Raw genomic sequence first — 115,343 nt, forward strand, 5'->3', positions numbered from 1 at the left:
AGATCCATATGGGTCCGTAACATCACCATCTTGACCACCCCACTCGGAAATCGTTTTGATTTTACTTTCCTCAAATGGGAATTGGCGAAGTAGTACAGATTTGTGATCTTTCGTCATACCAATGATAAGATCTGCTGCATTCACGAGTTCCATCGTCAATGGTCTCGATTCATGATCAGAAATATCTGCAATGGAACGGACGGCTTCCACGGCTTGTTCAGTTGGTTTTGCGCCATAAGCGGCAAATAACCCAGCCGATACAGTGGTAACATCCTTATGTTGCTCCGCTGCAAGTGCCCGTGTAATACCTTCAGCCATAGGGCTACGGCAAGTGTTACCGGTACACACAAATAAAATATTCATAATAACATCCTTACTTAATCACATTTTGTGATTACTTTATACATTATAGCAAATTCATCCAATATGTAAAGACATATTTCTATTATCAGTGGACATTTTTATGCTAGTAAATTTACTTATAAATGATATGATGGCTCGATGCCTTCTCCATACGATTCATAATAGCAACACCAAAACCGTCATCATCAACACCTTCTGCCAAGATTAGGGTAACATGATTTTCATTAAAATGTAATAGACTTTTGTAAAAGTCATGACCTAATGATAAAGCATCACTATGATGGCCAAAACAATGACATATAAAGCGTGTATCCCCTTTAATCAAATTATACGTTTCATGACTTACCAAACAACCTATGGGACCTTCTACCTCTGCAGAAAGCTCTTTGAAAGTACTTGCTACATCTTCTGGACTGCCTACAACAACTGTCATAGGTGCATCAGGAGCATAATGGGTATACTTCATACCGGGAGCCTTTGGCTTAGTTGTTGCATTAACAAGAGCAGTATCATACTCAACAGTAGACACAACATCTTCTAGCTGTGCTTTTGTAATTCCACCAGGTCTCAATATAATGACCTTATCATCATGAACTTCCACCACAGTAGACTCTACACCAATCGTACATGAACCAGCATCTAAAATATAGGAAATACGGTCCTTCATATCATAATAAACATCTTGTGCCGTTGTGGGACTTGGCCGTCCAGATATATTAGCACTAGGAGCCGCTATAGGTACACCAGCACGCTCTAATAAAGCTCGACAGAGCTCATGATCAGGGCAACGTAAAGCAACACGAGGTAACCCGCCTGTAGCACGATCTGGCACTAAATCTGATTTAGGCAATGTGATTGTCAACGGACCAGGCCAAAACGTATCCATTAATAATTGTGCCGTATTTGAAACCTCTGTTACTAAAGGTTTTATACTTTCACTATTAGGAACATGTAAAATAAGTGGATTATCGGAAGGGCGACCTTTAGCGATGTAGATTTTATCCATCGCCTCCGGATCTAACCCATTAGCACCTAATCCATATACAGTTTCTGTAGGAATGGACACTAATTCACCATTACGCAAAGCGCAAGCAAGCATATCTAGTTCTTGATCTGATGGATTTGTAATAATTTGAGTATCCATATTATCCCTCATACACAGCTGTTATAACGCGATTATTTCCACCAAGGTCAGTAATACATCGAATATTAGAATACTGCCCTGTTTCCTCTAATAAAGACTTTACAGCCTCAGCTTGATCAAAACCTATTTCAAAAGCTATACGGCCTTGCGATTTTAAATATATACCGCATGATTTAGTCAAAATACGATAAAAATCAAGTCCATCTTCACCACCAAATAAGGCAATATGAGGCTCATTTAACACGTCCTGAGACAATAATTTAGCATCCCCTGTACAGATATATGGTGGATTCGATACGATGAGGTCAAACCTCTCAGTTTTAGCTACCAAACCAGAAAACATATCGGATTCTATAAATTGAACACGATCATTTAAATTAAACCTTTCACAGTTTTCCTCAGCCACTGACAAAGCATCGGTAGATATTTCAAGTCCTACTCCACACGCATTCGGCAAGTAGTGTAATAGACTTAACAATATCGTACCAGGACCCGTACATACATCGAGTACACGCATATCGCTATCTTTTGGATATGTGCCTAGTACATACTCAATCAAAGTTTCTGTATCAGGTCGAGGAATCAATACTTTATCATTAACCTTAAAGGTCAATCCCATAAAGTCCTTTTCCCCAATAATCGCCGCTACACAGTGACCCTTAGCTCGTTCTTGAACGAGAGGTCTAAAAGCATCGAGTTCCTCTTGAATAAGCGGTTGGTCATAATGGGTATATAGATAAATACGATCCTTGCCTAAAATGTGAGAAAGCAGTACTTCCCCATCAAGTCGAGGTGTATCCATCTCCTTGCTTTGAAAGTACTGCTCTGTCCACTGGAGAATACGACCGATTGTCCAAATCTCCTTATGCATTTGTATTGGCCTCCTGCATTTTTGCCGCTTGGTCTGCAGCATTTAAGGCTTGAATAATTTCATCAAGATCGCCATTTAAAATAGCATCTAATTTATATAATGTTAAGTTAATACGATGATCTGTAACGCGTCCTTGTGGATAGTTATAGGTACGAATACGTTCACTACGATCACCTGTACCGACTTGACTCTTACGATCTGCAGCCATACTAGAAATGGCCTCTTGTTCAGCTTGATCCTGTAACTTAGCACGTAATACACGCATAGCTTTTTCACGGTTTTGTAATTGAGATCGTTGATCTTGACACGCTACAACGATACCAGATGGTAAGTGTGTAATACGAACAGCAGACTCAGTTTTATTGATATGCTGACCACCGGCACCACTCGCACGATATGTATCAATTTTTAAATCTTTTTCATTAACTTCAATATCAACATCTTCCATCTCTGGCAATACGGCTACTGTAACGGTAGATGTATGTACACGGCCTTGTGTTTCTGTAGCCGGTACACGTTGTACACGATGTACACCAGATTCAAATTTCATCTTAGAGTATACATTTTCACCATCCACAGAGAAAATAACCTCTTTAAAGCCACCAAGCTCTGGTTCATTAGCATCGATAATCTCACAACGCCAGCCTTGGCTTTCCGCATATTTTGTGTACATGCGGAACAAGTCGCCTGCAAATAATGCAGCTTCATCACCGCCAGCGCCCCCGCGAATTTCGATGATAATATTTTTATCATCATTAGGATCCTTAGGTAATAATAGAACTTGCAACTTTTCTTCCAATTCCTCTTTTTGAGGTTTTAAGTCTTTCAATTCCTCTTGAGCCATTTCTCGGAATTCTTCGTCCATGGATTTATCTTCAATAACTTCCATAGCTTCATCAATACCAGATAAAACTTTTTTGTAGGTACGGAACGTTTCAACGGTTTCAGATAATTGAGCATGTTGACGGGTCAATTTACGCCATTCATCTTGGCGAGCAATGACCTCTGGGTCACTAATACGCTGCTCAAGATCCATAAATTTATCTTCAATAACTTGTAATTTATCAACTAACATGTTTATTCCTCTTCATATGCGTCACTCTCAGGCGGACGGACCTCTTCTAAAGCTCGTATAGCAACTTCAATTTGATCATCTTCTGGTTCACGCGTTGTCATATATTGTAACGCAAGACCTGGTTTAATAAGAGCTTTCACAAAAGAATGATCGCTACGTCCAGCAAGACGAATTACCTCGTACGCAATACCAGCTACTACAGGCATAAGGAGTACGCGGCTCACGATACGTTCCAACAAATTGGGCCAACCCAAGAAAGCAAATACAAAGATACTAACTACCATAACAATAAGTAAGAAATTTGTACCACATCGCGCATGCAAGCGACTTTGTTGGCGAACGTTTTCTACAGTTAAAGGCAAATCTAATTCATAAGTATGAATCGTTTTATGCTCTGCCCCATGATATTGGAAAACTCGTTGAATATCCTTCGTAAGACCAATCCCCCAAATATAAAGTAAGAAAAGTACTAAACGAATGACACCTTCAATGAGATTTAATACTATATGATTATCCTGTACACCAGGAATGAATTTTACGATAAATGTAGGCAATGCCAAAAACACAGCTATCGCAAACAGTGTAGAAATGACCATGGTAATGGCGATTTCACTATTAGACATTTCTTCCTCTTCATCGCCAGCAGCCTTAGCAGAGAAGGATAAAGCCTTCATGCCTATCACTAGAGATTCATAGAGAGCTACACAGCCACGAAGAAATGGTTTTTTCAATATTGGATATGTGTCAGCAATGGACTTTGTAGCCTCTTTTTGAACTACAATAGTTCCCGCAGGCTCACGTACGGCAGTTGCCGTATAGCCAGGGCCTCTCATCATGACACCTTCGATCACAGCCTGTCCTCCGACAAACTTTTTTATACGTTCTCTGTTCACAAGATCTCCTCTCATAAACAAATATAGGCAGAGCCAACAGCCCTGCCAATACATGTTACATTACAATACAAATTATTTGCCGTAACGTTTGTTAAATTGTTCAATACGACCACGAGCTTGAGCCGCACGTTGTTGACCAGTGAAGAACGGATGGCATTTGGAGCAAACGTCTACACGAAGGTCTTCTTTTACAGAGCCAGTTTTGAATGTGTTGCCACAACCGCAAGTTACTGTAGCTTCTTTATAGTCTGGATGAATACCTTGTTTCATTCTATACACCTCTTTCCAGCAATCAATATTATTCTTATAGATTATAGCATGACACCTGCACAAATGCAAGTAACCAATACTATTCCTTGGATGCTTGCTTTTCTTCAATAGCCTCAGCTAAAATAGCTTCCAAGTCGCTTTCGTTGAGGATGTCACGCAATGCAATAAGCTCCTCTAAAGAAAGGGTAATACCTTTTTTCATGCTTGTATATTCACTATCCCAAGCACGAAGATCAAACTTAGGATTGTATTTTCCCCAACTAGTACATGTTAATTGTTTTTTCCAACCATCTTTATCTTCAGATAAAGTACCAATAACCTTGAAGATTTCAAAATTAATAACTGCCATAGATCCTCCTTTCTTACATAATTCATATGCTATGTTTCGTATCTACTATATTTAGTAGTTTATATTTTTTAGGATACAATATATTTTAAACCAAAATTATATGATTTACAATTCTTTTTTATAGTCACTATAATCTTCAATATCAATAGAAGCTGTAGGTGGCATAACTTGTGCACCTAATGAATCTACGGTCTCTTTCCAACTCGTTGTAGCCTCCGTAACAGCCTTAATATATGCCTCGTCAGCAGCCTGTACAGATTCAATTAGTTGGGTCTCATCCTTTACATCTAATACGCGACGACGTACGCTACTAAGCATATAGCCAAAGGATTCATCTGTTTGAACGAGCATGGAGATTTCTTGAATCAATGTTTGACCCGTAGTGCTGCAGAAATAGGCATACCACATATATGCTAATTCAGCATCTGGGAACATCCAGTACATATCATCTACAGGCGCTTCTGTCGTAATATCTACATCAATATGATCAGTATGACGTTTAAAAGTAAGAAAATAAGCTCCACTTTCAATAAGAGCAGTGCGACCTAATTCAGATACACGGCTATCAATGCAATAAATACCATCTTGACCTAAGGCTACGTCCGTTTGACTGCCTGGCAACAAAATAGAACGCAAGGACAAGCCATAATTTAATACCGTAAATACTGGCAATTGCGCAAATACGCCATGAGGTAATGGAATATAATTAATTGTTTTCCACTCATCCCCTACACGTTCACGAAGACCAACACGCATTTTTTTTACATCGTATTTACCATATACGATTTCATAAGCCCCTAATGGAGTCCATTCCCGTATAACTTCTACTCGTTTTTGGTTCAAGAAAAATTGCAACGCCATATTATTTAAGCCCAATTGATTTTGTGCCATTGTAGCAGGTAAGAATAATTGAGCAGTCCCTTCTGGAACCAAGTTATGTAATCCGTTAGCGACCTCTTCTACAATATCTTCAGAGGATTGGAACATACCAACTGTGCCTGTAAAGATATGGTCAAAATAGCTACGATGAGGCCATTGATTAATGATTTGAGCCATCGGATATAAACGTGTCAAAATGCTATAACACACGGGAGATGCCGTATACAGAACGACTTTTTTATCTTCATAAGATTGAAGAATCTCTTCAACCATGCCTGCATATTCTTCTACATAAGCATACAGAACCAATTCTCCCGTTTTACTATGAGCTTCGATACTTTCACGAACAGGAATTTCCCAAATAGTGCCTACATCTAGACCTTCTAAAATACCTGTGTCACTAATAAAATCAAACAATTCCACTCTAAAGGATGGTCCATAAAGAGCTTGGAATGTATTCAAATCATATGGTACAGGACCAAAGGATTCTACTGTGGATTTTTCTGCTAACGCATATAAATCATCTGCCGTTACACCCCACTCACGGGAGCTAGCATTACTAGAAATCAATTGATCTAGCACTTTAAAACGCATTAACTCATTTACAATATCAATTCCCTCAATACCATGATTAGCACAAAGGGCAATAAATTCTTCGTTATTTACTTTCATATTAAACCTTTCCGGCTGAAGGACATAGATGATTTAAAAAACATTCATTACACAAAGGCTTACGAGCCTTACACAATCTACGGCCATGATAGATTAACCAGTGGTGTGCGGCAGCCCAGTCCTTTTTTGGAATTGCCTTTTGTAACTTTTGTTCCATCTCTTCTGGCGTCTTAGCAATACCTAATTTTAATCGGTTAGACACGCGAAATACATGTGTATCTACCGCAATGGCTGGTGTACCAAATAAAACGGATACCACAACATTTGCTGTTTTACGCCCCACACCAGGCAATTCAACGAGTTGATCAAACTCACGAGGCACCTCTCCATGATATCGGTCAACTAAAATTTGACAAGTAGCAATTAAGTTTTTTGCCTTGGACTTATAAAGGCCACAATCTTTAATAAGAGTCTCTAACTTAGCAACTCCAATTTCAAGCATCTTTGCAGGATGATTAAGTTCAGGAAATAATCGTTTAGTAACAATATTAACTCGTTCATCCGTACATTGTGCTGACAAAACTACAGCAACTAATAATTCAAATTCATTTGTATACTCAAGGGCAGGTTTTGCATCAAAATAATGCTCTTGTAACAATTTCAACTGCTCTGCCTTTATCGCTTTTGTTACACGCATACAGTTCTCCTTTCTCACCTGTGAAAGTACAGACGCGTACAACTTATATCTTACCATACGTATTCATTAAGTTCTATGTTATAATAAAACATGCTATTCTAATATAGAATACAGGAGGCGCATATGAGTCATATTAACGATACATTAAAACGAATAAATGAACTAGCTGCAAAGAAAAAATCTGGGCAAGAATTAACACCAGAGGAATTAGCAGAAAAAAAAGAATTATACGAAATCTACTTAAGCTTCATTCGTGGTCAAATTACAAGCACCTTGGATCGCGTTGAATTTGTAGACCCAGAAACAGGTGAAAGAACCGCTCCTAAACGAGCTCTAGAAGATTTAGCTAAAGAAGCTGACCAAGATATTAAAGAACATAAAGATATTCACTAAGACTACAAAAGCGTACGCATGAAGGATATTTCCTAATGCGTACGCTTTTGATTTTTATTTTTACTATTTTCGCTTCTAAATAAATAAAATATATTACTAGACTAGTATCAATATTTCTATTGAGGTCCTTCTCCAGCAATGATACGTTGTGCCTCAGCATCAGATAAATCATAGTGTAAGAATGTTTTATAGAATGATTTTGTTTCTTTTGCTAAATCAATATCATTAAACAATTGAGGTTGTATGATTTGACCTGCCCATAAGATTTGTAATGCAGACTCAGCACTGTAACGATCCCAGTTGAAAGTACCTACAGGATTGCTGTAAATACGACCATTTTGTACTGCTTTAAGGCTTGCCCATTGTGGATCATTCTTAATCGCTTCAATACCTTTGCGTGATTGTGTACCACCAATAATGATAATATCAGGGTTAGCTTTAACGATTTCTTCCATTGTTACAGTAATTTGAGAACCTTTAGTAGTGATGGCATTTTTACCACCAGCGTAACGAATCCATTCGTTGATAATTGTTTTGTCCCCATCAACCTTTAATAAGTTGTCTCCACCTACAATATGTAATACAGATGGTCGGTTAGCATCATCAATACTTTTTGTTCTATCTTCAGCAAATTTAATTTTACCATCTAAGTAAGCTAGGTATTGTTTTGCCATTTCAGGGGCTTTATCACCTAATACTTCAGCTGTAATATTAATAACTTTACGCAATCCATCATAGTCTTGGAAGTTTACACGAACTGCTGGAATCCCTGCATTACGCGCCATTTCAATTTGGTTTTTATTACTTGCTAATACAACTTGAGGTTTTAATTTTTGGATTTCTTCCATTTGTACATCAGTACCTTTTACAGGTGCTGGAATTTCTTTAATGCGTGGGTACACTTGAGCGAACCAAGGCAAGCCTTGAACAGAAGTTGTGGTAGACACTAATTTATCCGCACCACCAAGCATCAATACAACTTGATTATTGGCATGCCATAAATCGGCAACCTTTGTTATATCTTTAGGAATTGTTACATCTGTTCCATCGATATCCTTTACTACACGCGTAGCAGATTGATTACCTTGTGATGCATTCTCTGTGCCACATCCAGCTAACATGAATAGAGCCGTCATAAGGGCTAATAAAAATACAATAATACGCTTCATACTTACATTCCTTTCTGACCTAATTGAGGGATAACACATACAGTACGATTAACTGTATCGCTATAGAATAAGCTTAGCTTAGTCTTATAAATCTCCTCGAGCGCTTCTAAGGTCACATCACTAACAGAATCATAAAAATCTATAGATCCACCACGACATAAACCAACACGGCTATTTAACAACAACGCCTGTTCCGGTAAATGTGTAGTGAAAATAATAGCATATCCTTGGGCGCGTAATTGATCAATTGTTTCTAAAACAATAACCTGATTACGTATATCTAAAGCAGATGTAGGCTCATCCATAAGTAATAAGCGTGTATCTTGTAACAAGGCACGACCTATAGCAACTAATTGCCGTTGACCACCACTTAAATCACGGCATGGTTTGTCCTTTAACGCCGTAATACCAAGCATGTCCATAATAGAATCAGTTTTTTCAAATTCTTCTTTACCTGGAGATGAGAACATACCGGTTCGCAAGGTAGCACCAAAGGAAATATAATCTCGTACCGTATAAGCTATATCAGCCCCTATAATCTGTGGTACAAAAGCAATTAACTTAGCCCGTTCCTTGATTGATGCAGTCATTAAGTCTACACCACTACAATAAATATGTCCTTGTTGAACATGATTAAAGCACATTAAACAGCTTAATAAGGTAGATTTGCCTACCCCATTCCTACCTAGTAACGCCAATGCATCACCAGCTTTTACAGAAAAGGATAAATTACTAAAAATATTGGGTTGGTTCTTATCATAGGCAAATGATATAGAATCAACGACGAGTTCAAATGAATCCATTAGAAGTACCTCCGTTGTTTATATAATACCCATGCAAAGAACGGTGTCCCAATAAAACCACATAAAATCCCAAGTGGAATCTCTGCAGTTGTTAAGGAACGAGCAAATAAATCAGCAATCATCAAAAAAGAAGCACTCACTAAAATCGTAGCGGGAATTAATTTTTTATGATCATTACCTACTAACATTCTAGATAAATGTGGTATAACAAGACCAACCCAGCCGATAGTACCGCTAAGACATACTGCTGCAGCTGTTAGAAGCGTAGAAATACCGATGATAACAAGTCGTTCTCGATTTACATTTACCCCTAAGCTTTGAGCCTCTTGATCAGAAAGAGACAAAATATTAAGTCTCCATCTTAAGGCTAACACTGCGATTGTGCCAATGATAATAATAGGCAATACATATAGCAAATTATCCCACGTAACCTTTGCTAGGCTTCCCAACTGCCAATAAACAATATCTTGTAACTCTGTATCAGGATCTGCAATATATTTAAGCAAACCAATTATAGCAGCCATAAATCCGGAAACGATAATACCACATAATACTAAAACGATACGCGATTGATTCTGAATCAATTTAGGCAATAACAAGGTTAAACAAACCGCCAAAATACCACCCATAAAGGCTAGTATGGCAACACCATATAACGATAAATGCAATAATATACCTATACATGCACCTACACTAGCGCCATGTGACACACCTAATAAATCTGGAGATACTAAATCGTTACGGAATACCCCTTGGTAGGCGACACCAGAAACGGCTAATGCAATACCTACAGCAATAGCCCCTAATACGCGAGGTAGTCTAATTTCCATTACTACATTATACATAGATGCATCCCATGTTATAGGTAGTACTAGAAATTTGGAAGATAAGATATTCATCACTTCATTTATGGGAATAAAGAAACGGCCTATCACGAGAGAGGCCAAAAAAATACCAATGCATATAACTAAAGTTATAAACATTGTTCTTACATATTGTTGCATAAAATACCTCAACAAACAAAAACTTCATATATGCTACCTTTAACTATACAAGATTTTACATATTAAGAATAATTAGTTTTAATAATATATTACATAAAAAAAGCCACTTGATATATGGATCAAGCAGCTTTTAGTATAAGTCTTACTTATCTATTATAATTTGCCAAGACGTTTCATAGCAGTATAAATTTTTCCTGCGAGTCCTGTCATTTGTTTTTTAGGAATACCACAGGCAGCTATACGAATACCATTTGCTAATGCAATTATATAAATATGTTCTTTCTTCAACTCTTCACAGATAGCATTTGCAGAGTCTGTAGGGATTGTAATAAAAAAACCACCACGGTAAGGTAACATGGGAAGTCCTACTTGTGCTGCTTCTTGTTTAAAAATATCAGCACGATCGCGAATTAATTGATAATAGCAATTGCGTTCAGCTTCATATTCCTTAAACTTAGCTGGATCAGCCACAATATTAGCCATTGTACGCATTGCGGGACGACAAATATTGGACCATGTGGCACGACTTGTAGATTTGTTAACTTCGAAAAACTCATCAGCTATTTCTTCATCGTCAGAGATTCCAATCATCGCACCAACGCGCTGACCATACATAGTAAATCCTTTAGATAAGCTATAACACACACAGGTGAGAATTTCTTTTGGTAAATGACTAAATTTATTGAAGAACGCACGTACCTCATCTTTTTCACCAGAGTAATCAAGATATGCTACATCAATACCAATAATCACATTATTTCGACCAATAGCAACTAAATCCTTCAGGAAATTAAGGATAGAATCCCAATCTTTATCCTCAATAGAGTAGCCGGTTGGGTTATTACCAGGTGTATTAAAGATAACAACCACATTTGTTTGTTTAGCCGCCAATTCGTTTACACGATTTTGGAATGCTTCATGATTAAAGTTATTATGTTCATCAAATAAGGAATACGTAACTAGTGTACGTCCAGTATCACTACAAATAACACGGTATGCACCCCAGTACCAATCCGCTGTTAATACTTCATCACCAGGCTCTGTATAGTTATGAATCAAATGATGAATCCCACCAGTGCCACCTGCGGTAGCAATGCTACGAATATGACCTTCTGGACGGAAATTTCCAAAACATTCTTTTTCAGCAGCACACAAAAAATCTGGAATACCCGCAATTGGTGCATAACCAACATGTTCAGAATCCGAAAGACTCAAATATTCTTCTTTAACGGTCTTAAGAAAAACTAAGTTTCCCTCTTCATCATGAATAGCACCCAACGTACCATTTACAACATTCTCACGGCCATTTTCTTTAGCATCAGCTTGAGCTTGACCAGCAGTTACGAAGATCACGTCTTTTAATTTTTTTCCTTTTGCATGCTTTGCAGCAACACTTGTCATAACTAGCACCATCCTATCTGAAATGAATATTACATATTTATCATACCTAAACTAATTTAAATATACAACGTATATTCAGTAAATATATTGTATACATAGAAAATTTAACTAACTATTAGTAACTCAACACTTATTAAATATATATAGAATATATTAAGTACCTTATTTAGAAAAAATAATTAACAAATATACAATAAAACAGTAAATATATAAAAAAAGACCACTCAAAAGAGTGGTCATCATCATTCTTAGAAGGAATAGCCTACACCAGCGTGTAAACCTTTTGCAGTTTTATCATTGCTATCTACACTATATTTATCATAGCCATAGTATACATTCAAATCTACATCAGGGCGTACTTCATATTGAGCACCTACTTGATAAGTTTGCTTAATATCATTACCCCAACCAGCCTTAGCAAAGCCGTTTACTTTATTAGTCAAAGGTACATGACCGATAACACCAGCTTGGAAACCAAGTTCAGTATCATTTGTACGAATCGCAGTACCTGCACCATATAAATTTACATTTGGATGTACTTTATAAACCAATGCTAATTGATGATCTTTAATATCACCATTTTTTGCATTTAATTTATCGTAAGAGTATTGTAATGCGGCTTTATTGGAAAGGTCGTGTTGTAAAGAAACACCGAAACCATCATTACTATTGCCGCCACCGTTAGATACGTGTTGTTTAAAAGCATAATCAGCTTGTACCTTAGTGGATCCATCACTAATTTTTGTTACAGGAGCTGCAGCAAATGCACTACCGGCTACAACTGTAGCTGCTAAAGTTAATAATACTAATTTCTTCATTTTTACCTCCTATACACATACCAACGGTATGTCTTAATAAGTTACTAATCGATAGGTATAGTAATTATACAATCTATAAATTAGCGTTTCATGAATACAGGGATATCAGGGATACCACTGTTAGTATTTGTAGTGGATGCCGGACGGGATGTAGTTGTTGTTTTACCGAATTCAGGTACATTCTTAGTATTTGAATTAAAACCAGTTGCCACAACAGTAATTTGAACTGTATCGCCTAAGCTTTCATCGATAACGGAACCGAAGATAATATTTGCATCAGGATCCGCTGCTTCAGAAATAATTTCGGCAGCTTCATTAATTTCAAACAAGCTTAAGTTTGCACTACCAGAAATATTGAGTAAGATGCCTTTTGCACCATCGATAGAGGTTTCCAACAATGGGCTATTAATAGCCATTTTAGCTGCGTCAGCAGCGCGGTTTTCACCTTCGCCAACGCCAATCCCCATCAATGCTTCGCCTTGTTCAGTCATGATAGTTTTAACATCTGCAAAATCAAGATTGATCAAGCCAGGAACTTGAATCAAGTCTGAAATGCCCTTGATACCTTGGCGAAGTACATCATCAGCTGTACGGAATGCATCGCTTAAGGAACATTTTTTATCTACAACTTGCAACAATTTATCATTAGGAATAACGATAATAGTATCTACTTTTTGAGTCAAGAATTCAATGCCTTTTTCCGCTTGTGCACGACGGCGTTTACCTTCAAAAGCGAACGGTTTAGTAACGACACCGACTGTCAATGCACCGATTTCTTTAGCACATTCTGCAACGATAGGAGCAGCACCTGTACCAGTACCACCACCCATACCAGCAGTTACGAATACCATATCAGCACCTTCAAGAGCTTTTATAATTTCTTCGCGACTTTCTTGAGCAGCCTCTTCACCGATTTGTGGATTTGCGCCTGCACCAAGACCTTTTGTAACCTTCTCACCAATTTGAATCGTTACATCCGCTTTAGATAATTCAAGCACTTGGCTTTCAGTATTAGCGGATAAAAATTGAACACCTTTAAGATCGCTATCTACCATGCGATTAACAGCGTTATTACCGCCGCCACCAACACCGATAACTTTAATATTTGCAAAATCAGACATTGAACTTCCTCCTCTTATCGTTATCTATCGTATCAATATACGTCCCAATGTATCGATTTATATACTGACAATCTTATAACAATTACATTTATTTTACACTAAAATTTAAAAACTTTCCACTATATAGAATGTGATTTATTAGAATCGCTTAGTCATAATAATCTTACGTATAGCTCCTACATTAATAAATACATGCAATCCAAATCCAATAAGAGCTACGTAATATAGGTTAATTCCTATGAGGTCACCTACATATACAAGAATAACAGCTAACACAACATTTGAAAAGAAACCAAGCACAAAATTACTAAGATCAAAGGTTCGTTCCAATGCAGCTCGGCTACCACCAAATACAGCATCTAGTGCAGCCAGAACAGCGACTGATGTGTAATTTGCATAACTTATAGGTATATGAAATGGTGAAAGCCACCCTAATGTAGTACCTACAATTAGACCAATAATGGCAAAGATATAAATATTCATTCTTTACCTCCTGTTTCATTAGGCTTTATATGCTCTTCTCTGAAGGTTCCTGTAAAAGCTGGAATAGCTAATTCATTTTCTTCCTTTATGGTTACCTTTATGCCCCAGTGTTTCAAGGAGTCTACCACACCGCCTCGCATGGTGAGCGCAGAATTTAATGTTTTTGGATCCCCAATCGCTTTAACTGTAAAAGGAGCCCCAAAAACCTTACCATTCACAGTAATAGTTGGACCAGAGCATCGTATTTCAGAAGTCCCTATGAGACGTTGATCATTGATAGCTATCGCCTCAGCCCCACCAGCTCGCAATTCATTAACAATACGTAAAATATCTTCATCATGAATTACATATAAATTAGGATTTTCACCACTTTGAATTGGCTTTAAGCTATCCTCGATTAATACACTAACACCCGTACCTTTAACATTAGTTAAAGCAGCTTTCATCATCAACTGTTCGTCTGCTTTAACATTGCTAGTAGCACCAGACTGTTTAAGCTCTTCTATTTGTTTTAACAATGCATCACGTTCACTTTGGGCCTCTCGCAATTGTACAGCTAAATCACCAGCTCGTTGTAAACGGATATTTTCTTCTATATTATCTTGAGTCATCTTATATTGGGTGACAACCATGAAACCCAATATACAACTGACTAAGGCTATTGCCCACCGTTCGTGTCTCACGACAATCATCTACCTTTTATCTTCAACATGACCTTGCTTATCTTGTTTTTTATCATCCCTCTTAGTAGATGAATCTTCTGTATTCTTTGTTCCAGGCTGATGCTTTTTAACTTCCGGTATTACATCAGTTTTTATATATGGCGATGAAACATTAACATCTATATATTGCACATTGCTATGTGTTGTCTTAATATCTTGTAACATGGACTGAGTTAACTCGGCTTTTTTAGGTAAATCTTTACTATCCCCTAATCTAATTTGCACCCCCGATACGGTATAAGCCATTATTGCATCAGGATCTCCTATATTGACTTCTGCAATATTCTTGAAGGTGCTCTCATCAAGAGAGTTCAAGTATTCAAGAGCCGCCAAAATGGGCTTATCCACAACGGTATCACCTAACAAAATATTTCCCGCCTTAACGCCTGATATCATCGGTACCGACGTATCTTGTATTGCAGGCTCTGATGCAATCACTTGACCTTTGCTGTCAAGTGTTAAATAACCAAACTGAGCTGGTACAACTGCAACAGCCTTGCGTTCTATGACACGTACAACCATTGTAAATGGCAATTGATAACTAATTTGGGCCTCTTCAACCCGTAAGTCTTTCGCCAATCTAGTTTTTAATTTCTCTGTACTAATTTGCAATATATTTACAGGTTCATGAATATCCCCTGCTACCATTACATCTTGTACAGTTACCTTATCCGATCCTACAATTTTTAAGGATCCAAAAGGAATAGGTAGTGTAAACAATCCCACCAACACGAGAGTAACTGCACCACCGATTTTTAACACTCGTTTTCTAAATACAGCCCGTTCATCATGAACAGGTGTAGAAGACTGCATCTCCCCAGAGTTGGATGGATGGTATTGCTTATCATCCATAGATAACTCCTTATGTTCTATTCAGCCCTTAAAATTTCCCTATACTAGCTGTTAATAGAATCTTTTCACATAATGTTGGAAAGTCAATTCCCATTTCTTTAGCTGCCTTTGGTACTAAAGACGTTGCCGTCATACCTGGCACAGTATTGTATTCTAGAACATACATATTATCTGCATGATCTGTCATAATATCAACACGAATAACCCCACTGCCTTGTACTTCGCGATACACAAGTTCCCCTATGCGTTGCATTTCAGCAGTCATTTCTTCACTAATAGGCGCAGGTACTAAATATTCTGTAGCACCTACAGTATATTTACTGGTATAGTCATACTCCCCAGAATGTGGACGGATTTCAATTACTGACAATGCCTTTCCGTCAAGAACGGATACTGTAAATTCGCGACCATCAAGAAATTGCTCTACTACAAGAATCGGATCATATTTTAGCGCTTCTGTAACAGCAGCCTCCAATTGTGCCTCATCACGAACGATGGTAACGCCAATACTAGAGCCTTGAGTAGCAGATTTCACCACTACAGGAATCGTAAATTGTTTACGAATATGTCCTATAATAGCTTCTGCAGATTCTAAATTACCATTAAAGGATTCAGAAGTAGCTGTTGGAATATTAGCCCCTTTGAAAACATCTTTGCTTACTTTTTTATTCATTCCTACCGCATGAGCCATGATGCCCGATCCAGTATATGGAATTTCTGCCATTTCAAGTAAGCCTTGTAATGCACCATCTTCACCATAACGACCGTGAATTGCATTAAATACAATCTCTCCATCTAAGGATTCAATGTCTTTTAAAACAGTACGAGGATTAAGTTCTAATGTTTGGGCATTATACCCTTTACTTTCAAGTGCTTCCGCAATAGCAGCGCCAGTACGGCGAGATACTTCAGCCTCTTTGGAAGGGCCACCCATCAATACGATTATTTTTCTATCTTTCATTGTAAGCCTTCCTCCAATATAGCTAATAATTTAGGTCCATATTGATTAATAGAACCGGCACCCATTGTGATAACCAGATCGTTAGGTCGCACAATTTTTGCCAATACAGCCGGTATATCATCAACAGATGGTACATAATGTACAACCTTATTTGTAGCAGCTTCAACAGCGTCAGGAATAGTACGTCCATCGATACCTGCAATCGGATCTTCACCAGAACTGTAAATATCTGTCATATATATTTCATCAGCACTTGTAAAAGCAGTGGCAAATTCATCTTTCAACAAGCTTGTACGTGTATACCGATGCGGTTGAAACACACAAATAACGCGATGTTTTTCAAGTTCTTTTGCTGCTCTTAAGGTCGCTTTAATTTCTGTTGGATGATGTGCATAATCATCGACAACCCAGACGCCAGCAACATGACCTTTTGTTTCAAAACGTCGTTTTGCACCGATAAATTTACCTAACGCTTTTGTAATAAACCGATTCTCTACACCGCAACATTCATGAGCCACAATAAAGGCTGCCAATGAGTTTAATACATTATGTTCTCCAGGCACGCGCAAGCTGATACGGCTTATATTAATGCCTTTATGATATACATCATATACCAAGGAAGAGTCCACATAATGAATATTTTTTGCTACATAATCATTATTATCCTCTAAGCCATATGTAATAAAAGTACGTTTTACGCGGCTCATAACATAACGAATATTTTCATTATCACCACATACGATAGCCTTGCCCGCTTCTGGTAACGTTTCGACGAACTCACAGAAAGCGTTTAACAAGTTATCCATAGTCTTATAATGATCCATATGATCATCTTCAATATTAGTTATAACGATAGTATGTGGATGCAATTTTAAAAATGAACCATCGCTCTCATCCGCTTCCACAACTGAAAAATGGCCTTTCCCAAGGCAACTGCTACCCTTGAGATAATCTACTTCGCCACCGATAATTACCGTAGGGTCCGCATTAGCCTCCACTAAAATTTGTCCAATCATTGAAGTTGTAGATGTTTTACCATGCGCACCAGCTACTGCGATACCATCTGTTACATCTAATACAGCCTTTACAATATCAGAACGATGTAAAATGGTAATCCCTTGCTCTTTAGCGGCAACAATTTCAGGATTGTCTTCACGAATCGCTGTAGAACGAACTATGGCATCAACACCATTTACATATTCTTTATTATGACCGATATGCACCGTGGCACCCATATCTCTAAACTTAGAAATCACTGCAGATTCAGCAATATCTGAACCAGATACATCATAACCTTTTTGAATCAAAATATTCGCTATCGCACGCATACCAGATCCACCAATACCGATAAGGTGAATTTTGTGAATACCGTCTAACATAAAACCTCTCCTTGTTACTTTGCAATAGATAAAGCTAATTTTGCAATATCATGAGCCGCATTCGGTTTCCCCAATTGCAATGCTCGGTCTCCCATTTGTGCCAACAAATCACGGTTGGCCATAAACATCTCGATTTCCCCTATTAAATCGTGAGCACTCAACATTTTATCTACAATCATATGAGCCGCCCCTTCTTGTACAAAGATACGTGCATTATAGGTTTGATGATCTTCCGCTGCGTATGGATACGGTATCAATACGGATGGAATACCGCGAACTGCTAATTCTGCTAGACCTATAGCACCAGATCTAAATACTGCTAAATCGGCTGCTGCTAGTGCTTTTGGCATATCATGTAAATACGGCAAAATCAAAGATGAACTACCTAAACCATCCCCATCGGTAATACCCAATTGGGATAAAACAGATTCATATTCTCCGTTTCCCGTAATATGGATTAATTTAATACCTTTCACACCTTGGAAGTGTTTATGTACATCTATCATAGCATTGTTAATAGTTCTCGCCCCTCGAGAACCTCCAGCTATGAGTACTGTAAAAGTATCATCACTTAAGTTGAAATAGTTACGTCCCTCTGTTCTCGAATCAACTAGCACATCTGGACGAACAGGATTCCCTGTATAGACTACGCGCTTTGCTTTAGAAAACGATGCTTCTGCATCCTTATAGCCTAGGGCTACCACATCAACAAAACGGCTCAGAATTTTATTAGTAATACCTGCTATGACATTCTGTTCTTGAATTATAGTAGGAATATTATGTAATGCTGCAGCCAAGAGAACAGGCCCACATACATAACCACCAGTACCAATAACCACATCAGGTTTAAACTTACAAACTATGGCATTAGCTTTTACAATGCCTAAAGCAGTTTTACCTAATGTAACTAATGTACCTAACGATAATTGACGCTGCAAGCCTTGCACAGGAATCGTAGTAAACTCTATCCCCTCTTTAGGAACTAATGTAGCCTCGAGACCTTGCTTGGTACCAACATATAACACCTTTGCATCAGGATTTTGTTTCATAATTTCCTTATATATAGTTATTGCTGGATATATATGTCCACCAGTGCCACCACCTGAAATAATAACACGTTTCATTAATGGTGTCCTCCCTCTTGCAACATATGAACACAACGTTTAAAGTCATCTCCACGCTCTTCAAAACAGCTGTACCAATCAAAGCTTGAACAAGCCGGAGATAATAGCACAATATCGCCAGTCTCTGCCAATTTATAGCCTTGTTCTACGGCTTCTTTCATGGATAAAGCACGATAAATCGGCTTCACACCAGCCTCTTTTGCAGCCGTCTCAAAACGATCTGCTGCTTCCCCCATGAAAATAACAGCTTTAGTCTTCTCCTTAACTAACTCCATGAAGTCTTCTAAAGGCGTCATTTTATCATGACCACCAGCTAATAGAATAACTTGTTGATCAAAGGATTCTAATGCTTTAACCACAGAATCTACATTAGTCGCTTTAGAATCATTATAAAATGTAATACCATCAATCGTCTTAACGCGTTCTAAACGATGTTCAACGCCATGGAACTCACTAATAATACGATGAATTGTTTCTACAGGTACGCCCAATGCATGAGATAAAGCAATAACGGTCAATATGTTTTCAATATTATGACTGCCTGGAATATGAATATCTTCATTTCCAATAACAAATTTTGCTACCCCATCTTTAGCAATATAACATTGCCCATCAGCATAATAAGCGCCATTCTCTACGGCTTTTTTTTGACTAATTTTTAGAATATGACTAGGCGAACGATGTTCCATATCAGCTACAACGGGATCATCTATATTCAACACTAAATAATCTGTACTTAATTGATTTTCAAAGATGCGTTCCTTCGCAGCAATATAGTTTTCCATCGTCTTATGACGAGCTAAGTGATCTGGAGTAATATTGAGCATAATAGCCCCAATAGGCCTAAAATACTTGATTGTCTCTAATTGATAACTAGATAATTCAGCTACCAAAAAACCGCCTGCAGGCATAGAATACGCCACTTCACTAAGGGAATCCCCAATATTTCCACCGACGTGAACTGGTTTTCCAGAGCCTTCTAGTACTTTAGTTAATAAGGTTGTTGTCGTAGTCTTACCATTTGTACCAGTAACAGCTACGATAGGTGATTTAGATACTTCATAAGCTAATTCTACTTCACTGACCACGTCAATACCACGGGCATGTGCTGCTTTTACAATCGGAATGTCTAAAGAAATACCTGGAGAAATAACGATACGATCCACGCCATCTAGCAAGGATTCATCTTGACGTCCTGTAATAATATTTACCCCTGCCGCAACGAGTCGTTTCTCCTCAGCCGTAGGCAGTGTCATAGGCTTATAATCATTTAACACAACATGCGCACCCACTTGGGCTAATACCCAAGATGCACCTATACCGCTGGCTCCAGCTCCAAGAACAAGTATATGTTTATCTCCATATTCCATCTATATCACCTAAACTATTTATAAAATTAATGTATCCTATCTAATAAGCATACCATTATTTACAACTTCCGTTAAGTATTATCTTATAAAGTTATAGTCGCTAAAAGTACACCAATAATGGCTAAAACAGCTCCACCAAACCAGAAGCGATTAACAACTGTTTGTTCTGCCCATCCGGAAAGTTCAAAATGGTGATGAATAGGACTCATCTTAAAAACACGCACACCACGTGTTTTGAAAGAAATAACTTGAATAATAACAGATAATGCTTCCATAACAAAAATGCCACCAATCACCACAAGTAGCAATTCTGTTTTAGTTAAAATAGCCATTGCTGCAAAGGCACCACCTAATGCCAAAGAGCCTGTATCCCCCATGAATACTTTTGCAGGGTTCACATTATATACCAAAAAGCCAAGACATACAGCTGCTATTATAGCGCCGAAGTACGCAACACTTTCAGCACCAATAGAATTTGTCATCGATGCAGCCATCAGACCAATAACAGAGAATGCTATCGCCGCCACTGCTGATGTACCACCAGCAAGACCATCAAGACCATCGGTTAAATTTACTGCATTTGTAGCTCCTACAATAATCAAAAATGCCAATACATAATAACCCCATCCCAATTGTAATTGTGTATCTACAACAGGAATCCATAATGTGGTAGGAACAACCATAATCTCAGTAATGCAATAACAGAATACGGCAGCCAATATAAATTGTCCAAGTAATTTTTGCTTCGCTGTTAAACCAAGATTGCGTTTTTTTACAGCTTTTACAAAATCATCAAAAAAACCTAATAAACAATGACCCAGTGTTAAGAATAATAACATTCCTGTGCCCACATTCCATGGTGCAAACAATGCCACGCCAATAATAAGGGCCACCATCATGAAAGCACCACCCATTGTTGGCGTACCGGCTTTTGCTTGATGACTTTCAGGGCCTTCTTCACGAATACTTTGTTGTGCGTGCAAAGAACGCAACATAGGAATAGCAATTTTACCTAGCACTACCGTAATGATGAAAGTCGCTACGAAGGCTAATAGAATGTGATTTATCATATGAATCCTCTACTTATTAATAAATAGGACGGCTAGATATAACTAGCCGTTACCTATTATTCTCGATCCTTTAATTCTTCAACAACGCGCTCCATTCGTAAACCACGAGAACCTTTCACAAGGATAACATCCCCTTTTTCACGAATATCACTATATGCGTTGGCCATTTCTAAATGGCTGTTACAACGGAATGTAGTTAAACCCGCTTTTTTTGCTTCCTTTGCAATGAAGGCAGCAGCATCACCAAAGGTGAATACAACACTATACCCCTCTTCAGCAAGCAAATGGCCGATTTCACGATGTGCTTCTTCAGAGAAGTCGCCGAGCTCGAGCATATCGCCTAGCATCGCAATTTTACGCTTACCTTCTAATTGACCAAGTGCTTTAATAGCTTCTGCCATGGATGAAGGGTTTGCATTATAAGCATCATTTAAGATAACAATATCTTCAAATGGGACGATTTCTTGACGCATTGGAGTTCCACTAAATTCACTCAAACCTTTGCGAATTGTGTTAGATTTAATGCCTAGCACTCGACCTGCAACAATAGCCGCCAATGCATCATATACATTGTGTTCACCAATCATAGGCAAGAAGATATCAAAAACTTCATCATAACACTTACAAGTGAACTTAATACCGTCTTTTTTATAGCGCAGATGGCTACCAATACAAGTAGCATTCCGTTCAATACCATAGGTAATTGTTTTACCCTTAGCTAAACGATCCATAGCTTTTACATATGGATCATCTTCATTAAGGATAGCCACGCTGTTTTCAGGCAAGCAACGAATCAATTCACCTTTCGCTTCGGCAATGGCTTCTCGAGAACCTAAAAGCTCGATATGACTAGTACCAACATTAGTAATAATCCCCATCGTTGGTTCTGCAATCAAGGCCAGTTCTTCAATTTGTCCGAGCCCACGCATACCCATTTCAACAACACAGGCTTCATGCTCAGCGGTCAAACGTAACAAGGTTTTTGGCAAGCCAATTTCATTATTAAAATTTTTCTCAGTTTTTAATACATTAAATTCTGTGCCAAGTACGGCTGCCACCATTTCCTTTGTCGTAGTCTTACCAGAGGAACCAGTAATAGCAACTACAGGAATATCAAAGCGGCGACGATGATATCGTGCTAAGTTTTGATATGCTACCAAAGTATTGTCTACCTCGATGCAAGCAATACCTTCTACAGAACGTCCTTTTTCAACGATAGCCCCTGTAGCACCTTTTTCGATAGCCGCATTGATAAAATCATGGCCATCAAAGGTATCACCTTTTAAGGCTACAAATAAAAAGCCTGATTCAATAGTTCTTGTATCAGTAGACACATCTAAAAACTTAATATTATCGGTATGTGCACTCGTCCCCTTTGTGGCCTGCAGTACTTGAGACAATGTAAATTCTGCCATATTAGATCTCCTTGAGGGCTGCTCGCGCCTCTTCACGATCATCAAAATGGATCGTTTTATCCTTTAAGATTTGGTAATCCTCATGCCCCTTACCTGCAATGAGTACAATATCCCCAGGTTTTGCATGTTGTATTGCATGTTGAATCGCTTCCCTACGATCAACGATAACTTCATAGTGAGTTCCTTCTCGAAGGCCGTCTTTAACGCCGACTTCCACATCTTTAACAATTTGTACAGGATCCTCTGTACGTGGATTATCAGATGTAACATACACAACATCACCGTATTGTGCCGCAATGCGTCCCATAATAGGACGTTTGGTTGCATCTCGGTCACCGCCACAGCCAAAGACTACAATAATACGATTTTCTTGAATAGCCTTTGCTGTTTGTAAAATATTTTCTAACCCATCTGGTGTATGTGCATAGTCTACAACAACAGCAAATGGTTGACCTTCTTCAATCAATTCAAAACGACCAGGTACAGCACTAAATGTTTTCAACGCTTTATCGATGTCTTCCATGGAAATACCTTCTAATAGGCAGGCACCAATAGCTGCTAATGTATTATACACATTAAACAAGCCAGTCGTATTCATTGCAACTGTATAATCATGACCATCATAAAATACCGTGTAACAGCTAGACTTTGGCGTCATATTAACGTCATGAGCATTCAATGTGCCGCTACCCTCAATACTATAGGTAATGATAGGGGCTGTAGTTTTTTCAACAACCCGATGTCCATAGGCATCATCAATATTGATGACAGCACCCTTACCAGATTTTATCTGGTTTGGTTTGCTAACCTGTTCAAATAGTTTACATTTAGCTGCCAAGTAATTTTCAAATGTTTTGTGAAAGTCTAAATGATCTTGTGTAAGATTTGTGAATATAGCCGTATCATACTCAACACCAGATACGCGTCCCAAAGCCAATGCATGGGAAGATACTTCCATTACACAATGTGTAACGCCCTCTTCCACCATTTGATGCAAAATATGTTGTAAATCTACTACGTCAGGGGTCGTGTTATGAATCGGATATGATGTATCGCCAATCATGATATGAACGGTACCAATCACACCGACCTTATGACCTTGAGCTTTCAAAATATGACGAATCATATGAGTTGTAGTCGTTTTACCATTAGTACCAGTAACACCAATCATGCGCATGGAATTGGCTGGATAATCAAAAAAGTATGGCACACAAGACATCATAGCCGCACGTGTATCTTCAACAGTGATAACACAAACATCACTACTTATCTCAACAGGTTTAGATACTAATACAGCTACTGCCCCAGCCTCAACAGCTTTATTAACATAATCATGTCCATCGACAGTAGCACCATCTAAAGCAATAAATAAACTACCTGCTTTTACAGCACGAGAATCAGCGGTAACATCTAAAATTTCAATAGCTGTATTACCTTCTACATGCGGTGCATGTAAGGTTTTTACTATATCTTGTAAGTGTTTCATATACAATCTCCTTTACACGCAAAGGAAAGCAGCCCAATACGAGCTGCTTCGCCTGCTAGTCTATAATTTGCTGTTTCTCTTGTACATTACGTTCAGTAACAGCGCTTTTTGTGCTATAAACAAAAGAATCAGGCAAAACCATTCCTAGTTGTTCTTCTGCGATTTGTTGGATACGTACAGGAGACTTCAAGGAAGCCACTTCAACGTCCAATGCATCGTTATCTTTTGTTAATTGTACTACAGCTTGCTGTGTTTTAACTACCTCATAGCCCAACTTTGTACTGTATGCATTCATAACCATCATAATAAGCAAACATGCAACTAATGCAGCAATACCATATACAACTTGCCACATCATAGGACTTAAATCTAAAGCTACGTTTGCACTACGTCTTCTCCCTTGTGCAATAACCAACATATCACCTTTTACTTGGCCCACAACAGCCTTTCTCGCTAACATAACACTTAACCCCTTCCAAATCTACAACTTTACTGCTACGCGCAATTTAGCGCTTCTAGCTCTCGGATTAACTTCAATCTCCCCTATACTTGGCTCTATAGCCTTATTCTTTGCCTTTACAACTGCCTTGTGATTACAAACACACACAGGCAATTGTGGAGGACATATACATGCAGTACTTAACTCTTTAAAAGTTTGCTTTGTAATTCGATCTTCCAAGGAGTGGAATGTAATAACTCCAATCATTCCCTTTGGTTTTAACATCGATACAGCATCTACAAAACTATCATGCAAAATTGCTAATTCTCTATTTACTTCAATACGTATGGCCTGAAACGTCCGTTTTGCCGGATGAGGTCCATCTTGTCGCGCCTTTGCAGGTATTGCATTCTTAATAATTCTAACTAACTCACCAGTAGTAGTAATTCTTTTTTCTTGACGTGCTTCAACAATAAACTCGACAATTCGTTTAGCCCATCGTTCCTCCCCATAATCACGGATAATTTGCAGTAATTGTTCACTGTCATATTCATTGACAATTTCCTCTGCCATGAGAGGTGCATCTTTATCCATTCGCATATCAAGAGGTCCATCATTCATATATGAAAAACCTCGTTCAGGAGTATCTAGTTGATAGCTGGATACACCAAGATCAAATATAAAGCCATCGACTTCATAAATGCCTGCATTTTGGAGGGCTTCTTTTAAGTTAGAAAAGTTTGTAGGTATCGTTAACACCTGACATTTCAAATCAGATAAACGCTGTCGAGCTACACTCAAAGCATCTTCATCTTGATCTAAACCTATAATCATGCCTTCTGGATCTAGCATCTCACCCACTGCGTGAGCATGTCCTGCCCCACCGAGGGTACAGTCCACATAAATGCCTTTTGGATTAGTTACGACAGAGTCCACCGTTTCACGTAAAAGTACGCTAGTATGATTAAATTCCATCATAGCCTCCTATAACATAATCCCTTCAAGCCCTTCAACTAATTCTTCCATGCTTTCAGCCACTTGCTCATCATAGAAATCGTATTTTTCACGGCTCCAAATTTCAACGTGGTCTCCAGCACCTACAATAACAGCCTGTTTATCGAGGCTTGCATATTCACGTAGTGGTACAGGAATGAGGACACGACCTTGTTTATCATATTCAAGCTCAGCAGCACTACCAAAAACAAAACGTTTTAAGGCACGCACGCTAGCTTTAGTGGAAGATTGTGATTGTAAAGCAGTGGAAATTTTCTTCCATGCCTCTTCGGTGTAAATAGCCAAGCAGTTATCTAGGCCTTTTGTAACGATGCACAAATCGCCTAGTTGTTCACGTATTTTCGCAGGTATAATCATCCGCCCTTTTGTATCAATGGTGTGATTATATTCACCCATGAACATACGTATCACCGCCTTTCTCTATTTCTTATCCACCACTATATGGTAAATTCTACCACAATTCCCCACCTTCTACAACAAAAAATCCATTTTTATCCCACTTTTTTATATTTTTCTTGTTTAATCTCTATTTTTCTCCACTTTTCTACAATACATATGTTCGATTAAATATTTAAAACTAATCAATTTAAACCACTCTCTACCACAATGATGAAATACCACGCCTTAAATGGACATAAACCCCACTTTTAGATGTATTATGTTTAGCAACTCAATGTATTATGTTTAGTAATTCATAAACGTTAAATATATTTAGGTCTATATTAAAAAAGCACAAAAAAACCTCATCAATGTACAACAATACATTGATGAGGTTTTGCCTCTATTTATATAGTTTTGATCTATAATATTAGAATTTAGATTCGATAGCCGCTTGAAGATCGCCTTTAGGCAAGAAACCAATTTTACGGTCTACTACTTCACCATCTTTTAAGATAACGAATGTAGGCAATACTTCAACTTGTAAGTTACGTGCTAATTCTGGTTCTTCATCAGCGTTTACTTTTACAAAGTTAGCTTTACCTTCAAGCTCACCTGCAATTTCTTCAATGATTGGCATCATACGTACGCAATAACCGCACCATGGAGCCCAGAAGTCAACAACAGTAACACCACCTTGGTTTACTAAATCTTGATATTCAGCAGTTTTTAAATCTTTTAATTCGCTCATTGTACCCTCCTACGGTAATTGAACTAATACACAATCTTGAATGACATGCAGATCTAAAGCATGTGCTTTTTCAACAACAGATGGTTTATCCGCCCCCGGTTGCAACCACACAACAGAAATGCCAAGTTCTTTGCATTCATCAAGTGCAGCTAACCCTACTGCTTCTGGTACAACAAAATCTACCACAGCAGGCACAACGGGAAGTGCAGAAAGACTAGAGTAACAAGTGTCTCCATCTATTTCTGCAATATTAGGATTGACTGGATATACTTCATATCCGTGATCTTTAAGACATTTATAAATCTTATAACCGAACTTTTCGGTTTTATGGGTAGCTCCAATAACGGCCCATACTTTTTGATCTAAAGCTTGTTGAATTGTCATTTCGACCACCTCTTATATACTATTATAAATGAATATCGAACATTGTCAATATATTATATCGAATTATATAGTTAAAGAATTATTCTCTTTTAGCAAACATTCTATAACATAAAGCAATACTATTTTCTTACGTTATTCTTTGATTTGTATCTCAATCGTTTTCTGACTAAGACTAGGTAAATTTAAATCAATCTCAATTAATTCAGATAAACTGATTTCTCTACGACTTAATGTATGAGCTTCAACTAAGCCCCCTACAATAGCCAGCTCACCTAAAATTCTATTAGGAGACCACTGATTTTCACGCAATTCTCGAATAGTAATACTCTTTTGTCGCTTAGACAATCTATGTCCTTCAGAATCAATTAATAATGGAGCATGCCCATAAGAAGGTATTTGTATATTTTTAGAATTGAAACTGGTTTGTAATGTTTTATATAAATATATTTGCTGCCCCGTAGTCTCTAGTAAATCATCTCCACGAATGACCTCCGTTATCCCCATAACAATATCATCCAGTACGACAGCTAAATTATAGGCATACATACCATCACCACGACGCAATACATAATCATCTAATTCACCTTCTAAATGAATATGTTGAAAGCCTTGCCAACGATCCACGAAATCTAAATCACAAGAATTAACGGCTAAACGCAAAGATGGCTCCTTAGACATCATAAATTCTTTTATCAATTTATCCTCTAGATGACGGCAATGGCCATCGTAACGATGAATTACATCGCCGACATGGGGTGCCGAAGCAATAGACTGGAGCCTTGTACGATTACAAAAGCAAGGATAAATTAGTTTTTCTGATGCAAGATGTTCTAATATTTCTCCATAATATGTTTGCCGTTCACTTTGCCAATATGTTGATTCTGGACCACCAACACGAGGTCCTTCATCCCATTCAAAGCCTAGCCACTCTAAATCATCTAATAGAGCTTCCCCTAAATCCCGTTTAGAACGTTGGATGTCTATATCCTCCATTCGCACAACATACTGCCCTTTTTGTTGCCTCGTAGAAACATAGGATAAGAGGGCTATCCACACATTGCCAAGATGGATATATCCTGTGGGGCTTGGAGCAAATCGGCCTTTCATAATGGACCCTCCTACAGTACAAAACAAGTGGCATATCCCGTAGAATTACACAGAATATGCCACCATACATGATATAAGACAATTATCCTAGAGAAATGATGTTATCGAATACCTTACCAGCGTCTTTAATTTTTTGTTCGTTCCCCATTGTACAAATATGATTATCCTTCAATACGGGTTCAACCACATCTGCTAAAGCAACGATATCCTCTGGCTTACAAGCGATAACTTGTTTACGAAACTCTACCTTATCCTCTAGTTTAGCACCGCTAAAATACATCCCCATCGCACGTGGGCCACGCAACGCAGGAGTCATAGGCAAGTCCAAGGAGCTCATAGTACCGATAATATATTTACGCATCTCACGATTAGTCAACGTAAACTCACGAAGATATTGAGGTAATTCTTTATATACATTTAATGTTTCTACCAAGTTTGGATCTCGATAGCTACAGAAAATCATATTCCCATCATCATAGAAGTTTGCAAAGGCACCGTAAGCACCACCTTGTACACGAATGCGAATCCAAAGATATTCATAGCGTAAAATCGTCTCTAATACACTCATTGGGCCTACGTGTTTATACCCATGGTCTACAAAGTTACCACCTTGAGCTACGTATTGAACCTTACCAGCTGTAACGATACCATCATTACCAGACAAACGTGTAATCTTTAATTTATCATTACTTAACTCAGTAGTATCCCAGGTTTCAATCAATGGTTTCATAAGATGTTCAAAGGCTTCTAATTCGCCTTCTTCACCAACGAACATGATATCCACATTGTTAGCACGGAAAATCTTACGAGCTACATCAGCTAATTTTTCTGGCAATAATGGTAATGCCGCAGGATTAGAAGCCAACTCGCTAATCTTTTGATAGTAACCAAAGTTACCATTATCTCTAAATTTACCAACTGCAGACACTTGAGCCATAACACGTTGACTTACGATGGAATTACCACGACGGAATGCTTCATTATCCCAAATAGCTTTGCTTTCTTGAACAAGTTCAGTCAAGCGTCTATCGTCACTATAATCTGCTTTTTGTACTACTTCGTTAATCAAACGGCATAAGTCAGGTAATTTAGAATGCAAAGCTTTAGCTCGAACAATCATGAGAGGCGTAAATTCATCACGCTTACCATCTTTGCTAATAGCCGTAATATCTGAGCTTAAACCACCAAGATTCATATTGATATCTTTCGCCAATGCTTCATAGCCACGTTCAGATGTGTCAATACGACCAATAATATCACTTAAAATATCGGCGTAGAACAATTCATCTTCTGTAAGACAGCTTAAATTAAAGTAAAGCCCTACATAGTTGATGCCTTTTGTGAAAGTAGGCACAAAATGTACTGTAGTGTTGCCAATTTTACTTTCACGACGTTCTACCTCTTCAATATTAGGATTTAAATCTGATAATTCAAGCAATGGTATCGATGCTAACGCTTCGTCGCTATCTGGAGCCTCTTGACGAAGTTTAAGTCGTTTTGTTTGCTCTACAATTGCTTCGATTTCTTCTGGAGACATCTTAGCTTTTACAGAAGCTAAATGTTCTTTAACCTCTGCATCCTTGCGCTCTTGAAGACCCCGTTCAGGATAAATAGAAACAAGCACTTTATGATTGTTATTTAAGATAGATTGACGAATTAAATCTTCAAAGTACGTACCGGATAAGCCCTTACGAATATTCACTAATGCTTCTTCGTAGTGTAATAACTCGAGTGGATCATTGTCATATAGCCAGTTATCCATCATACGGATAACATACGCTAAACCAATTGGCCGACCTCCAAAGTCACTTTCACGAAGAGCAAACTCAATGCTATTCAAGGAAGCTTCTAATAATTCTTTATCTAAACCATTATCACAAAGTTCTTGCAATGTAGACTCCACAATGCGTTGCAACTCAGCTTGTTTATCGAGATTGGAACCAGTTGCTTGCACGGTCCACAAAGGTTGACGAATACTATCAAGATAATAGCCACTCACATCAGAGCCAATACCTGCTTTCACCAAAGCCTGTTTAAGAGGAGCCGCAGGAGATGTCAACAATGCATGTGTTAATACCTCAAAAGCCAAGCTATGCTCAGGCGTTACATCAGGTAAAACATAGGCAAAGGAATGTAAAGTTCGGTTGTCTGTTGGCTCTTCAGAACCTACGCTATATGGATAGCTTACCACCTTACCTTTTGTAAATGGAGTTTGTATACCAACCTCTGTATTAACCTCAATAGCATCAAAATGACTTAAGTACTCATCATTCAAGAATGCCAATTGCTCTTCAATATTCATATCACCATAAAGGAAGATATAACTATTGGACGGATGATAATGAACTCGATAGAACTCTTGGAACTCTTCATAAGTTAAGTCTGTAATATGGTCAGGATCTCCACCAGAATCAACACCATAAGTGGTATCTGGGAAAAGTTCACGCATCATTTGGCGTTCTAGAACGGAATCCGGAGAGGAATAAACCCCCTTCATCTCATTAAATACAACACCTTTATAGGTAAGTTCATCGTCCGCACTATCTAATTCATAATGCCAACCTTCTTGCATTACGATTTCCGCATCTTCACGAACGCGTGGATACAATACAGCATCAAGATATACGTCCATCAAGTTGTGGAAGTCTTTATCATTCTTACTGGCTACAGGATACATTGTTTTATCAGGGTAAGTCATAGCGTTTAAGAACGTGTTTAAAGATCCTTTAACAAGCTCAACAAATGGCTCTTTTAAAGGAAACTTACGAGAACCACATAAAACGGAATGTTCCATAATATGTGCCACACCAGTACTATTATGTGGTGTTGTTCTAAAAGCGATATTGAATACTTTATTAGAATCTGGTGAATCAATATAAATTAAACGAGCACCAGACTTTTCATGTTTCATTTCATAAGCGGTACCATTGATCTCATCAATGCGCTCAATGCGGTCAAGGCGAAAGCCAGAATAAACTTTATTTATTTCCATGCTGTCCCTTCTTTCTATACTAATATAATGATTTCTCTCTGAATAATTTATTATATCATATCGATGACTCTATATATAGATGTTAAGAATAATTATCGAATTACAAAACCCCATAGGCAAGTATACCCATGGGGTTCATATTATTTATTATGTTGCATCTGCCACTTTTGATTACGACGCAAGGTTAATAAGCCTTCTAACACGGCTTCGAATTGTATAAAACTCAATGTATATGGTTGATACATATCTGGTACAACCTTGTAAGTAATAGTAACCTCAGACTTATCGTAATCATAGAAGATACCATGTAAATTACTCATTGTTGTATAACCAGTTTGAGCTTGTTCCAATGTTGGAATAGGCTGATTTTTTAGATTTCCTAGTAGATCGCTAATGAAACCTTCCTTACGACCTTGGTCATTGAGCATTTCATCCATAAAACTACGTAGACTATCCATGCAGTGATTAACCTCGTTGATCTAACAATAAGCCATTATGAATTACACGAACAGCATCTTTTACGCGATCTTCAGCAACAAGACAAGAAATACTAATTTCAGAAGTAGAAATGATTTCAATATTGATACCTTCTTGGCTCAAGATATCAAACATTTGCGCAGCTACACCAGGTTGTCCTAACATGCCTGCACCAATAATGGAAACTTTCGCCATTTTTTCGTCAATATTAACAGCTTCAATATCTACTGCTTTTTGTAATTCTTCTAATACTTCTCGAGCTAATACCACATCATCCATAGCTACTGTAAAGATAAGATCAGTTTTTGGTTCTCCTACGGAACGGATAGATTGAACAATCATATCTACGTCAACGTTTCTAGCAGCTAATGCTTTGAATACAGTCGCTGCAACACCTGGTTTATTTTCAACGCCTACAAGAGCTACTTTTGCTGTATTTGTATCATCAGCTACGCCAGTAATTACGTGTTTATTTGCTTCCACAGTATAATCCTCCCGAATAATAGTACCTGGTTTATCACTAAATGTAGAACGTACATGAATAGGTACACCATAACGGAAACCCATTTCTACGGCACGCGGCTGCATTACACCTGCACCAAGGCGTGCCATCTCAAGCATTTCGCCATACGTTACTTCTTCTAATTTGAAAGCTTCCTTCGCCACGCGAGGATCTGTAGAATATACGCCGTCTACGTCCGTAAAAATCTCACATACATCCGCTTTCATAGCACCTGCCAATGCAACAGCTGTTGTATCAGAGCCACCACGGCCTAATGTCACCATATCACCATATTCAGTTATACCTTGGAAACCAGCAACTACCACAATTTTACCTTCATCCAAAGCTTCAAACACACGATTAGGATCAACGCCCAAAATGCGACCTTTATTAAACGTATCACTACTTGTGATACCTGCTTGATCACCTGTTAAGGATACAGATTCCTGACCACGTTCGTTAAAAGCCATTGCCATCAATGCAATTGTTACTTGTTCACCGGTAGACAACAAGCGGTCCATTTCACGACCATACGGCTTGGATGTAACTTGTTTAGCTAAGGCCACCAAGTCATCAGTTGTATCACCCATAGCGGATACAACAAGAACGATTTTATCGTCAGCTTGCTTCTCACGAAGAACGCGATCAACAATATTAAATATTTTTTCTGGTGTAGCTACGGAACTACCACCAAATTTTTTAACGATTAAGGCCACAATAATCCCTCATTTAACTATGTTTACTAAATATCAATATGCATATACTTTACCACAAACAAATAGCACTGTAAAGGGATGTACAGCAATTAATCCACTGGAGTGATACAAAACTCCTTTTTATATGGACATTAAAAATCAAATAATATGTCTATAATATGATGAATATGCATTAAATAATCCTAACACGTATTAGCCATAATGCCATTAAATATCTACTATTGAAAGTTTAACTTTACCTCATTATTAAGCTATGTAAACACATAGATATACAAAAAGACCAGCCCTCGGGCTGGTCTTTATTAGTTGTTTTAGTTAATTAAGCAACTACGATATCTTTTTCGGATTCCCACAAGCCATGGATATTGCAGTAGGAAACAGCGATCAATTTACCGGATTTTTTCAAAGCTACTGCTAAAGTACCTTCAGAAACTGCTGCTACAGGACCTTCGTTTGCAGTTGCACCGTCACCATGAACGTTGAACTCGATAGCGCCAACTTCGAATGGCAATTGAGTGCCTTCAGCTACGAAGTACAATTTAATCCAATCAATGTGATGTTCTACAGTGTTTGGATGTGCAATGTCTTTACCTACGGATAAAGTAACGTGGAATGTTTCACCTGCTTTTACAGTGTCAACTGTTTCGATAACAGGAACGTGTTTTTCAGTAGCGAAATCGCCAGATTTAATGTAATCATGTACAGCCATAGTTAACCTCCTGGTTAGTCTTATATACATACTTAATGTCAAGAATATTGAGCACCTCTGTGCTTATGACTATATTATACATTTTCGATATAGTTTTAGCAAGTTCTTTTTCGATTTTTTTCGATTTTTTTGAATTAAATCAAAATTCTATTCCTTTAGCAGCTTTTATGCCCTTTTCATAAGCATGCTTTACTACCTTCATTTCTGTTACAGTATCCGCCATATCAATGATTTCAGGTTTAGCATAACGGCCTGTCAAAACAACATGAAGTCTTTTTGGCTTATTGTTAAGCATTTCCACTACAGAATGCACATCGATAAGCTCATAATTAATGGCATTATTTATTTCATCCATAACAATTAGATCCCATTTGTCGGAGTTTACTTCCTCTACTAATGTACGCCAAGCGGCTTGTGCTGCTTCTTTGTGGCGAGCAAGCTCAGCTTCTCCTACTTCATCACGTTTATAGTAAATAAAACCTTTTCCCATAGAGCGAATTTCAACTTGATCTCCTAGTTTAGCGAGACCTGCTAATTCACCATAGCCATTACCGCTCTTAATAAATTGTAATATAAGAACCTTAAAACCTTGTCCAACAGCACGCAAAACAACGCCTAATGCTGCTGTTGTTTTACCTTTACCATTCCCTGTATTAACTAGAATTAAACCTCGTTCATTCATAATAGCTCCTTTAATACGAACCTGCCCCTTAGAACTAACTATTCCCAATCAATAACATCTCACTAGTACTTAGCTATGTAATCGCAACAATACTTATGAATGTATTTACGATAATACTTATAAATGTAATTGCGATAATACTTAATGATATAAACCGATTAAATACATCAATTACTTTTGAGCTTTATAAGTAGCACATGTATCAACAAAGTGTTGTGCCCCTTCATCAGAGCCAGCAAAGTTCAAATGTAAGTAAGAAGCTAATACATTTTTTGTTGCATAGCCGCCGTCATACGATTGAGGTTTACGGCCTCCTTCTAAATGAAAAGCCCATGGGAAGTCATCTATAGTTGGCTCCATTGTAGAGAAATGAAACTCATGACCACGAATAGCTGTATTCATAGCGCCTAATAAAGTATCTCTCTTTGCAGTTGCTGTAACATAGCCCACCTTTTGAAGCTTTTGTTGCATCACACAATTGGCAGGTACAATACCTACAGTTTTATATACAGAGCCTTCAAAGTCATGAATACTTTCACAAAGATACATAAGGCCACCACATTCGGCATAAATAGGCATACCTTGTGCATTAGCTTGGCGGATAGATTCCTTCATAGACTCATTACTAGATAACTGGAATAAAAACATTTCTGGGAAGCCACCACCGAATACAAGTCCGTCTACATCAGGAATTACCGAGTCATTAAGCGGACTAAAGTAAACAAGCTCAGCCCCTTTTTCCTCTAACGCAGCAAGACTAGCTGGATAATAAAAAGAGAATGCCTCATCATAAGCTACACCGATTTTCACACGTTTTTCAATGGATTTAACATCTATAGCATCTGGTAGTTCGATAGTTGGTGCACCAGTAGCAATTTCCAATAATGCATCGAGATTTACCATCTTCTCAACAGCTTCTCGAATCGTATTAATTGCCTCTGTTGGATCGATTTCAGTAACTGGTGTAAGTCCTAAATGACGCTCTGGCGAATGCATACGATCATCACGATAAATGGCACCAATAACAGGTACGCCGATTTTATCCATCCCTTCACGAACCATACGCTCATGATTAGCAGAGCCTAAGCGGTTTAAGATGACACCGCCAAAGTTTACCTCTGGGTCATAGTCACGGAAACCTTTAGCGATAGCAGCCGCACTTTCACCCATAGCCTTACAATCAATAACAAGCACCACCGGTGCATTTAACTGTTTAGCAATTTGAGCCGTAGAACTAACGCCTTCTCGACCACCATCGTAAAGGCCCATAACACCTTCAATAATGGCAAGGTCTACATCGTGCGCCATAGTAGCAAAGAAAGGAGTTAACTTGTGAGGTGGCACAAGCCACGTATCTAAATTATAGCTGTCACGGCCGGATGCAATTTTATGAAAGCCCGGATCAATATAATCCGGGCCCACTTTAAAAGATTGCACCGTACATCCACCATTTGCATAAGCGGCCAATAAGCCCGCTACGATAGTTGTTTTACCAACACCAGAGTTGGTACCAGCAATGACAACACGTGGAATCTGTACTGTGTTCATAGATATTACCTCGTAATACGACGTGTTTGTTAACGATCCTTGCGTTTTGCAAGAATTGTTGATAAGTAGTTGAGTTTAGTATCTTTTGGTATATTATCTAAACCTACGAATACTTGCTCATCAGGCAAACCTACACGGCTAATCATAACCGCATCATCTGCCATATTATGTTTAATCAAGGTTTCTTGTACTTCATCAAAGTTTTTATATACCTTCATGATAACTGCATCATCTGCAACAGCCAATACAGCATCGATTTTTTCTTTAGGCGCTGTAGCTGGAACGATGGCCAATACTTCTTCCTTCTCTACGATTGGGTAGCCAAGGTGAGATCCGATTGCACAGAATGCAGTAACGCCAGGAATTGTTTCAATTTCATGACCTGTATTTTCAATCAAACGGTATACATACATATATGTGCTGTAGAACATAGGATCACCTAGTGTTAAAAATACAACACTTTTACCTTCATCTAAGTAAGACAAGATAACGCGTTTAGCCTCTTGCCAGCCTTCCTCTTGCGTAGAATCATCCAACACCATTGGGAATACTACGGGAACGATTTCTGTATGTTCTTGGATATATGGGGATGCGATATCAAGGGCTACGGAACCATCTTTTTTTTCTGTTTTAGGTGTGATGATAATATCTGCTTCACCTACGATGCGAGCAGCTTTCACAGTCATTAATTCAGAATCGCCAGGGCCTACGCCAATACCATATAATTTACCTTTCATGGGTATCTCCTATTCTTATAGTCACACTTCTATTTATAATTGCAATATCTTTTATTATAACCAATTTATACAATATATACAAAGATACTATTTAATATTTGGAATTGCAGGACGATGTGGGCTACGTTTGCCATACAAATCATCAATACAATCTTGCACATGTTGACGGAAAATATCATGAATCGCTTCATATTCACCTAGAGCACTATGAATTGGTTTAACCGCATATCCTGCTCCAGAAAGTTCATTAACAACACTATCCTCTTCGTCACCAAATAAATCATTTTGTGCATGATCCCCGAGTACCAATAATAAAGGATGTACATAAATTGTTTTTGGACGTTTACCATCAAGCCATTCCCAAGGCATTGCTACATCTGACACATATGGTGCGTTTTCAAGTACAGCAATACGCACATTCGTAAGTCCATTACGGATTAGCTTAAACTGTAAATTACCATATGAAGAATTGCCAGAACCAAGACCTCCATGACCGACCAATAACAAACCATCATCTTTGGAAATATTAAGAGATTTAATGAAACGGTCAATCAAGATTTGGTAATCATCTGGGTGCTCTTCTTGTCCCATATAGTATACGAGAGGTCTACCTACACGCAATACTTCGAGTTGACCTTCACCTTCATGAGCAAGGATATTATTTTTCAATTTATCGAACTCTTCACCACCGGTGAAATGAAGTGGCTGCACATATACATGTGTATAACCTTCTCGAATTAGTTTTTCTAACGCCCCTTGTTCAGTAGGAATCTCAATACCACGCTCACGTAAGCGCTTAACGATGATACGAGAGGAAAAAGCTAATTCTACAGTATAATCCGGATACGATTTACAAATATGTTCTACTACGGAATCGATATTATGTTCACGAGCACTGTCCACAGTGGATCCAAAGGCAACAACTAAGATAGCTTGTTTCATGAATGTCTCCTTATATTAACTAATAATGTATCTTAATCATACCATAGACCATTCTATAGGGGCATACCGTGGTACGTATAAAATAGAAATTATTCTTATCTTTCATGGTAAAAGTAAAAATCCTCCTCATTGGATGTCCAACAAGGAGGATTTTTATTAATGTGAAAGAGTGGAGTGTTGTATGCCTAATTATGTAATAACAAATATCAAGAAATCAAACCTTGCGCTTCTAAGCGAGAATTTGTCATGACAGGTTTTACGGATTCTCTAGGCATGGGCCGTTTACGATCAGACATGCGGATAGCTTGACCTAAATGTTTCAAGAATAAATCTTGTACATGTGGATTTTCCCCAAGCCCTTCATTCCAGATATCAACATTGTAGCCTTCCTCAGCGAGTAAAGCATAAATGGAATCGGAGCGTTCACCGCCAAGATAGTCCATTAAATGTGTAGAACCTATGAGAGCCAATGGTACAACTAATAAATCTTTATGCCCCATACGATCCAAGAAAGTAAGAGCTTGTTTGAATGTAGGGAAACCATTTGTAGTAAATACTACTACGTTTGGCGCTGCCCCATACATAGCTTTTAATTGCAATGTACTGAACTCTAATTGATTTTGACCATTCGCCATGAGCACAACAGATTTATTAAGTGCTTTTGTATTAACGTGACGAACAATGCTTTCTAATGTTGCTTCATAATCATCGGCATAATTTTTTACACCTAAAGAGGTAAGCAATGGTTTACCGATATTTACCTGGCTAAAACCATATTCATTGCTATGTAAAAACTTTAATGCTTGTTTGCGCATTTGTTGGTAGCACTGATCTGCCACCAATGTAATAGGTTGAATGTACACCTCATCAATTCCCATGCGAGCGAAATCTTGCATAGCCTCTGTGAAAGAAGAAATCTTATCTTCGTACTTCTCATTCCACTTCTCTACTAATGCATCAGATAAGAATACGCGGCGTACCTCCATATCACTATACATGGAACGTACTTTTTTCTCTATACTGCCAATGGATTTCTCCACAGCATCTTGGTAAATTGATCCAAAGGATGCAATAATTATGCCTTTCATATGTGACCTCCATATTACTCATACATGAAACAACTTTCACAATTGAAAACTGTTATCAACTACTATGTAATAATAGTACAAGATTAATCTATAGAAGTCAATGAGAAAAAATATCAAAATTAACATTTATAACGATCAATTTAGTTGTAGTAACGTTATGGGCCCCATCAAAATAGTCCTAAATAAAAAGGAAAAATAAAATTACTCACATATTCACATATTCATACCCTTATAACCAACAAGAATATAATTATAAAGTGTACTATCATACTATATTCATCACATTAATTTATTAATACTTTCTTATTTTCTCTATACTTCTAGGGGTATAGGGTTTATTGACACTCCTTAGCCCCTCTGCTACGATTGATTTAAGGTTATATATATGCGATAAATCCATAGTTCTCATTATATTAGAACTATGTGAATGATTGCATATTAGTGTAGTTATAGTTATAAATTAGGAGTATAGAAATGAAAAAACAATTAGCTTTAGCATCCGCTATTCTAGGTCTTGCAGTATCCTTTGGTGCACCTGTTGTATCTAATGCTGCATACCAATTAAATCCTGAAGTAAAAGACCCTACTCCAGCATTAAAAGAAGCTTCTGCAATCGGTGTTCGTACACACAATACTGAAGCTTTACAAAACTTGCCAAACAAAGATGCTATGGTTGTTATGAGCTTTGGTACAACTTATAAAGATACTCGTGCGAAAACAATCGATGCAACTGTAGATGCTATTAAAGCAGCTCATCCAAACACAAAAGTAATTACAGCTTTCACAAGCCATATTATTCGTGATCGTATCCAACAAAAAGAAGGTATTACTTACCCAACTCCTGAAGAAGCATTGGCTGAACTTAAAAAAGACGGTTACACTCGCGTTGCATTAGCATCCCTTGATGTAATTCCTGGTATGGAATACAACTACGATACAGCAGTATATAATTTGTACAAAGATAATTTCAAAAAAATGACACTTGGTACATCTCTTATGTACTGGATGGGTCAAGAAAACCAAACTGACCAAGTTATTGAAACATTAAAAGCTGTTCAATCTCAATTCCCTAAATTAGGCAAAGAAGACGCTCTTCTTATCATGGCTCATGGTACTCCAGATCCTTCCAATGCTTACTATTCCGTAATTCAAGACCGTATCCATACTCTTGGTATGAAAAATGTATTCGTCTACACAGTAGAAGGTACTCCAAATCTTGAACAAGTTATCCCTCAATTAAAATTACATGGTATTAAACACGTTACATTGATGCCATTCATGATGGTTGCAGGCGACCATGCTAACAATGACATGGCTGGTAATGAACCAGATTCCCATAAATCCATCCTTGAAAAAGAAGGCTTCAAAGTTGACACTTACATCCATGGCTTAGGTGAAAATCCTAACATCCGTAACTTATTCGTTGAACGTGCTAACGAATCTTGGGACGCATTACAAAAATAATCAATCCATAATTTAACTAGTATCGTTATATAACGTACATAGGAGTACATCATGAAAAAACTACTACTTTGTAGTCTCGCTTTGGTCATGGTTGTACTAGCAATAGCTGGGTGTGGTAAATCCACATCCAGCTCTTCTGCTACTACGAAGGAGTTGACCTTTAATGGTCAAACCTATACTGTACCAAAGGATCCACAAAAAATTGCTGTATTATCTAATTCTGTTTTATCTATGCTTTATGCTGTCGATGGTAAAGCCATTAGCCGTGCCAATACAACGGATAAATTAGCCCCAGAATTAGAAGCTCTACCCGCTCTTGGTCAAACTGCAAATATCAACATGGAACAACTATTAGGCTTGAAGCCAGATGTGGTATTGGGTTTAGTAAATCAACATAAAAAATATGAATCCCAATTACAAGCTAATAATATTCCAACCGTACTTTTTGATTACGATGGTATTAAAGATAATGTACCAATGTTAACATTCCTTGGCGAGTTAACCAATCATCAAGATAAGGCTAAATCTATTATTAATACCTATGAAAGCAATATTACCAAGGTAAAAGATGCTGTTAAGAATCAACAGCCTGCACGTGTTGCCGTATTACGTGCCACAGGAAAAGGTGTAACTGCCGAAACTGATGAAGCAGTTACTGCATCTATGGTAAAAGAACTAGGCATGACAAACGTTGTTGCCTCCCACTTAGAAGGTACAACCAAGGATAAAACTGTCCCTTACTCTCTTGAAACATTGACTGCAGATAACCCTGATATTATCTTTGTTGTTACAATGGGTAAAGAAGAAGAAATTACAAAAGCTATGAAACAAGCTATGACAGATAATCCTGCATGGGCTAATTTAAAAGCCGTACAAAATAACCGCGTAATATACTTACCATCTAAACTATTCCTATTAAACCCAGGACTACAAACACCTGAAGCTATGGCACGTTTAGTTAAAGAAGCATACGGTATTAATGTTACATTCTAACATATTGTATCATGCGAAAGAGGGCATCCCCCAAATAGGGAATGCCCTCTTTTTCTATTAGTATCAAGCTACTCAACTAATCCTTTTACGCGCACATATTTTTTATTATCAAATGTATCAAGTTGTACATCTACAGAGAATACATCTCTAAACAACTCATCCGATATAATTTTACTTGTCTCTCCTGATGCTACTAAATGGCCTTCTTTTATAACAGCCATATAATGTGAATATTGAACCGCCTGTGTTAGTTCGTGAAGTACCATGAGAACGGTTAAATCTTGTTCCTTATTTAATCGTTTCAATAACTCCATAATTTCTAATTGGTGATTAATATCTAAATATGTTGTTGGTTCGTCTAAGACTAATAATTTTGGTTGCTGTGCTAGCGCCATAGCAATCCAAACGCGTTGCCGTTCACCACCAGATAGGGATGGGATTAATTGTTCTCGCAAATGATTCGTTTTCGTGATATGTAACGCATAGTCAACAATCTCACGATCTTCTTTAGCCGTGTTTTTCCACCATGTTTGGTATGGATACCGTCCACAATATACCAATTCTTCTACAGTCATATCCTTTGGCATATTCGGTACTTGTGGCAAAAATGCCATTTGCCGTGCCAGATTGTTTTGAGAATATGATTGTAACGGTTTATCAAATATGGTAATACATTCATGAGGGCTATGAATATATCCGATCATAGATCGTAAAAGCGTACTTTTACCACAACCATTAGGCCCTATTAATGTCGTAATTTTACCGATAGGAACTGATACATTAATGTCATGTAGAATATGACGATTACCAAGAGTTACGGATAACTGTTTTACATCAATAGCGGTATTCATTAGTTATCCCTCCTCAATAGGTACAAGAAGAACGGCGCTCCAAAGAATGCCATAATAATGCCTACAGGTACCTCTATAGGGCTCCACATAACACGTCCTATTGTATCACTGACAACAAGAACTAGGGCCCCTAATAATGCGGATCCAGGCAGTAAATATGCATAGTCATTACCGATTATGAGACGTAACATATGGGGGATAACCAAACCTACAAATCCGATAAGCCCAGCAATACTTACAGCACCAGCCGCTAAAAGAGCAGCCACTGCAGTCATAACAAACCGTGTTTGTTCTACCTTAAGGCCTAATCCCTTTGCAGTTTCATCGCCTAAGCTCAAAATGGTAAGTCGTTTAGCTCCTAAACAGGCAAAAATAAGGCCAACTATAGCATAGGGAAACAGCACTTCTACTTGAGGCCAACTGCGTGCAGCGAGTCCTCCTACCATCCAAAGCAATGCCCCTTGTACACGATCACCAAAGAATACAAGTAGTGCTGAAATACCTGAGCCTAAAAAGGCTGCGACCGCAACACCAGCTAAGATAATACGACTAGGTCGCACTCCATTTTTCCATGCTAATGCATACACCATGAGTGCTGCAGCCATAGCACCTAAAAAGGCCACTAAAGGAACTATATGATCATACCCAGGAAATAAAATAAATATGATAACACCAGCTAGACCTGCACCAGAGGATACCCCTACAATCTGTGGGTCCGCTAGGGGATTTTTCATAACAGCTTGCAAAATTGCACCAGATACAGCGAGACATGCCCCCACTAACGCAGCTACAATATTGCGAGGCAATCGAATATTCCAAATAATTTGTGAAGATGTATCAGTTAGCTCACTAGACCATAATGTATACCAAATCTCAGTTAATGATACGGGTGTTGATCCCCAAATAAGAGATATAATCATGCTCATAATAACGGCGATGATTAAGATACAAATCACTGATACACGAAATAATTTTCGTTCATTACTAGATGCCATATGAACCCCCTCTCAAAATTAACTATATTATAAGAAATTTACTATAGTATAATTATCGTGTTTAGCTAATTTATATTTAGCTAATTATTGTGAAAAATATATACAGTAAAACCCGAATCGCAAAACTACTAAAACACGATTCGGGTTATGTATTATTTAGATTCTTTACCTTCTACAAAAAGCATGTCATTGCGTTTTACGTCTGTGTAAAGCAATGCATTACATACGGAAGCAGCGATTGGGCTACCACCTTTGTTGCCTTTTACAGTGATGTAAGGAACTGGGGATACTTCCATCAAATAATCTTTGGATTCTGCAGCACCTACAAAGCCTACAGGGATACCAATAATAAGAGCTGGTTTAATGCCTTCTTCAAGAGCAAGGCGCAACACTTCATACAATGCAGTTGGTGCATTACCGATAGCAACGATTTGTCCTTCTAGTTGTTTACCAAAGGTACGCATAGCCGCAATGGAACGAGTTACACCTAATTCTTTAGCCATTTTAGCTACATTTTCGTCTTTAATTAAGCAGTGCACTTCATTGCCGCGAATTTTAAGAGCTGGCTTAGAAATACCTGTGCGAACCATTTCTACATCTGTATAAATGTCTGCACCATTATCCAATGCTTCAATACCTTTTTGAACAGCATCAGGGCTCATTTTTACGAGTTGAGCATATTCGACATCACCAGACGCATGTACTGTACGAGATACAACGCGCACTTCATCATCTGTTAAGCCTAAATCCTTTACATAATCATAAATGATTTCCATGCTTTTATCTTCAATAGCTTTAGGATTTTTAACGTAATCCATTAGTGTCCTCCCATAATTTAAAGAATTCATCATTTGATGATACCACGTGACTTTCAAGTTTAACACGTGGACGATCGATAACAATAACATGGATACCAAGATCCATAGCAGCTTGTAATTTTGTATCAGCACCACCTACAAGGCCAGAGTTTTTCATAACTACAACGCTTGCCTGTGTATCGTGGAACATGATGCGGTTCATATCATAAGAAAATGGACCTTGAACAGCAACAATGCGCTTAGGACTCACGTTGAGGTCTTCCATCATTTGTAACACCTCTGCAGTCGGCAAAATACGTGTCCATACTTCACAATCTTGTAAAGCCTCAGATTTAGCAAAGATGTGCATTGTCTTACTACCTGTGGTCAAATACACATGTTTGTTATTCTCCTTTGCCAATTTGCCAGCTAAATTTGCGGCCTCTACCTCATCCACTACGATATGTAATTTATCATAATCTGGTAATGGTACCTCTTTACGTTCAAAGCGAACAAAAGGAATACCTTTAGCTTTTGCTGCATCTTGAGCCGTAGCTGTAACAATAGCAGCATACGGATGGCTCGCATCGATTAATAAGCGTATGTTGTGTTCCTTAATCAAATTTTGCATAGCCTCTTGGTCAAGGCGGCCCGTATGAACGGTAATTCCCTTATGGGCAGCAAGTTCTGCCCCATACTGACTCACAACAGTAACGAGAACCTCTTCACCTGTCCGTTCTTGAATATCTACCGCTAAGGTACGACCATCTAAGGTACCAGCGATGACCCAAATCATAATTTGTAGCCTCGAGGTGTAATCATGCGGCCATTTTCAACATAGGTTTGGCTATTACCGATAATAACAAGTGTTTGCATATCCACTTCTTCTTTTGTAAAGTTTTCAAGGTCAGAAATTACCATATGTTGACCTGGGCGTCCTGCTTTTTGCACGATGCCAACAGGTGTTTTTGGGTCGCGGTATTTAAGAACGATTTCACGAACTTCATCTAAGTGAGTAACACGTTTTTTACTGCGCGGATTGTACAAGGAGATAACCATGTCACCTTGTGCACAAAGATCAGCACGTTTTTTAATTAGATCCCATGGAGTCATCAAGTCACTAAGAGAAATGACCGCAAAGTCATGCATCAAAGGTGCGCCTAAAACAGATGCTGCTACGTTTACAGCGCTAAGGCCAGGTACAATATCTACGGAAGGACGTTTTTCTGCTGGTACTTTATTAGCAAGTTCCAACACAAGACCTGCCATACCATATACGCCAGAGTCACCAGAGGATACAACTACGACTTGATGACCTTCTACTGCTAAATCAACTGCTTGTTGGCAACGATCTACCTCTTGCATCATGGCAGTGCCTACAGTCTCTTTACCTTCAATTAGGTCTTTAATCAAGTCAAGATAAGTCAAATAACCTACAACACGGTCAGCCGCTAAGATAGCTTCACGTGCTTGAGGTGTCATGAACTCTTCATCGCCAGGGCCGATGCCGATTACTTTGATGTTACCTGAGCAATGGCTACCGTTGTTTTGGGATAAATTGTTTTGTGCTGTATTAGTGTTCGGCTCTTGGCCGCTAGTAATGCCGTTGTCTCGCATACGTTTCCTACTCCTATAGTTCCTTTTACAAAATTAGATTCTTTTAATTCTTGTTCTTCAATAAGTAGTGCCATCTCGTCCTGCGTATAGAACACGATAGGCCACCCCATAATTTGCATAGCCTCTAAAAGGCCTACTTCGTCTTGTTTTACGATGACCGATGCAGCCGTTACGAGGCTCTTTGGTGAAAGCTTATGTACTGCTAGCGATTGTTGAATGGCGTCAAGAATCAATTCCTTCGGCGTATCTCGACGACAACCAATACCCATCGTATACGTACGAGGGCGCAAAATCAATTGATGACCATACTCGGTCATTACTTTATCAGTAATTACAACTCGAGATGAGCCCTCTCCAGCGCTCTCATTTTTACAGGGAATAGACTCAAGTTGATCCAAAGAAACAATATGAACCATACCATGTTTACCAATATGAGCTTTCGCAGCTTGTTCTAAATGCTCTGCATTCGGTAAGCTTGCATCGATATAATAATCAACCTGTTCTCCCCCAACGATGGCAGAGTTCACATTGATTAAGGTTTGGAAGTCATCTACCAACAGATGCTCGTGACGCGCCAACACGTCAGGCGCTGGCAATCCGTTTACATCCGTTGCAGTCGTAATCACAGGGTCCGCATCAATGGCCAGCGAAATGGACTGCGTCCATTCGTTGGCGCCCCCAAGGTGGCCAGATAATAAGCTAATCACATGGTGTCCTACTTCGTCCATTACGACTACCGCAGGATCCTTGGATTTGTGTTCAATATATGGTGCAATCATGCGCACTACGATACCAAGTGCCATAATGCATAATACTTGGTCGTAATCCTTAAAAATCTGTCCAATATGGTTTTTGAGAGAATCAAAATAGATGGCCTCACCACCAGAAGGACGGTTTTCCTTTTCAAAACAATCCGCATGAGGTGCCACCAAAGACTTGATGCGTTGACCCAGCTTTGCACCTCGTTCAGAAACAGAAAGAATAGCCGTTCTATTCTTCCTAGCTTCCGTCATAGGCCCACCAATTTCTAGTTCTTTCATCATACTAGTCCTTAGCACTGCGGTACATGTGAGCAAAGCCTTTGTCATAGAGTTTAGACAATTCGTATTCACTATCTAATACATGGCTTACTACAATCATAGCTTGGCGCAATACGCCTTCTTTCGCTACGATGTCCGCAATGGTTTCCAATGTGCCGCGGATAATACGTTGGTCTGGCCAAGAAGCTTTTACCACGATAGCCACTGGAGTTGTTTTGTCATAACCACCCTCGATGAGTTCAGCTACAACCTTATCTAACATTTGAACGCTAAGGAAAATACACATTGTCGCTTCATGAGATGCTAACATGCGCAATTTTTCCTTTGGAGGCATCGGCGTACGGCCTTCCATACGCGTAATAATAACTGTTTGAGATACATTTGGCAATGTATATTCTTGTTTCAAAGCCGCTGCTGTAGCAAGGAAAGAGCTTACGCCCGGCACGACTTCATAAGAAATACCCATGCCAGCCAATGCATCCATTTGCTCTTGAATAGCACCGTAAATAGCAGGGTCACCTGTGTGAAGGCGAACTACACGTTTACCAGCCTCAACGGCAGCTTTCATAACAGCCAAAACCTCATCAAGGTTCATAGTAGCACTGTTATGGATTTCACAGCCTGGTTTACAAGCCTCTAAAATGGCAGGGTTTACCAAGGAACCCGCATAAATTACAACATCTGCCTCTTGCACTAAACGATACCCTTTGCGAGTAATTAACTCAGGATCCCCAGGGCCTGCACCTACGATATGTACGTCAACCATATTACTCTCCTTCTGCGATACGCGTTGCAGATACAATGAAAATTGGACTCAATGGGTCTAACAAATGATAGGGACCAGCCTTGCGGTAACGGCTGATGGACATTTGGTAACCTTCATACGTGAAAGGACGACCTTTCAACTCTTTCAAGATTGTATAACCTGTCTCCATCGTTACAGCAGTTACTACTAGACGGCCGCCTACTTTTAAAAGACGTTGCGCTTCATCCATGATGCCTGTCATACCACCAGCGCTACCTCCGATGATAACCGCATCAAGCTCAGGCAATTCTTCCATGCCTTCAGGAGCTTTGGATTTGATTACGGTCATATTATTTACATTGAATTTCTTTATATTCTCATTGATAAGGTCGATGCCTTTATCAAAGCGCTCAATTGCATATACATGCCCTTTAGGAGCTGCCAAGGCTGCTTCAATAGAAATAGAGCCCGTACCAGCACCTACGTCAAGGACAATGCTATCCTCCTCGATGCGTGCCTCATTCATAACGGCTTTGCGAATTTCGCATTTCGTCATCGGCACATCGCCGCGGATAAACTCCTCATCAGGAATTCCGAAAAAATGTCTCATCCTAGTACCACCATTACAGAATGACCAAAGCCTTCGAGCTCAGTTAACACCTCTAGCGTAGAGTCTACGATTTTTTCATCATCATAACTCAAGCGCTCAAGGGCTGCCGCTCTCGTTTCTTTTGGCCAACCTGCATCTATTAAAATACGCGCAATATGCGCTGGATTATATTCAGGATCCGTTAAGAATCCCATCTTTTTACCTGCTTCATATACGAGTTTCTCTGGTGCCGGTTGGCGACCGTGAAAGCTCATTAAATCCGCATCATGCCACACCTCATTGAGTCGAGCAAAGGCAAAGGTCATAGAACTAATGCCTGGTACCACCTCAATAGGATTAGCAGGGAATTTTTTCTTTAAATATGGCAATAAGCTATAGTAGCCTGTATCGCCACTAACCATAACTACAACGTCATGGTCGTTGAGCTCACGCTCAATTTGCTCCGCTAATACGCTGAGCTTACCCGTTACAGGATATGTAATTTGGCCAGGCTCTTGAAAGTCCTCTAAAGAACGTTCACTGCCTACCAATACTGTAGCATGTTTAATTAAATTAAGGCCTCTAGGCACCACATAATCAGGATTACCCGGACCAATGCCTACGATATACAAGGTATGTGCCAATGTTCAAGTTCTCCTATCTCTTTTGCATGCTTATCCATTGCCAAGATTTCGCCCTTTAAGGTCGTAATAATGATGCCCACCTCTGCTTCGTTAGCAATATAGCGCTCACTACGTAGAGATGCACGATCTACAACACGTTGGTACACACCAGTCAATCCTTCTCGCTCCAAGATAGGGAATGTAGACTCTGTGGTTTGGCAATTAAATAACTCTTCACACACCGCTTGCGATGCCCCTTCTAGGGCTGCATAGGCCACGATGCTTTCCATACGACCATCACTCATGCGATTATGAGTATGGAAGCTACCACTAGCTAGTTTGATTAACTTACCGATATGACCGATAATTAGGATTCGCTTAAATCCAATCTGTACAGCCTTTTCTAGCATAAATCCGATAAAGTTACTCGTTTCTGCCATTTGGTTCTTATGGATACCTAATACTTGTTCTGCAAGATCTTGACCAATACGCCCCGGTACGAGAACAGCTGTTTCACATCCGCTAGCCTTCATAACTTTCAACTGTGGCACTAACGAGTTCTTAAACCCTTCTTCACTCATAGGCTTAACAATACCGGTAGTACCAATAATGGAAATGCCACCTTCGATACCAAGTGTATGATTCAAGGTTTTCTTAGCTAATACCTTACCATTAGGAACACTAACAGTTACTGTTACACCTTGACCATGGACACAATGTTCTTCAAAAACTAGCTTCATCATTGTCCGGGGCCCTGGATTGATAGCCGGTTCTCCTGGTGGCATAGCAAGGCCTGGTTTCGTTACAGTACCTACACCAAAGCCAGCTCGGAATCGCAGTTCACCAGTATCATCAAGGGTCACTGTCGTTTCCACATCATTGCCATGAGTTACATCAGGATCGTCGCCGCCGTCTTTCATGACGGTCACCTTCGCCTCTGTATCGGATATAATCTCTACCGCTTTAATAGGAACCTCAATGTACTGCCCTTGAGGGTTCTCAATGACCACTTGATCCACAATATTCTTATCTAAGAGGGCCAATAAACCAGCTTTCATACCTGCCGTAGCACATGAACCTGTGGTATATCCACCCTTCATGTCCTCCACTTTCATAAGGCCTCCTACACTGATAGTATTAGAGACTCAAACGAGTCTAACTAACCTATCCTATGGACATATAGTATTAAGAACGGAAGTTAACGAATTGCAGTTCTACAGGGATATCCAATTGTTTTAACATTTGGATTACTGCTTGCAAATCATCTTTGTCCTTACCAGATACGCGCACTTGATCCTCTTGGATAGATGCTTGTACCTTAATTTTCATGTTTTTAATTGCTTTTACTACTTCTTTAGCATTTTCTTTAGTAATGCCTTTTTTAATAGTAATGATTTGGCGAACTGTTGCACCTGCTGCTGGTTCAACTTTGCCGTAGTCAAGATTTTTAATCGCTACGTTACGTTTAACCATCTTGCCTTTTAAAACATCGATAATGGCATTCAATTTATATTCATCATCACCGATGATTTTAATAGTGTCACCTTCAAGACTAATTTCCGCTTTAGAACCACGGAAATCATAGCGCGTACCAATCTCTTTTTTCGCTTGGTTTACCGCATTATCCACTTCCTGCATATCCACTTCGGACACAACGTCAAAGGAACAATCTTTAGCCATTTTATACCTCCTACACCTGAACCTATTGGGCATAAGGTTCATAGCATTACTTTCATCATCCTCATATTCCAAGTAAAAATGTAAAACTACACCAAATCGGAATACATCTCTCTAATTATACCTTAAAATACGCTTATTTTCTAGGTAAATCGATTTTCTTAATTATAATTATTAGCTATATATTAATGAAGCTTTTATAAGTATAGTGAAAGTTCTCTAATACGGTTATGCAACGCAATCCACAAGACAAATAATATAAAAAACTAGCAACATACATAATATATGTACATTGCTAGTTCTATATAACGCTATTCTGTTGTATTTAGTCTATAGCTAAAAACTATAACTAAAAAATACTAATTAAGCCAGAACTAAAGGCAATATAAATTCAGAGGAATTCTAAAACCAATTATATTATAAAACGTTTACCGCATCATATGTAGGTTGTACAAGCCATTCACCTTTGGAGTTCATGATTCCCCATTTGCCTTTAGACTTAACAGAGCTGAAACCATGGTTAAAGGACTTAGCGTCTTCAATAAGTTTGTTTGTATCTCTAAATAAAATATGACCATTATTATCTATGATTGTATAGCCCTCTTTACCAGTATGAACCCATGTTACAGTATCATTGTTGAACGGTTCAATAGTTGCTTCTGTTTGAGCAGAATACAAGGATTTACCACTATTCATATCGATAAGGTTTTTAACATGATCTTTCACAACTACTAAACGATCAGTCCCTGCAAAGGAAATAGAATCATATTTGAAGGTTACTACTTGCTTACCTGTTGATACATCGAAAATGCCCCATTTCTCAGTCTTATTGTCTCTTAACGCTAATAGACCATTTAATTTATCCATTTCACCTGCATCGTAATCGCCTGGTTGAATAACAACTTCACCTTTACGATTCACAAAGTATAAATTACCAGCATCTTTGATTACCGTACCATAAGCTGTGATAGGCCATACTTTATCTTTTTTGCTGTCGATTACAATATTACCAAAACGATCAATATAGCCACGTTTTGCACCATCATAGGCAAAACCACCTACGTGATAATGTTGACCACCTAAAAGCGCACCTCCAAGGATACCACCCACGATGAAGCCACCTACAAGGCCACCTAAATTAAAGCCACTCACGGAACGGCGGTATTCAGCCAGACCATTACGGTATCTATATACCTCTTTAGATGGAGCATTAAATAATTCTTTACCAGTACCATCAATAGCTACGATTTTACCTTTAGCATTTTTAACAAAAGCACGGTCTTCGCTAAATCCAGTCACGATTTGACGGAATTGTGGAGCAATCACTACTTTATCATCAGTAGTTTTAAAGCCATATTTGCCTTTTTCTTTAAACTCTACATAAGAATCGCTTGCATACTCTTGAGTTGCTTCTTGTTTTACACGTTCTTTTAAAGCTTCCTCTTCAGAGATTTCTACACCCTTAGGCGTAACCCAAGTGTCTGTTTTTTTATCTACTTGAGCTAACACATTGCCCGTTTTATAATCAACATCTTTAATTTCTTTATACTTAGGCTCAATAGCAACGGTACCGTCTGGACGGATAACACCCCATTTACCACCTTGTTTCATAGCTACCAATACACCATGTTCAAGGACTTCGTCATTTTTGAAAGTAGTGCCTTTACCAGATTTTAAAGATTTAGGTGCATTGCGATAAGGGTTTAATGCGCTCGCCACATCAGCTGCGATATAACCAGAAAGTGCACTACGCTCTTCAATTTTTTGAGGAGTCATAACGCCTACACTAGCTTTTGTACTTTTAGTGGAGCTAGAGCTATCTGTACGCACAGTAGAAGTTGATGTAGTTGTTGTATGTTGCTCACGAGTAACACGTGTACTAGTAGATGTTGGTGTATCGTGGTTTGTTACCGTTGTGCTACTAGTAGATGTTGTAGTAGATGCCGCAAAAGTTGTTGTAGACATAGCCGCTAACACACATGCGACTAATACAGATTTCTTGTTAATATTCATAAACCTCTCCTTTTATAGAATAAGCTATAACCATACAGTCGTTAACATACATATATAGTTCATAAAATATACTGTTATAACTAAACACACAGTTTTACAGTAAAAAAGTTCACACATAAATAATGTATAAAATTTAATAATTCAAATTATACTATATGAACCTTCATAAAAACAACGAATCATGAAAAATTCTTCATTTTTATTTTATTTGTTATAATAATACGTATGAAAGTAGCAACAATAATCGACTTAATTGTAGATTCTGATGTACACACACAATCTATAAATCATATTATAAAACAACAGCATATTTCCCAGCGCATGAGACGACGTTTACGAAGTGATGCCATCATAACAATTAATGGTAAACCTGCTACCTGGAATACGCTTATTCATGGTGGTGATCATCTCATTATGAAGTTAACACCAGAGCAAGAGTTTAGTTTAAGCCCTATGGAACTAGATATCATATATGAGGACGAATATATTTTAGTCATTAATAAAGCGGCTGGTATTCTTATGCACCCTACTTCTACCGTACGAGATCATACGCTAGCAAATGGTGTACTTCATTACTACCAAGAAACACATCAGCATTATGATTTTCATCCTGTACATCGATTAGATAAGGATACCTCTGGTATTGTCATCATTGCTAAGACATCCGTAGTACAACATGCTTTTGATAAAAAACACACCCATTTTTACAAAAGCTACGACGCCATTGTAGAAGGACATCTCCCTTCTGTACCTATAAGCATTAACTGGCCTATAGGTCGTAAACCAGGCAGTATCATTGAGCGTTGTTGTACAGACCAAGGAAAGCTGGCTCGCACAGATATAACAGTAATTAGTAAAAATACAAGCAAAATTAACTATAGTAAAAACAACTCTGATGATATGATTAATAATAGTAGTATATGTCCAGCTGACAACTCTATAATAGTTTATAATCACTTTACTCATGTGCAATGCTTATTACACACAGGGCGCACTCATCAGATTCGAGTTCATTTATCTCAACTAGGGTATCCACTAGCTGGTGATGACTTATACGGTGGTCATCTAGAATTTATTCAACGCCAAGCACTGCATGCATCGCACGTAAGCTTTTACCATCCCATAACAGATGAATGGCTTGAACTGCATGCAAAAATGCCAGAAGATATGAAAGTCTTGCTAAACGATTGAGCAAATTTAAAGCCACTAAATAAATGCTAATGCACAAAAACAACCCACATGGGTCACAAAATAAGACGAAATTTATGCATAAGTTATACAAAAAATATTGGCCCTTTATAGTGTTTCTTGATATACTTAACTTGAATTGATATATGATTGCAATAACAGAAATGCATCTAGTTCTTACGAGCTAGAAATATTAGCAGTCACGGTATTAATAACATGATATAACAGGCCCTATGGCCAAGGAGGACAACATGCCATTAGTTACTACTACAGAAATGTTCAAAAAAGCCTATGAAGGCGGCTATGCTGTTGGCGCTTTCAATGTAAACAACATGGAAATCGTACAAGGTATTGTAGATGCAGCAAAAGAGGAACAATCTCCTCTTATCTTGCAAGTATCTGCAGGCGCACGTAAATATGCTAAACATATTTACCTTGTAAAACTTGTGGAAGCCGCTCTTGAAGACAGCAATCTACCAATCGCTCTTCACCTTGACCACGGCGATTCCTTCGAAATTTGTAAAGACTGTGTAGATGGTGGTTTTACATCCGTTATGATTGATGCATCGCATCATGATTTCGATGAAAACGTAAAAATCACAAAACAAGTTGTTGAATATGCTCACGCTCACGGCGTTGTAGTAGAAGCAGAATTGGGCCGTTTAGCAGGCGTTGAAGATGATGTAAACGTATCTGATGCAGATGCTCGCTTCACTGATCCTGAACAAGCTGCTGAGTTTGTCCATCTCACAGGTGTAGACTCCTTAGCAATCGCTATTGGTACTAGCCACGGTGCATACAAATTCAAAGGCAACCCTTACCTCGATTTTGATCGTTTGAAAAAAGTTGGCGAATTATTGCCTAACTTCCCAATCGTATTGCATGGGGCATCCTCCGTATTGCCTGAATTCGTAGCAAAATGTAATGAATTTGGTGGCAACATCCCTGGTGCACAAGGCGTACCTGAAGAAATGCTTCACAAAGCTGCTCAAATGGCAGTTTGCAAAATCAATATTGATACAGACCTTCGCCTTGCTATGACTGCATCTGTACGCGAATACTTGGCTCAAAACCCATCTGAGTTTGACCCACGCAAATATTTAGGACCTGCTCGTGATGCTATTAAAGGCATGGTAGCTCACAAAATTAAAAATGTATTAGGTTCCTCTAACAAACTATAATCAATGGCTAGTGGATTTTTAAAAGGAACCTTAATTTTAACAATTGCCGGTTTCGTAGTGAAAGCCATCGGTAGTATCAACTGGATTCTTCTATCTCGCATCTTGGGTGGTGAAGGCATCGGTATCTACCAGATGGCCTTTCCTATCTATTTGTTACTATTACAAATTTCGAGCGCAGGTGTGCCGATTGCCATCTCTATTTTGACGGCAGAACGATTAGCCTTACACGACTTTGGTGGCGCTAAGAGAGTATTCAATATTTCTTTTACAATGTTGACTATAACAGGTTTTATCGCCAGTCTTGCTATGTACTTTGGTGCAGATTGGTTAATCTCTAGTGGTCTCATTGCTGAAAGCCGTGCCTACTACTCTATCATCGCGCTCGCTCCGGCAGTATTCTTTGTAACATGGATTTCCTGTTTCCGCGGATATATCCAAGGCTATGAAATGATGACGCCCACAGCGATTAGCCAAATTGTAGAACAATTGCTACGGGTTATCGTTATGCTCGGTGCTGCTGCTATTTTATTACCTTACGGTTTACCAGCCGCAGCAGGTGGCGCTAGCTTGGGTGCAGGTGTAGGTGCTTTTGGAGCCTTCCTGGTGCTGTTGTATTATTACTACAAATTACCTAAGGCTAGTAATACTGGTGAAAGCTATGATGGCCCTCGTGAATCAGCTAAAGAAATTTTGTCACGACTCTTAACATTGTCCATACCAATTTCCTTAGCAAGTATCATGTTACCGTTGACGGCGAATCTCGACTTGCTTATCGTACCACGTCGCTTATTAGATGCTGGGTTCCCGATGAACGAAGTAACAGAGCTCTTCGGTTACCTTACTGGGATGGCGGTGCCACTCATCAACTTGGCTACCATCATTACCGCAGCCCTTGCAACAAGCATTGTACCAGCTATCTCTCATGCCTTTGCAAAACGCGATCATCAAGGTATCTATGATCGCACTGCAGGCTCTATGCGACTAACATTTATGGCAACCGTACCATTTACAGTGCTATTGTATGTACTGGCTGCCCCCACCGTTACACTGATTTACAATGCGCCTAAGGCAGAACTAGCAACGCAAATCACGGCGTTCTCTATATTCTTCCTAGGTGTACATCAAGTAACAACAGGTATCTTACAAGGGCTCAACAGGCCACGTATTCCAGTCATAAATATGGGAATTTCCCTCATAATCAAGGTTATCCTTAACTGGACACTGACTGCTATTCCTTGGCTAGGCATCGGCGGTGCCGCCTGGGCAACCGTTGCTGATATAGGCTTTGCCGCATTACTCAACTTGATTTATATCAAAAAATACACAGGCTACTTCCTCGATATTTCCCTTCTTTGGAAAAACGTGGTCAGTGCCGGTGTTATGGGTATACTCATCTTCTTGAGTTACCACTATTTAACAGATATCTTACCAATGTGGGCTAACTTTATACTCACTGGTATCGAAGGCTTATTGCTCTACGTTATTATCATGGTCCTTTTAAAAGGCCTCAATAAAAACGATGGTGCTAGCATGCCACTCGTTGGTAGATTCTTTAGATAAGCTATATATACTTACATAAAAATAGGTTCCTAATAGTCACCTATATGACCATTAGGAACCTATTTTTTATTTACTTATTTTAATCTTCTTCTTATTTTAAGCCTGTATACCTATCATTGTTAAAATTTCCATTATAATTGGAATTACTACAACAAATAGTATGGTACTAATCATAACTAAACCTGTAGCAAATGGTAAATCAGCTTTTGATTCATTAGCTACAATTGGCAATACTGCAATAACAGGTCCTGCTGATTGTACAACAAAGGTAATGATTGCAATTGGTTCTAGAACAATGCCTGCTCCATATTGTAAAGCCGTAATCAAACAGAACATGATAATCGGGGATATGACAAATCGTCCTACAATCCCACCGATGGAGTCTTTATTTAAACGCATACTTTTTAAGCCAGCATCATGAAGCACAATACCAATATAGATTAACGACAATGGGGTTACCATATCGCCTAAGTAATTCAAGGTAGTATGCAAAATTGGAAGTAAAGGAATTTCAAAGAACAAGAAGATTAATGCCACAAAAAAACCTATCAAAGGTGGTGGTAATAACTTCTTCCAATCAAATTTAGGCTTCTTACTTTTACCTTTAGTAGATACTAACCTATTATTTATACTATCAATCTTATGGGAACCATTATTAAAATCTACTTCAGAATTTGGTAGTGGATCTAGTTCTATAAGGAATACCCCTACCATCCATACGGAAATAGTGTTACCGATGTAATATAAAAGGAAATACGGCAGCGCATCTTGCCCAAAGAGTGCAATTTGCACTGGTAACCCAATAAATAAGCAGTTATCATTTACTACCATATTGATAAAAATACCACGTCGTCCTTTAGGAACTTTCAGCATTTTCATCATAATGAAAGCTACGATATATGCAATAACATATGTTAAGACAACCACTAACATGCCATATCGTAAATTCCATATATCTGAAGTATGTAGGTGATGTAATACAGATACAAATACTCCCGCTGGTAATGCAACCGACATGATAAATCGCGATAAATTACCACTAAAGGTAGGGTTAAACATGCCCCGCCCTTTTAATATATATCCTAACAAAATAAGCAGTACAATAGGTATGATACTTTGTAAGGATGTTAGAAAAACCATAGTAAACCTCCCGCACAGTTCATTCGTAGTTTATCATACCATGTTTCGCAATAAACAGATACAACTATATCTTAAAATAAAATATAGTAAAATGTATCAACTTTAACATATTTTCTCTATTATAAGGCTTATAATTATATCTATTAGTAATGTTTTTATCCCTGAAAATCTGATACACTAACATAAGATTATACAGATTTTTACACATATGAGGTGATATTATGACGAAACCATTTATTGGCATATCCGGCAATATCTTACGAGATAATGGTGGTCCTTACGTAGATTTGTTACGTTCTTACGTAAACCAAGATTATCCTCGTTCTATTGAGGAAACTGGTGGCATCCCTGTTATAATTCCGTTTACCAAAAATCTTGATGTAGCTCGTGAAACGGTAGCAAAGCTTGATGGCTTACTATTATCCGGCGGCCATGATGTATACCCTCTCCACTATGGAGAAGAACCTTTACAAGGTCTTGGCGATGTATTTCCAGAGCGCGATCAATTCGACTTTGCTTTAATCAAAGCAGCAGAAGAAAAACAAATTCCTATCTTTTGTATCTGTCGTGGCTTACAAATCTTAAACGTATATCGTGGAGGCTCTTTATTCCAAGATTTAAAATATGATCAAAACTGTACAATAAAACACTCTCAGAATCAAACGCCTTCTCTTGGTACCCATACGGTAGATATTGAGTCCAAATCAAAACTGGCTGGTGCTATAGGTTGTAACACTTGGATTACGAACTCCCATCATCACCAAACAGTTAAAAATGTCGGTAAAGGATTACAAGTTGTAGCAAGAGCTAAGGATGGTACCGTAGAAGGTTTAGAGGATCCATCCTATCCTTGGTTAGTCGCCTGTCAATTCCACCCGGAAATGATGTCTACAAATGACGAAAATGCAAAGCGTTTATTTACTGCATTCGTAAAAGCAACTCAAGAAAATATAACTAAATAGTAGGAAGATTGTATCATGAAAGAAACAGGAAAATTTGGCTTTTGGAGTATTGTACTCCTAGGAATAAATGGTATTGTAGGAACAGGTATCTTCCTACTACCAAACAAAGCATATTCTATAATTGGTTCCGCTAGTTTAGGCGTCCTCTTATTTGACGCCGTTATTGCAGGTTGTATCGCCCTTTGCTTTGCAGAGGCAGCTAGCCTATTCACACGTAATGGAGGCCCTTATCTATATGCAAAACATGCTTTAGGTGATTTCTGGGCCTTTGAAGTGGGCGTTCTAAAATGGATCGTAACCGTTATTGCATGGGCGGCTATGGCCGTTGGCTTTGCTACAGCATTAGGTGCTGCAGTACCAGCTTTAAGTGGTGATTTTGCAAAGGATGTCATTTCATTTATCTTAATTGTAGGTCTTACCATTGTAAATATATTTGGTGTTAATGTATCCAAATTCGTTAACAACTTAATCACTATATCTAAGCTAGTCCCTCTTGCCCTATTTATTGCAATTGGTATTTTCTTTATAAATGGAGCTAACTTTACACCAGTCTTCCCTCAAGACATCTATGTAGATGGATCATTTGCCCAAGCTGCAGTTCTTCTATTCTTTGCCTATACAGGGTTTGAAGTTATTGCCATTGCTGCAGAGGATATGAAAAATCCTAAAAAGAATTTACCACGTGCGATTATCATGTGTATGCTTCTCGTATCGGTTCTATATATGGCAATCCTTGCCGTATCCATTGGTGTACTTGGTACAGATTTAGCAAATACTAAAGCTCCAGTACAAGATGCATTCAATGTGATCGTTGGTCCTATTGGCATGTATATCGTATTAGTAGGTACCTTAATCTCTATGGGCGGTATCAACTTTGCTGAAGCTTACTATGCGCCTCGTGTGGCAACATCTATGGCGGAAGATGGTATGCTACCAAGTGCTTTGGCAAAACGTAATCGTTATAATGCACCATATATAGCAGCTATCGTTACTGCCATTGCCAGTGTATTACTTGCATGGTCCGGTTCCTTTACAACACTAGCAGCTATTAGTGCGGTATCTCGTTTTACACAATATCTACCAACGTGTTTGGCTGTTATTATCTTCCGTCGTAAATGGGCAGACAAAGCTCGTTCCTACACAATCCCTGGTGGCTACTTAATCCCAGTCATCGCCATTGGCACATCCCTCTGGATGCTTGCACAAGCACAAACCAACCAATTACTATGGGGTCTAGGCGGCTGTATCGTAATCTTGCCGTTCTACTATTCCTATTGGAAAAAGAAAAAAGCTGGGCTTATTAAAGACCATGACGAAATGTAAATAATACAAAAAACTACCAGTTATTCATAATATCTAGTAGCTTCTCCTTCCATAGTAGAAGATCTGTTTAAAAGATATATGTTTAACTGGTAGTTTTTATTTTATCTATTAATTCTAATTAGATTAAATATATCAAATGAGTAGTATCGACTAATATAGATCCTCTTCAATTATAGTTTCCTTCGTTAAGTCCTCTTCGATATAGCCAATCTCATCCGTTGCTTCGTCTTCATCACGGGTGTCGATATAGATACTGATAAGAGCTAATGCTCCCTCTTCATTGAGGGTTGCAATGGCACTCATAGGGCCGTAGGTTAAAATTAATCCATCTTCTTCATCTCGAATGATATGAGGCACCGCATCAAAGTGTTGGTTCATTAATTGATCAAAATAATCCTCTACATCAAGACCGCTTTCAAGGGTAATAGATTCAGCATCACCCTTTTGGAACACAACACGTGTGTCTTCATCTATATATTGATAGAAATCATCAACATCAACATTGGCTGTTTCTAACCATATGCTGAGGGCTGTAATCCAGTCTTTCACAGTTGTTAGCGGCGTTATAAAAGAATACTCACTTTCATCATCACCAAAGCGAAGATCGTCATACTCAATACTGTAGTTCTCCTGACTAGAAACGATACGGTCTACAAGGCCCTCATCATTTACATCTACAAAAATCATGTACACGTAATTATCGTCGCTTTCATAAGAAACAGTTAAACCATGACGCCCCTCGTGGAACAGCGCATCCTCCTCGTACACATCAGTAATATGCATGACCCTACAGGTAACAGGAACATTATCAGCCTTGATGGACTCAGTCATAGAAGACAAAAACTCAACCGTTTCATTACGATTTCGCCCAATGATGCCACGGCCTGTAGACATGTACTCACAATCTTCACTCAAAATATGTTCAATACCGTGAATATCTGCGGATTCAAGGATGGATTTTATCAATAAAAGAGCTTGTATTTCAGTCATACTACGCCTCCTATACACTGTACTTATTACTTCTATTATTGTAACACAATTATAATAACTAATAGGTCTATTCTCTTGATTTTCTACATATTTATCATATACTTAAAAAGTACATATTGATTTAATATCGGAGGCCCCTATGAAATATACTACCATCATTTTTGATTGCGACGGCACATTGCTCAATACAGCTACAGATTTAGCCAATGCTGTAAATCATGTACTACGTACACATAACTTCCCTGAAAAATCGCTAGCAGAGGTAAAAGCAGCTCTGGGTAATGCAGTAACCTATTTAATGCGTCAGTGTCTCCCAAGTACAGTAGCTGATCATGAATTAGAGCCATATATCAATGAGTTCAAAGCTTACTATAGTGAGCATTTAAAAGACACAACAGCGCCTTACCCAGGCATCCTAGATATGCTTGATGTATTGCGTGAACAAGGTTATAAATTAGCCATCGTATCCAACAAAATCCAAGAAGGTGTAACACCGCTCAATAAAGAGTACTTTGGCGATCGTTTACCTGTTGCCATTGGTGAAAGACCAGGATTACAACGTAAACCAGCACCAGATATGGTACTACAAGCCTTAAAAGAACTAAACTCTACACCGAATGAATCTATTTATGTAGGTGACTCTGAAGTTGACGTAGCTACTGCAGAAAACTCCGGCCTACTTTGCATCGGTGTTACATGGGGCTTTAGAGAGGAATCTCTCCATCAAGAACTAGGCGTCACACATATTGCCCGAAAAGCAGCCGATATTGTAAGCATTGTTGAAAGCTTAAATAAATAATAATTTCCTTTAGGTAAAAGCATATTATAATAGTTTGAAAACTATATAAACTCTTGCGCAACAAAAGAGGTTCCTGATGGTCACAAGTTGACTCATAAGAACCTCTTTTTAATTTACTTTTACTATACCCGTTCAGCTAAATATTACAGACTGACTAAATACATTAGGATACACAAATATGGAAGTCTGATCAAAAACACCTTATTTATAACTAAACTGCGCATCCATAATCATCTGGCGCAACTGCTCAATGCGAACACCATTTGGTAACTTGTCTCTATAAAACTGCAACTTATAATAGTAACGAGTGTCTTCATAATCAGTAACTAATACCATATCCGTCCTATTATGTAATGGCCAGCCATACATAAATTCGGCTAGTAAACTACGCACACCATCATTATCGACCTCTGTTACATCATACTTAATAGGCAATACCATCTTTGCAGTAGGTTCAGGAACCGTTCTATCTTTAACAATTTTTTCAATCTCTTTATCTAAAGAAATACTTGTATTATCGATAGATCTAGCCTTCACATGCATGAAGACACCATCAGAGGTTCTAAAGGCTCTGCCATCTATATCTTTAGTTTCCCCTTTAGTCTCCACAGAGCCCTTCAATACACGGAACTGATACGGACCAAAAAACTTGGTTTCTGTAATAGCATCTAAACCCTCATCATATTGACCATTATGTATATTCGTAACATGTATTAGAGGTCTAATATCGTTAGCGTTTGAAAGCATTGGTGCCGCTAAACACAAACCTAAACTTAGTAATGTAATACAACGTTTCATAAATATCTCCCCCACTAAACACTAATATTAATTGTATTGTAACATAGTTAATTCGTTTTTATGATAGTAATTACAAAACGAAAGAGGTTCCTATTGGTCACCTAGGTGACTATTAGGAACCTCTAATCTATTTACTTTTATTATTCACAACACTATATTGAACTTGAGGCCTCTAAATGGGTCCAGCCTTTGCTAATCTTCTAGAGATTGGCGGTGATCAATATGAGTACATTCAAAGTGTTATCGCTCATGATTTCCTTTGGCATACTTGTGGCGACCATTATCATGGCAACAAAGTGATTGACCTCTAGCTAAAAGCTAGCTTTCTAATCGTGGTATGAAAAAAGGCCCGACATTGAGAGTCAGACCGTTTCTTCAACATTAAATTCTAGAAGCGAAGTCTGGCGTCGAAACCATTTATGCCTCACTTTTATATAAATTATATCATATCTAAACACAGAAAGGAATCGAATTGTTTCTTTCCTTCTTTTCTTTTATAAAGCCTTATAGTGCATACGATAGTGACTTATATCACCGACAAGATGTCCTTTCAATTGCTATATTTGTAATATATTCCTACTGGGCTGACGGATACGTAGAATTAACTACATGCACAGTAGCACACATCGTGTAATAGCCGACCGTCTGGGCAAGCTTTTGTTCAGATGGTCTTTTTTATTGCCTTCCCGTAACAAATGCTTCTTTATCTATATCTGAATATCTCACCTATATGAAAGGAGTTTTCTTATGAGAAATCGTTGGTTTATTGCATTAGCAGCCATTGGTCTGCACATATCCATTGGTAGCGTATATGCATGGAGCGTACTCACACGTCCTATTATGGCAGATATGGGTTTTACTTTATCGCAAACAACATGGACATTCTCATTAGCCATTTTAATACTCGGACTATCTGCGGGCTTTCTTGGATCCTTTGCAGAAAAATTGGTCCTAAGAAAAGTGGACTTCTCGCTATGTTATTCTGGGTAACCGGATTATTGGGTACGGCCTATGCACTTAGCATACACAATCTTACCTTACTCTATCTCTTCTACGGCATCATCGGTGGCATTGGACTAGGCATTGGTTATATAACACCAGTTTCTACACTCGTGAAATACTTTCCAAATCGCCCAGGATTTGCTACTGGTTTAGCTATTATGGGTTTTGGGTTTGCTTCTCTCATTGCAGGGCCTCTTATGCAATACCTTGTAGCTCAGGTTGGATTGGTGGATACTTTCATTATCCTCGGTGTAATCTATCTCGTAATTATGAGCGCCTCTTCGCTATATTTGAAAGCACCTCAACCAAAACACCCAACTCGAACTACGAAAGATAAATCCACCATGTACGTTCATACCCATGGCATGCTAGCCAATGATGCCATGAAAACTTGGCAATTCGGGGCCCTTTGGTGGGTATTCTTTATTAATATTACCTGTGGTATAGGCCTACTATCCTTAGCCTCCCCTATGGCGCAAGAAGCCATTGGTATGACACCTACAGCAGCTGCATCACTGGTTGGTATCATCGGTATCTTCAATGGCGGTGGGCGCATTGCATGGTCTACTATCTCTGATTACCTTGGGCGAGCACAAACTTACATACTATTCTTTATTATACAAATCATCGCATTCTATTTACTCGCCGAAACAAATAGTGTTTTAACATTCCAAATTTTAATCCTTCTTATTATCACCTGCTATGGCGGCGGCTTCTCCTGTATGCCAGCTTATCTTGCGGATCTCTATGGCATACGCCAGCTTTCTACTATTCACGGCCGTATCCTAACCGCTTGGGGATTAGCGGGCATCGTTGGTCCTATGCTCGTATCATACTTTCACGAAGCAGGATATGGCTATACTACTGCTTTAGAATGTTTTGCCGCTCTATTTGTGTTAAATACAATTATTGCTATAGTCCTGAAATTATACGGAAAACGAGAGTTACACAACTAATAACTCCATTTAAACATGAAGAAACGGCCTGACATGATGTCAGACCGTTTCTTCAATTTTAAATACTAGAAGCGAAGTCTGGCGACCAAACCATTTATGCCTCACTTGGGTATAAATTATATCATATCTAAACAGGGAAAGAAATCTAAGGATTTCTTTCCCTATTTTGCTTTATAACCTAAAGGTTTTCCAATCAAAAGATATAACTACCTCTTTAAGCTTATTATCAATAGCTCTAACTAAACCTATAAAAGGTTCTCCATTATTATCATCCCAAGAATCTAATACTCTATCAATGCCAATATGAATCAACGTGTTTTCATAATAATTTCCATGCCGAGGACAAGCGACACAGTTTTCATAAGTAATATTTAATCGATCTAACTCATCAGTGACAGTATCATTAATCAAAGTATTAAGTTGACTATATATTCTTTTGCGTATTATCTTTCCCTGATTAGTAGAATCATTATTATAATATCGTAAAGATAAATACGCTCCTTTTGAATCATGATCTATCCGCCAAAATATCCTGGGATTAAAGCTTCTAGGTGGCTCGGACCAAATAGCATCTGACTCTGTTCGAGTCCAAAAACGGCGATTAGTCCATGGACTACCACCCTGATTTGTACCAGTACTATATGGATTCGGATAGATACTCATATCCTTCCATAACCAGGAACCATCTATATTTTCATTATCAAATATAATCTGTAATAAGCCATGCTGTGTGACACGTTCCCATTTTATATAGTGACATCCATCATCATATTGTCCATTTATTGTAGATACAATTTGATACCAATCTAGTTGCTTTTTTAAATGCTCACAATAACTTCTTAAAATATCACTTTCACAGTCATCATAATTTTTTAGAATATCCCAAAACATAGGTCCAGTTAGATAATTATGTACTGATTCACTATGAGCTACTTGCCAATCATAATCAAAGTAATAACCCGTCTTGAAGTATACGGTATGGATATGATAATTAGCTAAGTCGGCATTCTCTATATTAAGATCTACTAACTTAAAAGCTTTTTCCAATTTAGTATAGGCATTCCAAGGTTTATGGCATTTAAACACAACTTCTAAAGAATCTTTATAAAAGCTAATTTGATTACCATGTTCACTAGTGCTTGTTTTGTCTTCAATAATAATAGCTAACCTATATTTAGGAATTATAGCTAACACATCAATATTTAAAACCTGCTGCACCAAGATTACTTTATCTATTGATTTGATGTCTACCTTTAAAAGTTTATCACAATTTGATGGCTTATCTATTAACTTTGCTAGTAAATCTAAACCAAGTTGACGATATCTATGTGTAGCTACAGTATCTGGCTCATTAATCCAATTTAAACACCAACAAATAAAAGCATCTTGAGATAACTCACAGGTAGCAAAAGAAAAAATATTGTTCATAATAACCTCTAACATTATAGCCAAGAATCATTTAGAAACTTTGGCTATACATGTTACTAAAAATAATTAAAATGGATCATTAACAGCTAACAAACTATCAACATAATTAGTCAAAATAGGATTATCAACATTCTGTACAATTTGCTCTACAGATGATTTAACACTAGGAATAATATATTCATCAGCAAAATCAAAGCCACTTAATTGATTAAATTCAAAATATTGTTCTAATGCAGTATCTAACATAGTATTTTCAACTAATAATTGTTGATGTAAAGATAAAATAGCTTCAATTGAAAGATCTAATGCTTTTAGTGCATTATCTACTTCATTATAGGAAAGCCCCTCTTCTAGTTCATTTTCAATAGTATCCTCATCATCGTTAGATTCACCCGGATTAATGGCCTCCTCTACAGCTGAAATCATATTTGCTAGACATTCAACAACCCTATTAACATCCCCTAGAGTTTGATTAATTTGTAATGCTTCATACTGGAATTTGAGTTGCAATACAAGTTGACTTAATTCTGGAATCTCATAAATAGATTCTTCCCCAAAAATATCTACGAGTTCTGATAAATCAACCTCTTCAAGTTCATCAATATAATTTGCAATACACTCACATATATCATCTATTTTAGTTTCTGCATATTCATTGTTTTTCATTAAATAATAAGCAGGTACATATAATTTTAATCCTTCAATAATATCAGAATCTTCTATTTCCTCATCAGATTCATAATCTGATAAAAGTGACTCTGCCTGATTAATTAGTTTTTCAGCAGTAATAAATCTAGAAAATTGATCCTCTCCATTATATGAAAATAATTCAAGATTACTCTTATCTAAACACTTTTCATTTTCTTTATTTTCTAATTCATCTATCTTAAGAGTTAGTTCATCGGATAATAATTTAGATGCATATTTTAAAAGATTTCTAGCCTCATGATACTCGCTATATTCCAAACAAATATCTACTGCTAATCTAATATATTTATTACAATCTACAAGTTTCTTAAAATCATTAATTTTTAATAATATTCCATCAACCAATTTTACTACAAACAGATTATTTCCTAAGGCTTTGATTGTTTCTTCTAATGAATGAACAACTAAATCTGCTAAACCACTACTTGGTTTTAGTTCATAATAGTCACGCCACGCAGCTATATTAATTTCATACCGACTTATATTAGATACTATTTCAGTTGAATTCATAGACTCTATAAATAAATATTCTATATGTTTACTATCAATATACTCAGGCCAGCTAGTTAAAAAGTATCGCAATATGGAGTCCCTTTCTTCTATATATAGTCCACTTTTAATCTGATTATAAAACCAGTTATAAATAGCCTGTAAATCAATATTATGCTTATTAACTTCTAAAATATTAATCGCTTGTGATTGTAACTCTAGAGCGCGGCCTTTATAAACCGATTGAATATATTCATCATCCGTATGATTTTGAATAGCAACATTCGGCTTTAATCTTAAAAAACTATAAAGCCATGATAAAAGTGCCAATGCCTCCTCTACAGTGATAGACATTGAGTCCTCATCTAATGATTTAATTTCTTTTAACAAGATTGGTAAAAATAAGTTACATACATTCAAGCCCCATTGATAATCTTTTTTTAGTTTATAATTATATTGAGCATTCCAATCATCAGCTAAAAGCTCTAACTGTTCATCAACATCTTTTGGAATCTTATATAAACATAATGTACATATTTGAGTGCCTAAATAATGGGCCCAGTTTATATCTGAATGTGTGCTTTCTATTTGTATTATTAATTCTTTGGCTCTCTCAAGATCATTATGACGCAAATAAAATTCAAGCTCTGCAAACTGTGCATCAATAATACATTCAGACTTTAGTGTAATAGCAACTGAAGTCATTTTAGATATATATTTGGCCTGTAAGGAGGAATCAATACTAATTAGTAATAATAGATCCTCAATTATATCGTCATATTGTGATGGCTCCCAAGAATTCCCATACTCCTTTAAATAGTCTAAAAGCCTTCCTATTATCTGTCCTGCTTTTGTAAAATTACCACTATCAATATTAATCTCTGCAACAGCTAACATTAACTCTGCGTCATCTATCTCTGACTCAGTAAAGCTGGTTAACATAAGAGCCGTATTTAAATATTGACTAGCTTTAGAATATTGACCAAAGCAGCCATAAAATTGAGCATAGATTTTTAATGCACGTATTTTGAGATGTTGAATTAATTCATTATCGTTATGTTTAACTAAAATCAATTCATCTATCACCTTATCAAAAAGAGTATCATATAAAGAAATCTGAGACTCAATAGTCTTATATAATCCATCCAACTCTAAAGGCGACGGTGTTTGTTCTTTAGTTTCTTTATATCGCTCTACTAGTCGTTCAATGCCAAATAAACCATGTTCTATCGCTTTTAGTGAGTTTTTACCTTTCATATAATGATAAGAAGCCATTTTATGATAGAAATCTCTAACTTTATTAATCTTACTATACTTATCAGAGATAACTGGTTTAGCAACTATATCAGATAAGTCTAAGCTATCAACAGTCTCTTCCATATAGTCAATATCTTTTATTTTAGAAGAATAATACTCACCTAAAGAATCCTCATAATAAGTAATTTGATGAACAGACATATCATTTCGAAGTGCTTCAATTAAGGCTTTAGATTTAATTTGGTAGCGATTTTGGACTTCTAATCCATTATCTACTTCATCTTGTTCAACAATAAAGCCCATTTTAATTAATCTATTAATTGGCCAGTATAAATCTGATTCAATAATCTTACAAACATGAGCTAAGCTTTCAATAGTAAAATATTCCTTAAAAATAGAGGCTACATATAGAATCTTCAATTCTGTATCTGTTAAGTTGCGCAATGCCTCAAGAGCGACTACAGACTTACTTCTAAAGGCTCCTTGCTTTTCAAGACGTAACATTCTACCTTTTAATACAGGACCATCAGATACATAACTAACTTCATTAAAATCGATCCATCCAGTGGACGTACTTTCAACTGCACCATTTTCGCGTAATACATCTATAAGATTGGACAATAACAACGGATTACCATTACTAGACTCACATAACCAACGTTTCAATCCGTCAGAAAGTTTTTCATCATTATCAAAATTATAGGTAATAAGAGCTTGAACTGATGCAGCATCTAGTTCTTGGACCTCATGTTGAATCATCAATTTTTGAGTTCGGCCAAAATTGTAACGATCCATAAAGCTAAACATTTCATTAATACCATTATGAAGTGAATCAGCCTTAGCTTCTGAACCTCGTAATGAACCAATTAATAACAAATTAAATTTTTTATTATTTAATCCTTGTCGAGCCTCCAACATAATTTGAAATATATGTTTAAACACATTGATAGTCCCTCGATCTGCCCAATGAAGATCATCAAAAACTACAACTAACGGTTTCTCCATACTAAGGCCCAATATAATATCTGAATAGAGCTTAACTTTATCATTTTTATAGGTCTCGGCTAACACCTCCGGATTTGTATCCCCTGCATAGGCAGAGATAGCTAGGTCAATAATTGCACTCGGTAATTCCAATCCAGGAATAAATCCCAGAATCTTACCACCTACATCAAAAACTTTTTCCATATTAAAAGAGCCAAAGAACTTTTTCACTTTAGATTGTTCTTGCCATTTAATCGACTCTATACTATTCAAAAGATCCGAACAAGGCTTATACAAATCATCTGCATCAGTCAAAGCTGAACATTGTACATACAGGGTTTGTACTTCTGGATGTAGGGTAGCAAACTTATTTATTATTGCACTTTTACCAATTCCAGCATCACCATGTAATAAATCAATGCAACCTTTCCCTTTTAAGGCAATCTCAAGACGGTTTGATAAAGAATCTAATATACTCTCTCTACCAAATAATTCCCCTACATAACTAACACTCATAATAAATCCCCTTTCAGGAAAACTATATATAATGATATTTATATTATACGTCTTTACTATAATAAATGAAAATAAAATGAAGTCAAAATTTATATAAAATAAAATAGAGATAATTACTATGGTTAATCCATCCGTAATCATCTCTATTTATTATTGACTATTTATTTTCTAGAGCTTCAATGAGCTCATCTAAAACTATTAAACGAGCATCATAGTCTATTATTTTATGGTAAATAAAGTATGCAATCGGTAAAAGAAAAGATAATAAACTAAAGATAAAAATTAGAATAGCAACTAGCGCATTACTCGTTTCTATTCCAATAGCTAAAAGTAGTACTACTACCGACAAGAAAAAATAAGGTACAAGATAATAAATTTTATGTTTTTTCAACTTATAATCGAACCACATTGTTATCGAATATAAAATAATCATGGCTCCAACTAATACAATTGTTGTTACCGTTATATAATTTTGAAAATTTATACCTATAACTCCATTCGTAATACTAGGATTAACATTAGAGGTCACCGTGGTAAGGAAGACCATCAATATTGTAAATAAGCCACCAGCTTTAAAATAATTTCTTCTTAATTCAACTACACGCTTTTCCATTTTTGCATCACCTAAAGAAAGCTCAACTGCCTTATAGCATTTTTTATAATTATTTTTCTGTTCTAATATCCATCCATTACTTTGGCATAGTGAATTACCAAGATTTTCCATAACTTAGTGCATTCCTTTCAGGTAATATTAATCTATAAATTAAACACCTAGGAGATTTATTTTTTTAATCATATATTATTTTTATTTCTAAATATGATGCTTCCAATAATCTTGAATTACACCACTATATATATCACTGTGTTTAATCATCTTTAAGTTAAAATCAAGTTGATCTTTATCAATTATTCTACTTATTGGATATCTACTTATTTCAGGAATTAATCCTAGAGAATAATCTAATTCTATCCATGGAATATTAACGTAATATGGAATAAAATCGCTTTTATTAGTAACAAGTAATTTTCGTCCAGCTTCAACACTATCAATTTTATTATATTCCATTTTCTGCTTTCTATAACCTTCTAATTTAGAGATATGCACTTTATTAGTAAAAAACTCAAAATTATTGCCAATCAGTAATTGATTAGCATTTATATATTGATATGAATTAATGCTATTAATTTCTTCCTTATTAATAATTCTATAATTCATAAGCTTCAGATTTACCGATTTTCTATCATAAAGTAATAGTAAACGCTTTGGAGAAATTGGGATAAAAATAATAGTTCCGATTAATTTAAGACCAATAGCAATATTGGTAAAAATATTTGTGCATATACATGGATTATCAGATATAATAAAGTCAACATCAGTTGTATTATCAATAATTACCGAATTTAAATCTCTTATTGCTTCATATACTTCATCAGGCATACTAAGTAGAATCTTAATATCTTTCTTTAAAGGTTGTAATTTTATTCCTTTATATCTTAAAAGATCTTCTAATCCTGTTATACTGTCATCTAAGTATTTCTTTGCACTTAAAGTCCTTAGTAATTGATAAGCTATAAATTTATATATGGATACTTTTATCTTAGGTAAAAGAGTATGTCTTCTTCCATCTATAACCCTCCTAAAATTACTAGCCCATTCAGTCTCTAATTTAGCTAAATCAGTCTCGATTATACCATCTTCTCCATAAAAATATTCTTCTCGACAAATATCTTCAACGCATACATTCTCATGATTTATTAAATTCTGTATGTTATATATATTAATAAGATATTTTTTCTTGCCCTTCCAACCAAAAAATCTTAAAAAAAACTGTGGCACATAATGTTGCTTAATAACCGGCATCAAACTACTCCTTATATAAATAAAAAAAAATACAAAAAGCGGTAGAAAAGTCCTATTTGGTCTTTTCTACCGCTTTTCCTTACATTTTGACGCCTAATAGGGCTAATTGTTCGGCTATTTCTTTTTCAAGTTGTGCAATTTCTTGGTTATCTTGTTCAATCATACGATTGATTTCATCAAGATCAAGTTCTTCTTCTTCCTCAAATGTGTCTACATATCTAGGAATATTTAGATTATAGTCATTCTCTTTAATCTCTTCGATAGATGCAACGTGTGCATATTTATCAACATCTTGTCTATTTTGATATGTTTCAATAATTTTAGTGATATTTTTTTCGCTTAAATTATTTTGATTTTTACCTTTTTCAAATTCATTGCTGGCATCGATAAATAGTACATCTCGAGTCGTACGATTTTTCTTAAACACAAGAATTGTTGTAGGAATACTTGTGCCATAGAACAAGTTCGTAGGCAAACCAATCACCGTATCAAGGTAATTCTTTTCTATAATAGTTTGGCGAATCTTACCTTCTGCTGCGCCACGGAATAAAACACCATGAGGTAAAACGATTGCCATTGTACCTTCATTATTTAGATGATATAAGCTATGTAATATAAAAGCATAATCTGCTTTAGAGGCTGGTGCTAATTTACCATATTCACTAAAGCGTGGATCTTTAAGTTTACTTTCATTATTATCCCATTTAGCAGAATATGGAGGATTCGCAACAACCGCATCAAAGGAACGTGGTCTATCGATACCATCACGATCAGGACCATCTGGCCAATCACTTTCAAGAGTATCAGCATTATTTAGTGTCATATTATTATACGTAACACCATGCATCATCAAGTTCATACGAGCCAAGTTATATGTTACCGTATTTAATTCTTGCCCATAAAAGCTAACCGCACCTTGACGAGATCCATCAGGCAATTCATTACGAACCGTCAATAGTAATGATCCAGAACCCATTGTTGGGTCATAGACTGTGAAAGTATCATTTTGAGATTGTATATTACCAGTAACAATTTTAGCCAAGATTTGACTAACTTCATGAGGTGTATAGAACTCCCCACCTTTTTTACCAGCATTAGCTGCAAACTTACCAATTAAATACTCATAAATCTCACCAAGTATATCCTTACCATTTTCATCTTTATACTCGATTTCATCAATTTTAGTAACAACTGCATTTAAAGTCTTGGTTCTACCTGCTGTTGTTGATCCAAGTCCAGAGTCACCAAGGTTAATATAGTTAAAAATACCTCTAAAATCTGCTGCAGCTTCTTTATTAATTTCAGCATTCTTATTAAAGTTTTCAAATAATCGTTGGTAATCACTAGGAATAACGGAACCATTATGAATACTTTCAGTTAAAGAAGCCCATGTATCCTCAGGATTAATGGCATACCCTAATGTGCCAGCAATATCAATTAAACAAGCCTCTAAACCTGCATCTTCGACAAGTTCCTTATATGCCTCATTAACAGATTTGCCGTCTGAAATATCAACCAAATCATTATTAACTAAATACTCTTCTTGATGAATGGAAAGATATTTATAAAATAAAAATGGAAGAATGTAATCTTTGAAAGAACCTGCATCCATTGTGCCACGCAAATCATTGGCAATAGCCCATAATTGGCTTGAAATATTCTGTGCTTTTGATTCTGCCATACAAAATCTCCTTTATTAATTTATTACTTTTGTAGTACTAGCAATCATTTTATCGTCTGTTAATGGATTAATATAATAACGCCCCAATGCTAACTTAAGGAATTGCGACAAATCAGATTCATTACGAATTATAAATCTATTATTATCAACTTGGAGAGTAATCGATTCGAAAGAGTTAGCCTGATTGATCATGCTACTAATATAATCAGAATCATCTAGTCTAATTTTCGGATTATCTTTTATTAATGCAATCATTTTTAAATTGCGGATTCCAATATCGCTTGTATAACCTGATAAATCTAAACAAGTATTATTTTTGAATTCTTCTACTTCTTCTTTATTTGCTTCACGATAAAATATATCAAGACCCATAAAGATTTTATGTATCTTACTAAAATCCTTAAAATATAATTTCCCCTCCCCATCATAGTAAGCATCAATAGTACCATCTAATTGAATCCCATTAGGAATATTAAGTACTTTTAATTTTCTCGGGCCTACTTGATTACCATTAATCTGTAAAATTGACATATTCTCAACACGTTTAGAATTTGTAATTTTTTTCAAAATAAACTCATTAGTTTCACTAGGTTTACTGAGTAAAAACTCCACAGTTTTAAAGCTATCATTATCAAATATATTTAAATTTGCTGTTGAATCAAATAGCCTTATAAAAGGAGTAATAATTTCATCTTTATAATTTGAAAGATTGATAAACAACCATTCATCATTTTCACATTTTGATTCTGCATTAAACTCAATTAAGTGCATTTCATTTGTTATAGGCGAAATATATAAATGATCAACATCTGATTTCTTTAAATTTAATACTTTATATTCCCTCTTACATTTTGCTATTATCATACTACTCCTCAATTTCTATAAACGAAAAATTATTAATACGAACTAAGTTAAATTTCTCCTCAGGTTTGACTCTTGTAAGCTTTAGATCTTTTCTTTTCGTATAAACACTATAGATATTTCCTTCTAAATCTTTAACTTTATATAATCGATATTTAGTTAACCAAAAAATATTAAAATAGTAAGACTGTTCTAAAAGTTTCCACCAAATAGTAAATAAAACCAAAATCAATAAAACTTGTAAGTCAATTGAAAGGTTTCCAATACTAAGCATTATAACAAATAAGCCTATATAAATTGGTATAATATCTTGCTCCATTGGTTGAATTTCTTGAACTATTAATGTGTCATTTTCATCTTGATAAAAGATACGATAACAAGACTCTAAACAAAGTGCAACTAAAAGGAACATAAAAAATGCTAATAATACTATCAACCAATAATATTCCAATGATAAATTTAATGGATTGGTAAACAGATACAATATGCCTCCAGCTGAAAAAGAGCTTAAGCTAAGTAAGAATCGATACATCTAGTCGCTCCTAAATTTAAACAAATAATTGCTGCAATAAAGCTTTCTTCTGAAGTTGTAAGTGTTCTAACTTACGCTGATGAAGGGTAATCATTAATTCAAATTTATTTAATACTCTCCCAATACAAATTTGCTCTTGAAGGGAAGGTATACATATATTCCACTCCGTAAACATAGGCAATCTTAATGACGGAACAGTACCTTGGGCATTTAAACGTAATGCGTGTTCTTTAAATCTGCAGTGAAATAAATATAATAAGTAAAATGCATCTACCCCTTTGAAATTATCTACCTTATATACACGTTGATGAAGAGCAAACTTACCATTATAATAGTGAAAAATTTCACCAATTCGACCATCACCAGGAACAAGTATTGCTTCAGTATTAAAATCATATGTATCGAGTTTCTCAATTTTTTCAGATCTTATAAAAAATGGAAATTGACCATTTGTGACAGAATCTTGTTGATTTCGAGACCCAGTTTTTATATTTGCAACATCCCCCAACTTACACTGTTCCCAATCTTCAGTAAATTCAGGAAAACGAAGCTCAGGATATCGCTCTCCATTTTTAGGAAAAAGTTTCTGAAGCAACGCTTTTTTCTTCATATTTAGATGATCAAGCTTACGCTGATAAAGGGTAATAGTTCGATCTAATGCATAAATTAACTCGCCTATTTTCTCCTGTTCAGGAATTGAAGGTTTATTTACTATCACTTTACTAATTTCATTCTTATTAATCTTTTTAGGAAATGCAATATGTAAAGTTCTTCTCCAAATCTCTGATTGCACTGAAGATGAAGCTAATAATGCTAATAGAAATAAAGAATTTATATCTTTCGGTTTTAACAATGCAAGACTTACATAATAGGCACGTTTTATATTATCTAAAATTATATTAGCACTACCAACATCACCAATACGAGTTAGTAGAATATCACCATACTCCGGAAAAATTTTAAATTCACTCTTAAAATCCTCCTCAGAAATATATTTATCTGATTCTAATGTTTTAATATTTTCCACACTAACAAACATCACACCACTATTCGTATATCTTGGAGTTTGATGTGTGCCATCATAAACATTACAAAGTTCTTCTAACTCACACTGTTCCCAATCTTCAGTAAATCCTGGAAATCGTAATTTAGGTACTCTCCGTTTTTCTTTACTCATTACAATCTCGCTTCCCTTTTATCATAACAACACTACCTTTCATTAACATAAGAATCTGCAAATTTATATAAAGCTTCCACAAGTTCATTACCATATTTGATTTTATTAAGGCTTACAATATCTGCATCTTGTGCTTTTACTTTATATTCCGCACGAGCATCTTTTTTTAGTTTACTAATTCTACCCGTACTATCTAAATCCTGTTTTCCAGCTGTATGTCGAGAAAATAGATCTAATATTTCGTCATTACTAATAACATCAATAATCCCCCATTTTAAGCGGAAATCAAAAATATCATCCTTCATAATCATTGTATTTACATCTTCAATGACTTCTAAACTAGTTAACTTTACAGGATATTGGATTTCCTTTCCTTCTGGTGGGTACGTACCTTTATAAATTGCATCAACTGCATTATTAATTTGTTTTGCATATTGACGATCATCTAAAGCCATTGCAAAATCATTAATTTTTTCACGATAATCCGCAGCTGCATCCATACGTTTTTCATGAACAGCATTCATTAACGCTTCGATTAATTCAGTAAGATAATCATAGTTAACACTAATTTGCTTTACATGTATCATACGTAGTTCAATTTGAGCAACTGGTACATCATGATTTTCAGCAATACGTTCTTTCAAGTCGTTATACAGAGATGTGGTTAACATTTCTTCTTGTTCAGGTGTCATCCCGAGCAATGTAACAAGTTCATCTGGATTATCATAGTCAAATCCGATGTCTTCTCCATTAACAACATCTGGATCATATTGTTTTAGCTTTGACATTCCAGCGCTATATATACGCATAAGATTAAACATTTCTTCTTGCTTAGCTTCACTAGCAGGAACCTCTGTAAAGTTATCCGTCATATCTGCAAGACGATCTACCATTTGTTTTACTTCTTCAAATTGTTCTTTGAACGGTTTGGCTAAAACACCACTATCAACTAAAACTTTTGTATCTACTAATGTGTCTTGTACATCAGCAGAGTGTTTATTCGCATAAATACTCAAAGCTCGGTTCATGAGCTCTTCGTTCTTAGTTGGCCATCTGTAATTGACTACACGACCCCATGGCTTGTCTTGATTATCGGCAATACGATTTGTTCTTGAGTAAGCCTGAATTAGCATTGCATCCTTTAATGTACGATCCACGTAAAGTGTATTTAGCTGCGGTGCATCAAAACCAGTTAATAGTTGATCCACAACAATAACTATATCTAAATACTGCCCATCTTGTGCTGTACGATTTAAACGTGTTGTTAAATCTTGAGTATAACCAGATACATCATCTAGGCCAAAACTAGTACCAAACATTTTATTGTAATGTTTCATAGCACGTAACAGACCATCATTTGTAGTTAATTGGTTATCGCTATTGTTAGTACTCATGCTGAAAGTAATACCAACTTTTAACGTAGGAAGCCCTTGCTCTTTGCGTTCTTGATTCACTCGTTCAAATTCTTCAAAGTACATTAGTGCCATTGGTGTGCTTGGTCTATTCCCACCTACATGAGTAGTGAGCATAGCGTTATAGGCACCATCATTAGAACGGTTTCGCCAATTTTTAAATATATCTTCCACTACCAATCGTACATGATTAGGATTATTATCATAGAAACTTGGTTCAATCATATCATCCATATCATTGTCGGTAAGGTTAGCGATTTTACGTTCAATATCTTGTTCATTCCAATCAGGATATTGTGCCTTATAAAATTTGGGTAAGTACTCTTGTTTCATTTGATCTTCGGCAATAGTCGTTTCAAAATCCACTTTAAAACCTAATACATTTTTATCTGCAATAGCTTCGCGAATAGTATACGCATGTAACAACTTACCAAAGACCTCATGTGTCTTAGTGCCTTTTTTACCGACCACCTTATCAAACATAGGTGTTCCTGTATAGCCAACCCAAGCAGCACCTTTGAATACTTTTTGTAAGTCCTCAAAGCTTTCACCACCGGTAGACCTATGTGCCTCATCGACAATAAACACAAAGTTCTTATTAGGTACTACAAAGTCTTTACGATTAATGAGAGTATTTAGTTTTTGTACAGAGGTAACAATGATGCCATACCCTTTTTCATTTAATTTTTTCTTTAACGCTGAAGTATTTTCTGTTCCACCAACAGTATCAAATTGTTTACCATCAATATCAATAGAACCTTCAGGGTCATATGCCTTATAATTTGCTTCAGTTTGTTTCGTTAACGCTATACGGTCAACTACGAATACTACCTTATCAACATTTGGCATGCGACTCGCCAACCAGGCAGTTTTGAAACTAGTAATCGTTTTACCTGATCCTGTTGTATGCCAGACATAACCTAATTTATTAATTGGCAAATCGAAATCAGCCCGTTTTAATTCATTTAAAACTGCTTTTGTTGCATATACTTGATAAGGACGCATAACCTTAAGCATTTGTTTATTCTTAGTACCGTCAAGAATAGTAAACAATGTAGACATTTGATGTGCCATTGGTATGCTAAGGAACATATCTGCAAAGGTGGTCCAATTGCGAACAACCTTGTTATCATTAGGATTTTGCCATTCAAAAGCAAAGTCTTTATTAAATAAATCCGCCGTAGTATTCGCCATATATTTAATTCTATTTGGCGTCATTGCAACTAGAATTTGAACTGTTGAGAAAATATCACTGTATTGTTTCTCTTGAATATATTGATGCATTTGATTTAATGCTTCATCTACATGATGTTTAACAGATTTTTCCTCAATTTGAATAATAGGTAAACCATTAATAAGTAGCGTTGTGTCAAAACGGCGTTCTGGACGACCTGCAATTAGCGGCTCTCGCTTAATTTGACTAACTACTTGATAGACAGTATTACCTGCCCCAATTTGTTTTTGATCAAATACTGTTAAAAATACATGACGGCCATCATCTAGGTCAACCTCTACTTGGGATACGCCATTGATACCATATAGAAACTGCCCTGCTTGATATGGTGTATACAGTTCATTAATCACCTTTTGAACTTGTTTAAATTCCGTATCACTTAATGGTTGTGTCAGTTGATTTTGATTCAATTGGTACAAAATTTTGCGGAAGTTATCCCAAAGTGCCTCTGTTGTTTTTATAGTTGGCTCATACTTCCAGAGTTTGCTTTTATAAACCTTCATATTTCCATAAGCATCTATTGTATCGCCTATTTGATTAGACTTAGCTGCATTAGTAACAATCCCCGTCGATAATTGCTCAATTAATTTATTTTCAAATTCTAGCTCTGTCATATTATTTTACTCCCTGTAACATAGTAATTGCTTTACGATATGTATTATCTGCCACACGCTGTTTTAATGATCTCAGTCGTAATTGTTTAAAATAAATATCCCCCATAATACGTTGTGTTTCAATAGATGGTAATTTTGGTAACTGGATTTCTTTTAATAAGCTAAGACTATATCGTACAACCTGACTCCCTTGTAAGTTCTGTTTGAACTGCTTTTTAATTTTAGGATTTTCATTAATTAAATAAGCCATAAACTTTTTATCTATAGGCGTATTTAACGGCTCCATCCTAACATAGTTTTGAGTAAAAAGATAACCTTCGTGATCACTGGTAACAAGGGTAGCCATGCCAGATATTGTACTAAATATTAAATCTCCTGCTTTAAGAGTAGAGCCTTTATATTCTGTACGAATTTGTTTTCTATCACTCATAGCGCCAGGTACACCAGTTAAATCTTCATATAATTCGTTCTGCCCATACAAGGTATATAGCACTGCATCTTTACTAGTGCTTTCCTCTAATCGATATTGTGATACCCCTGTATTACTATGAAACATATCTTTAATATACACTATGTCACCTCTTTCTCAAAAATAGTTTTCATTTTATATTTATTTTTGCATGTAAAAAAATTACACTGTATAACTTTTAACTTAAGTATACAGTGTAATTCATATAAAAGCAATGATAAATTTGTAATTTTTAAAAATGCAGGATAGTTTTTTTTAATTCTAAATAATTAACTAAACTATTTTATATTCTTAATATCATAAGTAACCATTTCTTTTGGCATCTTAGCCCCCAGTCCACTTTGGAATGTATGATAGTAGTCCTTATTGTTATTAGTATCCACATATTGCACAATATCACGATAGTCTTTTACCAATAGATTACTATTATTAGATATAATAAAGTGCGTATATACAAATTGTTTGTCATGAGATACTAACATATACAAAGTTGTTTTAGGGCGCTTAATTTGCAAGTATACAGATGGCATAGCATCATTCCATACGGTAGCAAATTGAATTGGTTGTCGCATTGAATATTTATCAGACATAATGATACTTCGTACAACTTTTGGGAATATATTCTCTAGATGCTGCATATCAGTATCTGCTATTGGCATCACCATAATCCCCTCTTTATAATGATCGCTATCATGTATGTACATATACGAATCGCTTTTATCTACCCGTACCATTTTACTTGTTTTTAGTGTTAAAAATGTAAAATCATTAATTTTTAATGTCTTACTTTTAGAAAGGATATCCTTAGCTGGCTCAATAGATGGTAGAACATAGTTTACCAAAGGTGACATTATAATCTCTTTAGTCTTATCTACACCTTGTTTCTCCAATGAATTGAACTGTTTTTTAGGTGTCAAATTGTAACCGATATGATAGGAAATTGTAGGTGTATCCTTCATTGTAAAATTGATACTCCCTACCATCGGCGTCCCCTTAGCATATGTTACATCCCATGTAGCTTTTTCTATAGTAGGATACATAAATTTATCAGCATATAATGAAGGATTAGGCGCTTTATACACTCCAGCTGTTTTCTCTGCAATAGCTTTCATATCATCAATAGTCAACTTGTTATATGGAATCTTACTATCTTCCCAATTATTTCCAGCTGGTTGATGTCGTAATTCATAGGCCATAATCCCATTAGGACTCATAATCATTGCCTGTTTGAAAGCAGAGGTGCCATCTGAAATTTTTTCAGTATTACCATACCTACTTGGATATGGCATAGTAAATTTTATATTTGCCCCATCCTCCTTTAAAATAAATACTGTTGAAGAAAAATTTAACGAATGGTTTAACTCACGATTTGAATAAATTACCTTATCTAAATCTATGTCACCATTACCTACCACAGCTTTGGGCATATAATCTTTTATCTCTGCTTCAACCTCACGTTCCATCTTGTGTACATCTAAATCAGTCTTGCGATAATTTTGATATGCATCCTTTGATATTGTAGGATCCGCACCTGGTATATTAATATCAATCGCATGACTTCCTAACGTAACACAGCTAAAACATAGTGTAGCCATCAATATACGTTTCATAATAGACTCTCATCCTTTCACATAATGCCTCTCAAATAGTATATATGTATAGAATATCATATTTTAGTTGACATTTAGTAGTACAATATAAGTATAGAAATGAGGAGGTGATACCTATGAAGTTTACAAAACGTATGATTGTCATGACTCTTTTAGCCGTGACAGCGGCTGTATCTACAGGATTTGCTTATGATTATGTATGCAATGGATCACAAGCAAATTGCAATACCAATGCTCAGTATAAATGTAATGCAGATACTCAATACAATTGTAATACAAACGCTCAATACAACTGTAATAATAACAATACAGTTTGTAACAATACTAGCCAAGGTTACTGTGGTCAAAACTCTAATACTAGAGGATGTGGCGGATATAGAAGATAATATGATAAGTACACTAAAAGCCTATAGTACTGTATATGTACTATAGGCTTTTATAGAGTTTATAACAAGAATACTATTTAATGCATCAATGTACTGATAAGACACAATTTAAAGCTACACTTGTATTAGGAGTTCATGCGGTTAAAGTATTCAATGGCTTTTGGTGTAAAACCAATATAAGTATTACCAGCTGCGTACGGTCCTAGTTCATATGGTTGGTAAACTAGATCAATGTTCCCCTTACCACGTAAGCAATAGTTATCGGTTACATATTTTACACTCCATCCACTTGGAATATAGCTCTTTGTATGATTACCTGTATAATAACTTAATACATGGGATCGTAAGCCGTTATCCAATTGTGCTGCATTCGCAATTTTTATATAGTTATATAATGGAATGCGTTGACCTGTTACTTTATTATATACAAGACCTCTTGTATTATACATACCATGAGCAGCTCCGGCGTAGTAATAATAGGTAGTTAGTAGGATTGAAACAACTTGACTATCCTCATAGGTAACCTTATAGTTTTGAGAAACTTGATAAATATGTTGGTTGTAATACATATCCTTTGCTTCGAGTACATAATTTGCAATATCTGTATTAATAACTCTTTGAGCATAAGCATGATCTGTATAAACTAAAGGATACTTTAAATCTAAATTTACATCTGATTGACTGCCTGTAACAACAGTTGCATACGTTGGTACAGTTAACATAACACCTAACATAGAGGTCATACATAGCTTTTTAAAGATTCCCATAATAATGTCTCCTTTTACAAGCACCTTAAATAGGTTTATTACTATGTTAGTTCTACAAGCTATAATAAAACTCCTCTTTTATATTTTACTTTTTTGATAGTTTATTTCACTTTATAAAACAGCTAAAATGATTTAGTATTTTACACTAAAATATAAATGTAGCTATATCATACTTTCACCATACAAAAAGGACCCTCCAAAGAGAGTCCTTAATCTGTATTATTATGCTATTAAGCGTTTTTAGCTACTTCCATAAACTCATTTATCTTATTTCTTATGAAGAGTCATATTTTCAAAAGCTGTACCATAAGCTTCTTTAAAGATATAGTTACCTACAACATATTTAGGATCACGCAAAGCTACATCAACGTATTGTTGTTGAATATTACCGAAATTCCCCAAAGCCACACCTTCATAATTAAAATCTTCCACACTATTTATCGTTAATTTCATACCAGAGCTAGCTTGTTTAGCATATATGAGGAGTGAATAGTCTTGTGCATACTGTGGAGTACGTAATACGCCGGCTACAGAATGGTTTATATCATAACGATAAGTAACTAAAACCTTGTGAATATATGAGTTATTTCTACTACTATTATTATTTTCAACCTCATATACAACTGCCTGTACTTTATAAATAAACTGGTTCTCTTCTATTCTTTTAATAGAACTCTTGTCTACAAAATACGTAATGGCATTTTTCCCTGTAAGAATAGGAATATTATTCTTATCATTTTTAATAGCTTCCATCGATATAGCTTGGATTTGTAATGGTATTACTATACATGCTAACAATAACATAGAAAATAACTTTTTCATTAATTTAAATCCTCTCTTTTAATATTATCACACACATTATATGTATAGGATATCATATTATAAAAGTATTGATAATCTATTACTTTCACCACATAAAAAAGGACCCTCCAAAGAGAGTCCTCAATGTATATTGTTATGTTATTAAGCGTTTTTAGCTACTTCAACAAGTTTAGCGAATGCTGCTGCATCGTTAACTGCCAACTCAGCCAACATTTTACGGTTAACTTCAACGCCTGCTTTAGCTAAACCAGCGATGAAACGGCTGTAAGTTGTACCGTTGATGCGAGCCGCTGCGTTGATACGAGCAATCCACAATTGACGGAATTCGCGTTTTTTCGCACGACGGTCACGACGAGCGTAGTATAACGCTTTCATTACTGTTTCGTTAGCTTTTTTGAACAAACGGGAACGTGTACCACGGTAACCTTTAGCTAATTTTAAAATCTTTTTATGACGTGCATGAGCTGTAACGCCCTTTTTCACTCTTGCCATTGTATATTCCTCCTAAATTACGATGTATCGATCTAATAGTTAACGATTAAGCGTATGGTAAGCATTTAGCTACGCGTTTATGGTCAGCTTTTGCAACCAATGTAGCTTTACGTAAATTACGTTTACGAGCTGGAGATTTTTTCTCAAGAATGTGGCTTTTGAAAGCTTTCGCACGCTTGAATTCACCAGTACCAGTTACTGCGAAACGTTTAGCCGCTGCGCGACGAGTTTTAATTTTTGGCATAATATAATCCTCCCAATACCTTATTTACTTACTAAAATCATGGTCATGTTACGACCTTCTAACTTAGCTGCTTTTTCAATAGACGCCGTTTCTTTGAGTTCATCAGCAAAACGTGTCAATACCGCCATGCCGAGTTCAGGGTGTGAAAGCTCACGACCGCGGAACATGATGGTTACTTTTACCTTATTGCCTTCCGCCAAGAATTTGGATGCGTTTTTCATTTTTACGTAAAAGTCATGGTCTTCAATATGTGGACGTAATTTGACTTCTTTCAAAGTTACGATTTTTTGTTTTTTCTTCGCTTCTTTCTCGCGTTTTTGTTGTTCATAACGATATTTACCGTAGTTCATAATGCGAGCTACTGGTGGTTTAGCGTTAGGTGCAATTTCCACAAGATCAAGATGCTGTTCTTCAGCCAATGCCAAAGCCTCACGGCCAGACATAATACCGATTTGTTCGTTTTCAGGACCTACGACACGAAGTTCACGAGCACGAATCTCTTCATTAATGCGTGGTGTATCCTTGCTAATAGCGTTCACCTCCAAGAGAATAAAAAAAACGGACGGCAAACACCATCCGAATAGAATTCTCTATATTAACCTCATACTTCTTGGTATTAGGTGAGTGGCGGATGGCCTCTGCTTCATAAATTACTTAATTATAATAACAAATTAGATAGTGAAAGTCAACAACAATCTTAGGTTGCTCTCAGCAATTTATTATTACAACTCTTACAGTATAACAGAGATTATAAGTTCTGTATATAGGTATACTTACTGACACCTATCCACCCTTTATGTATACAATATTGCTATAATATAATTTATAATATAGTTATTAATTCTATAGAAAAATACGATACAATAATATATATAACATATTCTATCTAACTGAGTATTATCTAACTGAGTATTATCTAACTGAGTATTATCTAACTAAACATTATCTAACTAAGTATTATACAGTAATAGGTATTACACAAACTGAAAGGGGTTTTATTATGAGTGTAACAACTAGTTCGCCTCCTCAAAAGGCGCGTACAACAGTTCAAAATATAGGTCTTATTCTTGCCTTTATTGTGTTAGTTGGCATTTTATTATTACCAACACCAGAAACATTATCTACTGGGGGCCATCGCATGATTGGGGTCCTCGCCTTTGCTATCATCTTGTGGATGACATCAGCTGTATCTTACCCTGTAAGTGCCACTATGATTACAGCCCTCACAGCTTTACTGTTAGGCTTCTCTCCAAATCCTGAGGCACCAGCAAAAGCTATGGGTACGGCTAACGCCTTAAAGCTTATCATTTCAGGTTATTCTTCCCCTGCGATGATTCTCGTAGGTGCCGCTATGTTTATTTCCGTAGCCATGCGTAAAACAGGTCTCGATCGTCGCATAGCCATGCTCGTATTGTCTAGTGTAGGTACAAAGGTAAGCCGCATCTATTTAGGTGTTATTATTACAGGCCTTATTCTCGCCTTCTTTGTACCGAGTGCAACGGCTCGTATCGCTTGTTTGGCTCCAATTATTATCGGTATCGTCGAAAACTTAGGTATTGAACGTAAAAGCCGTGTAGCCGCTCTACTCATGGTAGGTGCCGTACAAGCAGATACATTTTGGAATATTATGATTCAAACAGCTGCCGCTCAAAACCTCGTAGCTGTTGGGTTTATACAAACACAGATGAACACATCTGTAAGTTGGATTGATTGGCTCACAGCAGCTGCACCGTTCTCCATAATTATGGCTATTATTACTTACTTTGTAACGCAAGCTTTTATTAAACCTGAGTTTAAAGAACTCGTTGGCGGTGATGTACAACTCGCTAAAATGCGTAAAGAAATTGGTCCAATGACATTTGATGAAAAGAAACTATTATGCATCTCTATTGGTTTATTAGCATTGTGGGCAACGGGAGGTAAATTACATACCATCGATACTACAACAACTACAATTATAGCAATTGCCTTATTCTTCTTCCCTAAAATTGGCATTATGGACTGGAAATTTGCACAGCCAAACATCGACTGGGGATCGATTGTTATGTTTGGGGCTGGTATCGGTCTTGGTTCCGTATTACTTAAAACGAAAGCGGCCACCTGGCTCGCTCAAGTATTCGTAAATGCCTTTTCTCTTGAAACGGCAAGCGTATTCCTTTTGATTGCTATTATGGCTGCCTTTCTGATTTTAATCCACCTTGGATTTGCATCAGCTACAGCCCTCTCTTCTGCCATGATTCCTATCGTAATCTCTATCGTTATGGGACATTCCGCAGAAGGACTTAATCCACTTGGCGTAACAATGCTCATGCAATATTCAATCTGCTTCGGTTTAGTATTACCAGTAAACTCACCACAAGGCATGGTAGCTTACGGTACAGATACATTCGACGTAAAAACATTTATGACTACAGGTATTCCATTAACAATTATTGGATATGTAATGATGCTCGTATTTGCACTTACATACTGGCGCTGGATCGGAATTGCTTAAGTCTAAATATTCTAAATAGACCAAATATTCTAGATAATTCTAATATTTTAAATTAAACATACTATAAAAGGCTCTGTCTTATGACAGAGCCTCTTGATTTTTATATGCGTTTCAATATAAAACGTCTATATTCTTTTCAATGTAAAGCTTTCACAGATATTTATTTATTCTAATTCCTTACCTTTTAGTTCAGGAATTAAGAATACGGTTGCTAAAATATCGATTACATAGATAATCGCGAGGAAAGCGATTGCCACTTGATAAGAGTACAATGAGATAATCATACCTACTACCATTGGGCTAAAGCCACCTACGGCACGACCGATGTTAAATAATACGTTTTGAGCCGTTGCGCGAGCACTTGTTGGGTATGCTTCCGCCATCAAGGCACCGTAGCCACCCATCATACCATTTACGGAGGCCCCTAATATAGCACCGGCAAATAGCATAGCTGTTGGATCAGATAGTTGAGAGTAAATCAAGATAGATGCCACAGCACATACTTGGAACAAAATAAATGTCGGTTTACGACCAATTTTATCAGCCAATCGTCCGAATAACCAAATGCCGACCATCATACCACATACAGTTACGGCAGTCCACAAACCCGATTTTGTAAGAGAAAACCCTAATTGCTTACTCAAGAAGTTAGGCAACCAAATCATAATACCGTAGTAACCAAAGTTTTGAACAGATGTTAAAATAGCAACACCTATAGATGTCTTTGTAGTTCTTACATCTTTTACTAATAACTTGAATGAGTTCGTATGGGAATGTTCCTTAATTTCTTTACTTTGAACAAAGATTTCTGGTTCATGTAATTTCGCACGAAAGAACCAGGCTACAAAGGCAGGAATAATGCCAACCATGAACATACCACGCCAGCCAATATAAGGGAGTAATACGGGCGTTAACAGTGCTGCGGCCAATACGCCTAACTGCCAACCAATGGCAACATAGCTCGTCGCTTTTGCACGGTGTTGTGCAGGCCATGCTTCAGCTGCTAAGGCCATACCAATACCGAATTCACCGCCTAAGCCGATACCGGCAATTGTACGATATATGAGAAGATCCCAATACCCTTGTGCAAAAGCACATAGGCCAGTGAATACAGCAAATAATACAATAGTCCATGTCAACACACGAACACGACCAAACTTATCTGACAAGGTACCAAAGATAAAACCACCAATTACAGCACCTACCAAGGTCCACGTCACAAGGGAACCTGCTTGACCTGTGGTCAAACCTAAGTCCCCTGAAATTAAGGTCAGCATAAAGCCGAGAATCAAGAGATCAAAACCATCCATGGCATAGCCAATAGAGGAACCAATAACAGCTTTCCAGCCGTATGAATTTACTTCTTTCATAGTCATTTCCTTTCGCTACTCACAGGTAACAATTAAAGCGAATATAATACAAAATCCCCCTCTTATAATCTCATCACTATTAAATTATACAGACTAATTTAAATTGTGCAAGATGTGAGGGGGATTTATAACATTATAATTACTAGGAGAGTAAATAATTAGTTGCGTTCTTTAATTTCAGTTTTAATAGAATTGAAGAATTCTTCGAATGGTACGGAGCCCAATTCGTCACCACCGTGTTTACGAACGTTAACTGTGCCTTCTTCGACCTCTTTATCACCCACAACAAGCATGTATGGAACCTTTGCCATTTGTGCTTGGCGGATTTTATAACCGATTTTTTCGCTGCGATCGTCTACTTCCACACGTACATAGTCACGGTGCATTTGTTTTGCCAAGTCCTTAGCATATTCAACGTGTTTTTCAGAGATAGGCAAGATTTTAACTTGTACAGGAGCCATCCATGTTGGGAATGCACCTGCATAGTGTTCAGTTAAGATACCGATAAAACGTTCCATGGATCCGAAGCATGCACGGTGAATCATAATAGGGCGATGTTTTTGACCATCTTCGCCAACATATTCAATTTGGAAACGTTCTGGCAAGTTCATATCCAATTGGATAGTACCACATTGCCATGTACGTCCCAAGGAGTCTTCAATATGGTAGTCAAGTTTAGGACCGTAGAATGCACCATCACCAGGGTTAATTACGTATGGAATGCCTTTTGCTTCGATAGCATTACGCAATGCTTCTGTAGCGGCTTCCCAAATCGCATCATCACCCATTGCATTGTCAGGTTTAGTGGATAATTCCACATGGTATTTCAAGCCAAATTGACTATAAATGCGGTCGAATAATTCGATAACTTTCATCAACTCAGATTGCATTTGAGATGGCAACATAAATACGTGAGCATCGTCTTGTGTGAAAGCACGTACCCGGAACAAGCCGTGTAATGCACCAGATAATTCATGACGGTGAACTAGACCAAGTTCAGCATAACGCAATGGGAAGTCACGGTAGGAATGCATTTCGTTTTGGTAAACCAAGATACCGCCTGGGCAGTTCATTGGTTTAATTGCATATTCTTCATCATCAATGATTGTAGTGTACATATTTTCACGGTAATGGAACCAGTGACCAGATGTTTCCCACAATTGTTTATTTAAGATGATTGGTGTGCGAATTTCTTCGTAATCGAATTCATGGTGAACTTCACGCCAGAAGTTTTCTAATTCGTTGCGAAGTGCCATACCTTTTGGTAAGAAGAATGGGAATCCAGGACCTTCTTCTTTGATAACGAACAAGCCTAGTTCTTTACCAAGTTTACGATGGTCACGTTTAGCTGCTTCTTCAAGCAAGTGAAGGTATGCATCCAGTTCTTCTTTCTTTTCAAATGCTGTACCGTAAATACGTTGCAACATTTTATTCTTTTCATCGCCGCGCCAGTATGCACCTGCAATGCTTTGTAATTTGAAAGCTTTCACCTTACCAGTGGATGCCACGTGAGGCCCTGCACAAAGATCGATGAAATCGCCTTGCGCATAGCAAGAGATTACAGCATCTTCAGGAAGATCTTGAATCAATTCTACCTTGTAATCTTCATTTTTAGCTTTAAAGAATTCGATAGCTTCTTGACGAGGCATAACGGATTTAGTAATCGATAAATTTTCTTTTACAATACGGCTCATTTCCTTTTCGATTTTACCCAAATCTTCAGGAGTCAAAGTATGTTCCATATCGATATCATAGTAGAAACCCTTATCGATAGCAGGTCCGATAGCCAATTTAGCTTCAGGCCATAAACGTTTAACAGCTTGTGCCAAGATATGAGAAGCTGTATGGCGCAAAGTATGTTTGCCCCCTTCATCTTCAAATGTTAAGAACGCAACTTCAGAGCCATCTACAAGTTCTTCGCGAAGGTCTGTTAATTCGCCATTTACGTTTGCAGCTAGTACTTTTTTAGCCAAGCTATTAGATAGTTGTTTTACTGCTTCCCCAAGAGTAGTGCCAGCAGCGTATTCCTTTGCACTACCATCAGGTAAAATGATTTTTACATCTGCCATTTTTCTTTCCTCCAATTTATAAACTAGGATAGCTTTGATTTTCTACTTTCACCAATATACCTACTTACCACACAATACATAAACATTGAGTAATTAGCTTGTAGAAATTGGGTAATAAAAAAAGACCTTCTATCCCTACAAACAAGGGACGAAGATCATTCGCGGTTCCACCCTAGTTAACTACCTATACCAATATATGTGTATAGTTAATTCACTTCATTAAGCCCGATAACGGTGGCGGCCGTATTTGCCTACTTAGGTTCGACAAATCAGTTTAAAGGGGGTAACTCTAATATATGTGTAAGGCATTTCCAGCATCTGCCTCTCTCTGGTACACAGGGATAAAAGAATCATGTCCTTTGCATCACTTTTACTAGATTATAGTATCATAGAGGACTAAAAAATTCAATACAGTTTAACTGTAAATTTCTTGAAAACTATAAATTGTAATTTTTTAAATCCATAAATTGTAAATCTTCTCTTCATTTATATTGATACATTTATATTTTAAAGAAAACGGCCCGAGAATGATATGGCCCCCTTTACTAGACAACCAGTAAAGGCGGAACATATCAGAATCTCGAGCCATTTTATATACTTTATTTGTATATTAACGTTTGAAGTTTGTAGACAACATAGCACCAATTACTTTTTCCAATTTGCTAGTAGAAAGGTCTGGACCTTTGTAGAGTGTTAAGAGCACGTCATTAGAGTTATCTTGTTTAGATACCATCATAACACCGCTACCACGAGCACCGTTATCATCGTAATCTTTCGCTACAATAACAAGGTTCAAATAATGGTCCTTCATGTATGTGTACACCTTGCTTGTACGTGCAGAGGATCCAATCATTTTTGCCATGTTCATACCACGGTTGAATACGATAGTATTTGCATTATGTGGATTTGCCGCTAATTGTTGCTTCTCTTCCTCATTTAGAGGCATGAGGTTTACCATGAGGGAGTCCCCCATTTTGCCCCGGAACATGGCTGGCATCGTTTCACGTACATCATCAGGAATACCTGTGTCAGCAGTCAATTTCAATTCCTTAGGCACAGTCATATATAAAACGCCCTTGCTATTGCGGCCTACCTCTGTAGTACTGAGGTCTACAGCGCTAAGCATAATGGAATCTTTAATGGTCGCCACTTGATTAGCCAATGGTTTTTCAGGAACACCACGGCTCGCCAATTGTACATCGCCAGATTTAGTTTTCTTCAATGTTTCCACGTTCCAACTTGCACCTTTTTTGTCTGCATCGCTAGCTTCTGTGAAAGCATTCGCCCCGTCTTTTGTGCCTACATATACATACGTTTGAGCTGGGATGATAGTATCTGGTGCGCCAGACTTATTGAAAGCCGCACCGTATACCACATTAGGAATCACAGTAGAACCAATTTGTAAATTGTTGTTAGTTTGGCTTTCAACATCAAAATTGATATTCCCTGTGAAAGTCATATCAGGACCATGGTTGATAACAACCACATCCCCGGCTTGAGGAATGATTACAGGGCCTACAGGACCCGCCATAGCTACACCTGCCATAGATGCTCCAAGGCAAGCTGTTAATAATGTGCGTTTCAAAATAGATTGTTTCATAGATATACTCTCATTTCTCTACAATTCGTATACATTTAATATAATTGTAAATCTAGTATAGTCACAAAATTCCCTCATACAATTTACAATCATGATTATACTTTATCTTCTATAGTGACATAGTCGGATAAACTACTTAATACTTCAAGCGCCAAAGGCCTTGTAGATGGTGTGCAGCGCAACATGCACCGCCCACTCACATCTACCGAGGTCATGACACCTAAATATTCATAGCCTTCAATGATGCGATTTATGAAATTCGTATGTTTAGGATTAATGTGAAAGTACACATACGCTTCTTCTCCAGAGGTGGTTAAGTCTGGTACCTCTGGAAATGCGCCGATAGATTTACTCGGCTCTAAGGCTGTACCACTCATAAACTATTCATCCTCTTTAGGTTTGCACTCACGGCGCATCATGGAGTACGGTTCAAGTGGTGTATCCATATAGATGCGTACTTTCATTTGTGCGTGAGGTGCTACATCGATAGGATTGCCATCTTCATCTGTCATTTTTTCGATTACTGTTTCAACAAGTTCACCTTTTGGTTGGCAGAATTCTACCTTATCGCCCACCTTGAAGTTATTACGTTGTTCAAGATCAACGTATTTTTCTTCTTCGTTGTAGCCTATAACTAAACCGATGAAGTCATGGCTCTGCGTATTCGTAGATTTACCATAGTTTTGAGCCGTTTCATCAGGACGACCTTCTGCAAAGCCATCTGTATAAGGACGATGGGAAATCTTCTCTAATTCTGCAATCCATTCTGGACGAACATACCAATCTTTACCTTCTTTAAGATATGTATCAATCGCTGTACGATATACTTTTGCCACTGTGGCACAATAGTGAACTGATTTCATACGCCCTTCGATTTTAAGGCTATCAATACCAGCTTCATAAAGATCTGGAATGCGGTGAATCAAGCACAAGTCTTTAGAGTTAAAGATATACGTGCCATGTTCATCTTCTTCGATTGGGTAATATTCACCAGGTCGATTAGATTCCACAAGAGAATATTTCCATCGACAAGATTGAGAACATTGACCACGGTTAGCATCGCGATTACCTGTCATATAGTTAGACAATAAGCAGCGACCAGAGTAAGAAATACACATAGAACCATGTACGAAGGACTCAATTTCAATATCTACATGATCCTTCATTTCTTTAAGGTCTGCTAAGGACACTTCGCGAGCCGCTACAACACGTGTAGCACCAAGTTCTTTCCACATTTGAACTGTATGCCAGTTTGTAGTAGAAGCTTGTGTACTTACGTGAAGCTCTAAACCTGGAGCTACGCGCTTAGCAAGGCTAAAAATCCCCATGTCTGCAACGATGATTGCATCAACACCGATGCTTTCAAGGAATTTCAAATAATCCTCTAAACCTTCGAAGTCCTCGTTGTGAGGAATGATATTACATGTAACATGAATCTTTTTGCCATGCGCATGTACAAATTCTACAGCTTCCTTTAATTCCTCATCGGAGAAATTAGAGTTACCTGCGCGCAAGCCAAAGCGTTTACCTGCGCAATATACAGCATCCGCACCATAGCGGATAGCCATTTTAAGCTTGTCCATATTACCTGCAGGACAAAGCAATTCCATAAAATGTTCTGCCATTATTTGTTGTGCCCTTTCCACACACTCACACTCATACCATCACCCATGGGATAAATGGTGGTGTTAAACAATTCTTTATTTTCAACATATGTTAAGTATTCTTGTAACCGTTTTACGATAGTTTTGAACCGTTTTGGCGGTTCCTTATCGCCCCTTACATAGCCTCTAAAGAGTACATTATCTGCAAGAATGACGCCCCCTTCTTTCACATGTGGCAGAATAAGTTCAAGTTGTTTTAAATATTGCCCCTTTGGTCCATCTAAAAACACTAGATCGTATTCGCCTGTGAGTTCCGTTAAGACTTGAGACGCATCGCCTTTTAGCAATGTAATATTATCGGCATAATCGGATTGGTTAATATAGTATTTCGCCATTTCATAGCGCACATCATCCAATTCAATGGAGGTAATATGCCCTTCCTCTTCGTCGAGTAATGGTGCCATCAACAAAGCGGAGTAACCAATGGCTGTGCCCACCTCTAACACAGAGGTGGGCCGGTATAAACCTATTAATTCTTCAAATAGATGAACCTCAGATTCTCGTAAAATCGGCACATCATTAATCATCGCGTAAATACGCTGTTCATTTAAAATATCATTTAATATCATGAAAGTAGATTAAATCTCCTACATTATCTATTGTTAGTACCACTAGGAACTACCAACGTAGAGCGTTCAGCAGGATTTGCAGGTTCTACCTGAATTTGTGGTACTTGTTGTGCATTAGGAATAACATTCTGCATCGATTCAGGTACAGGTGTCGTCGTTGGTACATACGTATTGTTATTTGCATTATTTCCATAGGATGGAGCAGACGGCGTGACTTGCGTCGATGATTGATTTTGTGTTGAACCTGGTACAGGATCTGGAATCTCAGCTGCTGGAACTGTAGTTGGTGTGTATTTATAACTAGGTTCTACGTCAACATATTGAGAATCTGCTTCCACCGCTTCTGCAGAACTATAATTATAATTAGGCTCTGTAGTCGCTACTGCTACGTCATAGTTAGGACCAGCTTGTGCAGCTACTTCAGTATTAGCAGAAGAATTTTTTACTGTGTCAGCACCATAAATTTTATTAACCGCTGCTAAATGTTCTTCGTATGATTTAGAGAAGTGATTATGCCCCTCTTTATCTGCTACGAAGTATAAATAATCTGTATTTTCAGAATGTAAAACTGCATCTAGAGCTTTTTTACCAGGATTTGAAATTGGACCTGGTGGTAAACCTTTAGATACATATGTATTATATGGGCTTTGCAATTGTGTATCCCCAATCGTTACATTTTCCTTTGCATAACCAAGTACATAGGAAATAGTCGCATCAGATTGCAATGGAATACCATGAGCTAGACGCTTTTTGAATACCCCTGCAATAGTTGGGCGGTCTGCATCAAATAAAGACTCTCGTTCAACGATAGACGCCAAGGTTACAAAATCATGGATACTCATATGTTGAGCTTGAATTTGTTTCTTCACAGCTGGGGTAAGGTAACGATTCATTTCGTCAGCCATCATTTGAATAACATCACGAGGCGTAGCACCTACGGGGATTTCATACGTACTTGGGAACAAGAAGCCTTCTACAGGATATGTAGCAGGTTTTGTGCCTTTCATGTATGGGTATGGTACATAGGTCTTAGCTTCAGCTAAGAAGTCCTTCGCCTTCATAATTTGATTCTTTTCAAGAACGATAGCAATATCACCAACTGTATATCCTTCTGGAATTGTAACACGAATAGATTCTACATGACCTTCTTGTAACAAAGAAATGAGTTCGCGCACAGTTACTTTATTAGGTATTTGATAATGTCCAGTTTGAAGCTTATCATTGGTACCGCTCAAGTATAACCAGAGCTTAAAGCCTTGAGTTGAGCGAATAAGTCCTCTTTCAAAAAGCATATCTGCAATTTCAGTACCCGTTTGACCTTTTTCAATAACGACTACTTGTGTTCCATCATCTTGAGCAAAGGTATTCGGTACAAAGTACAATGCACCAAGGCCTCCACCAATAATTAATATACCTACAATAACTAGGATCAAAATATATCTTAAGGCTTTTCTCACGTTGTTGAGTTCCTTTCTGTAACATAACAGTATATCAATTCATTATACCATAAACTCTATATTTCCCCTATATAAAAGGGCAATGATTCCGCTTATTCCATTTTATGCAATATATTAATTTTATTTATTATGCTCTTAGCATGAATGAAGTCTCTGCTTTTTACAATAATGATAATATATAACAAAATAAAAATAGCGCATTGTCCACTGACAACACGCTAAATTTATGCTAAAGACGATTATTCGTCTTCATCCATGTCTTCATACAGTTTTACTAGAGTTTCAAAGTTTTCATCTTCTTCATCCAAAGGTACGTATTCTTCTACGCCTTCTTCGTTTGTTTCGATGCGAGCCAAGATCATGTATGTGTCATCTTGACCTTCATGATCAGCATCTTCATCTTGTACATGCACAAGAACGGCATACTCTTGACCTTCATGACTCAAGATAACATCTTCTGTGAAGTATTGTTTATTACCATGTTCGTCTTCGAATTCCAAATAATACACTTCACCTTCAAAATTTTGGTCAACCATTGGAAACCCTCCTTAAAGAAAATACTTATTTATTAAACTGCAAGCGATCTAAATATCCTTGCAAAATTACAACCGCTGCCATTTTATCGATAACGGATTTACGCTTTTTACGGCTCACGTCAGCCGCAATGAGTTGACGTTCAGCCATAACAGTAGATAACCGCTCATCCCAATATGTAACAGGTAAATCGATGACTTCCTTCATCTTTGCAACGAATTCTTCAGTCTTTTCAGCCCGTTCACCTTTTGTACCATTCATATTTTTCGGCATACCTACCACAAGTTCATGTACTTCATATTCAGAAATGAGTTCTTGTAAGCGATTAAAGTCTTTTTCTAGAGATGTTCTACGAATGGTTTCAATACCTTGTGCTGTCATGAGCAGTGCATCGCTACAGGCAATACCAATAGTACGGCTGCCTACATCTAATGACATAATTCTCATTATAGTTGTTTAGCCTTTGCGTATTCTTTCAACAATTCTTCAATCAAGTCATCACGCTCTAAACGACGGATATCGGAACGCGCATTATTATAACTTGTTATGTACGCAGGGTCTCCAGAGATTAGATACCCTAAGATTTGATTAATTGGATTGTAACCTTTTTCTTGAATAGATTGATAAACACGCGTAAGCACCTCTTCAGCAGTCATCGGTTCATCGTCTACTTTACGGAATAACATGGTTTCATCTGAAACGTTCATCGTATCCCTCCTTTTTATTACATCGGCAGATTTCACCATAAAAGTGGAATCTCACCTACTATTATACTTGAATTAAAGCTACAAAGTCAGTAACTTTTTATGCATTATGAAAAATTTCTATAACAGATACAAGTATAATTATAAAATTATATGCCTATTGTAACATAGATTTTAAGGCTTCACCACCAGCTTTTAATGCTTCCATTAATTTAGCTGGCTCTTTACCACCTGCTTGTGCCATATCTGGACGGCCACCGCCATTACCTCCAGCTACTTGAGCTGCTGCTTTAACAATATTACCTGCTTTTGCACCTTTAGCAACGACATCTTTAGATACTTTACATACAAAGTTTACCTTATCATCGCCCATAGCAGCGCCTACAAGAACCACACCAGAGCCATTTAATTTATCAAGGCCCATATCAGCTAAGTCGCGTAATTCATCAATAGAGGATGCTTTTACAGCTGCGCCAACAAACTCTACATCACCTACCATGACTTTACCAGCAATGATATCAGCTGCACCAGCAGCAGAAACTTCTTTACGAATTTGTTCTAATTCTTTCACTGTTTCTTTAGCTTCCGTCAATACTTGGTGTAAGCGTTCTTCTATTTGAGGGGATTTAGTTTTAAGCTCGCTTGCCATGCGTTCAATAGTCAAACGATCTTGTTTTGCTGCCTCAAGAGCTGCACGACCAGTAATCGCTTCGATACGACGTACACCAGAACCGATACCAGCTTCTGAAGTTAAGCGGAAAGAGCCAATGAATGCGGTATTTCCTACGTGGGACCCACCACACAATTCAACGGAGAATCCTGGGACCTCAACAACGCGAACCACATCGCCATATTTATCTCCAAAGAGTGCCATAGCACCTTTTGCTTTTGCTTCATCCATGGACATTTCAGCAATAGCTAGGTCCGTAGCTTTTAAAATTTCTTCGTTTACAAGAGCTTCGATTTGATCAAGTTCCTCTTGCGTTACAGGAGAGAAATGGGTGAAGTCGAAACGCAAGTAATCAGGAGTTACTAGAGAACCAGCTTGATTAACATGCTCGCCAAGAACCTTTTTCAATGCTGCATGTAACAAGTGGGTTGCTGTATGGTTGCGGGCCATTGCTGCGCGACGATTTGTATCCACTTCAAGAGTGACATCATCACCTTCAGAGATAGAACCTTCTATAACAGTACCGATATGATATACAGTGCCTTCAGGTAAACGTTTTGTATTATGAACCTCTACCTTACCCATTGGGCCCACGATAAAACCTGTATCACCTAATTGACCGCCCCCTTCAGCATGGAATGGAGTAGTGCGTACGATAACAGTAATTTCATCGCCATCAGCTGCTGTTTGCAAGCGTTCAGAACCTTTACCAAGCATTAATACGGAGGATGCAGTTTCTGCTTCATCTTCAACAAGTTCTTCATCTTTCAAGAATGTAATGTCTGGTGTTGCTACCTTTGCATCTTCTTTTACACGAGCTTCACGAGCGCGTTCGCGTTGTTCTTTCATAGCAGCTTCAAAGCCTTCATGGTCGATTGTAAAACCACGTTCAGAAGCGATTTCCTCTGTTAATTCCCAAGGGAATCCATAGGTATCATATAGTTTGAATACTTCAGAACCAGGAACTACAGTTGCCTTTTCAGCGGCTAATGTATCGATTAAGGAGTTTAATAACTCAAGACCTTGTTCCAAGGTTTGGTTAAAGCGTTCTTCTTCGTTTTGAACCACGCGTTTAACGAAGTCTTGTTTCTCAGCAATAGATGTAATACCAGGGCCAAGAATGTCTACGACTACATCAATAAGTGGTGTTAAGAAGATACCTTCAATACCAAGTAAACGGCCATGACGTACAGCACGGCGTAAAATACGACGCAATACGTAGCCGCGACCTTCGTTGGATGGCAATACGCCATCGGAGATCAATGCAGTGACAGCACGAGCGTGGTCAGCGATAACTTTTAAAGAAACATCTGTATTTGGATCTTCGTTATATGTAACACCAGCGCGTTTTGCAGTGGCTTCGATGATTGGGAAAATCAAATCGGTTTCAAAGTTTGTTTTACAGCCTTGTAATACGGAAGCCAATCGTTCAAGACCGGCGCCTGTATCGATGTTTTTATGTTGTAATGGTTCATAAGATCCATCTGGCATTTTATTGAATTGAGTAAACACTAAGTTCCAAATTTCAAGATAGCGATCGCAATCACAGCCTGGCGCACAATTAGGGTCATCACAACCATGTTCAGGACCTTGATCAAAAAAGATTTCGCTATCTGGACCACATGGGCCTTCGCCAATTTCCCAGAAGTTATCTTCGAGACGCGTGATATGGCTCTCTTCTACACCACAATCATTATGCCATGTATCATATGCCTCTTGGTCATCTGGATATACAGTAACATATAATCTATTTTTATCGAGTTTAATAACCTCAGTTAAAAACTCCCACGCCCAATGAATAGCTTCTTTTTTAAAGTAGTCCCCGAAAGAGAAATTCCCCAACATTTCAAAGAATGTATGATGCCGTGCTGTGCGCCCTACGTTTTCAAGGTCACCGGTACGCATACTTTTTTGGCATGTTGTAATACGACGACAAGGAGGTACCAATTTACCTGTAAAGAAAGGCTTCAATGGCGCCATACCTGCCCCGATCAATAACAAAGACGGATCATTTTCTGGTATAAGAGAAAAACTATCTAATTTTAAATGTCCTTTACTTTCAAAAAACTGCAAGTATGCTTGACGCAGTTCATTACCCTTCATGTGTATATTCCTCCTAAAATTATTTACTCTTCATTATAACTCAAAAACGATATAAAATCTATCAAAAACATTGAGATTATGCGGAATTCACGCACTTTCACACCAATCCAATCAGACCGTGAAAGATATAAATTTTAATCCATATTTTTTACAATAAAAGTAAAGGTCAAATTTAGTCAATGCTAGTTAAATCGTAAATAATAAACATAAAAAGAGGTTATACAAATCAACAAAACAAAATTGATTCGTATAGCCTCTTTTATAGCTAGTTATTAAATTAGCGTACAACGCGTTTTGCGCCGATGTAACGTTCACCCCAATAGCCAGTATCAAGATCTGCTACTGCAACACCACGACTGGAAGTGGCGCTAATGAACTTGCCATCGCCAATATAAATGCCAGAGTGAGATGGACCTGGTTCATATGTTTCGAAGAATACCAAATCCCCTGCTTTCAAGTTCGCACGAGAAACTTCAACACCTACGTTATACTGTTCATCTGCCAAACGTGGTAAGGAAATACCTTGTTTTTCAAATACATATTTAACATAACCAGAGCAGTCAAAGCCACTTGGAGTAGTACCGCCAAATACATATGGTACACCGCGGTATTTGTCAGCTTCTGCCAAGATTGCGTGAATACTGCTAGGTGTTTCATTTTTCGTAATATTGTTTAATTTAACGTTCTTGCCATTAATGGATTGACCAGCGATACGACGGGATGTCGCGTTGCTGTTTGTAAAAGCGGATTTCGTTGCTACTGCTTTAGTCGCTGCATTTTGAGTCAATACTGCCTTCGTAGAACGAGGAGCACCCATCAATGCGTTATACGTAGCAGGGCCTACGATACCATCCACTGGAAGGCCACGATCTTGTTGGAACAAACGAACTGCCCACTTCGTTTCCTTACCATATACACCATTTTTATCTGTAGCATTATAGCCGTGTTTAATTAGTTGTTGTTGAACCGCTGTAACACTTTTGCCCTTATCACCATATTGTAATGTTGTTGCGCCAACCATGGCTGTTGTGGCACACACAAAAGTTAATGTTAATGCCGTTATTTTAACCTTACTATATTTTGACTTCATATGCTTCCTTTCCAAAAAACTTTTAAAGTAAGTTATTTATTCAAAATATACTAACCGTCTATTTATTTGCATTCACAAATACAGCTAGTCTTCTTTGCTCTTGTTGGTATAAGCCTCTGGTGCCATAAAAACATCTGCACTACTTGGTCCGAGTAACGGAGCCTCTTCATGCTCTTCAAAATTTATAGCTGACTTAACCCAATACAAAGGCCGTTGCTTCACCTCTTCAAAAATACGACCTACATACTCGCCAATAATTCCCAGTCCGACGAGTTGAATTCCACCAATAAACAAGATTGATACGCCCAAGGTTGTCCACCCATTCAAAGCTTGTCCTGTAAGATATACATACAAAAGATGTAAAATGAGCAAAAAGCTCATTCCACCACAAAGTACACCTACATACAAGGCGGCCCGTAAAGGCACCCTTGAAAAAGCGGTTACACCATCCAGAGCAAATCGAATCATTTTACGCACACTAAACTTTGAGACACCTGCAAATCGAGGTGGTGCCACAAAGTGCAACTCTGCTTGTCTGTACCCTAAGGCGCCGACAATACCACGTAAAAATCGACCATGTTCTCTGAATCGTTTCAACGTGCCCAATGCTTTACTATTCATGAGGCGGAAATCGGACCCGCCTTCAACAATAGGAACATCGGCCATTTTGTTCATTAGTTTGTAATAATACTTAGACGTGAAAGATTTAGCCCAACTAGCGTCATCAGTTGAATCGCGTATGGTACGCACCACATCATACCCTGATTCCCATAATCGAACTAGTTCAGGAATCAATGCTGGTGGATGCTGCATATCACCGTCCATTGTAATGACTGCATCGCCATGAGCATAATCAAGCCCACATGTAAGTGCCGTTTGATGCCCAAAGTTACGAGCCAGCAATAACACTTTAACATGTTTGTCATTGAATGCAATTTCACGCAGTATCATAGCTGACGAATCACTAGATCCATCATCCACGAAGATTAGTTCATAATCATATGTGAGACCTGACATAACATCAGTTACAGCTTTATAAAAGTTCGCTATATTTTCCTCTTCGTTATATACAGGCACTACAATAGAAAGTAACATAAATCCTCCAAAGTATTTTACTCACATATTTTATGTTAATTAGTAAATTAAGGCAAATGCTAAAGGTTAACAATAAGCCTAATAATGTTTATAAAGCCAGTAAATAAGCCATTTCTCTATAAAACACCAACAAAACACTTCATTTATCTTTTATATAATTATAGCAAATTAATATAATATCAATTCATTTGTAAAACTAATTAATAAAACGATTTATAAAAAATATTTATTTTAATAATATGGAAATAAATATGATTATTTCTTACTTTATTAACTATTAATCAAAAATTTGTATGTATTTTTATCACAAATTTACCGGAAATATCTATTTTCATCTATTTTTCATAAAAAAGGAGACCCGTTAAGGGTCTCCTTTACTATAATCCAGCAGCATCAATCCAAGATTGTAAATCTTCCTCCGCCAGTTCCATATCCTCTATATAAGCACCAGCTACAACTGGATACTTAGCGACCTCTACGGTATGTAAAATTGAGTCATCACGACCATTTTTATAAGTCCCAATCCAGATTCCAGAAAATTGTGATTCATACCATTCTACAGGTTGATCAGTTTCATTAAAGTTAATCGTAATATGACCGCGTCCAAGTGTTTCTAATACTTCAACTTGTTCTTCCTCTGTTAAACCCGTTTTTTCAATATAAATCGAATATGTCTCACCAGTTTCACGCAAATTCTTTAGAGCCAAACGCAACTCATTTAAAACGGCGCGAACATTACCATAATTTTCAATCATAAATACTCCTATACAGAGACTATCTTTACATTCTATAAGCTATCTATATACTATATGAAATTTTCACTTTGTGCTTTAGGCTCAGCTACTACGCCCCATTCTCGTAGTACATTCAAAACACGCTTCTTAACCTCAGGCAAGGCGCATTGTACCGGCTCGCTAGGTTCAAAACCAATTTCCAATGATTCCGGCTCTACACCGATAACCACTGCATCTTCTAATGGATCCTCTTGAATAGCACGGATACGTAAAATATCTTGCATTCCTACTTCATGTACAGAAATATGTTCCGTAAAATATTGTTCTAATTCCTTATGAGGAAATTCATATATAGTTCCTGGAGCATCTCCGCCATTAATAGCGTCTACAAGAAGGATTTTCTTCATACCACGCATATACGTAAGTAATTCCATTCCCATAGTGCCACCGTCAATAATGGAAATCGCAGGCGTAAATGTGAAAGATTCTTTCAATTCTTTTACTACATGAACACCTAATCCCTCATCGGTAAGCAAAATATTGCCGACTCCAAGTAGGATAATTTCATTGTCTCCATCATCATAAAGGCTGTTTAAATCAATACGCGGACCCTTTGAGTCCGCGTATTGTTCCAAGCCACTAATAATATCAGTACTTGTTTTAGTCATTTTCTTGTAATTCTCTTTCTCTAGGATCATTAGGATCACTTGGACGATATGTAGTACCAGATGGTTTATCAATACGTTCCCCACGACGACGTTTACCATTGAGGTCTTCAATATCAATTGGATCATGAGCGTAATATTTCATACCGGAAACCATAGCCGATACTTCGCCGGATTCCTCCATAACATCTTCTCGGAATGCCATATACACGTGAACAATAGTAAAGAACAAGAATCCCCACGCAATGTAGTGATGGATAACATGAACTTTATATTCACCACCAAATAATGTGACTACTGGTGCAAATAAAGTTCCTAAAACACCATTAGGGTCAATCATAGAATACATTGCAAAACCCGTTAAGATTTCAAAGAAAAACATAATGTATACCATCATATACGCAGTTCTAGCTAAAGAATTACGAAGCCAATGATGTTCATGTTTTTGAGGAATCATTAAATAGTGCAATGTTGTTTCTTTAAGACCGTACCAATACCGTTTTTGGCGGAATTTAGGTAATAATCTATCTCCTCGATTCCAAAGAGCTCCTGCAAATCGGAAAATAAAGGAGAATGTTAAGATAACCCCTGCAGTGAAATGGATACGACGCATAGTTTCCATAGAGAACCAGCCATCAATAGCAAAAGTTGGCTCTGGATTACCTGTGATAGCTGCAAATCCGGGATCACCGATATATAGACCTGTCCAAAATAATGCAGTTACGCTTAGCACCATAGTCCAGTGGAATATGCGCAGCCATAGACTAAATACGACATACGCCTTTTTGTCAGTATGTATTAACATAAGTCCACCACCCTTTATTTACACAATGCATCTGTATTGACGGAAACAATTTTTTCGCCTTTTTTATTGTATAAATGGGTTGCACATGCCAGGCATGGATCAAAGGAGTGAATTACCTTCAAAATTTCAAGTGGTTTATCCGCAATTTTTACATGTGTATCAATCATGGAATCTTCATAGGCACCATGTTCATTAGCTGCAGTTTTAGGGCATGCATTCCATGTAGATGGTACGATACATTGATAGTTTGCAGAGCGTCCATCTTTAATATGTATCCAGTGCCCCAAACCACCACGAGGCGCATCTACAAGACCAACACCTTTAGCATCTTTATCCCATGTATTTGGTTCAAACTTAGTCATATCCGCTACTGTAGTATCACCATTTTTAATATTAGATACAAGTTTGTTAAAGAAGTATTGGCTAATATTTGCCGCTACTTGTGCATCAAGGCCACGACATGCCGTACGTCCCACCATAGTAGTCATCCATACATGAGCTGGTACACCCAATACTTGTGATACTGTATCAATTTGACGAACAATCATAGATTCAGCCCAAGTTGGGTCTTTGATTATGCCTTGTTTTACCTTTGTATACACAACAATATATTTTGCTAATGGACCAACCTCTGCAGTTTTCCCTTTGAAAGTTGGAGATTTAATCCAAGAATATTTTTTATCTTCATCAAGGAATTCCCATTTTTCTTTTGTACCAGATTTAGGACCTGTAAATTTAGGATCAGTAACACCTTCAATAGGATGAAGTGTTTTTGTTCCATCTGGATATGTAAACCAGGAATGATCAACCTCTTCACTAAGGTATTGAGGATCCATGAAATCTTTACCTTCTAATGGGATGAATGTTGCTTTATCTACACCTAATGCAAAGTTCTCAACAACACCATTGGAACGAACAATACATTTCTTATGATAGTCACCATTAGAAATACCGGTGTACGTATCATCAGGATAATCGCCATAGGACATAACGCGTTTCTTCGCAAGGCCACCACCATCGATCATACCTTTTTCTACATATATTTTACCGATAGCTAATAGATCTGGCACGTAGAAATTATCAACTAAGTCTTTAGTCAATGCAATAGATTGCTCTACAGCAGCAAGGCGTTGCGTATTAATAGGGGCATTCATATCATTCATAGAAATAGAGCATGGCATGCCACCTACGATGTAATGAGGATGAGGGTTTTTGCCACCAAATACAACATGAGGAATTACAATATCCCGTTGACGATCAAGAATGTTCAAATAATGAGATACGGCCATCAAATGAACTTCTGGAGGTAACAAGTTATAATCAGGATGATCCCACCATTGAGCGGAGAAAATCCCCAATTGGCCTGATTCAACTATTTTCTTAACCTTTTGTTGTACAGCCGTAAAGTATGCTGTAGTAGCCTTAGGAAACTCTTTAGGATAGGCAGAGTCTTTTGATGCCGTTTCCGCAGGTGCTAAACCGCTCACATTATAAGTTGCTAATACATCATTTTGTAATTGAGCGGTTTTAGCAGGATCTGCACTAAGAGCTGCTACCGGACTAACCCAATCAAGCGCATGTAAGTGATAGAAATGCACGATATGATCATGCACATCTAGACTACTATGCATGATATTACGTATATAGTTTGCATTTTTAGGAATTGTAATTCCAATTGCATCCTCTACCGCACGTAATGCTGCCAACGCATGTGTTGTAGTACATACACCACAAATCCGTTGTACGAACGCCCAAAGGTCACGAGGATCGCGATCTTTAGCAACAAGTTCGATACCGCGCCAAGCAGTACCAGAAGACAATGCGTCCTCTACTTTACCACTCGCTTCATCAACTTTTATTTCAACCCGTAAATGACCTTCAATACGGGAAATCGGATCTACTACTACGCGTTTCATTAGTGACCTCCTCCATTATTATGTTTCTTTTCATCCCATAAGCCTTGTTCTTTTAAGCGTTTTTCTTCTTTCATATCAAGAATTTTATTACGCGTAAGAGTTGCTGCACCATGAACGATAACCGCTGCAGTGGCACCAACGGCAGCTACTGTACCGATTGTATCAGCAGTTGTGATGGTATTAGCCAATGGAATATCTGGTAATCGTTTGTAGAACACATCATTATCCCAAAAGCCCTTTTCAGAGCAACCAATACAGCCGTGACCGGATTGAATTGGATAGGATAAACCATTCCACCAACGCAGATTACCGCAAGAATTATATGTTTGAGGCCCACGACAACCTACCTTATACAAGCACCAACCAGATTTAGATGCATCGTCGTCGAATTTTTCAACGAAGAGTCCAGAGTCAAAGAAGGCACGACGGTAGCATGTGTCGTGAATACGATTGCCATAAAATTGTTTAGGACGGCCTTGCGCATCAAGAGGTGGAATTTGACCAAATAATGCATAGTGCATGATTACACCAGTCATAACCTCCGGAATTGGAGGGCAGCCAGGAACCTTGATAATTGGCTTACCAGATACAACGGAAGATACAGAAACTGTATTTGTTGGATTTGGTTTTGCAGCCTGTATACCGCCCCAAGAAGCACAAGAACCATATTCTATGATTGATGCAGCTCCTTTAGCTGCTTCTAATAGGGATTCTTTAAATGTACGTCCACCTACTGTGCAATAAACACCATCTTCATCAAGTGGTACGCCACCTTCAACAGCCAAGATATATTTACCGGCTTTTTCTTTGATGATTTTTTCTAAATGTTCCTCTAGTGGTGCACCAGACGCTGCCGCCAAAGTATCATCATATTCAAGAGAAATCATGTTCAAAATAACATCAGAAGTAAAGGGAGAGGATGAACGGATAAAAGATTCACTACAACCAGTACATTCATGGCCATGCAACCAAATCACCGTAGGTAATTCAGTTGTTTCGGCAGCCTTAACAACGGTGTCTAACATCGTTGGAGGTAAACCTAAAATAGCAGTGAGTGCTACACAGGATTTCATAAATGTGCGTCGACTCAAACGGCGTTCTTGGAAGAGTGTCCACAAACTATTTATACGATTCTTCATGGAATATAGCCTCCTTACAACAACTTTGCGCAATATAATTATATTACTTAATAAACTACAACGTTTATGACAGAAATCATTTTTATGAGCTCACTCTATCAGTTTGACGAAGTTCAACCAGCATGATGACAATCATATTTTTACTATTTTATTATATCACTTAACATTTTTGAAAACTATAAAATTTAACAAAAAAGCTGTATATAAGAAATTAACTTTTCTTATATACAGCCTCATGTTATTTATTTTCTACGAATTTCTAGTTATTAATTAATTAGATAACTTCCTTTATTAGAGACTCAAGGATATCTGCTTTTTTATAACCCACAAGGGAATCAAGCATTTTACCATCTCGGAAGAATACTAAGGATGGAATACCATCAACATCTTCTTTTAACAAAATACCTCGAAGATTTTTATCTTCTGCATCAACACTAAAGAATTCTACTTGACCTTTTAAACGCTCTGCTACGTCTTCAATCTCTGGACGCATAACGGTGCAAGGTTCGCACCAACCAGCCCAAAAATCAACAATAGCTAAACCTTTAGCGCCAAGCACTTTCTCATCAAATTCTTGTACACTAGTAATTGCTGTAATTGCCATAAAGTTCTCCTAACAAAGATCTACAATCTTATATACTATCAATTATATGTTAAATATAGAAGCAAGCAATCAATAAGCCGAGTTCTGTTCCACTTGCGCGGTGACGATTATCTTTCTAGGCGTACAGTCGCCTGCACGCTCGAGCGACACAACCCGGAAGGTAGGCGGGACCACCCTTAACCCTTCCCTATTCGGTCTTGCTCCGGATGGGGTTTACCAAGCCAGCCTGTTACCAGACTGCTGGTGAGCTCTTACCTCACCTTTCCACCCTTACCACTTACGTGGCGGTTTCCTTTTCTATGGCACTTTCCCTAAGGTTACCCTCGCCAGACGTTATCTGGCATCCTGCCCTATGGAGCTCGGACTTTCCTCGAGTCTTATAGACTCGCAACCGTCTTTCATACTTGCTTCAATTCAGTTTATCATAGCTAACAATTTGTTGCAAGAAAATGCATCATTACACAAAGAAGAAATCATTTTGTTCTGTGAAAGCTTTCACAGGAACAGCAAGCCCTGCAGAGATTAAATAGTCACGTAAACCATGTGCCACTATAGACTCAGTTCCAAAATGCCCCGCATCAACTACGAGTAAGCCCAACTCCTTAGCCATTTGCGCCTCATGATACTTCACATCGCCTGTAATATAGGCATCTATATGTAATCGGGCAGCATCCTTAATAAATTCTGCACCTGCTCCGGAGCATAGAGCAATGGATTGAATCGCTTTCGGCACAATACCAGCAAAACGAATGTTAGCATCAGGCAACGCCTCTTGTACCCATTCACGGAAAGAATCTAAGTTTAATGCATTAGGCAAGCGACCTACCCGGCCTAGATATTGAGTTGAACTAGTAGGCTCAACTATATTTAAAACCTCATAAGCCACCTCTTCATACGGATGAGCTGATTTCATAGCCGCTACGACTTCGCTTAAATGCGTACCATCGACTATAGCATTTACTTGTACCTCAGGAGCCACTGTCAAAGCACCAGCTGACCCAATGACAGGATGAGAATCTTCATTACCAACAAAGCGCCCTTCACCATGGATACTGAAACTACAATACTCATAATTACCAATTCGGCCTGCCCCTGCATCGCCCATCGCCATACGAACCGCATCAGCCGAGCTTTCAGGTACAAAGGTGGTCACCTTATAGAGCACCTCTTCACCAGTTTTAATAAAGCCCTTAATATCTGTGAGGCCCAATTGTTTCGCCAACATATCATTGAGACCGCCTGGTGCAATATCAAGATTTGTATGTGCACTGTATACGGCAATTTTATGTTGAATCAGCTTATTGATCGTACGCCCTTGAGCAGTATCACATGATATCTGTTTCAACCCTTTAAAGATTAATGGGTGGTGACTAACAATTAAATTACAATTTTGTTCAATAGCATATTCTACGGTTTCTTCTGTTACATCTAACGTAGTCACTACACCTGTAACAACTACATTCCGATCGCCCACCATTAAACCTACATTATCCCAAGACTCTGCATACGAATGCGGTGCTAATTGCTCCATCAAGGTAATAACTTGTTGAACTGTTATCATACAACTCACTTCTTTCTATTTATTCTCTAAAAGATTACGAAGAAAATTAACTTCCTGCTCTAAATCCTGATATTTATCAGTATAACTTAATTTCTCTGTCATATCATCTAATGCACATTGTCGTTGATATATTAAATACTCTATATATTTCATCCAAAGTGGTGGTCTATCTTGTTCCAATAAAGCCCCTACAGACCACAACAAGGAATCTTCCGGTAACGCTTGATAAACATCTATATATTCAGTCATACCTGTATAAGCTTCTACACAATCATTGCGTACTGCTAAAAACGCTGTATAGAGCTTACCAGCATCTTCTACAATGATTTCTAAAACGATAACATATCTCTTCTGAACCATGTATTGACGCAATTCTTTTTGTCCATTCTGTGGTTGTAGTACATAGAACTCTAATGGTTCTGGGCCTGCATCTACAATATCTCGCATTAAGAAGCCACCCATACCACAACAAATAGCACCGTTCAACTCGCCCTTTTCTGTCACTTTAAGACCATCGCCTAAACGACAATCTACTTTAGCGGCTAATCCACAAGACTCAATATATGCTCTTGCAGATTCTAATGGGCCTTTATGCACATCCCCGGCAATGACATATTCAGCGCGTTGACGATTGATGAGCTCTACCGCTAAATAGCCGTGATCGGTACCGATATCGGCAATGGCATGAGCCTTAGGTACGATTGAGAATACCGCTTCTAGGCGGTCCATCATAGGTCTAGGTTCCATAACTTCCTCTACTATTACTAATCATTTATTCTTAATTACTAATTCTTGATTATTTTCTTACTTATTTGTTCTCGTTTATATAGCTCTAAACACAATACTATTCTGAAATAATCTCTATTATGTTACCTCAAAATGAGCTACATATAAAAATAACCGTCCTTGAAATCTCAAGGACGGTAGATATCAACATAATGGTGGGCCCACCTGGGTTCGAACCAGGGACCGACCGGTTATGAGCCGGTTGCTCTACCCCTGAGCTATAGGCCCTCAGTTAGTTTCTAGCTTATTAATTATACCGAATAGACTATCATTTAGTCAAGGAAACTCAAATCTTAAGACTGTTTCATTAGCATAAAACGGTGAATCATATGATCTTCGTTAAATACGCCTTTAGTAGTTAGTGTAGTCGTTTGGCTATCTGTAGATTTAATGCCTCGTGCACTCATGCAGCTGTGCGACGATATAATGTGCACAATAACATCATTAGACCCTGTCGCTAAAGAAATTATTTCCGCAATATCTTCACCAATTTTTTCTTGTAGTTGTAAACGCTTGCAGCACATTTCAGCTATGCGGGGAATCTTAGATAAACCTATGACACGACCTTTTGGAATGTACCCAATACTGATACTCATATCATACATCAATGCCATATGATGTTCACAATGAGAGAAGCAAGTAATATCCTTTACTACTACCATTTGATTTGTATCTACAGCGAAGGTTTTACCATACATTTCTGCAATTTCAGCATTTGTATACTGAATGCCTTCATATACCTCTTCCATCATTTGAGCCACCCGTTTCGGTGTTTCTAACAAACCGTCCCGATTAGGATCCTCACCTAATGCTTCTAACAACTGATATATAAGTGATTCTATTTTTTTTGTATCCATATTTACCCCTTTATATCAAGATTCCATCAGACCTCATATCATACTATGCATTAGAAAAGATACTGACACTACACATCCTAACAATACTATACACCCTTTGCATCTGGATCCCAGACAAATTTATGGATTTGCAGTTGAAATCGTACATTCTGTAAATTATATGCTTTCATATAATCGATAATCGATGCCGGCTCAATCTGTCCCCATACAGGCGATACATATATTTGAGCCACTGTAGGATATTGTTCAATTATGCGACGCATACAATCCAAATCTTCTGGGGAGCCAACGACAAACTTTATGAGATCTCGTTCTGTAGCCACCTTGAATATATCTACATTCATAGACTCTTCGGCTAAAGAGGACGGTGTTTTATAATCATAGGTAAACCACACATTATCTCTATGAAAACTTGGAATAATCGTGCCATTTGTTTCAATATTGAAATCATAATAGCTAATATTAGGTATCTTTCGTTTATCAAATTTATCTACATCATTGATAGGATTCAAATCACTTTGACTTGATGTACTGGTTTGTATCTTTAAAGCCTTCCGACGAGTTAATTCATCAATTAACTCTACAACAGCAGCTTCCTGTAATAGAGGCTCCCCACCAGTAATAGTAATGCGATGATTGCCTAAGCTTTCAATAACATCCGCCACCTCACATATAGTCATCTCTGTGAAAACACTATCAATGCCGTAGCTATAAGTCGTGTCGCAATAGGAACAGCGAATATTGCAATCATGGAGGCGTAAAAATGTAGTCAGCAAACCTTGCCGACTACCTTCCCCATCAATAGAGGCAAAAATCTCAATCACGTTCATAAATAGCTGTGTTCCCTTCAGATTCTTGAACCTCTACTTTAAAGCATTTTGGGCCCAATTCATCAGCGATCCATTTCGCCATATTCTCCGCAGTGGGATTAATGTCGCCTAGTACATCGTTGATATGGCGATGATCCAAGCGACCATGAATTTTTTCTTTAATAATCGTAAAGTCGATGACCATCCCGTTATGATCTAACTCTTCAGAGCGTGCATGAACTGTAATAATCCAGTTATGCCCATGAAGATTTTGACATTTACTCGGATAATCTAGTTTTAATTGATGAGATGCACTCACCTCTAACCGTTTAGTAACTGTAAACATTATATCTCCTATCCATCACATAAGCTTTTAACTTATATCTATTACATAAGACTTATCGCTATTACATGAAACCCTTCTCTACTACATAAGTCTTATCATAAAATGCTTTTTATTGTAAGATATTACCATTTTTTATTATAACACAAAAGGGTTGTAATACAGTGCTATACAACACTGCATTACAACCCTTAAGAGATTCAAAATCTTATAAGAAGTCTTTGATTTTATCACGTTTACCGCGGTTGCGCAATTTAGTAAGCGCTTTACCTTCAATCTGACGAATACGTTCTCTTGTTACATTGAAATGTTGACCAACTTCTTCCAATGTACGAGGCTTACCATCCTTCAACCCAAAACGTAAAATCAATACTTGTTGCTCACGATCAGTTAAGCATGTAAATACATCTTCAATTTGCTCTTGCAATAAAATGTAGCTAGCTGCATCGTCTGGAGCAATTGCATCTTGGTCCTCGATGAAGTCCCCTAAATGGGAATCTTCCTCTTCACCAATCGGAGTTTCCAAGGATACTGGCTCTTGGGCGATTTTCTGAATTTCACGCACCCGCTCTACAGTAATTCCCATACCTTCAGCAATTTCTTCTGGCAATGGCTCACGACCTTTGTCTTGCAACAATTGTCTAGAAATACGAATCAATTTATTAATTGTTTCTACCATATGTACAGGAATACGAATCGTACGAGCTTGGTCTGCAATAGCACGCGTAATCGCTTGACGAATCCACCATGTAGCATACGTCGAAAATTTATAACCTTTAGTATAATCGAATTTATCTACCGCTTTAATCAGACCTAGGTTACCTTCTTGGATTAGATCCAAGAACAACATACCGCGACCTACATAACGTTTCGCGATACTTACAACTAATCGCAAGTTAGCATCTACCAATTTTTTCTTAGCCTTTTTGCTAAGTTGAATATCTTTATATGTAGCATTCTCTTGTGCACCAGCTTCGATTTGCTTAGCTAATACGATTTCTTCGTCAGCTGAAAGCAATGGTACGCGACCAATCTCTTTTAGGTACATTCGTACAGGGTCATCAATATTAACACCAGAATCAACACTTAAATCGATAGAAATTTTCTTCTCGCTAGAAACTTCGTCTTCATCTTCATCCGTTTCAATTGTATGACTATCTGTATCATCAGCATCAATATCTGCCACAATCTCAACATTCAATTTACCCAAAGTCGTATAAATATCATCTAATTGTTCCGCAGTAATTTCCGTCTGCTCATGAAGAGCATCTGAAATCTCGGATTGTGTCAACACACCGCTCTTACGGCCTTTTTCAAGAAGTTGCTCAACAATCTCCTCTATTTGACTTTTTTGTACTTTCTTAGCCACAGCGCTCTCCTTTTTAACCATTAATGATTTACTTAGACCATTCTCTAATTAAATTCTGTATTTCCTGACACTTATGTAATTCGCTAATAAACGTCGAATCTCCTGCTCGTTTTAATTGATCCGCCATAATTGAATGCGCTTTATACTGTTCACGCAATGAATGGAGCCTTATCTTACGGATTAATGCAGGCACTTGTACCTTGTATTCATCGTCACTCATGACGACCAACCTAGAGTAAATATCGTATTCTTGAGAAGATAAAACAGATTGAATTGCAGTTTCATCTAGACGACCTTCGGACTTATACAAGGTGAATAGCTTTTCTATTATACCTCGATATTCAATTTTTTCAAAGTCCTCTAATGGCAAATAGCTCATCATATGTTGTAATACTTCGCCATCTGTGAAAGCTAAGGACAATAATTTTTCCGCATCCCCCTTTGGTAAATCCTGTGTTGGCAAAGGTGTTGATGCAGTATCCACTAATTCAATTTGTCCTTTTTTCACATAATCTCTAAAGTATCTAAAAATAGTACTATTATCAAGCCATAATGGCAATGCCAATGTTTTTAAAGCATCATCTCTCTGTGTTTGACTATCTATATTTGCAATATATGGGAAAACATCTGCCATAACAGCCTGCTTCCCTTCTGTATCATTTGTATCGTGTTTAATCAAAGACTCACTTAATAGATAATCAAGAGGTTTAACAGCTTTAGCAACTAACTCCTTAAATGCCTGTCCCCCATGATTACGCACATAATCATCTGGATCTTTGCCGTCTGGCATAGCAAGGACACGCACCTTAAAATCCGTATTTTGCAATAACTCAATAGCCCTAGCAGCCGCTTGACGACCAGCACCATCCATATCATAAGCTAACACGATTTCTTCAGCTTGCCTCATCAAGATATGCCCATGATCTCTTGTATAAGCAGTCCCCAATGATGCGACTACATTAGTAACACCATGATTATGAGCGGATATAACATCCATATAGCCTTCTACAAGAATAGCTTGTTTTTCCTCACGAATAGATTTATAGGCCTTATCAAAGGCAAATAAGAGTTTACCTTTTTCAAAGATTGATGACTCTGGAGAGTTTAAATATTTTGGTGTACTATCATCCATAACGCGCCCACCAAAAGCAACTACTCGCCCTTTACCATCCATAATGGGGAACATAATTCTATTTCTGAAGAAATCATAAAATTGACCCTTTTGATTCTTTCGGACAAGATTCAACTCTAAAAGAATGGAATCATCAATGCCACGCTCATGAAAGGCACGATATAACTTATCCCAACCATCAGGAGCAAAACCAAGCTTAAATGTTTCTATGGTCTCTTGTGTGAGCCCTCGCTTTTTCAAATAATCTAATCCCACTTTACCAATAGACGTTTGAGTGAGACAGTTATGGAAAAAGGTAGCCGCTAAATCAGAAGCTTCATACAGTTTTTTGCGTCTTTCATCTCTAGCTCTTTGTTCAGGTGAAAGTTTCGCCTCTGGCAATGGAATATTAGCTCGATTAGCTAGCCGCTCTAGGGCTTCTACAAAGGTTAAATGCTCTAATTCCATAAGAAATTTAATAGCATTTCCTGATGCATGGCACCCAAAGCAATAATAAAAACCCTTTTCAGGGGCTACACTAAAGGATGGCGTTTTTTCATTATGAAATGGACAACAACCCCAATAGTTCTTGCCGCGTTTCTTTAAGGCTACATGCTCGGATACAACTGACACGATATCATTAGCATCTTTGATTTGTTCAATCAACTCATTTTCAAAATATCGGCTCATAGCCAACGCCTCCTTCCCCATATATATATTAATTCTATATACAAATAAAAAATCCTCTATTTGTAAAGCATTTCAATCAATTAAATTATTAAAAAAGTATAAATAACTTGATACGAATCATAGGAATCATCATCTACAACGCAATGTACATGATGATTCCTATACGCCGTATATAGCAATATATAATTACCGAAACTTTGATAACAATAGGCTGCAATGAAAACATTGCAGCCTATACTTATCGCTTATAGCATATTATTTTGCGTAATCCACAACGCGAGTTTCACGAATAATTACGACCTTAATTTGGCCTGGATATTCAAGTTCTGACTCGATGCGTTTTACGATATTCCGAACAAGTAATGTAGACTCAGCTTCATCAATCTTATCCGGTTTTACTACAACGCGAATCTCACGACCGGCTTGAATAGCAAAACATTTTTCAACGCCTTCGAAGGATTCAGCGATTTCTTCCAATTTAGATAAACGTTTTAAGTA

General features: G+C 37.4%; 110 protein-coding genes, 1 tRNA gene, 1 other RNA gene, 1 pseudogene, 1 riboswitch and 1 other annotated feature (2 of these 115 cut by a window edge). Of the genes and pseudogenes, 13 read left to right on the forward strand and 100 right to left on the reverse strand.

The features are described 5' to 3' along the window. The 9 genes from E7K77_RS02435 to nth form a co-directional block, all read right to left on the reverse strand. On the reverse strand, window positions 1-363 hold the 5' portion of the coding sequence (locus E7K77_RS02435) for a low molecular weight protein arginine phosphatase (protein ID WP_278457114.1). Its footprint begins 84 nt before the window's first position; 363 of the gene's 447 nt are visible here — the first part of the coding sequence; it begins with the start codon at window positions 361-363; its stop codon lies beyond the left edge, outside the window. A 112-nt stretch (window positions 364-475) separates the two neighbouring features. Further along, the gene (locus E7K77_RS02440) at window positions 476-1,507 is read right to left on the reverse strand and encodes an L-threonylcarbamoyladenylate synthase (RefSeq protein ID WP_316059941.1); all 1,032 of its coding nucleotides are present in this window, start codon (window positions 1,505-1,507) and stop codon (window positions 476-478) included. Between the two features lies 1 nt (window position 1,508). Then, window positions 1,509-2,378, reverse strand: a complete 870-nt coding sequence (gene prmC, locus E7K77_RS02445) for a peptide chain release factor N(5)-glutamine methyltransferase (RefSeq protein ID WP_316055250.1) — start codon at window positions 2,376-2,378, stop codon at window positions 1,509-1,511. Continuing rightward, on the reverse strand, window positions 2,371-3,453 hold the full coding sequence (gene prfA, locus E7K77_RS02450; protein WP_004696177.1) for a peptide chain release factor 1: 1,083 nt from the start codon (window positions 3,451-3,453) through the stop codon (window positions 2,371-2,373). The genes prmC and prfA overlap by 8 nt, the downstream gene beginning before the upstream one ends. A gap of 2 nt (window positions 3,454-3,455) precedes the next feature. Continuing rightward, window positions 3,456-4,361: a DUF1385 domain-containing protein gene (locus tag E7K77_RS02455; RefSeq protein ID WP_008601206.1), complete on the reverse strand. Its 906-nt coding sequence runs from the start codon at window positions 4,359-4,361 to the stop codon at window positions 3,456-3,458. A 57-nt stretch (window positions 4,362-4,418) separates the two neighbouring features. Beyond that, window positions 4,419-4,616 (reverse strand): 50S ribosomal protein L31, encoded by a 198-nt coding sequence (gene rpmE / locus E7K77_RS02460; protein ID WP_004696185.1) that lies wholly within the window; start codon window positions 4,614-4,616, stop codon window positions 4,419-4,421. Between the two features lie 79 nt (window positions 4,617-4,695). Beyond that, window positions 4,696-4,965, reverse strand: a complete 270-nt coding sequence (locus tag E7K77_RS02465; RefSeq protein WP_004696187.1) for a YdbC family protein — start codon at window positions 4,963-4,965, stop codon at window positions 4,696-4,698. Between the two features lie 105 nt (window positions 4,966-5,070). Next, window positions 5,071-6,516, reverse strand: coding sequence for a hypothetical protein (locus E7K77_RS02470; protein ID WP_004696189.1), 1,446 nt, complete (start codon window positions 6,514-6,516; stop codon window positions 5,071-5,073). A gap of 1 nt (window position 6,517) precedes the next feature. Next, window positions 6,518-7,153 (reverse strand): endonuclease III, encoded by a 636-nt coding sequence (nth, locus tag E7K77_RS02475; RefSeq protein WP_004696192.1) that lies wholly within the window; start codon window positions 7,151-7,153, stop codon window positions 6,518-6,520. A 123-nt stretch (window positions 7,154-7,276) separates the two neighbouring features. Between nth and E7K77_RS02480 the strand changes: the two genes are divergently transcribed. Continuing rightward, complete coding sequence (locus E7K77_RS02480; RefSeq protein WP_060919736.1) at window positions 7,277-7,546, forward strand: DUF896 domain-containing protein; 270 nt, start codon at window positions 7,277-7,279, stop codon at window positions 7,544-7,546. A 116-nt stretch (window positions 7,547-7,662) separates the two neighbouring features. Here E7K77_RS02480 and E7K77_RS02485 read toward each other — a convergent pair whose 3' ends face one another. The 31 genes from E7K77_RS02485 to E7K77_RS02635 all read right to left on the reverse strand — a co-directional run bounded on the left by E7K77_RS02485 (window position 7,663) and on the right by E7K77_RS02635 (window position 39,190). Further along, on the reverse strand, window positions 7,663-8,715 hold the full coding sequence (locus E7K77_RS02485; protein ID WP_316104649.1) for an ABC transporter substrate-binding protein: 1,053 nt from the start codon (window positions 8,713-8,715) through the stop codon (window positions 7,663-7,665). 2 nt (window positions 8,716-8,717) lie between these two features. Then, entirely contained in the window at window positions 8,718-9,518 is an 801-nt protein-coding gene (locus E7K77_RS02490) for an ABC transporter ATP-binding protein (protein WP_024061904.1), read from the reverse strand. Then, the gene (locus E7K77_RS02495; protein WP_323722661.1) at window positions 9,518-10,522 is read right to left on the reverse strand and encodes a FecCD family ABC transporter permease; all 1,005 of its coding nucleotides are present in this window, start codon (window positions 10,520-10,522) and stop codon (window positions 9,518-9,520) included. The genes E7K77_RS02490 and E7K77_RS02495 overlap by 1 nt, the downstream gene beginning before the upstream one ends. A 153-nt stretch (window positions 10,523-10,675) precedes the next feature. Continuing rightward, window positions 10,676-11,923, reverse strand: a complete 1,248-nt coding sequence (locus E7K77_RS02500) for an aminotransferase class I/II-fold pyridoxal phosphate-dependent enzyme (RefSeq protein ID WP_024061906.1) — start codon at window positions 11,921-11,923, stop codon at window positions 10,676-10,678. Between the two features lie 248 nt (window positions 11,924-12,171). Beyond that, complete coding sequence (locus E7K77_RS02505) at window positions 12,172-12,741, reverse strand: outer membrane beta-barrel protein (RefSeq protein WP_004696198.1); 570 nt, start codon at window positions 12,739-12,741, stop codon at window positions 12,172-12,174. Between the two features lie 80 nt (window positions 12,742-12,821). Continuing rightward, complete coding sequence (gene ftsZ, locus E7K77_RS02510; protein ID WP_004697140.1) at window positions 12,822-13,862, reverse strand: cell division protein FtsZ; 1,041 nt, start codon at window positions 13,860-13,862, stop codon at window positions 12,822-12,824. Between the two features lie 138 nt (window positions 13,863-14,000). Then, the gene (locus E7K77_RS02515) at window positions 14,001-14,345 is read right to left on the reverse strand and encodes a small basic family protein (RefSeq protein WP_316105295.1); all 345 of its coding nucleotides are present in this window, start codon (window positions 14,343-14,345) and stop codon (window positions 14,001-14,003) included. Beyond that, window positions 14,342-15,037 carry a DUF881 domain-containing protein gene (locus E7K77_RS02520; protein ID WP_077708511.1) on the reverse strand — a complete coding sequence of 232 codons (696 nt, stop codon included), beginning with the start codon at window positions 15,035-15,037 and terminating at the stop codon, window positions 14,342-14,344. Before E7K77_RS02520 ends, E7K77_RS02515 begins: the two co-directional genes overlap by 4 nt. Further along, window positions 15,038-15,919, reverse strand: a complete 882-nt coding sequence (locus tag E7K77_RS02525; RefSeq protein WP_008601224.1) for a cell division protein FtsQ/DivIB — start codon at window positions 15,917-15,919, stop codon at window positions 15,038-15,040. Between the two features lie 28 nt (window positions 15,920-15,947). Continuing rightward, complete coding sequence (locus tag E7K77_RS02530) at window positions 15,948-16,880, reverse strand: D-alanine--D-alanine ligase family protein (RefSeq protein WP_008601226.1); 933 nt, start codon at window positions 16,878-16,880, stop codon at window positions 15,948-15,950. After that, on the reverse strand, window positions 16,877-18,259 hold the full coding sequence (gene murC, locus E7K77_RS02535; protein WP_008601228.1) for a UDP-N-acetylmuramate--L-alanine ligase: 1,383 nt from the start codon (window positions 18,257-18,259) through the stop codon (window positions 16,877-16,879). The genes E7K77_RS02530 and murC overlap by 4 nt, the downstream gene beginning before the upstream one ends. Before the next feature lie 14 nt (window positions 18,260-18,273). Continuing rightward, a complete protein-coding gene (gene murG, locus E7K77_RS02540; protein ID WP_004696212.1) occupies window positions 18,274-19,383 on the reverse strand; it encodes an undecaprenyldiphospho-muramoylpentapeptide beta-N-acetylglucosaminyltransferase in 1,110 nt (369 codons plus the stop codon). Continuing rightward, window positions 19,383-20,753, reverse strand: a complete 1,371-nt coding sequence (murD, locus tag E7K77_RS02545; protein ID WP_004697412.1) for a UDP-N-acetylmuramoyl-L-alanine--D-glutamate ligase — start codon at window positions 20,751-20,753, stop codon at window positions 19,383-19,385. Before murD ends, murG begins: the two co-directional genes overlap by 1 nt. Before the next feature lie 83 nt (window positions 20,754-20,836). After that, window positions 20,837-21,823: a phospho-N-acetylmuramoyl-pentapeptide-transferase gene (gene mraY / locus E7K77_RS02550; RefSeq protein ID WP_008601232.1), complete on the reverse strand. Its 987-nt coding sequence runs from the start codon at window positions 21,821-21,823 to the stop codon at window positions 20,837-20,839. A gap of 56 nt (window positions 21,824-21,879) precedes the next feature. After that, entirely contained in the window at window positions 21,880-23,238 is a 1,359-nt protein-coding gene (locus tag E7K77_RS02555; protein WP_325306031.1) for a UDP-N-acetylmuramoyl-tripeptide--D-alanyl-D-alanine ligase, read from the reverse strand. 1 nt (window position 23,239) lies between these two features. Then, the gene (locus tag E7K77_RS02560; protein WP_325306032.1) at window positions 23,240-24,724 is read right to left on the reverse strand and encodes a UDP-N-acetylmuramoyl-L-alanyl-D-glutamate--2,6-diaminopimelate ligase; all 1,485 of its coding nucleotides are present in this window, start codon (window positions 24,722-24,724) and stop codon (window positions 23,240-23,242) included. Between the two features lie 55 nt (window positions 24,725-24,779). Continuing rightward, a complete protein-coding gene (gene ftsL / locus E7K77_RS02565; protein ID WP_004697156.1) occupies window positions 24,780-25,184 on the reverse strand; it encodes a cell division protein FtsL in 405 nt (134 codons plus the stop codon). Between the two features lie 21 nt (window positions 25,185-25,205). After that, window positions 25,206-26,138, reverse strand: coding sequence for a 16S rRNA (cytosine(1402)-N(4))-methyltransferase RsmH (gene rsmH, locus E7K77_RS02570; RefSeq protein ID WP_325306033.1), 933 nt, complete (start codon window positions 26,136-26,138; stop codon window positions 25,206-25,208). A 9-nt stretch (window positions 26,139-26,147) separates the two neighbouring features. Then, on the reverse strand, window positions 26,148-26,579 hold the full coding sequence (gene mraZ / locus E7K77_RS02575) for a division/cell wall cluster transcriptional repressor MraZ (protein ID WP_004696227.1): 432 nt from the start codon (window positions 26,577-26,579) through the stop codon (window positions 26,148-26,150). Window positions 26,580-26,985: 406 nt separating this feature from the next. Beyond that, window positions 26,986-27,306, reverse strand: a complete 321-nt coding sequence (gene trxA / locus E7K77_RS02580; RefSeq protein ID WP_004696229.1) for a thioredoxin — start codon at window positions 27,304-27,306, stop codon at window positions 26,986-26,988. A 9-nt stretch (window positions 27,307-27,315) separates the two neighbouring features. Next, window positions 27,316-27,690: a CoA-binding protein gene (locus E7K77_RS02585; protein WP_325306034.1), complete on the reverse strand. Its 375-nt coding sequence runs from the start codon at window positions 27,688-27,690 to the stop codon at window positions 27,316-27,318. A gap of 132 nt (window positions 27,691-27,822) precedes the next feature. Beyond that, on the reverse strand, window positions 27,823-28,797 hold the full coding sequence (gene gluQRS, locus E7K77_RS02590) for a tRNA glutamyl-Q(34) synthetase GluQRS (protein WP_024061914.1): 975 nt from the start codon (window positions 28,795-28,797) through the stop codon (window positions 27,823-27,825). A gap of 82 nt (window positions 28,798-28,879) precedes the next feature. Continuing rightward, window positions 28,880-31,789 carry an insulinase family protein gene (locus E7K77_RS02595; RefSeq protein ID WP_155086153.1) on the reverse strand — a complete coding sequence of 970 codons (2,910 nt, stop codon included), beginning with the start codon at window positions 31,787-31,789 and terminating at the stop codon, window positions 28,880-28,882. Window positions 31,790-31,929: 140 nt separating this feature from the next. Continuing rightward, on the reverse strand, window positions 31,930-32,247 hold the full coding sequence (locus E7K77_RS02600; RefSeq protein WP_004696238.1) for a hypothetical protein: 318 nt from the start codon (window positions 32,245-32,247) through the stop codon (window positions 31,930-31,932). Window positions 32,248-32,254: 7 nt separating this feature from the next. After that, window positions 32,255-33,484, reverse strand: coding sequence for an aspartate kinase (locus E7K77_RS02605; protein ID WP_004696945.1), 1,230 nt, complete (start codon window positions 33,482-33,484; stop codon window positions 32,255-32,257). A 319-nt stretch (window positions 33,485-33,803) separates the two neighbouring features. Beyond that, complete coding sequence (locus tag E7K77_RS02610; protein ID WP_004696242.1) at window positions 33,804-34,193, reverse strand: class II SORL domain-containing protein; 390 nt, start codon at window positions 34,191-34,193, stop codon at window positions 33,804-33,806. A 139-nt stretch (window positions 34,194-34,332) separates the two neighbouring features. Beyond that, on the reverse strand, window positions 34,333-34,875 hold the full coding sequence (gene cobO, locus E7K77_RS02615) for a cob(I)yrinic acid a,c-diamide adenosyltransferase (protein WP_118091316.1): 543 nt from the start codon (window positions 34,873-34,875) through the stop codon (window positions 34,333-34,335). A 171-nt stretch (window positions 34,876-35,046) separates the two neighbouring features. Then, on the reverse strand, window positions 35,047-36,423 hold the full coding sequence (locus E7K77_RS02620; RefSeq protein ID WP_325306035.1) for a cobyrinate a,c-diamide synthase: 1,377 nt from the start codon (window positions 36,421-36,423) through the stop codon (window positions 35,047-35,049). Between the two features lie 29 nt (window positions 36,424-36,452). Then, window positions 36,453-37,160 (reverse strand): precorrin-2 C(20)-methyltransferase, encoded by a 708-nt coding sequence (gene cobI / locus E7K77_RS02625; RefSeq protein ID WP_004696248.1) that lies wholly within the window; start codon window positions 37,158-37,160, stop codon window positions 36,453-36,455. An 87-nt stretch (window positions 37,161-37,247) separates the two neighbouring features. After that, window positions 37,248-38,102, reverse strand: coding sequence for a sirohydrochlorin cobaltochelatase (locus E7K77_RS02630; RefSeq protein WP_316105297.1), 855 nt, complete (start codon window positions 38,100-38,102; stop codon window positions 37,248-37,250). A 206-nt stretch (window positions 38,103-38,308) separates the two neighbouring features. Continuing rightward, a complete protein-coding gene (locus tag E7K77_RS02635) occupies window positions 38,309-39,190 on the reverse strand; it encodes a sirohydrochlorin cobaltochelatase (protein ID WP_004696252.1) in 882 nt (293 codons plus the stop codon). Between the two features lie 474 nt (window positions 39,191-39,664). Here E7K77_RS02635 and E7K77_RS02640 point away from each other — a divergent pair, with 474 nt between their 5' ends. Next, entirely contained in the window at window positions 39,665-40,654 is a 990-nt protein-coding gene (locus E7K77_RS02640) for a sirohydrochlorin cobaltochelatase (protein WP_101928374.1), read from the forward strand. A 51-nt stretch (window positions 40,655-40,705) separates the two neighbouring features. Then, a complete protein-coding gene (locus E7K77_RS02645) occupies window positions 40,706-41,647 on the forward strand; it encodes an ABC transporter substrate-binding protein (RefSeq protein ID WP_119563156.1) in 942 nt (313 codons plus the stop codon). 68 nt (window positions 41,648-41,715) lie between these two features. Here E7K77_RS02645 and E7K77_RS02650 read toward each other — a convergent pair whose 3' ends face one another. The 12 genes from E7K77_RS02650 to E7K77_RS02705 form a co-directional block, all read right to left on the reverse strand. Then, the gene (locus tag E7K77_RS02650) at window positions 41,716-42,498 is read right to left on the reverse strand and encodes an ABC transporter ATP-binding protein (protein WP_105086614.1); all 783 of its coding nucleotides are present in this window, start codon (window positions 42,496-42,498) and stop codon (window positions 41,716-41,718) included. Then, window positions 42,498-43,493: a FecCD family ABC transporter permease gene (locus E7K77_RS02655; RefSeq protein ID WP_311573926.1), complete on the reverse strand. Its 996-nt coding sequence runs from the start codon at window positions 43,491-43,493 to the stop codon at window positions 42,498-42,500. Before E7K77_RS02655 ends, E7K77_RS02650 begins: the two co-directional genes overlap by 1 nt. A 152-nt stretch (window positions 43,494-43,645) precedes the next feature. Beyond that, window positions 43,646-44,311, reverse strand: a complete 666-nt coding sequence (locus E7K77_RS02660) for a precorrin-8X methylmutase (RefSeq protein WP_004696261.1) — start codon at window positions 44,309-44,311, stop codon at window positions 43,646-43,648. Further along, the gene (cobK, locus tag E7K77_RS02665) at window positions 44,298-45,086 is read right to left on the reverse strand and encodes a precorrin-6A reductase (RefSeq protein WP_004697081.1); all 789 of its coding nucleotides are present in this window, start codon (window positions 45,084-45,086) and stop codon (window positions 44,298-44,300) included. Before cobK ends, E7K77_RS02660 begins: the two co-directional genes overlap by 14 nt. Then, window positions 45,083-45,772, reverse strand: a complete 690-nt coding sequence (gene cobJ, locus E7K77_RS02670; RefSeq protein ID WP_004697003.1) for a precorrin-3B C(17)-methyltransferase — start codon at window positions 45,770-45,772, stop codon at window positions 45,083-45,085. Before cobJ ends, cobK begins: the two co-directional genes overlap by 4 nt. A 29-nt stretch (window positions 45,773-45,801) precedes the next feature. Next, entirely contained in the window at window positions 45,802-46,947 is a 1,146-nt protein-coding gene (locus E7K77_RS02675) for a cobalt-precorrin 5A hydrolase (protein WP_325306059.1), read from the reverse strand. Window positions 46,948-46,951: 4 nt separating this feature from the next. Next, window positions 46,952-47,713 (reverse strand): precorrin-4 C(11)-methyltransferase, encoded by a 762-nt coding sequence (cobM, locus tag E7K77_RS02680; protein WP_004696269.1) that lies wholly within the window; start codon window positions 47,711-47,713, stop codon window positions 46,952-46,954. 1 nt (window position 47,714) lies between these two features. Beyond that, window positions 47,715-48,302, reverse strand: a complete 588-nt coding sequence (gene cbiT, locus E7K77_RS02685; RefSeq protein ID WP_004697307.1) for a precorrin-6Y C5,15-methyltransferase (decarboxylating) subunit CbiT — start codon at window positions 48,300-48,302, stop codon at window positions 47,715-47,717. Next, window positions 48,299-48,925, reverse strand: coding sequence for a precorrin-6y C5,15-methyltransferase (decarboxylating) subunit CbiE (cbiE, locus tag E7K77_RS02690; RefSeq protein WP_004696273.1), 627 nt, complete (start codon window positions 48,923-48,925; stop codon window positions 48,299-48,301). The genes cbiT and cbiE overlap by 4 nt, the downstream gene beginning before the upstream one ends. Then, window positions 48,901-50,019: a cobalt-precorrin-5B (C(1))-methyltransferase CbiD gene (gene cbiD / locus E7K77_RS02695; RefSeq protein WP_325306036.1), complete on the reverse strand. Its 1,119-nt coding sequence runs from the start codon at window positions 50,017-50,019 to the stop codon at window positions 48,901-48,903. The genes cbiE and cbiD overlap by 25 nt, the downstream gene beginning before the upstream one ends. 70 nt (window positions 50,020-50,089) lie before the next feature. Beyond that, window positions 50,090-50,584 carry a YajQ family cyclic di-GMP-binding protein gene (locus E7K77_RS02700; RefSeq protein ID WP_004696277.1) on the reverse strand — a complete coding sequence of 165 codons (495 nt, stop codon included), beginning with the start codon at window positions 50,582-50,584 and terminating at the stop codon, window positions 50,090-50,092. Between the two features lie 414 nt (window positions 50,585-50,998). After that, window positions 50,999-52,594, reverse strand: coding sequence for a WG repeat-containing protein (locus E7K77_RS02705; RefSeq protein ID WP_325306037.1), 1,596 nt, complete (start codon window positions 52,592-52,594; stop codon window positions 50,999-51,001). Window positions 52,595-52,819: 225 nt separating this feature from the next. On the opposite strand from E7K77_RS02705, the gene E7K77_RS02710 reads away from it, so the two are divergent. From E7K77_RS02710 to E7K77_RS02720, 3 genes are all read left to right on the forward strand, one after another. Next, a complete protein-coding gene (locus E7K77_RS02710; protein WP_325306038.1) occupies window positions 52,820-53,785 on the forward strand; it encodes an RluA family pseudouridine synthase in 966 nt (321 codons plus the stop codon). A gap of 248 nt (window positions 53,786-54,033) precedes the next feature. After that, window positions 54,034-54,963, forward strand: a complete 930-nt coding sequence (gene fba / locus E7K77_RS02715) for a class II fructose-1,6-bisphosphate aldolase (protein WP_155086145.1) — start codon at window positions 54,034-54,036, stop codon at window positions 54,961-54,963. 3 nt (window positions 54,964-54,966) lie between these two features. After that, entirely contained in the window at window positions 54,967-56,523 is a 1,557-nt protein-coding gene (locus E7K77_RS02720) for a putative polysaccharide biosynthesis protein (RefSeq protein WP_215675535.1), read from the forward strand. Between the two features lie 96 nt (window positions 56,524-56,619). Here the strand turns inward: E7K77_RS02720 and E7K77_RS02725 are convergent, their stop codons facing one another. Next, complete coding sequence (locus E7K77_RS02725) at window positions 56,620-57,663, reverse strand: AEC family transporter (RefSeq protein ID WP_038125434.1); 1,044 nt, start codon at window positions 57,661-57,663, stop codon at window positions 56,620-56,622. 221 nt (window positions 57,664-57,884) lie between these two features. Here E7K77_RS02725 and E7K77_RS02730 point away from each other — a divergent pair, with 221 nt between their 5' ends. Both E7K77_RS02730 and E7K77_RS02735 read left to right on the forward strand, forming a co-directional pair. Continuing rightward, the gene (locus E7K77_RS02730) at window positions 57,885-58,625 is read left to right on the forward strand and encodes a gamma-glutamyl-gamma-aminobutyrate hydrolase family protein (RefSeq protein WP_215675533.1); all 741 of its coding nucleotides are present in this window, start codon (window positions 57,885-57,887) and stop codon (window positions 58,623-58,625) included. Window positions 58,626-58,640: 15 nt separating this feature from the next. Further along, the gene (locus E7K77_RS02735; protein ID WP_215675531.1) at window positions 58,641-59,948 is read left to right on the forward strand and encodes an APC family permease; all 1,308 of its coding nucleotides are present in this window, start codon (window positions 58,641-58,643) and stop codon (window positions 59,946-59,948) included. A 150-nt stretch (window positions 59,949-60,098) separates the two neighbouring features. On the opposite strand, the gene E7K77_RS02740 is transcribed toward E7K77_RS02735, so the two are convergent. Beyond that, window positions 60,099-60,938 carry a hypothetical protein gene (locus E7K77_RS02740; protein WP_215675529.1) on the reverse strand — a complete coding sequence of 280 codons (840 nt, stop codon included), beginning with the start codon at window positions 60,936-60,938 and terminating at the stop codon, window positions 60,099-60,101. Between the two features lie 139 nt (window positions 60,939-61,077). On the opposite strand from E7K77_RS02740, the gene E7K77_RS02745 reads away from it, so the two are divergent. Further along, the gene (locus E7K77_RS02745; RefSeq protein WP_215675527.1) at window positions 61,078-61,737 is read left to right on the forward strand and encodes an HAD family hydrolase; all 660 of its coding nucleotides are present in this window, start codon (window positions 61,078-61,080) and stop codon (window positions 61,735-61,737) included. Between the two features lie 201 nt (window positions 61,738-61,938). Here E7K77_RS02745 and E7K77_RS02750 read toward each other — a convergent pair whose 3' ends face one another. Next, window positions 61,939-62,535, reverse strand: a complete 597-nt coding sequence (locus E7K77_RS02750) for a hypothetical protein (RefSeq protein ID WP_021148297.1) — start codon at window positions 62,533-62,535, stop codon at window positions 61,939-61,941. Between the two features lie 176 nt (window positions 62,536-62,711). Between E7K77_RS02750 and E7K77_RS02755 the strand changes: the two genes are divergently transcribed. Next, the gene (locus tag E7K77_RS02755; RefSeq protein ID WP_325306039.1) at window positions 62,712-62,846 is read left to right on the forward strand and encodes a hypothetical protein; all 135 of its coding nucleotides are present in this window, start codon (window positions 62,712-62,714) and stop codon (window positions 62,844-62,846) included. Window positions 62,847-63,105: 259 nt separating this feature from the next. After that, window positions 63,106-63,193, forward strand: a riboswitch (ZMP/ZTP riboswitch). Between the two features lie 89 nt (window positions 63,194-63,282). Next, window positions 63,283-64,493, forward strand: a pseudogene (locus E7K77_RS02760) (L-lactate MFS transporter). A 171-nt stretch (window positions 64,494-64,664) separates the two neighbouring features. On the opposite strand, the gene E7K77_RS02765 reads toward E7K77_RS02760, so the two are convergent. The 11 genes from E7K77_RS02765 to E7K77_RS02815 form a co-directional block, all read right to left on the reverse strand. After that, entirely contained in the window at window positions 64,665-65,921 is a 1,257-nt protein-coding gene (locus E7K77_RS02765; protein WP_325306040.1) for a hypothetical protein, read from the reverse strand. A gap of 66 nt (window positions 65,922-65,987) precedes the next feature. Continuing rightward, window positions 65,988-69,875, reverse strand: a complete 3,888-nt coding sequence (locus E7K77_RS02770) for an AAA family ATPase (RefSeq protein WP_256195449.1) — start codon at window positions 69,873-69,875, stop codon at window positions 65,988-65,990. 157 nt (window positions 69,876-70,032) lie between these two features. After that, window positions 70,033-70,599 (reverse strand): hypothetical protein, encoded by a 567-nt coding sequence (locus E7K77_RS02775; RefSeq protein ID WP_227037072.1) that lies wholly within the window; start codon window positions 70,597-70,599, stop codon window positions 70,033-70,035. 87 nt (window positions 70,600-70,686) lie between these two features. Beyond that, a complete protein-coding gene (locus E7K77_RS02780) occupies window positions 70,687-71,736 on the reverse strand; it encodes a DUF4238 domain-containing protein (protein ID WP_227037073.1) in 1,050 nt (349 codons plus the stop codon). Between the two features lie 79 nt (window positions 71,737-71,815). After that, window positions 71,816-73,417 (reverse strand): type I restriction-modification system subunit M, encoded by a 1,602-nt coding sequence (locus E7K77_RS02785; protein WP_227037074.1) that lies wholly within the window; start codon window positions 73,415-73,417, stop codon window positions 71,816-71,818. 15 nt (window positions 73,418-73,432) lie between these two features. Continuing rightward, window positions 73,433-74,281, reverse strand: a complete 849-nt coding sequence (locus E7K77_RS02790) for a hypothetical protein (RefSeq protein ID WP_227037075.1) — start codon at window positions 74,279-74,281, stop codon at window positions 73,433-73,435. A gap of 1 nt (window position 74,282) precedes the next feature. Beyond that, window positions 74,283-74,810: a hypothetical protein gene (locus tag E7K77_RS02795; protein ID WP_227037076.1), complete on the reverse strand. Its 528-nt coding sequence runs from the start codon at window positions 74,808-74,810 to the stop codon at window positions 74,283-74,285. 16 nt (window positions 74,811-74,826) lie between these two features. Next, the gene (locus E7K77_RS02800) at window positions 74,827-75,987 is read right to left on the reverse strand and encodes a restriction endonuclease subunit S (RefSeq protein WP_227037077.1); all 1,161 of its coding nucleotides are present in this window, start codon (window positions 75,985-75,987) and stop codon (window positions 74,827-74,829) included. 32 nt (window positions 75,988-76,019) lie between these two features. Next, window positions 76,020-79,247, reverse strand: coding sequence for a type I restriction endonuclease subunit R (locus E7K77_RS02805; protein ID WP_227037078.1), 3,228 nt, complete (start codon window positions 79,245-79,247; stop codon window positions 76,020-76,022). Between the two features lies 1 nt (window position 79,248). Continuing rightward, entirely contained in the window at window positions 79,249-79,818 is a 570-nt protein-coding gene (locus tag E7K77_RS02810; protein WP_227037079.1) for a restriction endonuclease subunit S, read from the reverse strand. Window positions 79,819-79,994: 176 nt separating this feature from the next. Continuing rightward, window positions 79,995-81,326 carry a hypothetical protein gene (locus E7K77_RS02815; RefSeq protein ID WP_325306041.1) on the reverse strand — a complete coding sequence of 444 codons (1,332 nt, stop codon included), beginning with the start codon at window positions 81,324-81,326 and terminating at the stop codon, window positions 79,995-79,997. A 116-nt stretch (window positions 81,327-81,442) separates the two neighbouring features. On the opposite strand from E7K77_RS02815, the gene E7K77_RS02820 reads away from it, so the two are divergent. Continuing rightward, entirely contained in the window at window positions 81,443-81,712 is a 270-nt protein-coding gene (locus tag E7K77_RS02820; protein WP_227037081.1) for a hypothetical protein, read from the forward strand. Between the two features lie 125 nt (window positions 81,713-81,837). On the opposite strand, the gene E7K77_RS02825 is transcribed toward E7K77_RS02820, so the two are convergent. The 5 genes from E7K77_RS02825 to infC all read right to left on the reverse strand — a co-directional run bounded on the left by E7K77_RS02825 (window position 81,838) and on the right by infC (window position 84,576). After that, window positions 81,838-82,479: a PdaC/SigV domain-containing protein gene (locus E7K77_RS02825; RefSeq protein WP_227037082.1), complete on the reverse strand. Its 642-nt coding sequence runs from the start codon at window positions 82,477-82,479 to the stop codon at window positions 81,838-81,840. Between the two features lie 267 nt (window positions 82,480-82,746). Beyond that, window positions 82,747-83,301: a hypothetical protein gene (locus E7K77_RS02830; protein ID WP_325306042.1), complete on the reverse strand. Its 555-nt coding sequence runs from the start codon at window positions 83,299-83,301 to the stop codon at window positions 82,747-82,749. 141 nt (window positions 83,302-83,442) lie between these two features. Then, window positions 83,443-83,793, reverse strand: a complete 351-nt coding sequence (rplT, locus tag E7K77_RS02835; RefSeq protein ID WP_227037084.1) for a 50S ribosomal protein L20 — start codon at window positions 83,791-83,793, stop codon at window positions 83,443-83,445. 46 nt (window positions 83,794-83,839) lie between these two features. Further along, window positions 83,840-84,037 (reverse strand): 50S ribosomal protein L35, encoded by a 198-nt coding sequence (rpmI, locus tag E7K77_RS02840; protein ID WP_004696338.1) that lies wholly within the window; start codon window positions 84,035-84,037, stop codon window positions 83,840-83,842. Between the two features lie 20 nt (window positions 84,038-84,057). Next, the gene (gene infC / locus E7K77_RS02845) at window positions 84,058-84,576 is read right to left on the reverse strand and encodes a translation initiation factor IF-3 (protein WP_008601314.1); all 519 of its coding nucleotides are present in this window, start codon (window positions 84,574-84,576) and stop codon (window positions 84,058-84,060) included. A 461-nt stretch (window positions 84,577-85,037) separates the two neighbouring features. Here infC and E7K77_RS02850 point away from each other — a divergent pair, with 461 nt between their 5' ends. Further along, complete coding sequence (locus tag E7K77_RS02850; protein ID WP_325306043.1) at window positions 85,038-86,531, forward strand: DASS family sodium-coupled anion symporter; 1,494 nt, start codon at window positions 85,038-85,040, stop codon at window positions 86,529-86,531. A gap of 164 nt (window positions 86,532-86,695) precedes the next feature. Here E7K77_RS02850 and E7K77_RS02855 read toward each other — a convergent pair whose 3' ends face one another. The 29 genes from E7K77_RS02855 to rny form a co-directional block, all read right to left on the reverse strand. Continuing rightward, entirely contained in the window at window positions 86,696-87,901 is a 1,206-nt protein-coding gene (locus tag E7K77_RS02855; RefSeq protein ID WP_123137842.1) for an MFS transporter, read from the reverse strand. Between the two features lie 158 nt (window positions 87,902-88,059). Next, window positions 88,060-89,970 (reverse strand): threonine--tRNA ligase, encoded by a 1,911-nt coding sequence (thrS, locus tag E7K77_RS02860; RefSeq protein WP_325306044.1) that lies wholly within the window; start codon window positions 89,968-89,970, stop codon window positions 88,060-88,062. A gap of 141 nt (window positions 89,971-90,111) precedes the next feature. Continuing rightward, window positions 90,112-90,344: a binding site (T-box leader), on the reverse strand. A 236-nt stretch (window positions 90,345-90,580) separates the two neighbouring features. Continuing rightward, the gene (locus E7K77_RS02865) at window positions 90,581-91,570 is read right to left on the reverse strand and encodes a hypothetical protein (protein WP_012864555.1); all 990 of its coding nucleotides are present in this window, start codon (window positions 91,568-91,570) and stop codon (window positions 90,581-90,583) included. 95 nt (window positions 91,571-91,665) lie between these two features. Further along, a complete protein-coding gene (locus E7K77_RS02870; protein ID WP_316073352.1) occupies window positions 91,666-91,947 on the reverse strand; it encodes a DUF4911 domain-containing protein in 282 nt (93 codons plus the stop codon). A 3-nt stretch (window positions 91,948-91,950) separates the two neighbouring features. Then, the gene (locus tag E7K77_RS02875; RefSeq protein ID WP_077708551.1) at window positions 91,951-93,195 is read right to left on the reverse strand and encodes a peptidase U32 family protein; all 1,245 of its coding nucleotides are present in this window, start codon (window positions 93,193-93,195) and stop codon (window positions 91,951-91,953) included. Continuing rightward, a complete protein-coding gene (locus E7K77_RS02880; protein WP_077708552.1) occupies window positions 93,195-93,803 on the reverse strand; it encodes an O-methyltransferase in 609 nt (202 codons plus the stop codon). Before E7K77_RS02880 ends, E7K77_RS02875 begins: the two co-directional genes overlap by 1 nt. 23 nt (window positions 93,804-93,826) lie before the next feature. Continuing rightward, on the reverse strand, window positions 93,827-95,260 hold the full coding sequence (gene mltG, locus E7K77_RS02885) for an endolytic transglycosylase MltG (protein WP_038125456.1): 1,434 nt from the start codon (window positions 95,258-95,260) through the stop codon (window positions 93,827-93,829). A 239-nt stretch (window positions 95,261-95,499) separates the two neighbouring features. Then, the gene (locus E7K77_RS02890; RefSeq protein WP_008601328.1) at window positions 95,500-95,796 is read right to left on the reverse strand and encodes a DUF1292 domain-containing protein; all 297 of its coding nucleotides are present in this window, start codon (window positions 95,794-95,796) and stop codon (window positions 95,500-95,502) included. Window positions 95,797-95,821: 25 nt separating this feature from the next. Next, complete coding sequence (gene ruvX / locus E7K77_RS02895; RefSeq protein ID WP_004696363.1) at window positions 95,822-96,241, reverse strand: Holliday junction resolvase RuvX; 420 nt, start codon at window positions 96,239-96,241, stop codon at window positions 95,822-95,824. Then, window positions 96,241-96,501, reverse strand: a complete 261-nt coding sequence (locus tag E7K77_RS02900; RefSeq protein WP_004696366.1) for an IreB family regulatory phosphoprotein — start codon at window positions 96,499-96,501, stop codon at window positions 96,241-96,243. The genes ruvX and E7K77_RS02900 overlap by 1 nt, the downstream gene beginning before the upstream one ends. Window positions 96,502-96,655: 154 nt before the next feature. Then, on the reverse strand, window positions 96,656-99,271 hold the full coding sequence (gene alaS / locus E7K77_RS02905; protein ID WP_008714240.1) for an alanine--tRNA ligase: 2,616 nt from the start codon (window positions 99,269-99,271) through the stop codon (window positions 96,656-96,658). 277 nt (window positions 99,272-99,548) lie between these two features. After that, on the reverse strand, window positions 99,549-100,361 hold the full coding sequence (locus E7K77_RS02910) for a C40 family peptidase (protein ID WP_008714242.1): 813 nt from the start codon (window positions 100,359-100,361) through the stop codon (window positions 99,549-99,551). 84 nt (window positions 100,362-100,445) lie between these two features. Further along, window positions 100,446-101,456 (reverse strand): glycosyltransferase family 2 protein, encoded by a 1,011-nt coding sequence (locus tag E7K77_RS02915; RefSeq protein ID WP_004696372.1) that lies wholly within the window; start codon window positions 101,454-101,456, stop codon window positions 100,446-100,448. A 377-nt stretch (window positions 101,457-101,833) separates the two neighbouring features. Beyond that, window positions 101,834-102,211 (reverse strand): hydrogenase expression/formation C-terminal domain-containing protein, encoded by a 378-nt coding sequence (locus tag E7K77_RS02920; protein ID WP_008714244.1) that lies wholly within the window; start codon window positions 102,209-102,211, stop codon window positions 101,834-101,836. Window positions 102,212-102,261: 50 nt separating this feature from the next. Further along, complete coding sequence (locus E7K77_RS02925; protein WP_038125459.1) at window positions 102,262-102,858, reverse strand: HyaD/HybD family hydrogenase maturation endopeptidase; 597 nt, start codon at window positions 102,856-102,858, stop codon at window positions 102,262-102,264. Then, on the reverse strand, window positions 102,851-103,660 hold the full coding sequence (gene cybH / locus E7K77_RS02930; RefSeq protein WP_038125462.1) for a Ni/Fe-hydrogenase, b-type cytochrome subunit: 810 nt from the start codon (window positions 103,658-103,660) through the stop codon (window positions 102,851-102,853). Before cybH ends, E7K77_RS02925 begins: the two co-directional genes overlap by 8 nt. A gap of 14 nt (window positions 103,661-103,674) precedes the next feature. Further along, window positions 103,675-105,576, reverse strand: a complete 1,902-nt coding sequence (locus E7K77_RS02935; RefSeq protein WP_004698603.1) for a nickel-dependent hydrogenase large subunit — start codon at window positions 105,574-105,576, stop codon at window positions 103,675-103,677. Next, window positions 105,576-106,715: a hydrogenase small subunit gene (locus E7K77_RS02940; protein ID WP_021148324.1), complete on the reverse strand. Its 1,140-nt coding sequence runs from the start codon at window positions 106,713-106,715 to the stop codon at window positions 105,576-105,578. Before E7K77_RS02940 ends, E7K77_RS02935 begins: the two co-directional genes overlap by 1 nt. Window positions 106,716-106,989: 274 nt before the next feature. Then, window positions 106,990-107,319 carry a thioredoxin family protein gene (locus E7K77_RS02945; RefSeq protein ID WP_021148325.1) on the reverse strand — a complete coding sequence of 110 codons (330 nt, stop codon included), beginning with the start codon at window positions 107,317-107,319 and terminating at the stop codon, window positions 106,990-106,992. Between the two features lie 57 nt (window positions 107,320-107,376). Continuing rightward, window positions 107,377-107,727: RNase P RNA component class A (gene rnpB / locus E7K77_RS02950), an RNA gene on the reverse strand. A 49-nt stretch (window positions 107,728-107,776) separates the two neighbouring features. Further along, window positions 107,777-108,880, reverse strand: coding sequence for a Nif3-like dinuclear metal center hexameric protein (locus tag E7K77_RS02955; RefSeq protein WP_325306045.1), 1,104 nt, complete (start codon window positions 108,878-108,880; stop codon window positions 107,777-107,779). Window positions 108,881-108,895: 15 nt separating this feature from the next. After that, the gene (locus E7K77_RS02960; protein WP_195394652.1) at window positions 108,896-109,627 is read right to left on the reverse strand and encodes a tRNA (adenine(22)-N(1))-methyltransferase; all 732 of its coding nucleotides are present in this window, start codon (window positions 109,625-109,627) and stop codon (window positions 108,896-108,898) included. A 192-nt stretch (window positions 109,628-109,819) separates the two neighbouring features. Further along, window positions 109,820-109,894 (reverse strand) — tRNA-Ile (locus E7K77_RS02965). Between the two features lie 65 nt (window positions 109,895-109,959). Then, window positions 109,960-110,523 (reverse strand): GTP cyclohydrolase I, encoded by a 564-nt coding sequence (gene folE / locus E7K77_RS02970; RefSeq protein WP_325306046.1) that lies wholly within the window; start codon window positions 110,521-110,523, stop codon window positions 109,960-109,962. Between the two features lie 86 nt (window positions 110,524-110,609). Then, complete coding sequence (locus E7K77_RS02975; RefSeq protein ID WP_195394651.1) at window positions 110,610-111,353, reverse strand: 4Fe-4S cluster-binding domain-containing protein; 744 nt, start codon at window positions 111,351-111,353, stop codon at window positions 110,610-110,612. Then, window positions 111,340-111,678, reverse strand: coding sequence for a 6-carboxytetrahydropterin synthase QueD (gene queD / locus E7K77_RS02980; protein ID WP_004696395.1), 339 nt, complete (start codon window positions 111,676-111,678; stop codon window positions 111,340-111,342). The genes E7K77_RS02975 and queD overlap by 14 nt, the downstream gene beginning before the upstream one ends. A gap of 205 nt (window positions 111,679-111,883) precedes the next feature. Continuing rightward, entirely contained in the window at window positions 111,884-113,044 is a 1,161-nt protein-coding gene (rpoD, locus tag E7K77_RS02985) for an RNA polymerase sigma factor RpoD (RefSeq protein ID WP_325306047.1), read from the reverse strand. A gap of 28 nt (window positions 113,045-113,072) precedes the next feature. Further along, window positions 113,073-114,845, reverse strand: a complete 1,773-nt coding sequence (gene dnaG / locus E7K77_RS02990) for a DNA primase (protein WP_004698524.1) — start codon at window positions 114,843-114,845, stop codon at window positions 113,073-113,075. A gap of 255 nt (window positions 114,846-115,100) precedes the next feature. After that, window positions 115,101-115,343: the 3' portion of a ribonuclease Y gene (gene rny / locus E7K77_RS02995; protein WP_004696400.1), read on the reverse strand. It continues 1,359 nt past the right edge of the window; only the last 243 of its 1,602 coding nucleotides appear in the window; its start codon lies beyond the right edge, outside the window — the gene reads right to left on this strand; its stop codon occupies window positions 115,101-115,103.

It is taken from the genome of Veillonella parvula, from assembly GCF_032577575.1.
Classification (GTDB): Bacteria; Bacillota; Negativicutes; order Veillonellales; family Veillonellaceae; genus Veillonella.

What these genes read in the sequence shown, in the direction of transcription:
- E7K77_RS02440 (WP_316059941.1), bottom strand. Translation starts at nt 1,507, where the DNA reads ATGGATACTCAAATTATTACAAATCCATCAGATCAAGAACTAGATATG.
- prmC (WP_316055250.1), bottom strand. Translation starts at nt 2,378, where the DNA reads ATGCATAAGGAGATTTGGACAATCGGTCGTATTCTCCAGTGGACAGAG.
- prfA (WP_004696177.1), bottom strand. Translation starts at nt 3,453, where the DNA reads ATGTTAGTTGATAAATTACAAGTTATTGAAGATAAATTTATGGATCTT.
- E7K77_RS02455 (WP_008601206.1), bottom strand. Translation starts at nt 4,361, where the DNA reads ATGAGAGGAGATCTTGTGAACAGAGAACGTATAAAAAAGTTTGTCGGA.
- rpmE (WP_004696185.1), bottom strand. Translation starts at nt 4,616, where the DNA reads ATGAAACAAGGTATTCATCCAGACTATAAAGAAGCTACAGTAACTTGC.
- E7K77_RS02465 (WP_004696187.1), bottom strand. Translation starts at nt 4,965, where the DNA reads ATGGCAGTTATTAATTTTGAAATCTTCAAGGTTATTGGTACTTTATCT.
- E7K77_RS02470 (WP_004696189.1), bottom strand. Translation starts at nt 6,516, where the DNA reads ATGAAAGTAAATAACGAAGAATTTATTGCCCTTTGTGCTAATCATGGT.
- nth (WP_004696192.1), bottom strand. Translation starts at nt 7,153, where the DNA reads ATGCGTGTAACAAAAGCGATAAAGGCAGAGCAGTTGAAATTGTTACAA.
- E7K77_RS02480 (WP_060919736.1), top strand. Translation starts at nt 7,277, where the DNA reads ATGAGTCATATTAACGATACATTAAAACGAATAAATGAACTAGCTGCA.
- E7K77_RS02485 (WP_316104649.1), bottom strand. Translation starts at nt 8,715, where the DNA reads ATGAAGCGTATTATTGTATTTTTATTAGCCCTTATGACGGCTCTATTC.
- E7K77_RS02490 (WP_024061904.1), bottom strand. Translation starts at nt 9,518, where the DNA reads ATGGATTCATTTGAACTCGTCGTTGATTCTATATCATTTGCCTATGAT.
- E7K77_RS02495 (WP_323722661.1), bottom strand. Translation starts at nt 10,522, where the DNA reads ATGCAACAATATGTAAGAACAATGTTTATAACTTTAGTTATATGCATT.
- E7K77_RS02500 (WP_024061906.1), bottom strand. Translation starts at nt 11,923, where the DNA reads ATGACAAGTGTTGCTGCAAAGCATGCAAAAGGAAAAAAATTAAAAGAC.
- E7K77_RS02505 (WP_004696198.1), bottom strand. Translation starts at nt 12,741, where the DNA reads ATGAAGAAATTAGTATTATTAACTTTAGCAGCTACAGTTGTAGCCGGT.
- ftsZ (WP_004697140.1), bottom strand. Translation starts at nt 13,862, where the DNA reads ATGTCTGATTTTGCAAATATTAAAGTTATCGGTGTTGGTGGCGGCGGT.
- E7K77_RS02515 (WP_316105295.1), bottom strand. Translation starts at nt 14,345, where the DNA reads ATGAATATTTATATCTTTGCCATTATTGGTCTAATTGTAGGTACTACA.
- E7K77_RS02520 (WP_077708511.1), bottom strand. Translation starts at nt 15,037, where the DNA reads ATGATTGTCGTGAGACACGAACGGTGGGCAATAGCCTTAGTCAGTTGT.
- E7K77_RS02525 (WP_008601224.1), bottom strand. Translation starts at nt 15,919, where the DNA reads ATGGATGATAAGCAATACCATCCATCCAACTCTGGGGAGATGCAGTCT.
- E7K77_RS02530 (WP_008601226.1), bottom strand. Translation starts at nt 16,880, where the DNA reads ATGAAAGATAGAAAAATAATCGTATTGATGGGTGGCCCTTCCAAAGAG.
- murC (WP_008601228.1), bottom strand. Translation starts at nt 18,259, where the DNA reads ATGTTAGACGGTATTCACAAAATTCACCTTATCGGTATTGGTGGATCT.
- murG (WP_004696212.1), bottom strand. Translation starts at nt 19,383, where the DNA reads ATGAAACGTGTTATTATTTCAGGTGGTGGCACTGGTGGACATATATAT.
- murD (WP_004697412.1), bottom strand. Translation starts at nt 20,753, where the DNA reads ATGGAATATGGAGATAAACATATACTTGTTCTTGGAGCTGGAGCCAGC.
- mraY (WP_008601232.1), bottom strand. Translation starts at nt 21,823, where the DNA reads ATGATAAATCACATTCTATTAGCCTTCGTAGCGACTTTCATCATTACG.
- E7K77_RS02555 (WP_325306031.1), bottom strand. Translation starts at nt 23,238, where the DNA reads ATGGCAGAATTTACATTGTCTCAAGTACTGCAGGCCACAAAGGGGACG.
- E7K77_RS02560 (WP_325306032.1), bottom strand. Translation starts at nt 24,724, where the DNA reads ATGAAACACTTACAAGATATAGTAAAAACCTTACATGCACCGCATGTA.
- ftsL (WP_004697156.1), bottom strand. Translation starts at nt 25,184, where the DNA reads ATGTTAGCGAGAAAGGCTGTTGTGGGCCAAGTAAAAGGTGATATGTTG.
- rsmH (WP_325306033.1), bottom strand. Translation starts at nt 26,138, where the DNA reads ATGGAATTTAATCATACTAGCGTACTTTTACGTGAAACGGTGGACTCT.
- mraZ (WP_004696227.1), bottom strand. Translation starts at nt 26,579, where the DNA reads ATGTTCATGGGTGAATATAATCACACCATTGATACAAAAGGGCGGATG.
- trxA (WP_004696229.1), bottom strand. Translation starts at nt 27,306, where the DNA reads ATGAGCGAATTAAAAGATTTAAAAACTGCTGAATATCAAGATTTAGTA.
- E7K77_RS02585 (WP_325306034.1), bottom strand. Translation starts at nt 27,690, where the DNA reads ATGACAATTCAACAAGCTTTAGATCAAAAAGTATGGGCCGTTATTGGA.
- gluQRS (WP_024061914.1), bottom strand. Translation starts at nt 28,797, where the DNA reads ATGAAAGGCCGATTTGCTCCAAGCCCCACAGGATATATCCATCTTGGC.
- E7K77_RS02595 (WP_155086153.1), bottom strand. Translation starts at nt 31,789, where the DNA reads ATGGAAATAAATAAAGTTTATTCTGGCTTTCGCCTTGACCGCATTGAG.
- E7K77_RS02600 (WP_004696238.1), bottom strand. Translation starts at nt 32,247, where the DNA reads ATGGATAGTCTACGTAGTTTTATGGATGAAATGCTCAATGACCAAGGT.
- E7K77_RS02610 (WP_004696242.1), bottom strand. Translation starts at nt 34,193, where the DNA reads ATGGCTGTACATGATTACATTAAATCTGGCGATTTCGCTACTGAAAAA.
- cobO (WP_118091316.1), bottom strand. Translation starts at nt 34,875, where the DNA reads ATGAATGAACGAGGTTTAATTCTAGTTAATACAGGGAATGGTAAAGGT.
- E7K77_RS02620 (WP_325306035.1), bottom strand. Translation starts at nt 36,423, where the DNA reads ATGAACACAGTACAGATTCCACGTGTTGTCATTGCTGGTACCAACTCT.
- cobI (WP_004696248.1), bottom strand. Translation starts at nt 37,160, where the DNA reads ATGAAAGGTAAATTATATGGTATTGGCGTAGGCCCTGGCGATTCTGAA.
- E7K77_RS02630 (WP_316105297.1), bottom strand. Translation starts at nt 38,102, where the DNA reads ATGAAACAAGCTATCTTAGTTGTTGCCTTTGGATCCACTGTGGACAGT.
- E7K77_RS02635 (WP_004696252.1), bottom strand. Translation starts at nt 39,190, where the DNA reads ATGAAAGGCATAATTATTGCATCCTTTGGATCAATTTACCAAGATGCT.
- E7K77_RS02640 (WP_101928374.1), top strand. Translation starts at nt 39,665, where the DNA reads ATGAAAAAACAATTAGCTTTAGCATCCGCTATTCTAGGTCTTGCAGTA.
- E7K77_RS02645 (WP_119563156.1), top strand. Translation starts at nt 40,706, where the DNA reads ATGAAAAAACTACTACTTTGTAGTCTCGCTTTGGTCATGGTTGTACTA.
- E7K77_RS02650 (WP_105086614.1), bottom strand. Translation starts at nt 42,498, where the DNA reads ATGAATACCGCTATTGATGTAAAACAGTTATCCGTAACTCTTGGTAAT.
- E7K77_RS02655 (WP_311573926.1), bottom strand. Translation starts at nt 43,493, where the DNA reads ATGGCATCTAGTAATGAACGAAAATTATTTCGTGTATCAGTGATTTGT.
- E7K77_RS02660 (WP_004696261.1), bottom strand. Translation starts at nt 44,311, where the DNA reads ATGGATTACGTTAAAAATCCTAAAGCTATTGAAGATAAAAGCATGGAA.
- cobK (WP_004697081.1), bottom strand. Translation starts at nt 45,086, where the DNA reads ATGATTTGGGTCATCGCTGGTACCTTAGATGGTCGTACCTTAGCGGTA.
- cobJ (WP_004697003.1), bottom strand. Translation starts at nt 45,772, where the DNA reads ATGACACCTCAAGCACGTGAAGCTATCTTAGCGGCTGACCGTGTTGTA.
- E7K77_RS02675 (WP_325306059.1), bottom strand. Translation starts at nt 46,947, where the DNA reads ATGAAAGAACTAGAAATTGGTGGGCCTATGACGGAAGCTAGGAAGAAT.
- cobM (WP_004696269.1), bottom strand. Translation starts at nt 47,713, where the DNA reads ATGGTTGACGTACATATCGTAGGTGCAGGCCCTGGGGATCCTGAGTTA.
- cbiT (WP_004697307.1), bottom strand. Translation starts at nt 48,302, where the DNA reads ATGAGACATTTTTTCGGAATTCCTGATGAGGAGTTTATCCGCGGCGAT.
- cbiD (WP_325306036.1), bottom strand. Translation starts at nt 50,019, where the DNA reads ATGAAAGTGGAGGACATGAAGGGTGGATATACCACAGGTTCATGTGCT.
- E7K77_RS02700 (WP_004696277.1), bottom strand. Translation starts at nt 50,584, where the DNA reads ATGGCTAAAGATTGTTCCTTTGACGTTGTGTCCGAAGTGGATATGCAG.
- E7K77_RS02705 (WP_325306037.1), bottom strand. Translation starts at nt 52,594, where the DNA reads ATGAATATTAACAAGAAATCTGTATTAGTCGCATGTGTGTTAGCGGCT.
- E7K77_RS02710 (WP_325306038.1), top strand. Translation starts at nt 52,820, where the DNA reads ATGAAAGTAGCAACAATAATCGACTTAATTGTAGATTCTGATGTACAC.
- fba (WP_155086145.1), top strand. Translation starts at nt 54,034, where the DNA reads ATGCCATTAGTTACTACTACAGAAATGTTCAAAAAAGCCTATGAAGGC.
- E7K77_RS02720 (WP_215675535.1), top strand. Translation starts at nt 54,967, where the DNA reads ATGGCTAGTGGATTTTTAAAAGGAACCTTAATTTTAACAATTGCCGGT.
- E7K77_RS02725 (WP_038125434.1), bottom strand. Translation starts at nt 57,663, where the DNA reads ATGGTTTTTCTAACATCCTTACAAAGTATCATACCTATTGTACTGCTT.
- E7K77_RS02730 (WP_215675533.1), top strand. Translation starts at nt 57,885, where the DNA reads ATGACGAAACCATTTATTGGCATATCCGGCAATATCTTACGAGATAAT.
- E7K77_RS02735 (WP_215675531.1), top strand. Translation starts at nt 58,641, where the DNA reads ATGAAAGAAACAGGAAAATTTGGCTTTTGGAGTATTGTACTCCTAGGA.
- E7K77_RS02740 (WP_215675529.1), bottom strand. Translation starts at nt 60,938, where the DNA reads ATGACTGAAATACAAGCTCTTTTATTGATAAAATCCATCCTTGAATCC.
- E7K77_RS02745 (WP_215675527.1), top strand. Translation starts at nt 61,078, where the DNA reads ATGAAATATACTACCATCATTTTTGATTGCGACGGCACATTGCTCAAT.
- E7K77_RS02750 (WP_021148297.1), bottom strand. Translation starts at nt 62,535, where the DNA reads ATGAAACGTTGTATTACATTACTAAGTTTAGGTTTGTGTTTAGCGGCA.
- E7K77_RS02755 (WP_325306039.1), top strand. Translation starts at nt 62,712, where the DNA reads ATGGGTCCAGCCTTTGCTAATCTTCTAGAGATTGGCGGTGATCAATAT.
- E7K77_RS02765 (WP_325306040.1), bottom strand. Translation starts at nt 65,921, where the DNA reads ATGAACAATATTTTTTCTTTTGCTACCTGTGAGTTATCTCAAGATGCT.
- E7K77_RS02770 (WP_256195449.1), bottom strand. Translation starts at nt 69,875, where the DNA reads ATGAGTGTTAGTTATGTAGGGGAATTATTTGGTAGAGAGAGTATATTA.
- E7K77_RS02775 (WP_227037072.1), bottom strand. Translation starts at nt 70,599, where the DNA reads ATGGAAAATCTTGGTAATTCACTATGCCAAAGTAATGGATGGATATTA.
- E7K77_RS02780 (WP_227037073.1), bottom strand. Translation starts at nt 71,736, where the DNA reads ATGCCGGTTATTAAGCAACATTATGTGCCACAGTTTTTTTTAAGATTT.
- E7K77_RS02785 (WP_227037074.1), bottom strand. Translation starts at nt 73,417, where the DNA reads ATGGCAGAATCAAAAGCACAGAATATTTCAAGCCAATTATGGGCTATT.
- E7K77_RS02790 (WP_227037075.1), bottom strand. Translation starts at nt 74,281, where the DNA reads ATGATAATAGCAAAATGTAAGAGGGAATATAAAGTATTAAATTTAAAG.
- E7K77_RS02795 (WP_227037076.1), bottom strand. Translation starts at nt 74,810, where the DNA reads ATGTATCGATTCTTACTTAGCTTAAGCTCTTTTTCAGCTGGAGGCATA.
- E7K77_RS02800 (WP_227037077.1), bottom strand. Translation starts at nt 75,987, where the DNA reads ATGAGTAAAGAAAAACGGAGAGTACCTAAATTACGATTTCCAGGATTT.
- E7K77_RS02805 (WP_227037078.1), bottom strand. Translation starts at nt 79,247, where the DNA reads ATGACAGAGCTAGAATTTGAAAATAAATTAATTGAGCAATTATCGACG.
- E7K77_RS02815 (WP_325306041.1), bottom strand. Translation starts at nt 81,326, where the DNA reads ATGAAACGTATATTGATGGCTACACTATGTTTTAGCTGTGTTACGTTA.
- E7K77_RS02820 (WP_227037081.1), top strand. Translation starts at nt 81,443, where the DNA reads ATGAAGTTTACAAAACGTATGATTGTCATGACTCTTTTAGCCGTGACA.
- E7K77_RS02825 (WP_227037082.1), bottom strand. Translation starts at nt 82,479, where the DNA reads ATGGGAATCTTTAAAAAGCTATGTATGACCTCTATGTTAGGTGTTATG.
- E7K77_RS02830 (WP_325306042.1), bottom strand. Translation starts at nt 83,301, where the DNA reads ATGAAAAAGTTATTTTCTATGTTATTGTTAGCATGTATAGTAATACCA.
- rplT (WP_227037084.1), bottom strand. Translation starts at nt 83,793, where the DNA reads ATGGCAAGAGTGAAAAAGGGCGTTACAGCTCATGCACGTCATAAAAAG.
- rpmI (WP_004696338.1), bottom strand. Translation starts at nt 84,037, where the DNA reads ATGCCAAAAATTAAAACTCGTCGCGCAGCGGCTAAACGTTTCGCAGTA.
- E7K77_RS02850 (WP_325306043.1), top strand. Translation starts at nt 85,038, where the DNA reads ATGAGTGTAACAACTAGTTCGCCTCCTCAAAAGGCGCGTACAACAGTT.
- E7K77_RS02855 (WP_123137842.1), bottom strand. Translation starts at nt 87,901, where the DNA reads ATGAAAGAAGTAAATTCATACGGCTGGAAAGCTGTTATTGGTTCCTCT.
- thrS (WP_325306044.1), bottom strand. Translation starts at nt 89,970, where the DNA reads ATGGCAGATGTAAAAATCATTTTACCTGATGGTAGTGCAAAGGAATAC.
- E7K77_RS02865 (WP_012864555.1), bottom strand. Translation starts at nt 91,570, where the DNA reads ATGAAACAATCTATTTTGAAACGCACATTATTAACAGCTTGCCTTGGA.
- E7K77_RS02870 (WP_316073352.1), bottom strand. Translation starts at nt 91,947, where the DNA reads ATGAGTGGTACAGCCTTAGAGCCGAGTAAATCTATCGGCGCATTTCCA.
- E7K77_RS02875 (WP_077708551.1), bottom strand. Translation starts at nt 93,195, where the DNA reads ATGGCAGAACATTTTATGGAATTGCTTTGTCCTGCAGGTAATATGGAC.
- E7K77_RS02880 (WP_077708552.1), bottom strand. Translation starts at nt 93,803, where the DNA reads ATGATATTAAATGATATTTTAAATGAACAGCGTATTTACGCGATGATT.
- E7K77_RS02890 (WP_008601328.1), bottom strand. Translation starts at nt 95,796, where the DNA reads ATGGTTGACCAAAATTTTGAAGGTGAAGTGTATTATTTGGAATTCGAA.
- ruvX (WP_004696363.1), bottom strand. Translation starts at nt 96,241, where the DNA reads ATGAGAATTATGTCATTAGATGTAGGCAGCCGTACTATTGGTATTGCC.
- E7K77_RS02900 (WP_004696366.1), bottom strand. Translation starts at nt 96,501, where the DNA reads ATGAACGTTTCAGATGAAACCATGTTATTCCGTAAAGTAGACGATGAA.
- alaS (WP_008714240.1), bottom strand. Translation starts at nt 99,271, where the DNA reads ATGAAGGGTAATGAACTGCGTCAAGCATACTTGCAGTTTTTTGAAAGT.
- E7K77_RS02910 (WP_008714242.1), bottom strand. Translation starts at nt 100,361, where the DNA reads ATGAAGTCAAAATATAGTAAGGTTAAAATAACGGCATTAACATTAACT.
- E7K77_RS02915 (WP_004696372.1), bottom strand. Translation starts at nt 101,456, where the DNA reads ATGTTACTTTCTATTGTAGTGCCTGTATATAACGAAGAGGAAAATATA.
- E7K77_RS02920 (WP_008714244.1), bottom strand. Translation starts at nt 102,211, where the DNA reads ATGATTGAAAATTATGGTAATGTTCGCGCCGTTTTAAATGAGTTGCGT.
- E7K77_RS02925 (WP_038125459.1), bottom strand. Translation starts at nt 102,858, where the DNA reads ATGACTAAAACAAGTACTGATATTATTAGTGGCTTGGAACAATACGCG.
- cybH (WP_038125462.1), bottom strand. Translation starts at nt 103,660, where the DNA reads ATGTTAATACATACTGACAAAAAGGCGTATGTCGTATTTAGTCTATGG.
- E7K77_RS02935 (WP_004698603.1), bottom strand. Translation starts at nt 105,576, where the DNA reads ATGAAACGCGTAGTAGTAGATCCGATTTCCCGTATTGAAGGTCATTTA.
- E7K77_RS02940 (WP_021148324.1), bottom strand. Translation starts at nt 106,715, where the DNA reads ATGAAGAATCGTATAAATAGTTTGTGGACACTCTTCCAAGAACGCCGT.
- E7K77_RS02945 (WP_021148325.1), bottom strand. Translation starts at nt 107,319, where the DNA reads ATGGCAATTACAGCAATTACTAGTGTACAAGAATTTGATGAGAAAGTG.
- E7K77_RS02955 (WP_325306045.1), bottom strand. Translation starts at nt 108,880, where the DNA reads ATGATAACAGTTCAACAAGTTATTACCTTGATGGAGCAATTAGCACCG.
- E7K77_RS02960 (WP_195394652.1), bottom strand. Translation starts at nt 109,627, where the DNA reads ATGGAACCTAGACCTATGATGGACCGCCTAGAAGCGGTATTCTCAATC.
- folE (WP_325306046.1), bottom strand. Translation starts at nt 110,523, where the DNA reads ATGGATACAAAAAAAATAGAATCACTTATATATCAGTTGTTAGAAGCA.
- E7K77_RS02975 (WP_195394651.1), bottom strand. Translation starts at nt 111,353, where the DNA reads ATGAACGTGATTGAGATTTTTGCCTCTATTGATGGGGAAGGTAGTCGG.
- queD (WP_004696395.1), bottom strand. Translation starts at nt 111,678, where the DNA reads ATGTTTACAGTTACTAAACGGTTAGAGGTGAGTGCATCTCATCAATTA.
- dnaG (WP_004698524.1), bottom strand. Translation starts at nt 114,845, where the DNA reads ATGAGCCGATATTTTGAAAATGAGTTGATTGAACAAATCAAAGATGCT.